Origin of the sequence: Paraburkholderia dipogonis (assembly GCF_046027395.1) — a bacterium.
Lineage (GTDB): Bacteria > Pseudomonadota > Gammaproteobacteria > Burkholderiales > Burkholderiaceae > Paraburkholderia > Paraburkholderia dipogonis_A.
Genome location: NZ_JAQQEG010000040.1, coordinates 1 through 92,952, shown reverse-complemented (window position 1 = coordinate 92,952; position 92,952 = coordinate 1). Strand labels below are relative to the sequence as shown.

At 61.4% G+C, this 92,952-nt stretch carries 84 protein-coding genes and 3 pseudogenes; 56 read left to right on the top strand and 31 right to left on the bottom strand.

Features of this window, described 5'->3' with window-relative positions:
• Positions 1–186 precede the first annotated feature (186 nt).
• On the bottom strand, positions 187–2,256 hold the full coding sequence (locus PQR32_RS32800) for an FAD-dependent oxidoreductase (RefSeq protein WP_408237061.1): 2,070 nt from the start codon (positions 2,254–2,256) through the stop codon (positions 187–189).
• Positions 2,257–2,353: 97 nt separating this feature from the next.
• Between PQR32_RS32800 and PQR32_RS32795 the strand changes: the two genes are divergently transcribed.
• Complete coding sequence (locus PQR32_RS32795; protein WP_408237058.1) at positions 2,354–3,301, top strand: LysR substrate-binding domain-containing protein; 948 nt, start codon at positions 2,354–2,356, stop codon at positions 3,299–3,301.
• A 120-nt stretch (positions 3,302–3,421) separates the two neighbouring features.
• Positions 3,422–3,904, top strand: coding sequence for a cupin domain-containing protein (locus PQR32_RS32790; RefSeq protein WP_408237056.1), 483 nt, complete (start codon positions 3,422–3,424; stop codon positions 3,902–3,904).
• Between the two features lie 31 nt (positions 3,905–3,935).
• Here PQR32_RS32790 and PQR32_RS32785 read toward each other — a convergent pair whose 3' ends face one another.
• From PQR32_RS32785 to PQR32_RS32760, 6 genes are all read right to left on the bottom strand, one after another.
• Positions 3,936–5,123 carry a porin gene (locus PQR32_RS32785; protein WP_408237053.1) on the bottom strand — a complete coding sequence of 396 codons (1,188 nt, stop codon included), beginning with the start codon at positions 5,121–5,123 and terminating at the stop codon, positions 3,936–3,938.
• A 161-nt stretch (positions 5,124–5,284) separates the two neighbouring features.
• Positions 5,285–6,505, bottom strand: coding sequence for a CaiB/BaiF CoA transferase family protein (locus tag PQR32_RS32780; RefSeq protein WP_408237064.1), 1,221 nt, complete (start codon positions 6,503–6,505; stop codon positions 5,285–5,287).
• Complete coding sequence (locus tag PQR32_RS32775; protein WP_408237050.1) at positions 6,505–7,872, bottom strand: MFS transporter; 1,368 nt, start codon at positions 7,870–7,872, stop codon at positions 6,505–6,507. Before PQR32_RS32775 ends, PQR32_RS32780 begins: the two co-directional genes overlap by 1 nt.
• A gap of 108 nt (positions 7,873–7,980) precedes the next feature.
• Positions 7,981–9,318 (bottom strand): fumarylacetoacetase, encoded by a 1,338-nt coding sequence (gene fahA, locus PQR32_RS32770; protein WP_408237047.1) that lies wholly within the window; start codon positions 9,316–9,318, stop codon positions 7,981–7,983.
• The gene (locus PQR32_RS32765; RefSeq protein WP_408237044.1) at positions 9,308–10,543 is read right to left on the bottom strand and encodes a CaiB/BaiF CoA transferase family protein; all 1,236 of its coding nucleotides are present in this window, start codon (positions 10,541–10,543) and stop codon (positions 9,308–9,310) included. Before PQR32_RS32765 ends, fahA begins: the two co-directional genes overlap by 11 nt.
• A gap of 2 nt (positions 10,544–10,545) precedes the next feature.
• Positions 10,546–11,310 (bottom strand): enoyl-CoA hydratase/isomerase family protein, encoded by a 765-nt coding sequence (locus PQR32_RS32760; protein ID WP_408237041.1) that lies wholly within the window; start codon positions 11,308–11,310, stop codon positions 10,546–10,548.
• Positions 11,311–11,725: 415 nt separating this feature from the next.
• Between PQR32_RS32760 and PQR32_RS32755 the strand changes: the two genes are divergently transcribed.
• The 6 genes and pseudogenes from PQR32_RS32755 to PQR32_RS32730 form a co-directional block, all read left to right on the top strand.
• On the top strand, positions 11,726–12,424 hold the full coding sequence (locus tag PQR32_RS32755; protein ID WP_408237038.1) for a TetR/AcrR family transcriptional regulator: 699 nt from the start codon (positions 11,726–11,728) through the stop codon (positions 12,422–12,424).
• Positions 12,425–12,706: 282 nt separating this feature from the next.
• Positions 12,707–13,687 (top strand): ABC transporter substrate-binding protein, encoded by a 981-nt coding sequence (locus tag PQR32_RS32750; protein WP_408237035.1) that lies wholly within the window; start codon positions 12,707–12,709, stop codon positions 13,685–13,687.
• Between the two features lie 84 nt (positions 13,688–13,771).
• Entirely contained in the window at positions 13,772–14,746 is a 975-nt protein-coding gene (locus PQR32_RS32745; protein WP_408237032.1) for an ABC transporter permease subunit, read from the top strand.
• A complete protein-coding gene (locus PQR32_RS32740; RefSeq protein ID WP_408237030.1) occupies positions 14,743–15,522 on the top strand; it encodes an ATP-binding cassette domain-containing protein in 780 nt (259 codons plus the stop codon). Before PQR32_RS32745 ends, PQR32_RS32740 begins: the two co-directional genes overlap by 4 nt.
• Before the next feature lie 429 nt (positions 15,523–15,951).
• On the top strand, positions 15,952–17,433 hold the full coding sequence (locus tag PQR32_RS32735) for a diguanylate cyclase domain-containing protein (RefSeq protein WP_408237027.1): 1,482 nt from the start codon (positions 15,952–15,954) through the stop codon (positions 17,431–17,433).
• 202 nt (positions 17,434–17,635) lie between these two features.
• Positions 17,636–17,881, top strand: a pseudogene (locus PQR32_RS32730) (helix-turn-helix domain-containing protein); the annotation flags it as partial.
• A gap of 170 nt (positions 17,882–18,051) precedes the next feature.
• Here PQR32_RS32730 and PQR32_RS32725 read toward each other — a convergent pair.
• Complete coding sequence (locus tag PQR32_RS32725; RefSeq protein ID WP_408237024.1) at positions 18,052–18,771, bottom strand: hypothetical protein; 720 nt, start codon at positions 18,769–18,771, stop codon at positions 18,052–18,054.
• A gap of 295 nt (positions 18,772–19,066) precedes the next feature.
• Between PQR32_RS32725 and PQR32_RS32720 the strand changes: the two genes are divergently transcribed.
• Positions 19,067–19,339 carry a hypothetical protein gene (locus PQR32_RS32720; protein WP_132374139.1) on the top strand — a complete coding sequence of 91 codons (273 nt, stop codon included), beginning with the start codon at positions 19,067–19,069 and terminating at the stop codon, positions 19,337–19,339.
• A 379-nt stretch (positions 19,340–19,718) separates the two neighbouring features.
• Here PQR32_RS32720 and PQR32_RS32715 read toward each other — a convergent pair whose 3' ends face one another.
• Positions 19,719–20,006 carry a hypothetical protein gene (locus tag PQR32_RS32715; RefSeq protein WP_408237021.1) on the bottom strand — a complete coding sequence of 96 codons (288 nt, stop codon included), beginning with the start codon at positions 20,004–20,006 and terminating at the stop codon, positions 19,719–19,721.
• Between the two features lie 1,241 nt (positions 20,007–21,247).
• Here PQR32_RS32715 and PQR32_RS32710 point away from each other — a divergent pair.
• From PQR32_RS32710 to PQR32_RS32680, 7 genes are all read left to right on the top strand, one after another.
• Positions 21,248–21,445, top strand: coding sequence for a hypothetical protein (locus PQR32_RS32710; protein WP_408237018.1), 198 nt, complete (start codon positions 21,248–21,250; stop codon positions 21,443–21,445).
• 234 nt (positions 21,446–21,679) lie between these two features.
• Positions 21,680–22,249, top strand: coding sequence for a TIGR01841 family phasin (gene phaP, locus PQR32_RS32705; RefSeq protein WP_408237015.1), 570 nt, complete (start codon positions 21,680–21,682; stop codon positions 22,247–22,249).
• A 157-nt stretch (positions 22,250–22,406) separates the two neighbouring features.
• The gene (phbB, locus tag PQR32_RS32700) at positions 22,407–23,150 is read left to right on the top strand and encodes an acetoacetyl-CoA reductase (protein ID WP_408237012.1); all 744 of its coding nucleotides are present in this window, start codon (positions 22,407–22,409) and stop codon (positions 23,148–23,150) included.
• A 27-nt stretch (positions 23,151–23,177) separates the two neighbouring features.
• Positions 23,178–23,336, top strand: a complete 159-nt coding sequence (locus tag PQR32_RS32695) for a hypothetical protein (RefSeq protein WP_408237009.1) — start codon at positions 23,178–23,180, stop codon at positions 23,334–23,336.
• 178 nt (positions 23,337–23,514) lie between these two features.
• Positions 23,515–23,829, top strand: a complete 315-nt coding sequence (locus PQR32_RS32690; protein WP_408237006.1) for a hypothetical protein — start codon at positions 23,515–23,517, stop codon at positions 23,827–23,829.
• 57 nt (positions 23,830–23,886) lie between these two features.
• On the top strand, positions 23,887–24,039 hold the full coding sequence (locus PQR32_RS32685; protein WP_408237004.1) for a hypothetical protein: 153 nt from the start codon (positions 23,887–23,889) through the stop codon (positions 24,037–24,039).
• 201 nt (positions 24,040–24,240) lie between these two features.
• Positions 24,241–24,906, top strand: a complete 666-nt coding sequence (locus PQR32_RS32680) for a protein-L-isoaspartate(D-aspartate) O-methyltransferase (RefSeq protein ID WP_408237001.1) — start codon at positions 24,241–24,243, stop codon at positions 24,904–24,906.
• A gap of 375 nt (positions 24,907–25,281) precedes the next feature.
• Here the strand turns inward: PQR32_RS32680 and PQR32_RS32675 are convergent, their stop codons facing one another.
• Positions 25,282–25,626, bottom strand: coding sequence for a hypothetical protein (locus PQR32_RS32675; RefSeq protein WP_408236998.1), 345 nt, complete (start codon positions 25,624–25,626; stop codon positions 25,282–25,284).
• Between the two features lie 451 nt (positions 25,627–26,077).
• On the opposite strand from PQR32_RS32675, the gene PQR32_RS32670 reads away from it, so the two are divergent.
• Positions 26,078–26,341: a DUF2934 domain-containing protein gene (locus tag PQR32_RS32670; RefSeq protein WP_408236995.1), complete on the top strand. Its 264-nt coding sequence runs from the start codon at positions 26,078–26,080 to the stop codon at positions 26,339–26,341.
• A 221-nt stretch (positions 26,342–26,562) separates the two neighbouring features.
• Here the strand turns inward: PQR32_RS32670 and PQR32_RS32665 are convergent, their stop codons facing one another.
• From PQR32_RS32665 to PQR32_RS32655, 3 genes are all read right to left on the bottom strand, one after another.
• Entirely contained in the window at positions 26,563–27,480 is a 918-nt protein-coding gene (locus PQR32_RS32665; RefSeq protein ID WP_408236992.1) for a YihY/virulence factor BrkB family protein, read from the bottom strand.
• A gap of 112 nt (positions 27,481–27,592) precedes the next feature.
• Positions 27,593–28,504 (bottom strand): endonuclease/exonuclease/phosphatase family protein, encoded by a 912-nt coding sequence (locus tag PQR32_RS32660; RefSeq protein WP_408236989.1) that lies wholly within the window; start codon positions 28,502–28,504, stop codon positions 27,593–27,595.
• A 52-nt stretch (positions 28,505–28,556) separates the two neighbouring features.
• On the bottom strand, positions 28,557–29,156 hold the full coding sequence (locus PQR32_RS32655; RefSeq protein ID WP_408236986.1) for a ParB-like protein: 600 nt from the start codon (positions 29,154–29,156) through the stop codon (positions 28,557–28,559).
• 120 nt (positions 29,157–29,276) lie between these two features.
• Between PQR32_RS32655 and PQR32_RS32650 the strand changes: the two genes are divergently transcribed.
• On the top strand, positions 29,277–29,516 hold the full coding sequence (locus PQR32_RS32650) for a hypothetical protein (protein ID WP_408236983.1): 240 nt from the start codon (positions 29,277–29,279) through the stop codon (positions 29,514–29,516).
• Positions 29,509–30,168, top strand: coding sequence for a UdgX family uracil-DNA binding protein (locus PQR32_RS32645; RefSeq protein ID WP_408236980.1), 660 nt, complete (start codon positions 29,509–29,511; stop codon positions 30,166–30,168). Before PQR32_RS32650 ends, PQR32_RS32645 begins: the two co-directional genes overlap by 8 nt.
• A gap of 33 nt (positions 30,169–30,201) precedes the next feature.
• On the opposite strand, the gene PQR32_RS32640 is transcribed toward PQR32_RS32645, so the two are convergent.
• Entirely contained in the window at positions 30,202–31,107 is a 906-nt protein-coding gene (locus PQR32_RS32640) for a DUF72 domain-containing protein (protein WP_408236978.1), read from the bottom strand.
• Positions 31,108–31,261: 154 nt separating this feature from the next.
• On the opposite strand from PQR32_RS32640, the gene PQR32_RS32635 reads away from it, so the two are divergent.
• Entirely contained in the window at positions 31,262–31,768 is a 507-nt protein-coding gene (locus tag PQR32_RS32635) for a hypothetical protein (protein ID WP_408236975.1), read from the top strand.
• Positions 31,769–32,067: 299 nt separating this feature from the next.
• On the opposite strand, the pseudogene PQR32_RS32630 reads toward PQR32_RS32635, so the two are convergent.
• Positions 32,068–32,718, bottom strand: a pseudogene (locus tag PQR32_RS32630) (SDR family NAD(P)-dependent oxidoreductase); the annotation flags it as partial.
• A gap of 135 nt (positions 32,719–32,853) precedes the next feature.
• Here PQR32_RS32630 and PQR32_RS32625 point away from each other — a divergent pair.
• From PQR32_RS32625 to PQR32_RS32595, 7 genes are all read left to right on the top strand, one after another.
• Positions 32,854–33,345: a hypothetical protein gene (locus tag PQR32_RS32625; protein ID WP_408236972.1), complete on the top strand. Its 492-nt coding sequence runs from the start codon at positions 32,854–32,856 to the stop codon at positions 33,343–33,345.
• A gap of 146 nt (positions 33,346–33,491) precedes the next feature.
• Entirely contained in the window at positions 33,492–34,373 is an 882-nt protein-coding gene (locus PQR32_RS32620) for an RNA polymerase sigma-70 factor (protein ID WP_408236970.1), read from the top strand.
• A 185-nt stretch (positions 34,374–34,558) separates the two neighbouring features.
• On the top strand, positions 34,559–35,038 hold the full coding sequence (locus PQR32_RS32615; protein ID WP_408236967.1) for a carboxymuconolactone decarboxylase family protein: 480 nt from the start codon (positions 34,559–34,561) through the stop codon (positions 35,036–35,038).
• 71 nt (positions 35,039–35,109) lie between these two features.
• Positions 35,110–35,517 carry a cupin domain-containing protein gene (locus tag PQR32_RS32610; protein WP_408236964.1) on the top strand — a complete coding sequence of 136 codons (408 nt, stop codon included), beginning with the start codon at positions 35,110–35,112 and terminating at the stop codon, positions 35,515–35,517.
• Positions 35,518–35,619: 102 nt separating this feature from the next.
• The gene (locus tag PQR32_RS32605) at positions 35,620–36,630 is read left to right on the top strand and encodes a LysR family transcriptional regulator (protein WP_408236961.1); all 1,011 of its coding nucleotides are present in this window, start codon (positions 35,620–35,622) and stop codon (positions 36,628–36,630) included.
• Positions 36,631–36,872: 242 nt separating this feature from the next.
• Positions 36,873–37,628 (top strand): SDR family oxidoreductase, encoded by a 756-nt coding sequence (locus PQR32_RS32600; RefSeq protein ID WP_408236958.1) that lies wholly within the window; start codon positions 36,873–36,875, stop codon positions 37,626–37,628.
• 23 nt (positions 37,629–37,651) lie between these two features.
• Positions 37,652–38,167 (top strand): Ohr family peroxiredoxin, encoded by a 516-nt coding sequence (locus PQR32_RS32595; RefSeq protein WP_408236955.1) that lies wholly within the window; start codon positions 37,652–37,654, stop codon positions 38,165–38,167.
• Positions 38,168–38,229: 62 nt separating this feature from the next.
• Here the strand turns inward: PQR32_RS32595 and PQR32_RS32590 are convergent, their stop codons facing one another.
• Together PQR32_RS32590 and PQR32_RS32585 are read right to left on the bottom strand one after the other, a co-directional pair.
• Positions 38,230–39,699, bottom strand: a complete 1,470-nt coding sequence (locus PQR32_RS32590; protein WP_408236952.1) for a UdgX family uracil-DNA binding protein — start codon at positions 39,697–39,699, stop codon at positions 38,230–38,232.
• 9 nt (positions 39,700–39,708) lie between these two features.
• Complete coding sequence (locus tag PQR32_RS32585; RefSeq protein ID WP_408236949.1) at positions 39,709–40,917, bottom strand: putative DNA modification/repair radical SAM protein; 1,209 nt, start codon at positions 40,915–40,917, stop codon at positions 39,709–39,711.
• A gap of 332 nt (positions 40,918–41,249) precedes the next feature.
• On the opposite strand from PQR32_RS32585, the gene PQR32_RS32580 reads away from it, so the two are divergent.
• Positions 41,250–41,855: a 2'-5' RNA ligase family protein gene (locus PQR32_RS32580; RefSeq protein ID WP_408236946.1), complete on the top strand. Its 606-nt coding sequence runs from the start codon at positions 41,250–41,252 to the stop codon at positions 41,853–41,855.
• Positions 41,856–41,899: 44 nt separating this feature from the next.
• Here the strand turns inward: PQR32_RS32580 and PQR32_RS32575 are convergent, their stop codons facing one another.
• Positions 41,900–42,133 carry a hypothetical protein gene (locus PQR32_RS32575; protein ID WP_408236943.1) on the bottom strand — a complete coding sequence of 78 codons (234 nt, stop codon included), beginning with the start codon at positions 42,131–42,133 and terminating at the stop codon, positions 41,900–41,902.
• A gap of 263 nt (positions 42,134–42,396) precedes the next feature.
• Between PQR32_RS32575 and PQR32_RS32570 the strand changes: the two genes are divergently transcribed.
• The 10 genes from PQR32_RS32570 (at position 42,397) to PQR32_RS32525 (ending at position 51,528) form a co-directional block, all read left to right on the top strand.
• The gene (locus PQR32_RS32570; RefSeq protein WP_408236940.1) at positions 42,397–42,798 is read left to right on the top strand and encodes a DnaJ family domain-containing protein; all 402 of its coding nucleotides are present in this window, start codon (positions 42,397–42,399) and stop codon (positions 42,796–42,798) included.
• A 143-nt stretch (positions 42,799–42,941) separates the two neighbouring features.
• The gene (tadA, locus tag PQR32_RS32565; RefSeq protein WP_408236937.1) at positions 42,942–43,520 is read left to right on the top strand and encodes a tRNA adenosine(34) deaminase TadA; all 579 of its coding nucleotides are present in this window, start codon (positions 42,942–42,944) and stop codon (positions 43,518–43,520) included.
• Positions 43,521–43,548: 28 nt separating this feature from the next.
• Positions 43,549–44,475, top strand: coding sequence for a muramoyltetrapeptide carboxypeptidase (gene ldcA / locus PQR32_RS32560; RefSeq protein ID WP_408236934.1), 927 nt, complete (start codon positions 43,549–43,551; stop codon positions 44,473–44,475).
• Positions 44,476–44,789: 314 nt separating this feature from the next.
• Entirely contained in the window at positions 44,790–45,530 is a 741-nt protein-coding gene (locus PQR32_RS32555) for a GntR family transcriptional regulator (protein WP_408236931.1), read from the top strand.
• Positions 45,531–45,863: 333 nt separating this feature from the next.
• Positions 45,864–47,345 (top strand): NCS1 family nucleobase:cation symporter-1, encoded by a 1,482-nt coding sequence (locus PQR32_RS32550; RefSeq protein WP_408204290.1) that lies wholly within the window; start codon positions 45,864–45,866, stop codon positions 47,343–47,345.
• A gap of 26 nt (positions 47,346–47,371) precedes the next feature.
• Positions 47,372–48,238, top strand: a complete 867-nt coding sequence (locus PQR32_RS32545; RefSeq protein WP_408236929.1) for an aspartate/glutamate racemase family protein — start codon at positions 47,372–47,374, stop codon at positions 48,236–48,238.
• A gap of 227 nt (positions 48,239–48,465) precedes the next feature.
• Positions 48,466–49,416, top strand: coding sequence for an allantoinase PuuE (gene puuE / locus PQR32_RS32540; RefSeq protein WP_408204292.1), 951 nt, complete (start codon positions 48,466–48,468; stop codon positions 49,414–49,416).
• Complete coding sequence (gene uraD, locus PQR32_RS32535; protein ID WP_408176129.1) at positions 49,413–49,934, top strand: 2-oxo-4-hydroxy-4-carboxy-5-ureidoimidazoline decarboxylase; 522 nt, start codon at positions 49,413–49,415, stop codon at positions 49,932–49,934. The genes puuE and uraD overlap by 4 nt, the downstream gene beginning before the upstream one ends.
• Positions 49,935–50,005: 71 nt before the next feature.
• The gene (gene alc / locus PQR32_RS32530) at positions 50,006–51,019 is read left to right on the top strand and encodes an allantoicase (RefSeq protein ID WP_408236926.1); all 1,014 of its coding nucleotides are present in this window, start codon (positions 50,006–50,008) and stop codon (positions 51,017–51,019) included.
• Complete coding sequence (locus PQR32_RS32525) at positions 51,016–51,528, top strand: ureidoglycolate lyase (RefSeq protein WP_408236923.1); 513 nt, start codon at positions 51,016–51,018, stop codon at positions 51,526–51,528. The genes alc and PQR32_RS32525 overlap by 4 nt, the downstream gene beginning before the upstream one ends.
• A gap of 115 nt (positions 51,529–51,643) precedes the next feature.
• Here the strand turns inward: PQR32_RS32525 and PQR32_RS32520 are convergent, their stop codons facing one another.
• From PQR32_RS32520 to uraH, 4 genes are all read right to left on the bottom strand, one after another.
• The gene (locus PQR32_RS32520) at positions 51,644–52,993 is read right to left on the bottom strand and encodes a type II toxin-antitoxin system HipA family toxin (RefSeq protein ID WP_408236920.1); all 1,350 of its coding nucleotides are present in this window, start codon (positions 52,991–52,993) and stop codon (positions 51,644–51,646) included.
• Positions 52,990–53,256, bottom strand: a complete 267-nt coding sequence (locus PQR32_RS32515; RefSeq protein WP_408236917.1) for a helix-turn-helix domain-containing protein — start codon at positions 53,254–53,256, stop codon at positions 52,990–52,992. Before PQR32_RS32515 ends, PQR32_RS32520 begins: the two co-directional genes overlap by 4 nt.
• 267 nt (positions 53,257–53,523) lie before the next feature.
• Positions 53,524–54,717: a urate hydroxylase PuuD gene (locus PQR32_RS32510; protein WP_408236914.1), complete on the bottom strand. Its 1,194-nt coding sequence runs from the start codon at positions 54,715–54,717 to the stop codon at positions 53,524–53,526.
• Positions 54,718–55,054: 337 nt separating this feature from the next.
• Positions 55,055–55,408, bottom strand: a complete 354-nt coding sequence (uraH, locus tag PQR32_RS32505) for a hydroxyisourate hydrolase (RefSeq protein ID WP_408236911.1) — start codon at positions 55,406–55,408, stop codon at positions 55,055–55,057.
• Between the two features lie 538 nt (positions 55,409–55,946).
• On the opposite strand from uraH, the gene PQR32_RS32500 reads away from it, so the two are divergent.
• Positions 55,947–57,344: an 8-oxoguanine deaminase gene (locus PQR32_RS32500; RefSeq protein ID WP_408236908.1), complete on the top strand. Its 1,398-nt coding sequence runs from the start codon at positions 55,947–55,949 to the stop codon at positions 57,342–57,344.
• A 60-nt stretch (positions 57,345–57,404) separates the two neighbouring features.
• On the opposite strand, the gene PQR32_RS32495 is transcribed toward PQR32_RS32500, so the two are convergent.
• Positions 57,405–58,337, bottom strand: a complete 933-nt coding sequence (locus PQR32_RS32495) for a LysR substrate-binding domain-containing protein (RefSeq protein ID WP_012433318.1) — start codon at positions 58,335–58,337, stop codon at positions 57,405–57,407.
• 251 nt (positions 58,338–58,588) lie between these two features.
• Between PQR32_RS32495 and PQR32_RS32490 the strand changes: the two genes are divergently transcribed.
• From PQR32_RS32490 to PQR32_RS32475, 4 genes are all read left to right on the top strand, one after another.
• Complete coding sequence (locus PQR32_RS32490) at positions 58,589–60,190, top strand: ABC transporter ATP-binding protein (RefSeq protein ID WP_408236904.1); 1,602 nt, start codon at positions 58,589–58,591, stop codon at positions 60,188–60,190.
• A 75-nt stretch (positions 60,191–60,265) separates the two neighbouring features.
• Entirely contained in the window at positions 60,266–61,372 is a 1,107-nt protein-coding gene (locus PQR32_RS32485) for an ABC transporter permease (RefSeq protein WP_408236901.1), read from the top strand.
• 44 nt (positions 61,373–61,416) lie between these two features.
• On the top strand, positions 61,417–62,346 hold the full coding sequence (locus tag PQR32_RS32480) for an ABC transporter permease (RefSeq protein WP_091793648.1): 930 nt from the start codon (positions 61,417–61,419) through the stop codon (positions 62,344–62,346).
• A 69-nt stretch (positions 62,347–62,415) separates the two neighbouring features.
• Positions 62,416–63,510: a BMP family ABC transporter substrate-binding protein gene (locus PQR32_RS32475; RefSeq protein WP_408236898.1), complete on the top strand. Its 1,095-nt coding sequence runs from the start codon at positions 62,416–62,418 to the stop codon at positions 63,508–63,510.
• Between the two features lie 120 nt (positions 63,511–63,630).
• Here the strand turns inward: PQR32_RS32475 and PQR32_RS32470 are convergent, their stop codons facing one another.
• Complete coding sequence (locus PQR32_RS32470; protein ID WP_012433313.1) at positions 63,631–63,837, bottom strand: dodecin; 207 nt, start codon at positions 63,835–63,837, stop codon at positions 63,631–63,633.
• A 155-nt stretch (positions 63,838–63,992) separates the two neighbouring features.
• Between PQR32_RS32470 and PQR32_RS32465 the strand changes: the two genes are divergently transcribed.
• From PQR32_RS32465 to PQR32_RS32445, 5 genes are all read left to right on the top strand, one after another.
• Positions 63,993–65,039 (top strand): NAD(P)-dependent oxidoreductase, encoded by a 1,047-nt coding sequence (locus PQR32_RS32465; protein WP_408236895.1) that lies wholly within the window; start codon positions 63,993–63,995, stop codon positions 65,037–65,039.
• 83 nt (positions 65,040–65,122) lie between these two features.
• Positions 65,123–66,715: an ABC-F family ATPase gene (locus tag PQR32_RS32460; protein ID WP_408236892.1), complete on the top strand. Its 1,593-nt coding sequence runs from the start codon at positions 65,123–65,125 to the stop codon at positions 66,713–66,715.
• Positions 66,716–66,868: 153 nt separating this feature from the next.
• Positions 66,869–68,293: an aldehyde dehydrogenase family protein gene (locus PQR32_RS32455; protein WP_408236889.1), complete on the top strand. Its 1,425-nt coding sequence runs from the start codon at positions 66,869–66,871 to the stop codon at positions 68,291–68,293.
• A gap of 129 nt (positions 68,294–68,422) precedes the next feature.
• Positions 68,423–69,613: an NAD(P)H-dependent flavin oxidoreductase gene (locus PQR32_RS32450; RefSeq protein ID WP_408236886.1), complete on the top strand. Its 1,191-nt coding sequence runs from the start codon at positions 68,423–68,425 to the stop codon at positions 69,611–69,613.
• A 71-nt stretch (positions 69,614–69,684) separates the two neighbouring features.
• Complete coding sequence (locus PQR32_RS32445) at positions 69,685–70,341, top strand: OmpW/AlkL family protein (protein ID WP_408236883.1); 657 nt, start codon at positions 69,685–69,687, stop codon at positions 70,339–70,341.
• A 154-nt stretch (positions 70,342–70,495) separates the two neighbouring features.
• Here the strand turns inward: PQR32_RS32445 and PQR32_RS32440 are convergent, their stop codons facing one another.
• The 3 genes from PQR32_RS32440 to PQR32_RS32430 form a co-directional block, all read right to left on the bottom strand.
• Positions 70,496–70,699: a DUF1289 domain-containing protein gene (locus tag PQR32_RS32440; protein WP_408236880.1), complete on the bottom strand. Its 204-nt coding sequence runs from the start codon at positions 70,697–70,699 to the stop codon at positions 70,496–70,498.
• 156 nt (positions 70,700–70,855) lie between these two features.
• Positions 70,856–72,184 (bottom strand): phospholipase A, encoded by a 1,329-nt coding sequence (locus PQR32_RS32435; RefSeq protein ID WP_408236877.1) that lies wholly within the window; start codon positions 72,182–72,184, stop codon positions 70,856–70,858.
• A 275-nt stretch (positions 72,185–72,459) separates the two neighbouring features.
• A complete protein-coding gene (locus PQR32_RS32430) occupies positions 72,460–73,764 on the bottom strand; it encodes an Nramp family divalent metal transporter (RefSeq protein WP_408236874.1) in 1,305 nt (434 codons plus the stop codon).
• Between the two features lie 520 nt (positions 73,765–74,284).
• Between PQR32_RS32430 and PQR32_RS32425 the strand changes: the two genes are divergently transcribed.
• From PQR32_RS32425 to PQR32_RS32410, 4 genes are all read left to right on the top strand, one after another.
• On the top strand, positions 74,285–75,385 hold the full coding sequence (locus tag PQR32_RS32425; protein ID WP_408236871.1) for a polyamine ABC transporter substrate-binding protein: 1,101 nt from the start codon (positions 74,285–74,287) through the stop codon (positions 75,383–75,385).
• A 90-nt stretch (positions 75,386–75,475) separates the two neighbouring features.
• Positions 75,476–76,642 carry an ABC transporter ATP-binding protein gene (locus tag PQR32_RS32420; protein ID WP_408236868.1) on the top strand — a complete coding sequence of 389 codons (1,167 nt, stop codon included), beginning with the start codon at positions 75,476–75,478 and terminating at the stop codon, positions 76,640–76,642.
• Positions 76,639–77,568 carry an ABC transporter permease subunit gene (locus PQR32_RS32415; RefSeq protein WP_408236865.1) on the top strand — a complete coding sequence of 310 codons (930 nt, stop codon included), beginning with the start codon at positions 76,639–76,641 and terminating at the stop codon, positions 77,566–77,568. Before PQR32_RS32420 ends, PQR32_RS32415 begins: the two co-directional genes overlap by 4 nt.
• A complete protein-coding gene (locus PQR32_RS32410) occupies positions 77,568–78,386 on the top strand; it encodes an ABC transporter permease subunit (protein WP_408236862.1) in 819 nt (272 codons plus the stop codon). The genes PQR32_RS32415 and PQR32_RS32410 overlap by 1 nt, the downstream gene beginning before the upstream one ends.
• Before the next feature lie 835 nt (positions 78,387–79,221).
• Here PQR32_RS32410 and PQR32_RS32405 read toward each other — a convergent pair.
• The 3 genes and pseudogenes from PQR32_RS32405 to PQR32_RS32395 form a co-directional block, all read right to left on the bottom strand.
• Positions 79,222–81,018: a tetratricopeptide repeat-containing glycosyltransferase family protein gene (locus PQR32_RS32405; RefSeq protein ID WP_408236859.1), complete on the bottom strand. Its 1,797-nt coding sequence runs from the start codon at positions 81,016–81,018 to the stop codon at positions 79,222–79,224.
• Positions 81,019–81,090: 72 nt separating this feature from the next.
• Entirely contained in the window at positions 81,091–83,253 is a 2,163-nt protein-coding gene (locus tag PQR32_RS32400; protein ID WP_408236856.1) for a S8 family serine peptidase, read from the bottom strand.
• 340 nt (positions 83,254–83,593) lie between these two features.
• Positions 83,594–84,518 (bottom strand): annotated as a pseudogene (locus PQR32_RS32395) (IS256 family transposase); the annotation flags it as partial.
• A 498-nt stretch (positions 84,519–85,016) separates the two neighbouring features.
• Between PQR32_RS32395 and PQR32_RS32390 the strand changes: the two are divergent.
• The 3 genes from PQR32_RS32390 to PQR32_RS32380 are packed head-to-tail and all read left to right on the top strand — an operon-like array spanning position 85,017 to position 89,440.
• Positions 85,017–86,321 carry a TolC family outer membrane protein gene (locus PQR32_RS32390; RefSeq protein ID WP_408236853.1) on the top strand — a complete coding sequence of 435 codons (1,305 nt, stop codon included), beginning with the start codon at positions 85,017–85,019 and terminating at the stop codon, positions 86,319–86,321.
• Between the two features lie 3 nt (positions 86,322–86,324).
• Positions 86,325–88,049 (top strand): type I secretion system permease/ATPase, encoded by a 1,725-nt coding sequence (locus PQR32_RS32385; protein ID WP_408236850.1) that lies wholly within the window; start codon positions 86,325–86,327, stop codon positions 88,047–88,049.
• A complete protein-coding gene (locus tag PQR32_RS32380) occupies positions 88,046–89,440 on the top strand; it encodes an HlyD family type I secretion periplasmic adaptor subunit (RefSeq protein ID WP_408236847.1) in 1,395 nt (464 codons plus the stop codon). Before PQR32_RS32385 ends, PQR32_RS32380 begins: the two co-directional genes overlap by 4 nt.
• Positions 89,441–89,511: 71 nt before the next feature.
• On the opposite strand, the gene PQR32_RS32375 is transcribed toward PQR32_RS32380, so the two are convergent.
• Entirely contained in the window at positions 89,512–89,856 is a 345-nt protein-coding gene (locus tag PQR32_RS32375; RefSeq protein ID WP_408236844.1) for a hypothetical protein, read from the bottom strand.
• A 119-nt stretch (positions 89,857–89,975) separates the two neighbouring features.
• Here PQR32_RS32375 and PQR32_RS32370 point away from each other — a divergent pair, with 119 nt between their 5' ends.
• Positions 89,976–92,615: a hypothetical protein gene (locus PQR32_RS32370; RefSeq protein WP_408236841.1), complete on the top strand. Its 2,640-nt coding sequence runs from the start codon at positions 89,976–89,978 to the stop codon at positions 92,613–92,615.
• Positions 92,616–92,952 lie beyond the last annotated feature (337 nt).

The following is a 92,952-nucleotide window of genomic DNA, read 5'->3' as shown; positions in this document are numbered from 1 at the left end:
GGGGGGGGGGGCCCGCCCCCCGCGGGCGCCCCCCACAGCCCATGCGGACCAGCCTGTGGTTGCGGCGGCGCCGGCCGCGAGAAGCGTTTTCACGGCGCGCCTGCGTTCGAGGTCGGGGTTATCGCTGTCGAGAGGCATGGCCATGGTCTGTCCTTTGAGTTCTGATCGAGCGGGAAGGGGCGTCGCCTACATCGCAACGCAGAGGCGATACGCGTCATAGATCGCTGTAGGGATGTCGCGCGACGCCACCGCGTCGCCGATCCGGTAAAGATGGAACTGCGCGTCGCCGTTCGCGGCCTGCAAGACCGGCTGCGCCCTTCCGCGCGCGAACGCGGCGAGGTCCATCTGGCCGTCATTGACCGAGTGCACGCGGGCGGCCTCGAAGAGATCGTCCACGGCGAGGGTCCCGCGTTCGACGACCACGTGCTCCGCTTCCAGCTCCACGAGCTCGTCGGTCAACTGATGCCTGAAGATCGCGCGCAGCATGCCCACGTGGTCGCGCCGCACATCGCGCCGAACTTCGACGAGTTCGAGATGGGCGCGCACAGGCACCTGCCACTTTTCGAGGTTGCGAAGCCACACGAGGTCGTCGCCCTTGCCGCCGGTTTCCTGCGCGGGCAACGCGTCGAGCACGGCGAGGCGCACGTCGAGTCCCGCCGACACGAAGCGCTCGGTGCATAGATAGGCGTTGTGACGGCCGGTGCCGTCGTAGACGAGCACGCGTCCCGCCCTCGGCGGTGTATCCGATAACGCATCGACCACCGAGCGGCACGATTCGCCGCCCGGCAGCGCGTCGAGATCGGGCGTGCCGCCGGTTGCCACGATCGCCACGTCCGGGCGCACTTCGAGCAGGTCGGCGAGTTCGGCGTACTGGTTGTAGCGGATGTCGACCCCCATCCGTTCCAGTTCGGCGAGACGCCAGTCGACGATACCAATCAGATCCTTGCGCCAGCTTCCCGACGCGGCTAGCAGCACCTGTCCGCCTGCGCGGTCGGCCGCTTCGAGCAGCGTGACCCGATGGCCCCGGCTCGCGCACACGCGCGCCGCTTCGAGTCCGGCCGGCCCCGCGCCGACGATCAGCACGTGGCGAGGCGTCGCGGCCGGCGCAATGTCGTGCGGCAGGAAGGTTTCGCGCGCGGTCGCCGGGTTGTGGATACAGGTCGCCTTCGTATTGCGGCAATGCGAGCCGCCGACGCAAGGGCGCGCGGCCTCCTCGCGCCCCGTCTCGATGAGCCGCACGAGATGCGGCTCCGCGATGTGCGCGCGTGTCATGCCGACCATATCGATGAGGCCCTCGCCGATTGCATAGCGCGCGGTGGCGAGGTCGGCGATCTTGGCGGCGTGAAAGACCGGCAGCCGCACCGCGCGCCGGAACGCGGCGGCCTTGGAGAGCCAGGGCGCCGACGGCATGAACATGCCGGGCATGCTGTTGACGACCAGCGACATCTTCGTGTCCATGCGCCCGTAGACCACGTTGAAGAAGTCGAAAAGCTCGCTCTGCTGCAGGATGCGGGCCATTTCCAGACTGTCTTCGAAGCTGCAGCCGTCTTCCAGCGCGAAGCGAAAACCGACCGGATAGGCGTCGCCGACTTCCTTGCGGATCGCCTCGTGAACCTCGATCGCAAAGCGGCACCGGTTCGCGGCCGAGCCGCCGTAGCGGTCAGTGCGCAGGTTGACGGCCGGGTTGAGGAACTGCCCGATCAGATGGCCGCCCGCGTGCGTCTCCAGGCCGTCGAGGCCGCCTTCCAGGCAGCGGCGCGCCGCGCGTCCGAAATCGGCCACGATGCGCGTGATGTCGTGCTCGTTCATCGCTTGCGGGATCGCGCGATGCAGCGTTTCGCGGCGCGGCGACGGCGCGAGCATCGGCAGCCACGGTTCGGCGTAGGGATCGCCGCGCCGGCCGAGATGGGTGATCTGACACATCAGCGCGGCGCCGTGGGCGTGCACGCGTTCGGAGAAGTGCCGCAGATGCGGGACGACTTCGTCGACGCCCATGTTGATCTGCTGGAACGTGTTGGGACTGTCGATGCTCACGTTCGACGAGCCGCCGAACATGGTGAGCCCGATGCCTCCCTTGGCCTTTTCCTCGTGATAGCGTTGATAGACTTCCTGCGGGAATTCGTTTTGAATGAGACGGCTCGCGTGGCTCGTGCTCATCACGCGGTTCTTCAGCACCAGATGTTTGAGCGTCAGCGGTTGCAGCAGGGGATCAGACGAAGCGGCCGGCCGCGCTTCGTCCGCATTGTGCTCTGTCATGTCGGGACTCTCTCGATGGGTCTGCCGACAAAGTAGAGTTGGCCTGAAAGCGCGTCAATTTACATGTTCGTCAACGGGGATAACATGGTGTTAACAGATGGGACTTAGACTGCCTTCGCTTCAGGCGCTGCTCGTTTTCGAAGCCGCGGCGCGTCACATGAGCCTCACACGTGCGGCGCTCGAACTGAACGTTACGCCGGTCGCGGTGAGCCGCATGGTGGCGCGTCTCGAAGACGCGCTCGGTTTCCAGCTGTTCGCGCGCACAAAAACCGGGCTTGCCCTCACCGACGAGGGCGCGAAACTGCACGTCGCGGTGGCCTTGGGCTTCGGCCAGGTGAGCGACACGATCACCGAACTGAAGAGCCGCAAGGAAGAGAGCGAGACGGTCACGCTTTCCATCTCCAGCGGGTTCGCGTCGCAGTGGCTGCTGCCGCGCCTCGAGCGCTTTCAGCAGGCGTTTCCTTCGGTGAACCTGCGCTTGCAGGTGATGGCGAGCCGCCTGTACGGTCCGCTCGACGGCGCCGATCTCGGTATTCGTTTGCATAAGCCCGGTTCCGGGCACGATGCGCTCTGTTTCTGTCCGGAGCTGATCATCGCCGTGTGCAGCCCGGGCTATCTCGCGGAGCACGGCCCTCTCGACGCGCCGCGTCAGGCGGGCGGTCACACGCTGATACACCTCGAGCCGACGACGCATACCTGGGCCGACTATTTCGAGCTGACGCGGGTGATGAACCATGCATCGGCGAAACACGCGAGCTATTCTGATCCGGGCCTCGCGCTGCAGGGCGCCATGCTCGGACACGGCGTGCTGCTCGGCTGGCTCCTCGCGGTCGCCGCGCCGCTCAATACCGGGGCGGTCGTCCCCGCGTCGGACCGATTGGTGGAGACGGGTTGCAATTACGTGCTGGAATGCCGTACGCGCGAGCCATCGGGATCGGTGCGCAAGGTGTCGCAATGGCTGATCGACGAGATGCGCGCAGAGCTGGCGAAGGTCGCGCCGGCACTGGTTTCGCTGGAGCGGATAAGGGGTGGGGCATCGAATTGATGATAGCGGCACGGGCCGAATGTGTGAATCGAACAGCGCCCGCGCGGCGAAAGACGGTGTTTCGTCGAACTCCCTCCGTTACCCGTTATCATCGTTTCTCGTCCCCAAGGAGAACAGGCGATGAGTCGTCCCGATTTCATCAAACACTGGACCGAACTGGAAGAACCCCATGCGCATTGCTATCGCGGCGATTCCGAGCCGATGGGCCTTGACGCGCCACTGTCCGCTGCGATGGGTATTACGCGGATCGGCATTCATCATGTGAGGCTTCTGCCGGGTCGGCGCACCTCATATCCGCACGCCGAAAGCACCGAACAGGAGTTCGTCTACGTGCTCCATGGCAAGCCCGATGTCTGGATCGACGGCGTTCTGCATCCTCTTGCTGAAGGCGACTCGGTTGCGTTTCCGGCCGGCACCGGTATCTGCCACACGTTCATCAACAATACCGACGACGAAGTCAGGCTGATGGTGATCGGTGAGCGGCCGCGCGAAGACAACCGTATCCGGTATCCGCTCAACGAAGCGCACGAACTGACGCGCGCGGACCGCTGGACGGATTGGCCGATCAGACCGATCGGTGAGCATGACGGGATGCCGGACTAACGCTTTTGGGGATCGGTCGCCGGAGCATGCATTAAAACCTGACGCGTAAGCCCGCCGTAACCGCTAACTGATATCGGGAATTGGAGCCAGTCGGACCTCCCACGTTATCGATCGCCGCGGTCAGCGCGTCACCCATGGCCTTCTGATAGACGGCGGCTACATAGGTCGTGGTGCGTTTGCTGAGCAGATACTGGACTCCCGCATTTACTTGTGTCCAACGAGGGTGCGTCCCATCCGTGACATTCTTGATGGATGGAATTCCGCTGACCTCTCCGTCGCTATAAATCAGTGCTACACCTGCGAGTAAGGCCGGGGAGATCTGGTATCTCGCGTTGATTTCATAGTTCGAGAGAGACAGGCTCGAATGGTCGACGTACCTTAACCTGGCGAAGGTGTACACGAATCCAATCGTCGCGGCGTCCCACTGATATGCCGCGCCTGCTCCCGTGACGTCCTGCGTCCGCACCGGACGCGTGTAGAAGATATCGGTGGGGCTCGTGTAGTCGCCGACGATGGCGCCTGTCGTGTTGCTGCCTCCCGTATTGCCGGCCGAAGGGTTTGAGAGATGAAAGTGACCGACTCCGAGCGTCAGCGCTTGCGAGGCGTAGCTCGCCCCGACGCTCCAGGCGCTATTGTTCGAGAAGCCGTTTCCCGATTCGCTCGCAGCCTGATTGCTGAAAGCGTACAGCCCGCCGAACGTCAGTCCGCGATACGTTGGGCTGGTGTACTTGATCGAGTTGTTGATGCGGAAGGTAGTGTAGAGATTGTCGACGTCCCCGATATGGGCGCCATATTGCGTAGCCCATTGTCTGGATGACACAAGCGGCCCGATGAAGTCGACGACTGAATCGTACTGTCTGCCGAATGTCACCGAACCGAGGGTCTGATTGGTCAACCCGACGAACGCCTGGCGGCCGAATAGACGCGAACCTTGCAATTGCGTCCCGCTGGTTACGCTGAAACCGTTCTCGAGCACAAAGATAGCGGAATTGCCGCTACCCAGATCCTCGATCCCTCTAAGCCCCCAACGCGAAGGTGCGCCGACACCGGTTGTCGCCTGTATCTTCCGGGCACCGACGGCTCCTGGCTGGCTGGCCACATTGTTCACGTAACTAACGCCCGCGTCGACCACACCGTAGAGCGTCACACTGCTTTGTGCATGGACACACGCGGTAGCCAGACCGCCGCACGCCAGAACAACTGCGCGACCAAAGTTCATGCTATCTCCTCTGTAAATTTCTATTAATACGCATTACTGAATAAATCGGGAACGTTTTCTTCTGGCGCTCATGACAGGAACCCGCTACTTCAGGAAACTTGGGGAGCTTGCAATGTGTGACGGCCGCCGCACACAAGTGGTGACGGCGGCCGTTCGCCCACTCATATCACCGAGCGCTCACGCAACGCCGCGATCCGCTCGTCGGCGTAGCCGAGTTCGCCGCGCAGAACGTCGTGCGTATGTTCGCCGAGCCTGGGCGGGTGGGCGCGCGCTTGCGGCGGCGTGCCGCTCATTCTGATCGGGTTGCGCACCAGCTTCACCCTGCCGCCGGACGGATGCGGCATATCGATTTGCATTTCACGCGCCACCACCTGCTCGTTTTCGAATACTTCAGCCAGATCGTTGATTGGCCCGCACGGTACGCCCGCGGCTTCGAGCGCCGCAATCCATTCCTGTTTGCCACGGCCGCGCACCATCTCCGAAAGGATCGGCACCAGCGTGTCGCGATTTTTCACGCGTGCGGGATTGGTCGAGAAGCGCTCGTCGTCAGCCAGTTCCGTGCGGTTGCCGGCTTCGACGAATTTGCGAAACTGCCCGTCGTTGCCGACTGCGACGATGATCCAGCCGTCGCGGGTCTGGAACGTCTGGTAGGGCACGATATTCGGATGCGCGTTGCCCCAACGCACCGGCGCCTCGCCGCTCGCGAGGAAATTTGCATTGACGTTTGCCAGCATGGCGACTTGCACGTCGAGCAGCGCCATGTCGATGTATTGTCCTTCGCCGGTGCGGTCGCGATGCGCGAGCGCCGTCAATACGGCAACGGTTGCGTACATGCCTGTCATCAGGTCCGTAATCGCGACGCCGGCTTTTTGCGGTCCACCGCCCGGCGATCCGTCGCGCTCGCCGGTGATGCTCATGAAGCCGCCGAGTCCCTGGATGATGAAGTCGTAGCCCGAGCGCTGCGCGTAGGGTCCGGTCTGCCCGAATCCCGTCACAGAGCAGTAGACGATGTCGGGCCGCACCGCCTTCAACGACGCGTAGTCGAGGCCATACTTTTTCAACTGGCCGACTTTGTAGTTTTCCAGCACGACGTCGCTTTGCGCGGCCAGTTCACGGATGATCTGCTGGCCTTCGGCCGTGGCGATGTCGACGGTGACAGAGCGCTTGTTGCGGTTGGCGGCCAGATAATACGCGGCCTCGCGTGTGTCCGCGCCGTCCGGTGTTTTCAGGTAGGGCGGTCCCCAGTGCCGCGTGTCGTCGCCGACTTTGGGTCGTTCGATCTTGATGACGTCGGCGCCAAAGTCAGCGAGCGTTTGCGCGCACCACGGGCCGGCAAGCACACGGGTGAGATCCAGCACACGGATATGATTGAGCGCGCCCATCATGAATTGCTGCCTTGACTGTGGGTCGGAGCAGCGACCCGGTTTCTTGAAGCGGCCCATGGCAACGCCACGACGAGCGTGACAGCCGACAATGCCTGCACGCAAGCCGCAGTGACAAAGCCGCTCGTATAGGTGCCGGTCGCCTCCCGTATGTACCCTGTGAGCCACGGTGTCAGAAAGCCCGCAAGGTTCGCGAAGGAACTGATGAAAGCGACGCCGACCGCTGCCGTATTCGATCTCAGGAATCGTACGGGAATCTGCCAGAACAGCGAGATCCCCGCACCTGTTCCGGCGAGAGCGAAGACGAGTGTCGTAAAGGTGACGGCGCGGTTGCTGTGCCAGACGAATATCAGCAGGATCAGGCTCGCGACGCTGACGATGGACGCGATCGCGCAGTGGTAGCGAACGTCGCTATGCCGGCTTGCGTACGAGCAGAATGCAATATTGCCGACAGCGCCGAGTACGCAGATCGCCGCGATTGCATTGCCGATGGCCGTGTACCCGCCGAAGCCCGCGTCGTGCAGGATGGTCGGAATGAAGAAGCTCAGGGCCGTGTTGGCGGTGAGGATGCAGAAATAGGCGGCGAAAAGAACCCAGACAACGGGATTGGCAAGCAGTGGCCCCTGGTGGTCCGCGCCTGCGGACGAACGTTGCCTGTCACGCGCCAGATCGGCCTGGATAAGTTCCCGTTGCTCCGGGGACAGCCAGGACGCGGTCGCCGGGCTATCCGACAGGACAAACGGAACGAGGCAGCCGAGAAGCAGGGTGGGGGCGGCCTGAACCAGGAACATCCAGCGCCATCCTTGCAGCGACAGGAGGCCGCTCATATGTTCCAGGATGAATCCTCCCGTCAAGCCGACGGCGACCGTCGAACAGATCGCGGCGGAGTGAAAAATGCTGAAGTTACGGGTTCTACGTTGTGCTGGAAACCAGAGATTCAGATAAAGGATGACACCGGGATAGAAACCAGCTTCGAAAGCACCTAGCAGGAACCGCAGGAAGTAGAAGACGGGCGGGCTGTCCACCAGTGTCATGGCGAGACTCGTCGCGCCCCAGCCGATTGCAATGGCGGCGATTGTCTTCCGTGCGCCCAGCTTTTGTTGAATCAATGTGCTCGGAATGCCGAACACGACGTACCCTAGAAAGAACAATCCCGCGCCGAAACCGTACACGATTTCGCTGAAGTGGAGATCCGACAGCATCTGCAGTTTCGCGAACGCGACATTGGCCCGATCGACCCACGCGAGCATCCACAGCAGGAAGAGGATCGGAACGATTCTCCATTCCGAGGTCGAATACGCGCGTCGTAGTGCAATCTCGGACGCGTCGCCCAAGGCGTTCGCATCGGCGTCGTAGAGCGAATTCATGAAGTGTCTCCTTGGTGACATGCCCGGATCTGATCGCCCGGTGTCATGACGGTGTTAAGGCAGAAGCGGGCGGCGTCATTCGCGCCCGTCACGGTGCAACAACAGGCGCTACGAAACGACTCGCGCGGGGACGACTTTCCCACGGTTCTCACCAAAACCAATTCGCGCAAAGCCGCTCCGCTCGCACCAGCCTTTCATGACGACCGTGTCGCCGTCCTCGAGAAAGCTGCGTGTTTCGCCATTGTCGAGCGCGACGGGTGTCCGGCCGCCGGCGGTGAGCTCGATCAATGCGCCGGCTTCGGCGGCTGTTGGGCCCGAGATCGTGCCGCTCCCCAACAGATCGCCGCTGCGAAGGTTGCAGCCGCCCACGGCGTGATGCGTGACCATTTGAGCCACGGTCCAGTATTGATGGCGGAAGCTGGTACGCGACAGGCGGGTGGCCGGACCTTCGCTCGTGCGCTGTCGTTCGGACTCCAGCCAGACTTCGAGCTGGATGTCGAGGCCGCCTTCGCGCTGATTGGCCGGTGCGTCGAGATAGGGCAATGGTTGAGGCTGGTCGGCAGGCCGCGCCCACTCATGCCGGAACGGTGCGAGGGCGTCCATCGTGACGATCCAGGGGGAAATGGTGGTGGCAAAATTCTTCGCGAGAAACGGGCCCAACGGCGTGGATTCCCACATCTGTATGTCGCGGGCAGACCAGTCGTTCAGCAGACAAAGACCGAACACATGTTCTTCGGCCCGGTCGATGGAAATTGGCTCGCCCCGCGAGTTGCCGACGCCGATAAAAATTCCCAGTTCAAGTTCGTAGTCGAGTCGCGCACACGCTGCAAGCTCCGGCGCGCCTTGACCCGCGACGAGGCGCTGCCCGAGCGGGCGCCGTACCTGTTCACCGGATAGTCCGATGCTCGAGACGCGGCCGTGATACGCGACGGGCATCCACTGAAAGTTCGGCGACAGTGACGCGTCAGGCCGCAACAACTTGACGATGTTGCGCGCGTGGTCGATCGACGTGTAGAAGTCTGTGTAGTCGCCGATGGACACCGGCAGGCTGTATTCGACGTCGGTCTGCGCGACGAGGCACCGTTCGAGCCGGTTCCGATCCGCGACACTGGGCGCGCCAGCCGCGGATGCCTCGAAGAGTGCGAAAACAGCGTGCCGCAGAGCGCGCCACGCCTGCGAACCCATGCTGAAAAACGCGTTGAGCGAAGCTTGGGTGCACGCAAGCGCGGCTTGCACGGCCAGGCCGTCGAGGCATCGTTCGTGAACGAGCGCGGCGAGGTCGATGACCTGGTCGCCGAGCGCTATGCCCGCACGAAACCGCTCGGCGCTTTCCCTGCGGCGAAAGATCGCGTAGGGGAGGTTTTGCAGCGGAAAGTCGCTGGCAGGGTGATTGGCGGACGCCAGCCAGCTCCTGGCGCTGACGTCGTGTGTGTGGTCAAGGCTCATCGAATTCACCCCGCAGGCTCCGGCGGCTCAGCAGCACACGGCGTTGGCGCAGTTCCTGGATCAAGGCCGGATCGAGGTTGCGCTCGGCGAGCAGTTCGACGTTGTGCTCGCCCTGGAAGGCGGGGATGCCCGGCGGCGGCAAGGTCGCGCCGCTGAAGCGCCAGGGCGAGCCCGGCATGCGCATCGTGCCTCCCGCGCGGTCGTCCACGTGGACGATTGCCCCCCAGTCCTGCGCCCATTCGGATTCCGCGAGATCGTTCGTGCTGCGGACCACACCAACGGCGAGACCCGCCTCGCTAACCTGAGCCTGAAGTTCGTCGAGGTCGGTGAAGGTGAGTACCCAGGCACGTACTTCGCTCAGCAGCGCGGCGATGTTCTGGCGGCGCAGCGGCGCGGTCGCAAAGCGTGGATCGAGCAGCAGATCGGTCCGGCGCATCATCGAGCAGAAGCGGACGAACATCGGCGTGTAAATGGGACTCGCGGCGATGGTCAGCTGGCGTCCGTCGGGCAGCTGGTAGATATGGGATTCGGGCGCGCTCAGTGCGGGTGGTTCACCTTGCGTGTCGATTCCCGAAAGCTGTGCGCCAGCGCGCTCGTTCACCGCGAGCATGGTCGCGGCCATCGAGACGTCGACGTGCTGCCCTTCACCCGTGCGATTGCGATGCTGGACCGCCGCGAGCACGGCAATCACGGCATGCAGACCCGTGTAGACGTCCGCATGACTGCACGCATCATTCCTGAGTTCGGTGAGCGATTCGCCGTAGTGGTTCTGCAGGATATCCGTCAGTCCCGTTTCGGCCTGAACTGTGGGCGCAAAAGCGGGGCGGTTGCGCCATGGTCCGGTTTGCCCATAGCCGCTGATGGACACGTACACGACTGTCGGATTGATCCTGTGCACTTGCTCGTAGCCGAGTCCGAAACGCGTAAGCGTGCCGGGGCGGAAATTTTCAACGATGATGTCGGCGTCGCGGCACATGTCGACCACGATTTCGCGCGCTTCAGCCCAGTTCAGGTCGAGACTGAGGTTGCGTTTGCCCGCATTCTGCTGCGCGTAGTAGACCGACATGCCGTCTATGTGGGGTACGCCTCCGCGGCCAGAGTCGCCGCCCGGCGGTTCGATCTTTGTCACATCGGCGCCAAGGTCGCGCAACGTTTTCGTACACAGCGGACCGGCCAGCACCCGTGTGAAGTCGATGACTTTCAGGCCCTCCAGTGGAGCGTTCATGGTCAATTCCCCTCAAATACCGCAGAACCCGGGCCGGTTTTCGCGAAGGCCTGCAGGCCACGCTTGTGGTCGGCGCTTGCCCACATCGTGTTGCTGGCTTCGGTCTGATGGGCGTCCGCGCCGGCGATCCCATGACGTGCGGACAGATTCGCCAGTTGTTTGATACCCGTCAGTGCGACCGTGGGGCCCGCCGCGAGCTGACGTGCCCATGACATCGACACGGCAGGCAACTCGGACTCGGCCGTGACGAGGTTGATAGCACCCCAACGTTCGAGCGCCGCGGGATCGTGACGCCGGCCGAACATCGCCATTTCCTTTGCCCTCGCCGGGCCGACGCGCTGCGTCATCCGTTGCACGCCGCCTAGCAGCGGCAATAGCCCGAGAGATGCTTCCGCCATGCCGAAGAACGCGGTGTCGGCGGCGATGATCATGTCGCAGGTCAGTGCCAGTTCGACGCCGCCGCCGAGCGCGCCGCCATGAACTGCCGCCACCGAAGGAAGGCCGATGTTTTCGAGCGCATCCAGCAGGGACTCGAAGCCGGCCTGGTCGCGTCGTCGTCCACCACCCGTGAAGCCGCCCACATCCGCTCCGGCGCAAAAATGACGCATACCGCTGCGCAAAAGGATCGATCGGCACCCGTTTTCTACGGCCTTGTTGTAGGCGCTAAGCAAATCCGCCAGAAACCTGTCGTCAATCAGGTTATGAGGAGGCTTCGCCATTGTGACGACGCCCACTGCGCCGTCTTTCTCGAACAGAACCGTGGTCATGTTTTATCCTGCGTTGAGCCCGGCGACGATCGCCAGGCATGTTCATCGACTAAACACATTAGTCATACTGAGTGATTTGAATGGCCGCTGCGATGAGGCTGTCAGGTATGGGCGGTATGCTCCATCTGTACATTGCTCAAACGGTTTCTGCGGTTCGCTCCCGTCGGTCGTATGCCCTCACTGGTTGCATGACAGAAGCTCCGTGCTTTCAATGTTCAGCCAGTTCGTGAGACAATGATAACAGCGTTAACTTCGTCGCCAATCAGGGTATTCCCGGCCTAAGATGCAAGCGCCGTTGATTGGCATGAGCGTTGGACTATGAGATTGGCGGACGCTGGCTAAGCGAGGTCCGTTGCATGCTTCGACACCGGATATCTATAATTTTCAACTTGTCTGAACTTTTTTTGGCGGCGTCGTGAATTCAAAATCGTCCTCTGAAGTGGCCGTGCCCTATCACCATGGAAACTTGCGCAATGCGCTGATCGTCGAGGGACGTCGTGCCTTGGAGGAGATCGGCGTCCACGACCTCAGTTTGAGATATCTCGCGCGGGCCGTGGGCGTGTCCGAGGCGGCGCCATCCCGCCATTTCGCCGGCAAGGAAGGGCTGTTGGCCGCTATCGCGGCGGATGGATTTCGCGACCTAGCGGCGTTGCGCCGCGCGATCAACGCGTCCGACGATGCGGCGATGTCCAAGGCATACCGGATGATGAGGGTCTATGTCGAATTTGCTCAGCGCCATAAAGGACTATTTGAATTGATGATTGGTCCGCGGATCGTTGCGCGCGATTCTTACCCGGAACTCAGCGAGGAAAGCGGAAAATCTTTTAGGCTTTTTGCTTCGGCGGTCGAGGCATTCGCGTTGGAAAAGCAGTGGGAACAGCAGTCACTGACGCTCGTCACGCATGCCGCGTGGAGCGTGGAGCATGGACTCGCCACGCTGATCCTCTCGGATCGTGTGCCGCGCTCGGATATTCCGGTTCCGATCGATCATATGGTCGAGTTCTCAATCAGCATGTTTCTCAGTGCGGTCGCTGCGGGCGCATCGCGCCTCGAAGTGATCGCCAGTCAACTTCAGCACTCGACTGGAGCGGACAAAGTAGTGCGACTGCCGTAGTGAGAATTGGCCTTGGCGAGGGAGAAATCGCTGCATGCGCGGCGTACTGTCGGTCAAGGCCGCCCCCCGGCTGTGGAGTCGTTCCACTGTCGGTAACGCCGCGTCAATTTGCGAAGAGGCCGTTGCAATTGAACTGATATGCGGAAACGATGCAGGAAAACACCAGGGCCGCTCCTGGCGCGCGTCAGTATACTGGCCAACTGCCGGACGCCGTCACTTCAGGAAGGTCAGAACGAGTCAGCTCAGGCGCCGTTCGTCGGACTCAACAGGAGGAAGACAAAAATGAAGCGCATCGTTTCCCACTATCTGGTTGCACTTGCAACGATCGTTGCATCTTCGCTCACGGGACCGGCGTATGCGGATGCCGCGCATCCCGTCGTCGCGTTGCTGCCGGGTGTCACCGATCCTTTCTACTTCACGATGCACCGCGGCGCCGAGCGAGCCGCGAACGAAGAACACGTCCAGTTGTTATTCCAGGTGCCGAAGGCATGGAACACCACCGAGCAGGTGCCGATCCTAAAGGCGTTCATCGCCAAACGTCCGGATGTCCTGCTGGTTTCACCGGTCGACAAGCAGCAACTGATCGGACCGCTGAAGGAAGCGGCAGACGCAGGGATCAAGGTCATCACGGTCGACACGTATATCGGCGACGGCCACTATCAGACCGGCAAGGGCGACGCGGATTTCCCGTTGTCCTACATTGCTTCGGACAACCTGGAAGGCGGGCGCGTGGCGGCGCGATCGCTCGCGAAGGCCATTGGCGACAAGGGCACGGTCTATTGCGAAAACAACAAGCCGGGCATCTCGAGTACCGATGCGCGTGCCGAGGGTTTCCTGGATGAGATGAAGAAGCACCCGAACATCAAGGTGCTGCAGACGCAATATAACGAGGACGATGCGAACCGCGCTGCGTCCCACGTCGCCGCGGTGCTCGCGCGCAACCCCGACCTTGCCGGCGTGTTCGGCGCCAACACGTTCTCCGGCAGCGGCGCCGCCCAAGGCGTCAAGGCGGCCGGCAAGCAGGGCGTCGTCAAGGTGGTGGTGTTCGACGCCGTGCCTGGCATCGACCAGCAGATCAAAAGCGGCCTCGTGGACATCGCGATCGCGCAGCGCCCGGATGAAATCGGCTATTACGGCGTGAAGTTCGCGGCAGACGTGATTCGCGGCAAGAAGATTCCGCCCTTCAAGAGCACCGGCTTCGTGGTGCTCGACAAGACGAACATCGACCAGCCAGACATGAAGAAGTACATCTATTCGAACTAGACAAGCGCTGTCGAACGAGGACCTAGCCCCCGCGTGCGCCGCTGCGCGCACGCGCACGCCATTCCCGATTTCCCGGACGACTCGATGGACAACTCACGGCTCGACAGGCTCGCACTGATCAGCAGGCTCTGGCCCTGGCTTTTCCTGTGTGCGCTACTGGTGTTTTTCGAAGTCTGGGCGCGGATATCGGATCATCGCTCGTTCGTCTTCAACGCCTACAACCTGCAGTCGATCGGACTGGCGGCCAGCGCGCCGCTACTGCTTGCGATCGGCCAGACGTTCGTGATCATCACGGCGGGCATCGACCTGTCGGTGGGATTTGTGATGGGACTGGCCGCCGTGTGTGTCGCGCAATTCACGATATTGGGCAGCGGCTCGCCGTGGATCCTGCTGTTCTCCATTCCGCTGACCGTCGCGGTATGCGCGATTCCGGGGCTCGTCAACGGCGTACTGATTGCGCGGCTCGGTGTGCCCGCCTTTATCGGCACGCTCGGCATGTACGGTGTCGCACGAGGTGTGGGTTTTCTGGCGGCGGGCAGCGGCATGACCGTGGCGGTCGACAATGCCGGCCTCGCCTGGCTCGGCCGCGGCTGGACCCCGGTCGCGCTGACCGCCGTTTTGCTGGTGATCATGCATGTCGTGCTGTCGAAGACGCGTTTCGGCCAGTACACCTATGCAATCGGCGGCAATCCACAGTCGGCGATCCGCGCCGGCATCAATGTCAGGCGTCATCTGCTGGTGATCTATCTGATCGCCGCTGCGTTTGCCGCTATCGGCGGCATTGTCTATACGGCGCGCTTTGCCGCGGGCGCTGCCAACGCCGGGGAGCCGATGCTGCTCGACTCGATTGCAGCGGTCGTGATCGGCGGGGCGAGTCTGTTCGGCGGGACCGGCAATGTCATCGGCACGCTGATTGGCGCACTGATCATCGCGGTGATCGAGTTCGGACTGGTATTCATCGACGTCAACGCGTTCTGGCAGTTTATCGTGGTCGGCATTGTCATCATCATGTCGGTGCTGATCGATCAGTACAAGGAACGTCTCGGAGGTGCCCAATGAGCACCCCGATCCTCGAGGCGCGCGATATCTCGATCCGCTTCGGCGGCGTGGAGGCCTTGCGGCGCGTCTCGCTGCGACTGATGGCGGGCGAGGTGCTGGCGCTCGCCGGCGACAACGGTGCAGGCAAGTCGACGCTCATCAAGATCCTCTCCGGTGTCTACCACGCCGACGCGGGCCACTTGCTGTTCAATGGCTCGACCTTGCAACTGCGCGACCCGCAGGATGCTCGCGCTCAGGGGATCGAGACGATCTATCAGGATCTCGCGCTCGCCGACAACCTCGATGTCGGCAGCAACATCTTCCTCGGACGCGAGCCGACGCGCCGGCAATTCGGACTTCAGGTCATCGACCGGCCGCGCATGGCGCGGGTCGCACGCGAAGTACTCGAGCGTCTCGATATCGTGATTCCCGAGCGCAAGCTCAGCGGTCCCGTGAAGATGCTCTCCGGCGGCCAGCGACAGGCGATTGCGATCGGCCGCGCCATTTACTGGAATGCGCGTGTTCTGATCATGGACGAGCCGACTGCCGCGCTCGGCGTACCCGAACAACGCAAGGTCATGGAATTGATCGCCGCGCTGAAAGCCCAGGGCGTGTCCGTCATTCTGATCTCGCATAATCTTCACGATATCTTTGCCATTGCCGATCGCATCGTTGTGCTGCGGCGTGGTGAGGTTGCCGGCGAACGGCTCGTGGCCGGGACTAACGGCGACGAGATCGTGCATCTGATCGTCGGCGATACGTATGCGAACACGAGTGCGCGAGGATCGGGCCATTGAGCGATGCATCTGCCCATCTGCTGCGACTATTTGATAACAGAAAAAGTCATTCAATTGCAGAATTAATTTATATCGCGAGTTGAATCGTCGGAATATCAATGGAATATAAAATTTTTATCGTTTCGCCCGCGTAGAGCCGCGATTATTCTCACTGAATGTCTTGCCGCGCCTTGTGTGGCTTGCTTCATTATCAGTTCCATGCTTGCTGGATGCATGGCACTCCATATATCCTCAGACGATACGACCGTCCTTTTTTTATTTCATCAAAAACAATAAACTTTTTGAGAGGTTTGTCGTTAAAGCATTGCGCGACCTAACAATGGCCGGCTCGTCTTCATTTGGAAAAGCCAGGAATCGTGCTGGCGTCGTCAAGCGATCATTCGGTGCACTGAGAGACTCGCGTTCGCCTGTGCAGTGTGAAAATGAACCATGGATCGAACAATTTACGCCACGAGCAGCACCAGATCCTCCCGCCACGCGCTAATTCTGGTGCCCGCGCTGACCGTTCTCGTCCTCGGCATATTGTGGGTAACCATACTGCTGCGCTTGCAGGTCGAGAAGGCCTCCGTGATGCGCGACACGCGCGTGGCTGCGCGCACGCTGGCCGATGCTTTAGAAACCCATACGCTGAAGACCGTCCATGATGTCGACGAGATCGCGTTGCTGGTCAAATACGGATACGAACGTACGCCGCAAACCTTCGATCTTGCAGCGTATCGTGCATACGGGCTGATTACCGCGGACACGGCACTACAGGTCACCATTGCGGGTGCCGACGGCCGCGTGATTGCATCGACCTTGCCATTTTCAGGCACGGTTGATCTCAAGGACCGGGAACATTTCCGGGTGCATCTTGCCCCGGCAAACATCGGGCTCTTCATCAGCCAGCCTGTGATTGGACGTATTTCCAGGCAATGGTCCGTTCAGGCAACCCGCCGTATCGACCGCCCCGTTGGAGGTTTCGGTGGGGTCGTGATCGTCTCGGAAGATCCGGCTTATCTGACAGATGGCTTCTACAACAATGCTGCGCTGGGCGAGCATGGCATGATCGCCGTTTTGTCCGGTCGTGGGTTCATGTTGTCGCGTCGCGCGGGTAATTCACCGAGCCGGTCTGGCGAGGCGCTGCCGAGTAGCTATGCCTCTCTCGGCAAGACGGTGCTGGCCGACTTCTCCGATCCGATCGATCATGTCGAACGTGTGGTAGCAAGTCGCCATCTCGAGAAATATGGTTTGACCGTCGTCGCCGGTCTTTCCGTCGATGAGGCACTGGACGATTACTACAGGATGCGTCGCGTGTATGTGACGATGGCCTCGACCATCACGGTGATGCTCGCTGCACTGTCGACCTGGATTACTGCTCTGATCGTCAAACTCCTCAACGGCAAAGAAGAATTGCGCCGTCTTTCTCAAACGGACCGACTGACGGATTTACCGAACCGCGGCAAAATTGTGGACCTGCTCGATGAGGCGATCGCGGCACCGGGCGCGGTCGGAAAAGTCGCTGTCATCTTTGTCGATCTGGACAACTTCAAAGAGCTCAACGATACGTACGGCCACCAGTGCGGCGACGAAATTCTGGCGATGGTGGCGGCGCGGCTGCAGGCTACCGTACAGAAGCGCGGCGTAGTAGGGCGCCTCGGCGGAGACGAGTTCCTTCTTGTGCTCAAGACTGACGCTATAACCGGCGTAGTCGAACAGATGGTCAGCGAATTGACGGCTGCTCTGCAGGTTCCCCTGAATTCACGTTGGGGTATTGAGACGGTCGGTGCGAGCTTCGGTATTGCTATTCTGAAAGCCGGCGTAGACTCGAGTGAACTCATCAGGAAGGCGGACTTCGCGATGTACCAAGCCAAGAATCGCGATCCCGCTTATCGAATAGACTCAAGCACAGACCGTATTTTTGCGCGATGAGTCTTCCATTGCGCGGGGCGCGTCGATGGAAGATTCAATCAGGTCGCGCATGCTGGATATCCTTCAGGATCGGCTCATCGAAGAGGGCGATCCACCGTCAGCGCAACGTCATTGGACTGCTCGTTAGGATCACGAAGCTGAGATGGATCGCCCTTCACGGCAGGCCGAAGGCGCGCGTATCGCCGGGTCCTGCATCGGGACGTGGGCGCGAGATCATCTCAAGGCTGGCTTCTCGCTGCGGGAAGCTGCTAACGCGCTGGCGACGAGCGCGCGTTCATTGCAACGCCGATGTCAGGAGGTGCTCGGCAAATCGCCGCTGGCTTACTTCCAGGATCTGCGTGTCGAACGTGCGCAGTCTCTCCTGTACGGCAGCGGTCTTGGCCTCGACGCCATCGCAGCTGAGGTCGGTTACGTTGGCGGAGCGACGTTACGAACACTTTTACGTTAGCGCCCGGGACGCGGAGTGCGCGATCTTCGCACCGACCTGCGCTGACGGCGCTCGCCTCGTTTATACGAACTGGAAATCGCCGTGATTGAGGCGGCCGCGCCCGTCGTGGGTCAGAGTCCGCTTTCGGTGCAGTAACGTTTCGCACGCCGCCGCTGTCGCGCGCTTCTGCGTTACGCCAACGAGCTCGCCAGAGCGCGCAGGGTCTGGCTCGGATCATCTTCGATGGGCGAGCCGTGCGACACGAGAATGCGTTTTAGCGACGGAAGTTCCGCCCATTCCAGAAGCTGAGCGCGCAGCACCTCTTTATCCGCGACGAGGATCAACTTCACCGGCTTCGGAATATGCGGTTCGTCTCCCGCGAATCCCATCATGCGCAGGAACCAGCCACCGAACCCGGATTCATGGCGAATGTTGCTGACCAGATCGTTCAACACCAGCGTCGTGCCGTTCAACGTGCGAATGACGAGCGCCGCCTCATGTCCCCGCGTTCCGGGGACGGTCACGAACTGCACGTTCGGATCGCCGAAGCCGGGGTCTGTCGTGTCGACGTGCACCGCTTCTTCCACCTTCGTTCGCGAGCCTTCGGGCGCAACGACCTGCATTAACGGGTAACGCTCTTTCCAGATCTTTGCGTCCAGCCGATGATGGTCGTTAGGCACCACCAGAAAGGCGGGGCGCCCGTAGTCTTCGAGCGCTTGCATCTCGAGATCATCGAGCGCAATTGCGCTGAATATGACCAGCCGCGAATCGTTCAAACGCGCCACGGTCATACGTCGCGACAGGTCGGTGAGCGGCATATGGAGTTCGCCGGTCACCGTGAGAACGTTTTCGTCGACTTCTGTGAGCTTGCCGTGCGGCAAGACTTTCCACTGCTGAAAAGGCTTGGTCATCATTGGGCTCCTTTTCTGGAGGCGGTCACCGTAGATATGCAGTGTGCGCGCAAATAGAGGACCGTCAAGCGAATGATGTGAAAGACGCGTGTGTTCCCCGCGTCCATCGCACACGGGCTTTGAACCCATGTGAAGCGGTTCCCCAACCGGTCAGGACGGCAACAGTTTTCGCACCTGATATTGCGGCCGGAACTATTCGGAAATTCCCTTCGTCGCCACGCTGCAACTGCGATGTACACTTTCCAGCAGGGGCATTCCACGGTTTCAGGACCGGGTAGAACAAGCAGGATCGCCAATGAAAAGAATCTACGGGTACAAAGGCTTTGAGGTCACCGTGGAGTTAGAGCCGGTATGGGAGACCGCAGGCAGCGTGACGCTGCTGCCTCCGCGTGGCTTCGTCGCGGTCGTGCAAGTCAGAACGATGGGTGCGGTGGGCGCTACGCGCCCCGTGGTTGCGCCGATTCGCCTCGGGGCGACCATCCAGCAACCGTTCCCGACCCAGGCCGAAGCGCTCATGGCGGGGTATAGCGCCGGGCAGCGCGTAGTCGACGACACGTTCGCGCGCTGACGACAGTTCGTTACTGAACAGTTCTGATTGGTGGATTGTCCTTACGCCGGCCTTTTGTACCATCAGTACCGTCTGTACCGTCGAAGTCAATGCCGCCGAACGGCTCGCACAAGATACTGGCTGCTGGCGAGATTTCAGAAACGAAAAAAAGCCGCAGACATCGCTGCGGCCCGAAGACACACGCCGCGCATAGGGCGCTGACGTTGGAATCGATCCTACACAACCGAGTTTCTGAAGCAACCAGGTGTCTCGTCTGAATATTCACGAGCGGCCGCGTTGCCGTGTCTTCCGTGGAGCGGGCCTGGGTCATCGCTGACGCAGGCGTTGCGCAATGGCCACAGGGCCAGCGTCCCGCACCAGGGCCACGGCATCCGGACTTTCATCTGGCCTGGGCCTTCGCCGACATATCGTTCTGCCGGCTCAATGGAGCAGCCTCAGTGAAAGTGAGGTTATCGTCGCGCGCGTCGATCCAATCAATGGCCCATTGCCGCGCGACCTCGATTGCCTCGTCTTCGGTTTCGAACCAGGCAAGATTGCGCTCGATGTGCATTTCAGTGTCCACATCGTCGTCAGGCGACGCTCGGATGATCCGCGCATGCGCGAAGAACTGACCAAGCGAAAATTCCGGGGTTGCGTCAATGACCCAGCCGCCGTACTCGTACTTCATGATTGCCTCCGATACCTGGCTAATCGCGATTCGAACAGACACAGCATGGATTCAGGCTGTGTTCGCCAAACCTCCGCGGGTGAATGGCCGACTTCGGGTTCGGCTGGCAGGGCAGCACGCAGCCCGGCGACTCCGCGACGCCATATCGTTATAGATCATTCGTGGCCGAACTGGCCGCGCGGAGCAGGAGCCAGCGATATGCACAAGGGTATCCGTCAGACTTGTCAGCGGTGCTTCCGGTTCTGGAAAAGACGCCACGTTTGCAAAAAAATTTAGTCTGATCGATCTCGAACATGGCCGTTGGCCGCGCTGACTGCGACGCACGTCCACGTGCGGATCCTGACGTGCCCGCCGCGTTGTAAAAGCCGGCGAGCTTCTCATGCTTGTCCGGGTCGGCTGCACGGAACACGGCCGGCGGCGTCACGCCAAACACGCAGAGAGCTCAATTGTCATCCGACCTGCTCGGCAGATGCTCGTGCGCCACCGGCTCCGCTTCTGCGGCATCAGGATGATCGACCTTGGTGCGTGGCGCGGGTTCAGGAGCCGGCGACCGGGTGCCCGGCGTAACGCCGCGGACGGGATGGTCCGGAATTCCAGGCCGGTGAATAGGACGTGTGGTCGGGGTTGAGGGCATGATTTCCTCCTACGCTGATGTGACCAGCAACAACCATCATACCTCTGTCGGAGACGCAAAACGTACCGCCCCAAGCCAGTATTTGACTGCTCCCAGCGAAACCGCAGACGGCCGACATCGCCCGCCGAGCGCTCCCCAGCGGTAGCCCTTGTTGCACCCGGCGCAACGAGTCTATTAGCTGCGCTGTAATAAATATTTCGCAATTTTGGGGTAATGATGACAATAGGCTGGCGGCCTATAAATACGAGATTCACATATAAACCGGACAATGCGTTTGCGATGAATTGACGTCATTAAGTAAGTGAACTATTAAAACAGTATTATGCAATCCTGATAGATGTAAGCCAGGCCGGTCGGGCGTTTCCGTGGTGACATGGAAGGATCGGAGAGGCAATGCCTTCCCCTCCGATATAAAAAGAAAACCGATGGCCGTAAAAAAGCCATTTCACATATTGCGTTCAAAAATTGAGCGGTTATGATGGCGTCTCCGTGATTCGATTTCTCGCATGATTGCGTCACGGAGGGGGCGGCAGGAATATTTGCCGGCATTCACGCAGGAGAGGTAATTAATGCTCTCCGCGCAGAGAGACTAAATCGAGGAGACGCTATGTTGAGTCCCCATGAATTCGCCACCTTGATGCTCATCAAGGACGCACCGGACCAGCTCGAACTGGGCCGCGCTGAACTCGATACGCTGCTGGAGCGGCAACTCATATCGCTGGAAAACTTTGCGTCAGGACGCCCTCGTGCTCACGTCACAAGCGATGGCGATTCCATTCTCAAGGCCGTCGCCCGGATGCGCTAAATCGCTGCGGCTGCGCCTCCCGGTGAGCACGCCGAAGAAACAGTCATGAACGGAACGTCTCAGTTGCGGGTTGGTTTGTAGTGCCTGTTGATGTAACGACCGTCAAAGTTCTCGCGACGCATTCTGCCTGACGGGCGTCCTTGCGCTTTGATTTATCCACCATCGCGATCCGTCGCAACACACCCGTCCTATCGGGGGTTTCGTGCACCGGATCGAATTTTGAGGAATTCAACCATGGCTCTATCGAGTCCCGAGCAAGCCGCTGCCGCCAAGGCCAGCTTCGACGCATTCTTCGGGTTGACCGGGAAGGTCTTTGAAGGCGCCGAAAAATTGGCCGCGCTGAACCTGCAGGTCGTCAGGTCCACGCTGGCCGAGGCGCAGGAGAATCTGACGAAGGCGCCCGGCACGACAGACCCGCTGCAATGGTTCGCGCTGCAATCAGGTTTCACCGGGCCGTTTACCGAAAAATCGCTGTCATACGGCCGGCAAGTATTCGATATCGCAGCGACTACACAGGCTGAAGTCACGCAATTCGCACAGGCGCAGTACGAGCGGTACAACGCACGTGTGCAGGCATTCATCGAGGAAGCGGCGAAGAATGCTCCGGCAGGTTCCGAAGCAGCGATCGCTGCGTGGAAGTCCGCGATCACCGCCACCACGACCCTGTACGAAACGCTGCAGAAGACCGGGCAGCAGGCCGTGCAGGTCGCCGGGAATAATTTCGATGCAGTCACAGCCACAGCGTCAAAGGCCGCGCGACGCAACGCCGAGCAGGTTCCCGTAGCCGCTGGCGCGAAGGGATAAGGCCGACGCGGGCAGCGATGCCCGTGTTGCCACACTCGATTTATATGAAGGAATACTTACGGAGTGTCTAGATCCGGTTTCCAATTCATCAAGTTCTTGACTGAATGCAGTGCGGCTCCAGATATCTACGAGGCCGATTTTTTGCGAGGACGATTCGATGGCAAAGCAGATCGCGGTGGTGACGGGTGGAATGGGCGGCATTGGTGAAGCAATCAGCGTCAAGCTGCATGACGCCGGGTATGCGGTCGTGGTCACCTGTTCGCCGGCCAACACCGGTGCGAACGAGTGGCTCGCTCGGATGGAAGCGCAGGGACGACAGTTCCGCGCGTACGCGGTCGATGTCGCCGACTACGACTCGTGCGACAGGTGCGCGGCGCAAATCGGAGCCGAAGTTGGACCGGTCGATATCCTGATCAACAACGCCGGCATCACGCGCGACGCGAGCTTCAAGAAGCTGGACAAGGTCAATTGGGACGCGGTAATCCGGACCAACCTCGACTCGGTGTTCAACATGACGAAGCCGGTGTGCGACAGCATGGTCGAGCGTGGCTGGGGCCGCATCATCAATGTGTCGTCGATCATCGGCTCCAAGGGCGGCTTCGGTCAGACCAACTATGCCGCGGCGAAGGCCGGCATGCATGGCTTCACGAAATCGCTGGCGCTCGAGGTGGCAAAGAAAGGCGTCACCGTCAACACTATCTCACCAGGTTACATCGCGACGAAGATGGTGATGGCGGTCCCCGAGGAAATCCGCGAGACGAAGATCATTCCGCAGATTCCGGTCGGCCGGCTCGGACAGCCCGACGAAGTTGCCGCACTCGTGCTGTACCTGTGCTCGCGCGAAGCCGGGTTCGTGACCGGAGCCAACATTGCAATCAACGGCGGCCAACACCTGCAATGAAGCGGACAGTCAGCAACGGAGGTTCCGATGAATGAAGCAGTGGCAATCGTCGTAGGTTCGTTCGTGATGGCGACAGCAGCCGTGTTCGTCGCCGCTCACTATCACCAGGAGCAGATGCGTCGAAAACGACTCAGACAGATGGGGCATCATCACCACTGGCGGCATTGGAGCAGCGCCCGCCATTGAGGTGCGTTATCGCGCTTGCAGGCGCGGTCAGCGGCCGCGGATTCTGCCGGTCCGTGTCCGCTACCAAGCCAGTGAGGCGTCTACGCCTGATCCTCCCAATCGTGCCATCCGACCGGATGTGACTCCAGATAGCGGTTCACCGCCTGCCTGACAGCAGGGAAGAAGTGGCATCGTTGGAATGTGGGCATGGTACGCGTTCCGCTCGCATCTGACGGGCACGTCCAGTGTGACGCGGCGCACAGCGTGGCTGATTTTTTCGCTTGCCTCAGGTTTCGCGCTCGCGACGGCGGCGCTCGGCGTGTGGCTCGCGAAAGCACATGAACTCGCGCTGGTGTTCGCCGCGTGCAGCGCAGTCGCGTTTCTATTATTTGTGTGCTCGCGCAACTGCCCCGCGCCGGGCGACGATGCTCGCGGCACGTACATCCGCCGCTGTGCCGACGCGCTCGGCCGCGAAAGCTACGGTATCTACCTGTGGCACTTCATCTGCATCTAGGCGACGTTGCACTTTTTCGAGGGCGTGTTCCGGCAGACCGACCGGGGGACGTCACTTGTGCTCTTCGTCGCGACCGTGCCGGCGGTGCTCGCCGCGTCGTATGCGTTCTCGCGCGCCTCCGACCGCATGATTCAGGGACGCGCGGCGCGTCTGTCGCGCAGCATCCTCTCCCATGTCGACCGGCGCTTTCATCGGAGTATGCGGGCGTGATGACCTGAACGTGCACGCGACCCTAAGGCACGTCAGTTGCTGAAAAAAGATAGGCGGGTCATGAATCAAAATCGGAATTCTGCCGCGAAGCACCTGTCTTCTTTCTGAGGTCATGTCTTCTGGCATTTTCCGCGCTATCGTGAGGTAGGGTTAGGCAGCCCCCGGGACAGCGAGCCGCTGCACAACGAGGGGAGAAGCACTGTGCATGAAGATCTGGCGGCGTCGCGCGAAACGATGGTCGAGCGGCAACTGATCGCGCGCGGCATTGCGGAGCCGCGCATTCTCGACGCGATGCGGCGCGTGCCGCGCGAGGCGTTTCTGAGCCCCGATCTGCGCGCATGGGCATATGCGGACGCAGCTCTTCCGATCGAAGCCGGCCAGACCATCACGCAACCGTTTATGGTCGCGCGGATGCTGCAGGCGGCGCGGCTCGAGCCGGACGACCGTGTTCTGGAAATCGGCACGGGCTCCGGCTACGCGGCGGCCGTGCTCGCGGAAATCGTTGCACACGTCGATACGGTCGAGCGTCATTCGCAACTGGCTGAGAGCGCCATGGACCGGCTCCGCACACTCGGCTACGACAACGTGAACGTCTACACCGCGGACGGTACACTCGGGCTGCCGGCGCGTGCGCCGTTCGATGCAATCGTCGCCACCGCATCCGGCCCGGGCGTCCCACCCGCGTGGAGCGCGCAACTGCAGATAGGGGGCCGGCTCGTGATGCCGGTGGGTCCGGGTCCGGAGCATCAGCGGCTGATCCGGCTGACTCGCGACAGCAGCACGACTTACCACGAGGAAATGCTCGACCTTGTGCGTTTTGTACCGTTGATTGGTGCTCAGGGCTGGGGCGACATCGAAGGGAAGTAAGTCGGCGCGGGCGTAGACATCATCCGAAGCGCCTGCGAAGGCTCCGCCCGAAGCATCTGTCCGTGAGCAGTCTGCGACGCCCGCACATGGTCACGGGCCGTACGCACGATATCCCGTGCGCTATGCGAGTGGAGATCACAATGGTCAGCACATTGACGAGAATTCTTCTCATCGTTGTCATTGCCGCGTCATGTGGCGGATGCTCGCGCAAGGATGACAGCGGAATCGCTATTCCGGGTGGGCATAATGGCATTGGCAACAGTGCGTCATCGCCGAGGGCGGACACGGATTCGTGAGTTCCTCAGGCGATCCGGTGAGCGCGGCGCGCGTGCGCGCGAGGTACTCGTCAGCCGGCGGAATCCCGCAGAAAAATTCTTACCCCTGAGGCAATGCACAGGGACAAAAGTACGCATCGAGCGCCCACGGTAGCGCGCTCAGGCGGCCCACCATCGCCGCGAGCGTATCGGGTGACACCGCCACGAACGTAATGGTCATTTCTTCGTAGCCGTGACGACGGTCGACACGGATCCGGACGTGGTCCGCCTGGGGCGCCTCGCAACCGAGAACCTGCCACGCGGCAACTACCCTCAAGTTGCCTGCCTTTGCACGCACGGTAAGCCGGTAACGATCGTGCTGGAGTGGCGTGCCGTCCCGAGCCGTCAGCGCCTTCGCGGCGGGACCGTCCGGTGCCGCTTCGATCTGCTCGTCGGTGGATTGCATTCTGAACTCCGGATGGCCGGTCATGCGGGACAGGAGCCAGAGCCGATCGGCTGCTCGCAGGACGTCCGCTGTATGAGTATCGTTATAGTCCGCGAGTTCATCGAACGTTAGGATGGCGCGCCCAAATCGGCGATATTCTGCGCGCGGGGGCGTGGCGTGTTATTGCCATGCTGCGACTGCTTAGTCGAGGAGAAGGGCAACCAGCGATATGGTTTGGCTAGGGCCCTTAGGGGTTTATAGAAGAAACACGTATCCAGCGAATTTTTACGGTGCATTGCAATTTGTGCAAAGCATCGTAGGCAGTGTGAAAACCGCTGCTTCGCGATGCATCGATGGGCATGTTAATTGCGCCGTTGAGAAGGGCCGGCGTGTTATCAGGCAGCGACCGCACAGCTCGAGGTTCGCACATGTCGGACGACGCTGCCGCGCGCATTTTATGGAGAAACGCACTATGGACAACGATCTCGAAGCCCGCATTCGTACCCGGGCATATCAGCTCTGGGAAAACGATCCGTCACCGGACAGCAACGCGGAAAAGCACTGGGAGGAAGCGCGCCGGCAGATCGAAGCCGAGGGTGATGATGCGCAGGACAGTCCTGAACCCAGCGCCGATCAATCGGCGGAACGGGAGCGGGGCGGCCGGATCGCGCCGGAAGAGCAACTGCAGGACGTGCCCGGCGGAGATGCGGATGCAGTGGGTCGAAAAAAACGGTAGCAGTCGACACTGCCGGAGCAAGCAGTCGACACTGCCGGAGCGTTTAGGGCGCGTGGCTCGCAGATGCCGCTCGGCGCTGCCCGATCCGATCATCCGAACTACTTTCCGCCGTCGGCAGATCGCGCTGCTCCTGATCCGGCTCGCGCGCCATATAGAGAGTTGACACCGCACACTCGCGGCCTTTGACTATCCTAGGTTCGCCGGTCGGTCTTTTTGTTCTTTCAATGCGCTGCGTTCAAGCGAGCCTTGACGTCCGCGGCGTTACCGTCTTTCGGTGTTTGACACAGCGAAGCAGTGACCTCCGCGCCGAAAAGAAAAACGATGGCGCAAAAATATAGCCACATCATCAGCACAGCGAGCGAGCCTGCTGCGCCGAACGCGCCTGCCGTGCCGGCGTGCGCGAGGTATAAACCGAACAGGTGCCTGCCCACGGTAAACAGCAACGCCGCGACGGCGCCGCCGATCAACGCGGAACGGAAGTTGACCCGCTTGTCGGGGAGCCACTTGATCAGCGCGCCGAGGCCGAAAGTCAGTATCACGAGGCCGAAAATCGACTGCGCGACGTCGGCAACAACGCTCAGCGTCGAGCTACCGAAAACAGCACTGCCGGCTGTCTGTATCGCGGCGTCGAGGACCAGCGAGACCACCAGCAGAAAGCTGAGTCCCATGAGCAGGCCGAGCGAGACGAGTCGCGCGCGTATCACCCATGCCAGGCCGGCAAGGCCTTTAGGCGATTTCGCCGCAAAGACGACATCGAGTGCTGTATTCAGGCAGGAAAACGTCGCCGACGCCCCGACGAGAAGCAGCACGACAGAGAACGCCGCAGCCATGCCACTACCGCTCGAACGATGTGCGTGTTCGACGACAGCCTGCATCGCACTGGCAGCTTCATTCCCTAGCAACTGCCTGATCTGACCGAAGAACTGCCCCTGCGCGATGTCGCGGCCGACGAACCAGCCCGTGATCGCGAGGACGATCAGTAAAGTCGGAGCCAGCGAAAACGCAGAGTAGAAACCGATGCTCGCGCCCATCATCGCGCACCGGTCCGACGAAAATCGTTCGACGGCGTCCCTCATGACGGCCACTGCGCCGCCTGCTCGGCTGAATCGGGAGCCTGCGTTGCGTCGCTGATATTCCATGTTGTTCTCCCGTCGGCTCGTTGCCTTCAGTGTCCTGGGGGCGAGCAATTTCCGAGCCGCCGGGATCTCAGACACTCCTTCTTCGTCGAGGCGCTGCGCGAATTGTCGACGATCAAGCCGATCTGGACACACTGCGTTCGCTATGGACGGCCTGGTGCAATTCGAGCCACATCGGCTGATGATCCGAGGCCTCGCTGTGCGGATCGACCTCGCAAGCTGCAATGCGCGATGTCAGATCCTCGGTTACAAAAATGAAATCAAAGGCGAATGGACCGTCCGGCCACTGCTCGTGATCATATAAACCCGCTGTCGGGGCGCGCGGCGCCCGAGGGTGCGTGCTGGCCCACGCATCGATAAAACGCGGGGCATCGGCAATCGGTGCAAGCATCCGGCGATACGCGCTGCTTTCGAATGCACTGTTAAAGTCACCACAGGCAACCGCGCTCATAGGCCGCACGGTGTCGGAAAACGGGCTGTCGATTTTTTCTGCTTTGGCGGGCGCTCGTGCGTGGTCGCACGCTTCCCTGTGCAGCTCCCGCAATCTGGCGAGTTGTGCGAGCCGCTGCTTCTCCGAATAGAACTCGAGATGTGTGGAGATCACCCGTATCGCGCCGATATCGGTTTCGATCACGGCTTCGAGCGCCGCTCTCATCATCGAGGGCTTGGCGGGATCCGCGGGCCAGGGCAGGGAATGGCGCAACACCCGCCTGACGGGCAACCGCGTCACGAGCGCATTGCCGAACTGACGCCGATGGTGGCTCGCGCCGAGCGCCGGAAGATCGGCGCCCACTGCGTCGAGCACCGTGAACTGCGGAAGCAATGCCGCCAGTTCGGCGAATTGATCGGCGGATGGCCCGCCGGCCAAACCGCCCGACGCCGGGCCCTCATGAAACCCGCGCGTGACTTCCTGCATGCAGAGGATGTCGAAATCGCACAGCGCGCGCGCTTCGCGCACGATTCGGGCGAGGTCGACCCGGCCGTCCACGCCACGTCCCCATTGAACATTCCAATCGACGAGTTTCATGGCGGTTTCTTCTCCATTCGGCTCACGCCGGCCGGTTTTTTTGGTGCAGAAGCTAGCCGTCCGTGTCCGGACCGAGGTAGCCGGGCAGTCCCAGCGCGGCGTTGCTCTTTGCCAACCTGATTGCTTCGTCCACTAGCGCGGCGAATTTTTCGTCGCTGTCGGGCCACGGCAGAGTCGAGCGAAAGAAGTCGGCCCAGCGGAATTCTTCCAGAGGGACATTGGTTTTTTCATAGCCGCCGGCATCGCGGACTGCCGCCGCGAGGCTGCGGTACTCGTCGTCGGGCAGCGCCCAGATGTGTTCCGGCAAATCGGAAAACGGCCGACGTCTGCCTTGTGCGTCGTACGGGAACGTCCACCGTTCGTTTTCCATGCTGAGCCAGAAAGACGCCTGCGAATAAGAGGAAAGATCCCGGACCAAAACGACCGGCACAGACTTGATGCCCACGTGCCAGAGGGCGGCGGCCACGTGATGATGATCGATCGCAAACGCCGCGTCGCCGGGCCCGTAGACGACAGGTATTGGTTTCTCAGCGATGGCCATCTCCAGATCGTGCCCGCTCAGCGCTTTGTATTGCTTGATTTTTTCGCGGACCTCCCGCGCGCCGTGTGTCAGCTGGGTGGGACGTAGGCGTTCGATTTTCAGTTCGGTCATGCCTGTCTCCTGTCGACCAGAGTTGGCGCTTTAGCGCCTACTCTGGTCCCATGCAACGCGGTCGACCAGAGTTGGCGCTTTAGCGCCTACTCTGGTCCCATGCAACGCGGTCGACCAGAGTTGGCGCTGTTTGAAGCCTGCCGCAAGATGCATGCCGTCGGAGTCAAAGAGCAAGGTGCATGCGCGAAATTCGCCATCACGGAGCCTCACGCATTGTCGCGCCGTGCGGCGAACGTCAATCAGCGGGCCTGTGTTTTGCTGCCAGATCAAACCATAGCGGCATGCAATCATAAACAGCAGGCGTTGCATCCTTCGACGCCGCGCAACGTTTTGCGGCTCTCCAAAACCGACCATGTCTGACGACAAACCGAAGAGCCGTTCCCGCGGCAGCACGCAGTCCGATCCCGATGTCGAGCGCGACCAGCAACCGGTGACATTAGACGAATGCCGTCGTTGCGCGCTATGGCGCAATGCGACACAAGCGGTGCCCGGCGAAGGGCCGAAACACGCGGCAATCATGTTGATTGGCGAGCAGCCGGGGGACGCCGAAGATTTGCAAGGCAGACCGTTCGTCGGACCGGCGGGAGCACTGCTCGATAAAGCGCTCGAAGAGGCCGGGCTGGAGCGTGAAGAGGTCTACGTGACGAACGCCGTCAAACATTTCAAGTGGACGCCACGCGGCAAGCGCCGCATGCACAAAACGCCGGGTCAGCGTGAGATCGAAGCGTGCGGATACTGGCTTGAGCAGGAACTCCGGAGTACAGGGGCGCACGTGATCGTCGCGTTAGGCGCCACTGCGCTGAAGGCGGTGCTGGACGATTCGCACGCCCGGCTACAGGACGCGCTCGGCAAAACGATCGAGCAGGGCGAGCGGACGGTTGTTGCGACGTATCATCCGTCGTTCGCGTTGCGCGCGCCTGATCCCGCAACGCGGCAACGCGTGTACGACGCGATTGTCTCGGCCCTTCAACACGCGGACAAGCTGAGCGGTAAGCGCAAACGGGCCAACTGATGCTATTGCCCACGCTGAAGGCGCGCCTTCAGCTTACGCCGCCGAATGCACTGCCTCCAGGCCAAGCCGTTCCATCAACCGCTGCGCGTCGAAGGGCGCATGTGTTTTGGCATCGTTGTCGAAATAGCAGTAGACGTCCCGCCGTGCCCGAGTGGGCGGATGAAGATGCGGCGCGATCAGCCGCGCGTCGGCTGGCTGCGAACCGCGGCGCCATGCGTCGATCCAGGCGGCCCAGTCGTCTAGCGCTTCGTCCGCGTAGGCGCCGGAATACCGCGATTCGGTGCCATGCAGTCGGATGTAAACAAAGTCAGCCGTAACGTCTTCCGCCAGCGGCCACGGTTCGGTCGAGTCGGAGACAACCAGCGCGGTTTCGTACTGCCTGAGCAACTCGACGAAGGCAGGGTCCATAAAACTGGCGTGGCGTACCTCGACGGCATGGCGCAGTCTCCGCTTGCGGTCCGTCGAGACATACGGCGTCTTGACCCGCTCATCGTGTTGCTCCGCCAAAGAGAGCGCGGCCGCGGTGTCGCGGGGCAGAAAACGTAAAAAGCGTTCCATGGCCGCTGGTTCGAAGCGGAACGAAGGCGGGAACTGCCATAGAAAGGGCCCCAGTTTTTCGTTCAGGGCGAGCAGGCCCTGCGCGAAAAAGTTGGCGCTGGCGACTCGCGCGCTGTCGTCGCGGAAACGCAATAGATGCGTCAGATACCGCGCCCCTTTCACACTAAAGACGAAGTCGGCAGGAGTCTCGGCATACCAATGCCGCCAACTGTCGAGCGACTGAAGGCTGTAATGCGTACCATTGATTTCAATGCTCTGAAAAAGCGACGACGCGAACTGCAATTCGGCGGCCTGTTTCAGCCCACGGGGATAGAAGCTATCTCTCCATCCCTTGTAGCGCCAACCGGAAATGCCGATACGTACGTCGCCAGTTTGTTTCATGGATATATCGCGCGATTGCATGCGTGGACTGAATTCAGACGAAGTGAGCAACGGCTGTTCCCGTGATGGCGGTGCGTGCCGGGGTTCAGTTCACGAGGCATGAACCGCCTGACTGCGAGGCGCTAAACAACGGGCCACCAGGGAGTAAGAAATCGTGCCGAAAACTTCTCCATCAACTCCGTTTGGAATTTTCGAGCGGGTGGTCATTAGCCTCTACGACGGCGGCGTCCTGTCGCCCGCGGTGCTCGAGCGTGTCATTGGCGCGTTCGCGCAAGCGGGTGCCAACTGGCATGGCACTTCCGCTGGCCGTTCGGTCGATGGCCGCTCGCTGCATGAAATCGTCGTACAGACGATGCTTCCGGGCGATGATCTGCAGTCGGCTTCAACGTCGTTCATGACGGTGGTCGAACACATCGCGCAAGCCGCGCTCTCGGCTAGCGCTGCGAGTGAAACTGCCAAAGAGGCTGAACCGCCGCGCGCCAGAAGCAGAAAAACGGCCGACTCAGACCAGGACGCGAGTGCGGATGAACTACTGGCGCAACTGTCCGGCAGCACACAACCAGGCAAGCGACGTCGCTCGAACAAAGCCGATACGCCGGCCGGTTCGAGCACTTTCAATCCGTTTCTGAATGCGGCGCTGCCGCGTACGAAGAAGTCGTGACAGCCGCTCGAGGCAAAAGGTTGACGCAACGCCGCATAGAGGTCTGTCGGCGCGCCAAGGTCGAGGTGGACGGGCAGTTGGCGATTTTCCCGGACCTGGGCGCCACCACTTTGACAAGCAGAAACGGCCCATGCGTCGGACGCGTGTCAATTCGTGGTCCGCTCTCGTTCGCATCATGGATCGTGCGCTTTTAACTGCTGGCGCAGCTATAGCCGGCTGCAGCATGAATTGTCGGAAATCCCTCAGATAGCAACGTCAACCCTGGCGCGACGACATACATCGGCGTTTGCGTTCCCGCTTCACCGTGAATTGGCCCACGCGATAGCGTCAGCACCGGCGGCGATGCGAAGCGGGCTCGATGGGTCGTTCGCTGCGCGCCACACGGCTTGCGCTACATCGAGCGAGCGTGTGACCGCCGACTCCTGCTGCCAATGGGCGAAGACGCGCTGCGCCAAATCCGCGTACGCTTCGGGAACGCCGCTCTGCATGCGAGACTGCGCGTTCTCGCCGAAGCGGGTCTGCGGCGCGCGTCCCGGCAGGACCAGGCGCATGCGCACATTGAATGGCTCGAGTTCCAGCGCGACGGATTCGCTGAACGCGTTGATCGCCGCCTTGCTGGCGGTGTAAACCGAGAGCAGATGGAGCGGCCTCAAGGTCACACTCGAGCTGACGTTGACGACGACGCCTCCTCTGCGTTGCCGAAACTGAGGCAGAACCGCCCGGTCATCGCTATCGTGCCGAGGGTGTTCGTTTCAAAGACTTCGCGAGCGATGTCCATCGACGTGCCTTCGAGGGCGTTCAGCACGCCAATCCCCGCGTTATTGACGAGCACGTCGAGCGGCCAGGCCGCATCCACGGCGTGACGGATGCTTTCCGGATCCGTCACATAGAGGGCGAGCGTGCAGATGTTCGGAACGCGGCAGAACATCCTCCCGTGACGCCCGTAACGTACGCTGGATGCAGTCGAGTTGCCTGCCCATTTTCATGTAGTATTTGTTCGCGGTGAATTGCAACGTCGATTAGAACAAGTCATGCATTCGGCGCGAGACGCTCTTGTCAATCACGCCTGTACCAATCAGCTTCGAGTGTCTCTGGCATTGCGGCAGAGCGAAGCCGCTCCAGGAGGATCTGCCATGAATACGAAGCAGGGTAAAAAAGTCCATCTCGATGCTGCTGCATCGCATCACGAGCAGGCAGCGCGATTTCATCGGGAGGCATCGCAGTACTACGAGGCGGCCAAGAATTACGATCACGCCGCTCATCAGGCCGTGTTGGCGCAGGGCCATGCACTGTATGCCATCGAGGAGTCCAATCTTGCCGCCAAGCATTCAGGCGCTCCATTGCCGGCCGGGTCCGTCGATAGCGGCCTGAGCGCTGCGCAACATCATGCAGCGGCGTCGGAACTTCATGGGCAGGCGGCGCAACATCTGCGGCGCGCGGCAAAAGTCTTCGATGAAGACCGCAGCGCGGTCGCCCATGAAACTCAGGTGGGGTTTTCTCTTGCGTCGCGGGCGCTCGCGCATGGCAACGAAGCAGCCAAACAATATGTCGCGTCGCTGCGGGAAAAGGGAATTTAGATTTTTACCTGCAACGAAGCCGCGCTCAGCAAGTGAGTGCGGCCGGCTCAATTTCTGTAGATCGTTGTCCCAGCCGTGGCAATACTTCGCTGCCAGCGATCTGTTCGGGCGGCGTTTGTGCTTTCAACGTAACAGGAAGTCTGTGCATGGACGACGACGCACGTGCCTTTAACGGGCTGCGCCCGCGGCTGCAGAAGATTGCATATCGAATGCTGGGATCGGTTGCCGAGGCCGAAGATATCGTGCAGGACGTTTGGCTGCGATGGCATGCGACAGCCCGTGAAGCCATCGATAACGCGGAAGCGTGGCTGGTCGCAGTCACGACGCGGATGTCCATCGACCGTCTGCGCGCGGCGAAGATTCAACGTGAACACTACGCGGGCATCTGGCTGCCCGAACCACAGATGACGGACTTCCCGGCTACGCCAGAAGAAGCCACGGAGCGCGCCGACGACGTCTCGGTGGCTTTTCTGGCGTTGCTCGAGCGGCTGACGCCGGAAGCACGGGCGGCGTTCCTGCTGCGTGAGGTATTCGACGCCGACTATGACGAAGTCGCACAAGCCATCGGCAAGACGGAGGCGGCGTGCCGTCAGCTGGTGAGCCGTGCAAAAACGCAACTACGCGACGAACGTCCGCGCCATGTGGTACCGCGCGAGACGCATCTCCGTTTGCTGCGAACGTTCGCGCAGGCGCTGCAGCGCGGCGACTTCCCCGCGATCAACGCATTGCTGGCCGAAGACGCGATGCTGATCGGCGACGGCGGCGGCAAAGTCCCGAGCTTCCCGAAACCGATGGCGGGTGGCCGGCGCATCGCACAGCTTTTCTACGCGTCGTCGCGGCGTTATGGCGACGAACTCAGCGTCAAGCTCGTGGTGCTCAACGGTCAATGGGCACTGCTGCGTTTTATCGAAGGCAAACTCGAATCGGCACAGTCGTTCGAAACAGACGGCGAGCGCATCGTTCGCATCCACGTGCAGCGCAACCCTGAAAAGCTCGCACGCATCGCCGCAGCACACGCCTACGGCTGAACGCCGATCTCTCTTTGACGCGGGTGCGCCCCGACATGTCGATTGGTGCCTCGCGGGCAACACCGTGAGCGCGTCCGCTGGCCTACCGTGACACGCCGCCCTGGCCTACGATGAATTCGTGCGGCTCACTGCCGCTAACGGCACCCGCAAGACAGGGTGGCCACTCATCGTCGCCAGGAGAAATCATGACGCAGCGTATCAACTATGTGCAGCAATCGCCGGAACTGTTCAAGAAGTTTTTCGAACTCAGCAATCTCCTGAAAGACAGCACAATCGAAGAATCGATCCGTGACCTGGTATCGATCCGGGCGTCGCAACTCAATGGCTGTGGATTCTGCCTGGACATGCACGTGAAGGAAGCGCGCATGCACGGCGAGCGCGAGTTGCGCGTCCATCACCTCGCGACGTGGCGCGAGTCCACGCTCTTCGCACCGCGCGAACGCGCCGCGCTGGCGTGGACGGAAGTGCTGACCAGGCTTCCCGAACACGGCGTGCCCGACGATATCTACGAGCGCGTGCGTACCCAGTTCTCCGAAAAGGAACTCTCGGACCTGACCTTCGAAGTGATGGCGATCAACGGATGGAACCGCGCGAACGTCGCCTTCAGGACGGTGCCGGGTTCGTCCGACAAGGCATTCGGTCTGGATAAGGCGAACCTCGTCTGAGCGGATGCGTTTCGCTGGTTCTTCAGTTTAGGCCCGCGCCGGCGGGCCGCGTTACTCAAGGACAAACTATCATGCTTCGTTTGAGAAATACTGCTCTGGCCGCGCTCGTCGTCGTGAGCGCGTCGTTGGGCGTGGCCCGCGCCGAGGCGCCCGCCGCAATCGTCACGCCATTGATGACGCAGCCGCTCGACGACTATCCGGGCAAGGAAGCCTTGATGATCACCGTCGAGTACCCGCCGGGTGCGGCGGACCCCGTCCATCGGCATCATGCGCACGGGTTTATCTATGTACTGGAAGGATCGATCGTGATGCAGGTCAAGGGCGGCAAGGCAGTCACGCTGACACCCGGACAGACCTTCTATGAAGGTCCAAACGATATTCACACAGTCGGACGCAACGCAAGCCAGACGAAGCCGGCCAGGTTCCTCGTGCTATTGCTGAAGGATAAGGGCGCGCCCGTTCTCGTTCCGGAGAAATAGCCGCCTCTGCGCGCCGCGTCCGGTATCAAAAAATGGCGGACCGTGTCACAAATGGCAGCGCTGATACGTCTAGTCGCTATGGACTTTACGAACCGCGCTTCCATGTCAGACAACCCACCAGGCCGTCCCATCGCCGGCGCCGCCGACCCGTTTGCAAGCAGTTTTGCGACCAGCTACGCCGGCGTCATTTCTTTTCTCGCCGTTGCCAACGAGGGCAGCTTTGCCCGCGCGGGCGATCGCCTCGGCATCGGGCGTTCTTCCGTTAGCCGCAACGTGCAGAAACTCGAGGCTCAGCTCGACGCGCGCCTCTTCCTGCGCACCACGCGCAGCACGTCGTTGACCCGCGAGGGCGAGCTCTTCTACGAGAACTGTCAGCCTGGCATAGAGCGCATCGCGCAGGCGCTGGAAGACATGCGGGAGCTGCGCAACGGGCCGCCTCGCGGCCATCTGCGCATCGTCTCGACGCCGGGCTTCGGCCGCAAGATCGTCGCGCCGCTGTTGCGGGGCTTTCATACGCGCTATCCCGAGATCGCCCTCGAACTGCTGCTGAACGATCGACCCGCCGACTTCACGGCCGATCGCGTCGACGTTTCGTTTCACGAGGGGCGCATGGAAGACAGCGGGATCGTGGCGCGCCAGCTGATTCCGATGCAGATGCTCGTCTGCGCGTCGCCCGCTTATGCACGAAGGCACGGGTTGCCGCGGCATGTCGATGAACTGGCCGATCATCGCTGCATCAACTTCCTGACCGCGTCGGGCCGCATCAGTGAGTGGGAGTTCAAGGCCGACGGCCTCCCGCAGCGGCGCCAGCCCGTCGCACAGCACACATTCAACGATCCGGATCTGATCGTGCAGGCAGTCCTGGACGGGCTGGGCATCGCGCAGTTGCCTGCGTATCAGGTCTGCGACCTGCTGGGCGACGGGCAGTTGGTCAGTTGTCTCGCGCAGCACGCGCCGGAAGATGGTGGCCACTACATCTGTTATCTCAGCCGCAAGCAACTTCCTGCGCGGGTTCGCGTGTTCGTCGACTACATGACCGAGCACACGAGAGCGCTCGACCTGCAGTGTCTGACGACAATGACGACGCGATCGTCGTTCTCGATGGTCGAGTGACGGCAACTGAACGACCTTTGCGTTGATTGATGCTCTTCATGCAACACGGTGAGTCCCTCTGCGGCCCTACCGCATGACGCGGTGCATGCCTACGATGCGTTCTGTACGGACGGCGCGCGAATCGCGGCGCGTCCGGCAAAGCACCGGCAAACCCATCCGCACCATCCGCAATGCGATGCAAAGCCGGAGTCGAATAGTTGGCGGCGGCGCGAGAGCCGCGCACAAACTCATGGAGAGATATCGTGAAGATCGTCGTGATCGGTGGCACGGGACTCATCGGCAGTAAAGTCGTCAAGAATCTTCGCGCGCGCGGTCATGCGGTCGTCGCCGCGTCGCCCGCATCGGGCGTGAACACAATCACTGGCGAAGGTCTGAACGAGGCGTTGACGGGCGCGAATGTCGTGGTCGATCTGGCCAATTCACCGTCGTTCGAAGATGCCGCCGTGCTCGAGTTCTTCGAGACGGCCGGACGCAATCTGTTTGCGGCGGAGATTGCCGCGGGCGTACAGCATCACGTCGCGCTCTCTGTCGTCGGCACCGACAGGCTCGCGGAAAGCGGCTATTTCCGCGGCAAGATCGCTCAGGAAAAGCTGATCCGCGAATCGGGCGTACCGTACACGATCGTCCATTCGACCCAGTTCTTCGAGTTTCTTGGCGGCATCGCGCAATCGGGTAGCGACGGCCCGACCATAAGACTGTCCCCGGCATTTTTCCAGCCGATCGCATCGGATGATGTAGCGGCAGCCGTCGCGGACTTTGCCGCCGGCGAACCGCGCAACGGCATCGTGGAGATCGCGGGCCCGGAACGCGTGCGGCTCGCCGACATGGTGCAGCGTTTCCTGCTGGCAACGCACGATTCACGCAAGGTCGCCGAAGACCCACAAGCCCGCTACTTCGGCGCAAAGTTGCAGGACGACACGCTCGTGCCGGGCGCAAATCCGCGTCTCGGTACGATGAACTTCGACGCGTGGTTCGCCCAGGCGCAAGCCGCGAAATAAGCCACGAGGCGATGAGGCGCGCCATGACCACGTTGCGTCCACCGCCGCTGACGCTGCTCGACAAGTATCACGGGCGCGCCCCCCAAACGCTGTATTCGACCACCGTCACCGTAACCGGCGGCGACGCGGGTCATGGGCGCGCGTCGGGCATCGCCTGTTCTGACGACGGCAATCTCGCAGTCCACTTGCGATTGCCGAAGGCGCTGGGCGGGCCTGGCGGCGGCACCAATCCGGAGCAGCTGTTCGCGGCGGGTTACGCGGCCTGCTTTCATGGCGCGCTGAGTCTGCTTGCGGCACAGGCGAGCATTCCGATTCCCGGTGCCTCGGTGCAGGTCACCGTCGATTTTGGCCGCGACCCGGTGGACGGCCTGTTCATCCTGAGCGCGCAGACCCGTATTCGATTGCCCGGTGTCGAGGGTGTCGTCGCCGAGGAACTGGTCCGCAACACCGAACGATTTTGCCCTTACACCAAGATGGCGCGGCAGGGAATCGGGAATGTCATCGCGCTGGTGCCGCAGGATGACGCCGGGGAATCGTGACGTTGCGTGAAGATTCTCTCAGAGGTGAGATGTTCTATGGACATCGCAAAAGGGGGCTCTTTTTACTGCTGTGGTTTCGTGGCAGTTGGCGTGGCGGATTCGGCCAACTCACGCGCCCGCATGAGCGCGTTGCTGATCTCGGCCAATACTTTGTCGCGATCCGCGTCGTTCTGCTGTCGTAACGCGAACGACGGATGATAGGTGGCGATGCCCCAGCCGCCTTCCACTCTGAACGGCGCATCGAGATGGTCTCTCAGGCTGACTTTCCCGCGCAGCAAGGCGGTGAGCGCCGTCGCGCCAAGTGCGACGATCACCGCCGGGCGCACCGTGCGCAACTCCCGCTCGAGCCAGAAAGAACACGCTTCGATCTCACGCTGTCCCGGCGTTTTGTGCAGCCTGCGCTTGCCGCGCGGTTCCCATTTGAAATGCTTCACCGCGTTGGTCAGATAAACCTGGTCGCGCGACAGCCCGGCGCGCGTGATCGCTATCGTCAGCAATTGTCCGGCCGGCCCGACGAACGGCTGACCACTCAGATCTTCCTGATCGCCTGGCTGCTCGCCGATCAGCATGATGCGCGCGTCGCTCGGCCCTGAACTCCCGACCGCTTGCGTCGCATTGCGCCACAAGTCGCAACGTCGGCATGTATCGAGCGACGAGGGTTGGTCGCGGACCGGTTGCGCCATGTCCGCTTCGATCGGAATGATTTTGCCGCCCAGCGCGCCGACACCGCTCGCCTGCGCCACGCGGCGCGCGCCGCTTTTCGCTTCACTGATCATGGCGGGGATTAGATGACCTTCCGGCAGACCTTTCCAGAAGCGTACCGGCATGTGCTGTTCGAGCGCCGCTTCGTTCAGCCGCGCCGGATTGAACGTGCTGCGGTAGTAGGCGAGCCATAGCGCTTCGGCTTCGTCCGCGGTATCGCAACGATGGTCGCCGGGCAGGCCGCGGCGTTGCTCCAGATGCAGTTGCTGACCGTCCCAGAAGGCCGCGCCGCGCGGCGTCGTGATCATCCACGTCGAGCGTCCCATGCGTTGCGCGAAGTGTTCCGCGGCCCACGCCAGCACATCATGCTCGGGCTCGTACCAGGCGATGTATTCGGGTGTCTGCACCGCTGACCCTGATGCCTGCTTGCGAAACCGCACGTACGCGAGCATGTCGTGCCTGGCACGCCGCACGCTTTTAGCCATGCGATGGAGCCGTGCGCCATCTGCGTCTGCCGGCGAGGCGACCGCACGGTCGCCGTGTTGCCAACGCCATAGGACCTTGTACAAGAACGCCCAGCGCTGTGATTCGCGGAACAGTGCGGCGTCTTGCAATAGCGCAGCCAGCTCCTTGGAAACATGCACGGCAGTGGGTCGGGGCTCTGTTTTCTCGGATGTCGCGCCGTAGTCGAACAGCGCCTGCTCTTGCGACGACTCAGGTTCCTGCCTGACGCGCCATTCGATCGCCTCCGGCGCGAGGCCTTCGCCCAAAGCGCCAAGCGACGCGGCGCGCCACGCGACGAAATGATCTTCTATAACGATGGAACGCATCGCGACGCTTCACAACAACGCCAGTTGCACCGGCGGCGCCAACACCGTGCGCAATCGAGCCGACGACGCATCATGCAGCGCCGCGCGATAGTCCTGCGTCACGACAAACGGCTTGATCTTCTCCAGCGGACAACGCAGCCGCACGAGGTCCTCGTAGCGCAGACGGCGCGAACGCCGTAACTCGACCAGGCGTTTCGCGTTGCGCATGCCGATGCCCGGCACACGCGCGATCATGCGCAGCGGCGCGCGGTTCAGGTCGACCGGAAACTGGTCGCGATGCGCCAACGCCCACGCGAGCTTCGGATCGATATCGAGCGACAGGTTGCCGGGTTGTTCGAACAGCTCATCCGCACTGAAGCCGTAGCCGCGCATCAGGAAATCGGCCTGATACAGCCGATGTTCGCGTAACAACGGCGGCGCCTGAGCCGGCAATGCGGAAGGACTGTCGGGAATCGGGCTGAAGGCGGAGTAGTACACGCGCTTGAGCTTGTACGCTCCGTAGAGCGTCGCGGCGGTCTGCAAGATCGTGCTGTCGTCCGTCTGATCCGCGCCGACGATCATCTGCGTGCTCTGGCCCGCGGGCGTGAACTTCGGCGCTCTGGCGTCGCTATGCGCTTCTTCCTGCGCAAGGCGGATCGAGCCCATGGCGAGCTTGATGGTGCGGACGTTCTTTTCCGGCGCGAGCCGCGCGAGGCTGCGGTCAGTAGGCAGTTCGATGTTCACGCTCAAACGGTCGGCATAGCGCCCGGCTTGCGCAATCAACTGCGGATCGGCATCGGGAATCGTCTTCAGATGAAGATAGCCGCGAAACTGGTGATCCTCACGCAACGACTGGGCGACGTGCACGAGCTGTTCCATCGTGTAGTTCGATGACCGAATGATTCCGGAACTCAGAAACAGTCCGTCGATGTAATTGCGCCGATAGAAATCCAGCGTCAGTTCGACGACCTCCTCGGGCGTGAAGCGCGCGCGTGGCACATTGCTCGAGCGCCGGTTGACGCAGTACTGACAGTCGTACAAACAGAAATTGGTGAGCAGAATTTTCAGCAGTGAGACGCAGCGCCCGTCTGGCGTGAAACTGTGGCAAATGCCCGCGCCGGTGCTGGCGCCCAGACCGGCAATGCCGCGAGAGCCGCGCTTGGGTGCGCCGCTGCTTGCGCATGACGCGTCGTACTTCGCCGCGTCGGCCAATACTTCCAGCTTTTTGAGCAGTTCCACGTTGCCGCCAATACTGTATGGATGTACAGTATTGTACGTGGGCGGGTCGCGACTGCAAGCGGTTTTTAATGGGAAACGGGCGTTGATCCACGGGGCGTGCCCCGGTGAACATGCGGGGCGGGCAGAAGCGATACAAAGGCAATCGTGCGTAGGCCGGATGGCGTTGTGTTTGCTCGCAGCAAACTACATTCCGCAGAGTTGCAATGAGATTAATAACAAGGTGATCGTGGAACCTCGCACAGTCGAGCGGTCTGAATAGATCAGGTACGCGGGTGAGCCCGCACAATGAACGGAGATTCATCTAATGCCGGCTTTATCCGGTCAGGAACGCCATGCCTGAACAACTCTGGTTGCCTGGGCTCGAGGCGCCGCCAACGCCGACAGACGGCCTGTTCTTCGCCGTCTTTCCCGATGCCGCTACAGCGGCCAGCATCTCGAAGCTCGCGCAACAGCTTTGCGGGGAGACGCGCGCCCGGAGTAAACCGCTTGCGGCGGGACGTCTGCATGTCACCTTGCATCACTTGGGAAATTTTGCGGGCGGTTTGCCACAGAAGCGAGTCGATGCGGCGATGCAAGCGGCCGCGTCGATCAGAATGGAGCCGTTTAGCGTCGAATTCGACACGGCGGTCAGCTTTGCGTCGAAGCCGCGACCGGGGCCGCTGGTGCTGGGCGGAGGCGAGGGCGTCGCTGGCCTGCACAGGCTGCACGACGCCTTGGGCCATGCATTGCAGGACGCTGGGTTGGGGGACCACGCGGTCTCGTCCGCGGCGCACTACACACCGCATGTCACACTGGCGTACGGCATGCCGTGGGCCGCGGCACGTCCCGTCGAACCGGTCTGCTGGAACGTGCGTGAGTTTGCGTTGATGCACAGTTTGCTCGGGCGTACGCGGCATGTCGCGCTGGCTCGATGGACTTTGGCGGGCACCGCGTCATAGCGCGCGTCGCCCAAGGGGACTGCGGCGTGTCGAAGGGCGCCGGGCTAGAACCGCATTCCCGTCGCGCAACCGCCGGCGAAGCCACCACCGCTGCCGCCTGCGCCGCCGCAGAACACGCCACAACCGGATAGCGAGAGCGATATGGCCACGGCGGCTAGCGTCGCGCGCAACCTCGGTTTGAGAATGCGTTCGCCGAGGTGTGTGGGGTCTGCGGTGGGATGCGGGCTGATGCCGGCGTCGAAAGTGATGGTGGCGTGGTTGAGGCTCGAGTCGATCATTCGGAATTTCATAACGTCAGTGGCTTTGGGGAGCGGCGAGTAAAGGTGCGAACGGTGTCGTTCGTCGAAAGTTTTTTGTCAGGTTTCGGTGGGGAAAATGGGGGCGGCACGCGGCGCGGCCGCGAACCGCTGAGGCTAGCGCACGACCCTATGTCCCTCAAATACGCCGAATCTGAAAACGTAGGAGGTTTCGTCGGTTCGAGAAGCGGAACGATCGTGCGCTCCCTGATAGAATGCTTGGGCCGCAACGTAGTGGATTGCAGATGAAATTGCTTGATGCGTTAGTCGAACAGCGTATTGCCGCCGCCGCCGCGCGAGGTGAGTTCGACGAGTTACCGGGCGCGGGCGCGCCGCTGTCGCTGGACGACGATGCTCTGGTCCCCGAAGAAGTGCGCGTCGCCAACCGGATTTTGAAGAATGCGGGCTTTGTGCCGCCCGCTGTCGAGCAGTTGCGCGCGTTGCGCGACCTGCAAGCGGAGTTGAATGCCGTGAGCGACCAGGCTACCCGTTGCTGTCTCCAGGCGCGCATGCTGGCGCTCGATATGGCACTTGAATCTTTGCGCGGCGGCCCGCTGGTTCTGCCGCGCGAATACTGCCGGCGCATTGCCGAGCGGCTGTCCGAGCGCGCCGGCAACCTCAATACGGCAGACGCGGGTTCGCAGTGAGCGAGCCGCTTGCCCACGCCGCCGTGCCGGATTCTGTCGAATCTCACGACGCGCTGAATGTGCTGGGTTCTCAGGCTTCAGCCAGCGGGGTCGCTGAATGGGCTACAACCGCTACAACCGATTCGGGCTCTGCTGCCGCCACGGTGAATTCAGATCCCCCCCTTGACGAGCCGCCCGCATCTCCCGCTGTCCCCGAGGTCTCGGAGCGCGATCGCCACTTCATGGCGCTGGCGCAAGCCGCCGCCGAAGAAGCGCGCGCTGTCGGCGAAGTGCCCGTCGGCGCAGTTCTCGTACGCGGCGACGAAGTCATTGCCACAGGGTTCAATCACCCGATCGGCGGACACGACCCGTCGGCACATGCGGAAATGGCCGCGTTGCGCGCCGCTGCGCGGGCCGTCGAGAATTACCGTCTGCCGGGCTGCGAACTCTACGTGACCCTCGAGCCGTGCCTGATGTGCGCCGGCGCGATCATGCACGCGCGCATCGCCCGTGTCGTGTTCGGGGCGCGCGATCCGAAAACCGGCGCGTGCGGCAGTGTCGTCGATGCCTTCGCGAATCCGCAGTTGAATCATCACACCACAGTGATCGGCGGCGTGCTCGAAAATGAATGTGGCGCCGCGCTCAAGTCGTTCTTTGCCGAGCGGCGGCGCGCGAGCCGTGCAGCACGCGCGGCGGCACGTGCCGCCGCAGGCAGCGAGCCGGGCCCGGCTGAGTCGCTCTAAAACAACAACGTCCAACAAGGTCTTGCCAATGACCGTCCATCGCACCATCGAACTGATCGCGCCGTCCGGGTATCCGCATGACCCCGAGGTGCTGCATCGCGCATTGCAGCGCTTCCATACGCAGGGGCATCACGTCGAGGGCGTGGAGGCGGCGCGGCGTCGCTACCAGCGCTTCGCCGGCACCGATGGCGAGCGCGCCGCCGATCTGAACCGGCTCGCCGACCCGTCGCGTAAGTTGCCGGATATCGTGCTGGCCGTGCGCGGCGGCTACGGCGCGGTGCGCATCCTGCACGGGCTCGATTACGACGGGCTGCAGCGCCGGCTGGCCGATCAGCCGATCGCGCTGGTAGGGCACAGCGATTTCACCGCAATCCAGCTTGCGCTGCTGGCGCGCGCCGGCGTGAAGACCTTCGGCGGCCCGATGGTGATGAGCGACTTCGGCGCGGAGGAACTGAGCGAATTCACCATGCAGCATTTCTGGTCGGCGTTGACGAAGCCGACCATGACGGTCTCGAGCAACACGCCGCAAGCGCAGCCGGTCGACGTCTCAGGCATGTTGTGGGGCGGCAATCTGGCGGTGCTGGCATCGCTGATCGGCACGCCGTATATGCCGCCGGTGCAGGGCGGCATCCTGTTTGTCGAGGACGTCAACGAGCAACCGTTCCGGGTCGAGCGGATGATCTATCAGTTGCACCTGTCCGGCATCCTCGCGCAGCAGCAGGCGCTCGTGCTGGGCGATTTCTCCGGCGCCAAACCCTACGACTATGACAATGGCTACGACCTGCACGCCATGATCGAACAGGTGAGGTCGGTGATCGGCATTCCGGTCGTCACCGGCCTGCAATTCGGGCATGTCCGTAACATGCTGACGCTGCCGGTGGGCGCGGACGCGCATCTCGTCGCCGATGCACATGGGTTCAAACTGAGTTTGTCGGGCTATCCGTACCTCGCCTGAACCGGTGGAGGAGGGAAGCGGGCGTTTGCCTGCTTTCTTTTTAAGACCAATAACGCAACTAACGGTCTGTTTTTATCGCCCACTACCAACAGAACCACTCATAAAGGTCCTCCGATTTTGTTGACAAAACCCGTCACCAATAGACGACCCCCGCCTCACCTTATTAAACTCGTACTGAGGCAGCACTAGGCGTACAAGCTGAGCCGGCAGCCCGCCAGTTCAGCCTCACGGCGCAGATTGTCGAAATTCAGGACAAAAATTGTTGACAATTTTTATGTCCATCCTATGATGGCCTACATACCGAGACGAACATCATGTCCGACACAGAGTCCGCAGCCGCGAATAGTTCGAAACCCGAAGCGATCGCCGAGCGCATCCGCGCCGCGATCCTCGAGCATCGGCTCGCGCCCGGCTCAAAGCTGACAGAAGCGCAGTTGTGCGAAGTATTCGGTGTGAAGCGCGGCCCGATCCGGCAGGCGCTGACGCAGTTGGCGACCGACCACCTCGTCGATCTCGAACCGAATCGCGGGGCGTTCGTCGCGAGCCCGTCGCTACAGGAAGTGCACGAAGTGTTCGAGATGCGACGCATCATCGAGCTGGCGGTGGTGGAAAAGATTTGCACCGGTCACGGCATGCGGCGTTTGAAGAGCATCGGCAGCATGATCGGCCGGGAACGCAAAGCGTTCGAAACACGTGATTTTCCGGCATGGATTCGTCTGTCGGGCGAGTTTCACACTGAATTGGCGGGACTCACTGGGAACGCCGTGTTGTGCGACTGTCTGAACGGTCTGGTGGCGCGCTCCACGCTGATTTCCGCGCTGTACGAGTCGCTCGGACGCAGCCCATGCTCGTTCGAGGACCACGAAGCCATTCTCGCCGCGCTCGACGCCGGCGATGCAAAAGAGGCGGCGGCCTTGATGTCGCGCCATTTGCAAAGCGTCGAGTTGAAGATGCTGGACCGCCCCGCACGTGGCGCGGCCGATCTGCATGAAGTGTTCGGCGCACTCAACGGTGCAGCCAGAGATTCATCGAAGACAAAGTCCGCGCCAGGCTGAGGCAGGCGGCCGGCGTGCGCCCGTTGCCGGTGCGCGCCGCACTGAATTGAACTGAACCAATCAAGCGTTGCAAGGCGGCTCGGCGTGAGCGCTGCCGGCTTGTGCACGCGTGTCCGCCGCCGGGCGACGGACCTCGGGTAGTAACGCATCGCCGGACTTCGCGGCTGCTGGCGGTGCGATAACCACAAGTACTTCAAGTACGGAGACATCCGCGGCACGGCCGGACAGACGCGCCAGGACCCTCGATTCATACGGACGAGGAGGGCACGACTGGCATGGCCGATGCAACGTCCTTCGATTCGCTATCGACGGTCCCTATTCCCAGGAGGAATCATGGCTCAGTTCAGTGCAGCGCCCGGCAATCCCGCAATTCCCACTTATGCAGACGACGGCGCGCCCAGCGAACCGTCGATGCCCGCAGGCTACAGCGACCGCCTCTACAACGAGGATCTCGCGCCGTTACGGCATCAAACCTGGGGCGCCTACAACATCTTTGCGTTCTGGATGTCGGACGTGCACAGCGTTGGTGGCTACGTGTTCGCGGGCAGTCTGTTCGCGCTCGGCCTGACGAGCTGGCAAGTGCTGATCGCGCTACTCGTCGGCATCACGATCGTCAACCTGTTGTGCAACCTGATCGCCAAGCCGAGCCAGGCGAACGGCGTGCCGTATCCGGTGGCGTGCCGCGCGACCTTCGGCGTGCTCGGCGCGAATATTCCCGCGGTGATTCGTGGCCTGATCGCGGTCGCGTGGTATGGCATTCAGACCTATCTGGCGTCGAGCGCGCTCGTGATCGTCGTGTTGAAGTTCGTTCCACAATTACTGCCTTACGCCGATGTTCATCATCATGGCTTCATGGGACTCTCGACGCTCGGCTGGACTGGTTTCATGCTGCTGTGGGTGTTGCAGGCACTGGTGTTCTGGCACGGCATGGAGACCATCAAGAAGTTCATCGACTTCGCCGGTCCCGCGGTCTACGTGGTGATGTTCATTCTCGCGGGCTACATGGTGTATCGCGCGGGATGGCGCAACATCGGCATCAACCTGGGCGGCGTCAAATATCACGGCATGCAGGTCGTGCCGGTGATGATCACGGCGATCTCGCTGGTGGTGTCGTATTTCTCCGGACCGATGTTGAATTTCGGCGACTTCTCGCGCTACGGCAAGAGTTTCCGCAGCGTGCAGCGCGGCAACTTCTGGGGGCTGCCGGTCAACTTTCTGGCCTTCTCGCTGGTGACGGTGATCACGACCGCGGCCACGCTGCCGGTGTTCGGCGAACTGATCACGGATCCGGTCGAAACCGTGGGCCGTATCGACTATCCGACTGCGGTGATTCTCGGCGCGCTGACTTTCACGATCGCGACTATCGGCATCAACATCGTCGCCAATTTCGTCTCGCCGGCTTTCGACTTTTCGAACGTGGCGCCGCGCCTCATTAGCTGGCGCATGGGCGGCATGCTCGCAGCGGTGGCATCGATCTTCATCACGCCCTGGAATCTGTTCAACAACCCGGCCGTGATCCACTACACGCTCGACGTCCTCGGCAGTTTCATCGGACCTTTGTACGGTGTCCTGATCGTTGATTACTTCCTCGTGAAGCGTCAGAAGATCGTTCTGGACGATCTGTACACGGTCTCGCCCACCGGTTCATACTGGTATCGCAACGGCGTCAACTACCGGGCTGTTGCCGCGCTGCTGCCGGCCGCAGTAATCGCGGTGATCTGCGTGATGGTCCCGGCACTCGACGGTATGGCGAATTTTTCGTGGTTCATCGGCGCTGGTCTCGCTGCGCTGTTCTATCGCGTTCTCGCACGCTGAATTTTGCAGACGCAACAGGAGTCGATATGCGCATCAAACTGATCAACCCGAATACGACCCAGCGCATGACGGAAGCGATGGGCCGCTGCGCGCGGGAAGTCGCTGCGCCGGGCACCGAAGTCATCGCGGTCAATCCGACCATGGGGCCGCCGTCGATCGAAGGCTATTACGACGAAGCGCTCGCCACGCCGGGCTTGCTTGCCGAAGTCGCCGCCGGTGAGCGCGAAGGCTGCGACGGCTACGTGATCGCCTGTTTCGGCGACCCAGGCCTGTACGCCGCGCGCGAGCTGGCGCGTGGCCCGGTAATCGGCATTGCCGAGGCGGCGATGCACGCGGCCAGCGTGCTGGCGCCGGGCTTCTCCGTGGTGACCACGCTGGCGCGCACGTGCGGCATGGCGTGGCACCTCGCCGAGCGCTACGGCATGAAGCGGTTTTGCCGCAACGTGCGCGCCACCGACGTCGCCGTGCTCGATCTCGACAAGCCGGGCTCGGCGGCGCGTCGCATCATTCTCGATGAATGCCGGCGCGCGCTCGCGGAAGACGGTTCGGACGCGATCGTGCTCGGTTGCGCGGGCATGGCCGAATTGTGCGCGGAGATCGAAGACGCGCTCGGCGCGCCGGTGATCGAGGGCGTGACAGCCGCTGTGAAGTGGACCGAGGCGCTGGTCGCGCTGCGTCTCTCGACGGCCAAACGCGGTGATTACGCGCGGCCGCTGGCCAAGCGCTACGACGGCGCGCTGGCATCCTTCAGTCCGACTGACGTCGATCCGAATCCGCTTGCGCCGCGCGGTTCTGCTGTCATTTCCGCCGCCAATGCGCCGGAAAAAGCAGGGACGGGCGATTTATTGCGGGTAAACACTACAGAACCGGGACCGCACATACATTCAGTCTGACACGCACTATCTGGCCGGGTGTATGGGCGCACCCGGGTGTTTTCGCTACACTGGTCCAACTCGGCGCGGGCTGCCTGAAAGGCTTTTTTCTGCGGCTTTCGGTACTGCTTCTGGTGTTTTTCCACCCGCGCCCGCGTGAGTCGTTTGCACTCAGCACACAAGCTCACGCCAACGCCACGTGAGTTCCGCGCGAATTTTACGTACCGTCACCACGCTTTCGTCAAACCATGCCACTCGACCCGAACTACCCACGCGATCTGATCGGCTACGGCCGCCACCCGGTGCAGGCAAACTGGCCGGGTCGAGCGCGTGTCGCGGTGCAATTCGTCCTCAACTACGAAGAGGGCGGTGAAAATTGCGTGTTGCACGGCGATCCTGGCTCGGAGCAGTTTCTGTCGGAAATCGTCGGCGCCGCATCTTTTCCGGCGCGCCACATGAGCATGGAGTCGATCTACGAATACGGATCGCGCGCGGGTGTCTGGCGCATCCTGCGTGAATTCGAAAAGCGCGGCCTGCCGCTCACCGTGTTCGGCGTCGGTATGGCGGTCGAACGGCATCCGGAGCTGGCGCGCGCGTTCGTCGAACTGGGTCATGAGATTGCCTGCCATGGGTATCGATGGATTCACTATCAGGACATGGCGCCGGAGAAAGAAGCGGAACACATGCGCCTAGGTATGGAAGCGATCGAGCGCGTGACGGGCGAGCGTCCGCTCGGCTGGTACACCGGCCGCGACAGTCCCAACACGCGTCGCCTGGTCGCTGAATACGGCGGTTTCCTGTACGACTCGGATTACTACGGCGACGATCTGCCGTTCTGGATGGACGTGGACGTGACCGGCGGCGCGAAAGTGCCGCAACTTATCGTGCCGTACACGCTCGACACCAACGACATGCGCTTCGCGAGCCCGCAAGGCTTCAACACAGCGGACCACTTCTTCACGTACCTGCGCGACGCATTCGACGTGCTCTACGAAGAAGGCGACGAAGCGCCGAAAATGCTTTCGATCGGCATGCACTGCCGTTTGCTCGGACGCCCTGGGCGTTTTCGCGCGCTGCAACGTTTTCTCGACCATATCGAACAGCACGATCGCGTGTGGGTGACGCGGCGCGTCGATATTGCGCGCCACTGGCGCGAACATCATCCTTATCAACAAAACAACCGCGGGGCTGCGGCATGAAGGCGATGCAATACACTCTGGACCAACTCAACAGCACCTCGACCGACGCGTTCGTGGCAGCGCTGTCGGGCATTTTCGAGCACTCGCCGTGGGTCGCGGAAATCGCCGCGCAACAACGGCCTTTCGCCAGCATCGACGAGTTGCATCGCAAGATGTCGAACATCGTCGAGACGGCCGGCGAAGAGAAGCAACTGGCGTTGATCAACGCTCACCCGGAGCTGGCCGGCAAGGCCGCGGTGCGCGGTGAACTGACGGCCGAATCCACGCGTGAGCAGAGCGGCGCCGGCCTCGCGCAATGTACGCAGGAAGAATTCGACAAACTGCTCGCGCTGAACGCCGCGTATCGCGAGAAGTTCGGCTTTCCGTTCATCCTCGCTGTGCGCGGCTATGACCGTCACGGCATCATCGCGAACTTCGAGGCGCGCGTGAACAACAGCCGCGCCGACGAACTGCGCGCGAGCCTCGATCAGATCTACCGTATCGCACGTTTCCGGCTCGACGACCTGATCGACGCGTAAGGTTTTACCGCGCGTCGCGGACCTCGAACCGAAACGTTTTTTCAGCACTGACTAATCTAAGGAAGACAAAGATGGCACTCCCGATTCTCGATCCCAACGCACCGGAATTCACGCGCCGCTATGTGAATCTGGCGGACCCGCGCCTGGGCGCGCAGGCGCTCGAGTCCAGCGACGATTTCTTCGCACCGAAGGAACGTATGCTGAATCCGGAGCCGGCCGTCTTCATTCCGGGCAAGTACGACGACAACGGCAAGTGGATGGACGGCTGGGAAACGCGCCGCAAGCGCGCCAACGGCTATGACTGGTGCGTCGTGAAGCTGGCGCGTCCGGGCGTGATCAAGGGTCTCGATCTCGACACCAGCCACTTCACGGGCAACTTCCCGCCGGCGGCGTCGGTAGAAGCCGCGCGCGTGGTGGACGGCGTGCCGAACCAGTCGACGCAATGGACCGAAATTGTGCCGTCGACCACGTTGCAAGGCAATAGCCACCACTATCATGAAGTCAGCGACGCAAACGCCTATACGCATCTGCGCGTGAACATCTATCCGGACGGTGGTATCGCGCGTCTGCGTGTGTATGGTCAACCGCAAGTCGACTGGGCCGGCGCGAGCCGCACGGAGCAGTTCGATCTGGCCGCGATGGAAAACGGCGCGTATCTGGTCGCGGCGAACAACCAGCACTTCGGCGCTGCGTCGACGATCCTGATGCCGGGCCGTGGCGTGAACATGGGCGACGGCTGGGAAACGCGCCGCCGTCGCGAACCGGGCAACGATTGGGCGATCGTCGCACTGGCGCAGCCGGGCGTGATCAGGAAGATCGAAGTCGATACGGCGCACTTCAAGGGCAACTATCCGGACCGCTGCTCGATTCAGGCCGCGTACGTGACGGGCGGCACGGACAGCTCGCTGATCACGCAAGCCATGTTCTGGCCGGTGCTGCTCGGCGAACAGAAGCTGAAGATGGACAACCAGCACTATTTCGAAAGCGAAATCGCGGCGCTGGGTCCGGTGACGCACGTGCGCTTTAACATCATTCCGGACGGCGGCGTGTCGCGTCTGCGTCTGTGGGGCACGCTCGCATCATGAAAACGCTCGCGATCGAACCGTTGACGAAGGAAGCGTTCGCCGCATTCGGCGACGTGATCGAACTCGAAGGCGCGAAGCAGATTCCGATCAACCTCGGCACGACGATCCGCTATCACGATCTCGCGAAAGTGGACGTCGACGACGAGAATGGCCGCACGCTCGTGAACCTGTTTCGCGGACAGCCGCGCACGCTGCCGTTCGAAGTGAAGATGCTCGAACGGCATCCGCTAGGCAGCCAGGCGTTCGTGCCGCTGAACGACAAGCCGTATCTGGTGGTCGTGGCGCCGGCGGGCGAGCTGGACGCGTCGAAGATTCGCGCGTTCGTGACGAGCGGCTGGCAGGGCGTGAACTACGCGAAGGGCGTCTGGCACCATCCGCTGATCGCGTTGGGCGACGTGAGCGATTTTATCGTCGTCGATCGTGGCGGGGATGGACTCAATCTCAATGAGCAGGATCTTGCGGAGTCGTTGTGGCTCACGGAAGATGCGTTGAGCGCGGTGGCTGTTTGAGGTTTCCGCTTTAACGTAGCGTTCAGGTCGACGTAAAGAAGCTCACAGCATGATAAATGCTGTGGGCTTTTGTTTTGGCGGATCACAAGGGCAGCGTACTTTGGTCGTTGAGCGTCTAGCCACGCTTGCCAAGAAGCGGCGAACGCCCAATCACCTCACGCGCGCGTTCCGCCGGTTCCGGCGCGGAAAAACCCGCGGCTTCGATTACCGGCTTGAGTCCTTTGAACGGGAGGCTCTTCTTCGGCGAGCGCAAGGACGCCATGCCGTCGTCCCAGGCGTGAAGCATGTGCTTCGCGACGGCGTGCCATTGCGGTTCGTTGCGCGCCGCTTCGATCAACTCATGACCGACGGCGACGGCCGAATCGCACAACGCCTCGACCATCTGCGCGTATTGCCGTGGCGCGATACCCGTGCGCGTGTTGAAAAAACGCTCCAGCGTTTTGCCGGCCGCCCAGGTTTTGCGGCCGTCGATCGGCAAGCCCGGCGGATTGGCTGCGAAGCGCGGGTACGCCTGCGTTGTGACGATGTCGTAGACGGGCGTGAACGCGACATCATCGACCGACGTATAGAACAACGCCACATTCTTCGTATGACAATCCGCGTTGCGTACGACGTAGTTCGTTAGTAAATGCCAGCCGAGGTGTTCGAGTTGCAGCCGCATGGTGTCGCGATCGAGCAGATAGGCTCGCGCGGCGTTAAGCATTTTCTCGCTGGTCGAGTTGTATTTTTCGTGTGGCGGCAAACCCAATAGACCGCACATGTCTTCGACGCCGTAGGCCGGCAATCCCTGTGCGTCGACGTCGAAGCGTTCGACGATCAGCGCCCGGCCATCGTCCGACATCTGCGTGCGCGCGACCGGCGCGACGCCGAGCCGTTCCAGCACGCGCATGGAATAGAACTCGTTGAAGCCGAGAAACGGCGTGTTGTCGTCCGAGCCTTTGACGATGTGGCGGCTCGTCCGGATGGTCGGTTTGCCGAGCGGCATCGGCGTGGGCGCATGTGAGACATCGCCCTGAGGCGCGATGAACTTCGGCACGGCGCCCGAGATGGCGGCCCGCGCATACTCGCGCACGAGCCGCGCGAAATGCTTAGCGGTATTGTCGCCGTGCAGAATGTCCTGCACATCGAGCGCTTGCAGTTCCGTGCCCGGCGCGACGCCTTCGGGTGTCACGGTGACGCGGCCGATCCCCATGGCGCCGACCACGGCGAGCAGTGACAGGTCGGTGCCGTCGAGCAACGGTCCGAATTGCTCGCGGATCAGATTCAGCAGATAACCCTCCGGCAGGTTCTGCCGGAAAAACGGATGCAGATCGCGCGGCCAGCGCCAGGCCTCTTCACGCACCGGCATGGTCAGACTGACGAAGTCCGCCGCGCTCGCGTCGCGGTTGTATTTAAGGACGTAGTCGTCGCGCTCGCGAAATAGCGTGGCGACGTTCTTGCCCAGTACCTGAACGTCGAGCCTCATGAGTTCGCGTCCGGATTACGTTGTTCGGCGAGGATGTCTTCGAGCGTGCGCCCGTGTCCATGCGCGACGAACTTGAGGTCGTAGCCTGCCGCTTCGAGCAGGCGCACGAGCACGGACACGCTCATATCGTTTTTGGCGAGTGTTTCCATACGCGCGACGGTGGTGCGCGCGACGCCTGCCCGGTGCGCCAGTTCCTCTTGCGACAGATTGCTTTCGCGGCGCACGGCCTTCAGCATGCCCGATACATCGGCGAGGTTGGTCATTTGTAGCCCCACGGCATCAATTTCGACGAATTCATTGATTATTGTAGCCTATAAGACACAAAATTGTTGGTGGGATTTGTGCCTTACGGGCTACATTTCAATCGAGTTCGGCTATTTTGCAGCCCGCAGGCTACAAAATAGCCGAACTCGCCTTTGAGGAGCCGACCCGGACGCGGCCAAAGAAAAGCGGGCTTCCCGCTCGCGCGAAAAGCCCGCTTCATGTTGCTTCATCCATCGCCGCGCCGGGCAGCACGCCCGGCCCGGTCATTACTTCACCGCGCCACCTTCGAACCAGGCGGCGATCTTCATCCGCTCCTCGTCGGTCATGTGCGTCACGTTGCCGAGCGGCATGGCCTTCAGCGTCACCGCTTGCTGATAGATCCGCTGCGCGTTCTGCGAGATTTCATCCGGCGTATCCAGCAGCACGCCGGCCGGGGCGCTGCCCATCATCGTCGGATGCGCGGAGTGGCAAGCCACGCAGCGCTGCTGCAGCACCGGTGCGATGTCGGCCACCTTGACCGTCGGCGCGTTCGCCGCTTGCGCTTGCGGCACGATCGGCTTCGGCATGGTCCAGAAGAGGGCGCCGAACATCAGCGCGATGCCAACCAGCGGCAGATACCACAGCACCTGGCCACGGTGACGCATCACGAAGAACTGACGGATCAGCGCGCCGGCCAGCATGATGACCAGAAGCACGGCCCAGTTGTACGGATGCGTGTAGGTCATCGCGTAGTGGTTCGACAGCATCGCGAACACCACAGGCAACGTGAAATACGTGTTGTGCACCGAGCGTTGCTTGCCGCGTTTGCCGTAGATCGGATTCGGCGTGTCGCCCTTGAGCATGGCTTCGACCATCTTGCGCTGGCCCGGAATGATCACGAAGAACACATTGGCCGACATGATCGTTGCCAGCATCGCGCCCATGATCAGGTAAGCCGCGCGGCCCGCGAAAATATGGCACGCGAGCCACGCCGCGATCAGCACGTACACGCCGACGCAGATGCCGAGCACCTTGTCCTTGTTGCCGAGAATGCGACACAGCGAGTCGTACACGATCCAGCCGGCGGCAAGGAAGCCGAGCGCCGAGGCGACGGCGACCACCGGACCCATATCCAGCACGTTCTTGTCGATCAGGTAAGTGCTCGGCGAGAACAGATACAGCACGGTAAAGAGACCGAAGCCCGACAGCCACGTGGTGTACGACGGCCACTTCGACCAGTGCAGATCGTCCGGCATTTCCGGCGGCGCGACGGTGTACTTCTGCATGTTGTAGAAACCGCCGCCGTGTACGTGCCACAGTTCGCCGAACACGCCGCGCTTGCGCTGGTTCGGGTCTGTCGGCGGTTTCAGGCTGTTGTCGAGCGCGACGAAATAAAACGATTCGCCGATCCAGGCAATCGCGGCGATGACGTGAAACCAGCGAATCGCCAGATTCAACCAGTCTGTGATAAAGCCTTCCATGAAACTCCTCCACTTCTGATTCGTTGTACACGCAATGACGTTGTATGCCTTCTAAAATCCGGCTGACGGGCCGTTGGCAGGGCAGAACGTCACTGCGCAGACTGCGGGGTGAAGACGCGATGCGCTCAGTTCGCACAGCGCCGTTTTTTATTGGCTCGTCGGTTGGGTCGCGTACGGGTCAAATCGGGTCGAGCCGCATGCGTTCGATTGCGTTTCGCGGGTGCTCGCATGCGTCTCCAGGAGCATCTGCGCAATGCAATCGAGCGCGACCGGTATGCTGCGCGAGCTCGACGCCGCTTTGTCAACACCTTTCCCACACCTCCCGGCAGATGTCTCCTTAGCTGCCGCGATACGTGCTGTACGACCACGGCGACACCAGCAGCGGCACGTGATAGTGCGCGCTGGAATCGGCCACGCCGAAGCGCAACACGACGCGATCGACGAAGCGCGGCTCCGGCACCTTGGTGCCGATCGACGCGAAGTAGTCGCCGGCGCCGAACACGAGTTCGTATTCGCCCGCGACTAGCGCCTCGCCTTCGAGCAGCGGCTGGTCGCAACGACCGTCGTCATTGGTGGTGATGGTTTTGAGCGCGCGGCGCGTATCGCCTGAGAGCGCGAAGAGTTCGACCTTGATGCCCGCGCCGGGACGGCCGTTCGCGGTGTCGAGCACATGGGTAGTGAGCTTTCCCATTCGCAATTTTCCTTATGTGAATGCGAGGTTTCGGCGGCAGCCCGATCCAGATACGTTTGCGGCGGATCGAGGCTCCACGTCAGTGGCTACATACCCGTCGGCGAATTGAAGCGAGCGCCGTGACAGCCATTGTAAAAAGGTTGTTCCGTTCAGCGCGCGCGAGATAGGAAAGATAATAGCTGGCGCATGACGGACAGCCTGCCGAAAGCCGCAAAGAGCCGATTCCTTCGACTATTACAGCGCATTTGCCTTACCGGCGGATCGTACCGGCGCCAAAAAACGCCCACTATATCGACAGCGTGAAGTCGGGTATCGCACTGGCGTGAGTTGTCAGCATTATTTTGGCCGTCGAAGGTTACGTCTGTGCGTTGCAGCAAACACGGATCGACGACGATTCAGCCGCGGCGCACACCCGAAGACGGCGGATACACGCTGGGTAACCGGGCCAACGGCGTTCGACGGGACGCGGCGGCACGGTGGCGTGCCGTTACATCGCGTTCGAACGGCTTTGCACGGAAGCAATGAAGCGGAGAAACGAATGACGATGGAACAAGCGGCTAATCAAACGAATAAGCCCAAAAAAACGATGCTGGTGAAGCACGCGGACGTGCTGGTCACGATGGACGGCGCCCGGCGCGAACTGCGCGACGGCGGCCTGTATATCGAGGACAACCGTATCGTCGCGGTGGGACCGACGGCGGATCTGCCGCAAACCGCCGACGAAGTGCTGGACATGCGCGGACACCTGGTGATTCCGGGCCTCGTGAACACGCACCACCACATGTATCAGAGCCTGACGCGCGCGATTCCCGCCGCGCAGAACGCCGAATTGTTCGGCTGGCTGACCAACCTCTACAAGGTGTGGGCGAACCTCACACCGGAGATGATCGAAGTCTCGACGCTGACGGCAATGGCCGAGCTGTTGCTGTCCGGTTGCACGACTTCGAGCGACCACTTGTATATCTACCCGAACGGCAGCCGGCTCGACGACAGCATCGCGGCGGCGCGCCGGATCGGCATGCGTTTTCACGCGGCGCGCGGCAGCATGAGCGTGGGGCAGAAAGACGGCGGCTTGCCGCCGGATTTGGTGGTCGAACGGGAAGCGGACATTCTGAAGGACACACGGCGCCTGATCGAGACATACCACGACGAAGGGCGTTACGCGATGCTGCGTGTGGTGGTCGCGCCATGCTCGCCGTTCTCGGTGAGCCGCGACCTGATGCGTGAATCGGCGGTGATGGCGCGGCAATACGGCGTGTCGATGCATACGCACCTGGCGGAGAACGTCAACGACATCGCGTATAGCCGCGAGAAGTTCGGCATGACGCCGGCGGAGTATGCGGAAGACCTCGGCTGGGTCGGTCACGACGTGTGGCATGCGCACTGCGTGCAACTCGATGACGCGGGCATCGAACTGTTCGCGCGCACCGGCACTGGCGTCGCGCATTGTCCGTGTTCGAACATGCGGCTCGCGTCGGGTATCGCGCCGGTGAAGCGTATGCGTCTGGCGGGCGTGCCGGTGGGCTTGGGCGTCGACGGATCGGCGTCGAATGACGGCGCGCAGATGGTCGCCGAGGTGCGTCAGGCGCTGCTGTTGCAGCGAGTCGGCTTCGGTCCCGATGCGATGACCGCGCGCGAAGCATTGGAAATTGCGACGCTCGGCGGCGCGAAGGTGCTCAATCGCGATGACATCGGCGCATTGGCGCCCGGCATGGCGGCGGACTTCGTGTCGTTTGATTTGCGTCAGCCCCTCTTCGCGGGCGCCCTGCATGACCCCGTCGCGGCACTCGTCTTCTGTGCGCCGTCGCAAGTGAGCTACAGCGTGATCGGCGGCAAGGTGGTCGTGAAGGAAGGGCAGTTGACGACGCTGGAACTCGGACCGGTCATCGAGCAGCATAACCGGTTGGCGAAGACGCTTTACGAAGCAGCGGCCTAACGTAACGTGAAGGAAGGGACGGGTTACCGGCAACTGCCGATAACCCCGTAGAACAAAGACTTAAGGCTTGTCGATCAACGTCTTGGTCGCCTCGGCGACCAGACTGCGCAACCAGCGCACCTCATCGGAGTAATGCACGCGCTCGTGCCACAGCTGGTAGTACTGCATCGGCGGGAAATCGAGCGGTGCGGGCACGACCGTGAGCGGCAGGAACTTGGCGTAGTAATCGGCAAAGAGGCGCGTCGTCGTGAAGATCAGATCGGACTTGATCAGCACATACGGCGCCAGATTGAAGTACGGCAACGTCACGACCACATGGCGCTTTAACCGCTCGCGCGCGAGATGCACGTCGATCGCGCCGCGCTGGCCCACCGAATAAGGAGTAGGCGCGAGATGCGGCGCATTCAGGTACTGGTCGAGCGTGAGGCCGCCGCGTTTGGCGAACGGATGCGCGTTGCTCATCAGGCAGACGATCTGATCGACGAACAGGTTCGACAGGTGCAACTGCTCCGGCGGCTCCGGCCAGTTGCCGACCACGATGTCGAGCTTGCCGTCCTCGAGCGCGAGTTCGTAGTCGAAGGCCGGTCCCAGCGAGTGAAACTCGAGCGTCGCGTTCGGCGCGGCCTGGCGAAAGCGTTCGACCACCGTCGGCACGAACAGCACGTTCAGGTAGTCCGGGCAGCCGATCCGGTAGCAACGGATGGAGGTGGCCGGATCGAAGTTGTGTTGCTGAAACTTGATGCGTTCGATCTCGCGCAGCGCGTTCTGCACCGGTTCGAGCAGGCGCAGGCCGTACTCCGTCGGCACCATGCCGGATTTGCCGCGCACCAGCAGCGGGTCGCCGGTGATGTCGCGCAAACGGCGCAGCGCCGCGCTGATGGCAGGTTGCGATTGATTAAGTTTGACGGCCGCGCGCGTGACGCTGCGTTCCATCAACAGGGTGTGCAAGACGCGTAATAGATACGTATCGATCGCCTCGCGTTGCTGACTCATGACTTCTCCGAAATATATGTTCTGGCTGATCGAACGGGCGTGGGGGTATATGACTTTTAATATGAACGAAAGGCCGCGTCAAGGGTGGGATACCCGCAGAGCGCGCTACGGCGCGGGTTTGCGGGGAATTTTGGCGGCTCGACTGACTGGGTCGAATTAGGTATTGTCATCCGGTTGTGGTGACGGATCGGCCGCCGGCAAGGTGGACGGACGCGCTGTAACCGGCAGTCACTGACGTACTACGGAATCACATGAGCGACTCTTCTTATAGCGACGGCGCCGCCGCGCAGCCGGCAGACAGGCCGGAACAGGCGGCGCCCCGGTTGATGCTTCAGGGCATCACCAAACAATACCCGGCCGTGCGAGCCAACGACGACGTCACGTTGATCGTCGCCCCGGGCGAAATCCATGCCGTGCTCGGCGAGAATGGCGCCGGCAAAAGCACGCTGATGAAAATCATCTACGGCGCGGTGCGGCCCGACGCCGGCGAGATCCGCTGGGAAGGTCAGGCGGTCGAGATCGCCAACCCCGCGGCGGCGCGCAAGTTGGGCATCGGCATGGTGTTCCAGCACTTTTCGCTGTTCGAGACGCTCACGGTCGGCGAAAACATCGCGCTCGCACTCGACGAACCCTTCGATCTGAAGACGCTGTCCAAACGCATCCGCGAAGTCTCGGCCGACTACGGCCTCGATATCGACCCGCAGCGTCACGTGCACAGCCTGACGGTGGGCGAGCGGCAGCGGGTCGAGATCGTGCGTTGCCTGCTGCAGAACCCGCGTCTGCTGATCATGGACGAGCCGACTTCGGTGCTGACACCGCAAGCGGTCCGCAAGCTGTTCGAGACGCTACGGCGACTGGCCGCCGAAGGCTGCAGCATTCTCTACATCAGCCATAAGCTCGACGAAATCCAGGAACTGTGCGACACCGCGACGGTGATGCGCGGCGGCCGCGTGACCGGTCACGTAAAGCCGAAGGGCGAAACGCATGCGTCGCTCGCGCAGTTGATGGTCGGCCATTCGCTGCCGGATTACACGCGGCGCGAACACAACCCGGGCGTGGTGCTGCTCGACGTGAAACAACTCTCGGTGGAAAGCGACGACCCGTTCGGCACCTCGCTGCGAGACGTGTCCTTCGGCGTGCATGCGGGCGAGATCTTCGGCATCGCGGGCGTCTCGGGTAACGGGCAGGCGGAACTGCTGTCGGCGCTGTCCGGCGAGAAGCGCGGCGTGCGCGCCGACGCGGTCACGATTTGCGGCAAGGCGGCGGGGCGCCTCGGCGCGGGCGGGCGGCGCGCGCTCGGCTTCGGCTTCGTGCCGGAAGAGCGCCTCGGCCGCGGCGCGGTGCCGGCCATGACGCTGTCGGAAAACGCGCTGCTCACCGCGCATCGTCAGCAGATGGTGAGCTCAGGCTGGATCAAGGCCGGGGCGATGCGCGCGTTTGCGAAGCGCTGCATCGACGCTTTCGACGTGCGCTGCGGCGGCTCAGAAGCGCTCGCGCAAAGTCTGTCGGGCGGCAATCTGCAGAAATACATCATGGGCCGCGAGATTCTGCAGGCGCCCAAAGTGCTGGTGGTCGCGCAGCCCACATGGGGCGTCGACGTCGGCGCGGCGGCGTTCATTCGCCAGCAATTGCTCGATCTGTCCGCGCGCGGCGTGGCGATTCTGGTGATCTCGGAGGAGTTAGAAGAGTTGTTCGACATCTGCGATCGCATCGCGGTGCTCGCAGGCGGCAGACTCTCGCCGGTGCGCGCCACGGGGGCGACCAACGCCGAGGAAATCGGCCGCTGGATGGCGGGCCTGTTCGGCGACCGCGAGGGCTCGGCGCCTTCGGCGGAACAACCGGCGCATGCCTGAGCGGGCGTCTGTCTCGCGAATACGCGTGACGTCGCCCGGCATCAGAACGAGAACCATATAAATCACACGCTACCCATGATTCTTCCGTATCGACTCGAAGCACGCACGACGCCCTCGCGCACCATGCAGCTCGCCGTGCCGCTGATCGCCGCGTTGCTCACTCTCGCGATCGGCTTTCTGATCTTCAGCCTCGTCGGCCGCGATCCGTTGCAGGCGATGCACGCGTTTTTCATCGAGCCGCTGTCCAGCGTGAACGGCTGGTCCGAACTGCTGCTGAAGGCGTCGCCGTTGTGCCTGATCGGCCTCGGTCTTGCCATCGGCTATCGCGCCAATGTCTGGAACATCGGCGCCGAAGGGCAGATGCTGCTCGGCGGCATCGCCGCAAGCGGCGTCGCGATCTATTTCGATCAGGCCACCGGCTGGTGGATTTTGCCGACCATGATGATCGCCGGCGTGCTCGGCGGCATGGCGTGGGCGGCGATTCCGGCGCTGCTCAAAAGCCGCTTCAACACCAACGAGATTCTCGTCAGCCTGATGCTCACCTATGTGGCCACGCAACTGCTGATCTACCTCGTGAGCGGCCCGTGGCGCGACCCGCAGGGCATGAACTTCCCGCTCTCGGAGATGTTCAGCGGCGACGCGCTCTATCCGACCTTCTCCGGCGACTGGCACTGGAAATGGCTGCGCGGCACGCGTCTGAACGCATCGGTGTTCGTCACGCTGATCGCGATTCCGCTCGTGTGGGTTTTCATGCGCAAGAGCTTCGCGGGCTACCGCATGAACGTCGGCGGTCTCGCGCCGCTCGCCGCGCGCTACGCCGGCTTCTCCGACAAGAAAACCATCTGGACGTCGCTTTTGATCAGCGGCGGACTCGCGGGCCTCGCTGGCATGGGCGAGATCTCCGGTCCGATCGGCCAGCTGCAGGCTACGTGGTCGCCGGGTTATGGCTTCACGGCAATCATCGTCGTGTTCGTGGGGCGGCTGCATCCGCTCGGCATCGTGCTCGCAAGCCTGCTGATGGCGCTGCTGTATCTCGGCGGCGAAGCGGTGCAGACCTCGATGCAGTTGCCGCAGGCGCTTTCCGGCGTCTTCCAGGGGCTGTTGCTGTTCTGCCTGCTGGGCGCCGACCTGTTCGTGAACTACCGCGTGCGCCGACGTACGCTGGCCGCCCAGGCTCACTGACTCGCCCACAGCTCATCGTTCACTGATTTTTGCGCCGGATCCAAATGGACATTCAACAAGCCAGCTCGCTCACGTCGAGCGCCGTCACCGCCGCGATTCCGCTGATGTTCGCGGGCGCGGGCGAACTCGTCACCGAAAAATCGGGCGTCCTCAACCTCGGCGTCGAAGGCATGATGCTGATGGGCGCGGTGACCGGCTATGCGGTCACCGCGATCACCGGCAACCCGTGGCTCGGCGTGCTCGCCGCGATCGGCGCCGGTCTCGCGATGTCGCTGCTGTTCGCGTTCCTCACGCTCACCATGCTCGCCAATCAGGTCGCCACGGGCCTCTCGCTGACGATCTTCGGCATCGGCCTCTCGGCGTATGTCGGCAAGCCGTACACGTCGGCCGCGGTGCGCGCGACCATCGACACGTGGACCATTCCCGGCCTCTCGAAGATTCCGGTGCTCGGTCCCGCGTTCTTCAGCCTCACGCCGCTCGATTACCTCGCGTTCCTGATGTTCGCGGTGATCGGCTGGTTCCTGTACCGCACGCGCGCGGGTCTGGTGCTGCGCTCGGTTGGCGAATCGCCGCAGGTGGCGCACTCGGTCGGCTTTCCGGTGGTCGGCGTGCGTTACGGCGCGGTGGCGTTCGGGGGTGGGATGGCCGGGCTTGCTGGCGGCTACTACTCGATCGTGAATCTGCACTTGTGGCAGGAGCAGCTCACCTCGGGCCGCGGCTGGATCGCGCTCGCGCTGGTCGTGTTCGCGACGTGGCGCCCTGGGCGCCTGCTGATCGGCGCGCTGCTGTTCGGCGCCGTAACCGGCTTGCAGTTCTACGCCCAGGCGATCGGCGTACCGGTGCCGACGCAATTCCTCGCGATGCTGCCGTACGTCGCGACAGTCGTCGTGCTGGTGCTGATCTCGCGCAATCCGAACACGATCCGTCTGAATGCGCCGGCCTCGCTGGGCAAGCCGTTTTTCTCGGCAGGCTAGTTGACCAACCCGTTGACCGACCATCGATCCCGCTTTTCACATCATTCGATAAACACGACAGGAGAAAACATGAAGAGAAGAAATCTGCTGACCGCTTTCGCTTGGGGCGCGGCCTCGCTGGCGCTCGCCGCGCCGCTCGCGCAAAGCGCGCAGGCCGCCGACGCGCCGGGCGTCGCATTCGTCTACCTCGGCAATCCGGGCGACGCCGGCTGGACTTTCGCGCACGACCAGGGCTCGAAGGAAGCGGAAGCGAAGTTCGGCAACAAGATCAAGATCACGCGCATCGAAAACGTGCCGGAATCGGCCGACTCCGAGCGTGTTTTCCGCGATCTGGCGAATAAGGGCAACAAGATTATCATCGGTTCGAGCTTCGGCTATCAGGACTTCGAACTGAAGGTCGCGAAGGATTTCCCGGACACCGTTTTCCTGCACGCAACCGGCTACAAGAAGGCGCCGAACTTCGGCACCTATGACGTGCGCATGTACCAGGGCGCATACCTGGCCGGCGTCGCCGCGGGCTACGTGACGAAGACCAACACGCTCGGCTTCGTGGCGTCGGTACCGATTCCCGAAGTGATCCGCAACATCAACGCGTACACGCTCGGCGCGCGCTCGGTGAATCCGAAGGTGCACACCAAGGTCATCTGGATCAACAGCTGGTTCGATCCGGGCAAGGAGAAGCAGGCGGCTGAGACGCTGATCGGCCAGGGCGCCGATGTGCTGCTGCAAAACACCGATTCGAGCGCCACGCTCGCCACGGCCTCGGCCAAGCACGTGCACGCGTTCGGCTGGGATTCGGACATGAAGAAGTTCGGTCCGGACGCGCACCTCGGCTCGGTGGTCGCGCACTGGGGCGTGTATTACAACGCGGCGATCCAGCAGGTGCTGGACGGCAAGTGGAAGAACGATCCGGTGTGGTGGGGCATTCCGCAGAAAGCCGTCAACCTCGAAGATCTGAACACGTCCGCGATTTCGGCTGACGCCCAGAAGCAGGTCGCGGCCAGGCGCGACGAGCTGGCGGGCGGCAAGTGGGACGTGTTCACGGGTCCGCTGAAGGATCAGTCCGGCGCGGTGAAGGTGCCGGCCGGCAAGACGCTGACCGATCCGGAACTGCAACGCCTGAACTGGTATGTGGAAGGCGTGGACGGCACGTTGCCCAAGTAACGCCGTCAAAGGTCGACCATGCGGCGGTCTCAACCGCTGCTTCAAGGAGCTGCGTCCAGTACGGACGCAGCTTTTTTTCGCCTTGGGTTTTCGCGCGCCGACGGCCCGGCTGCTGACGCGTCAGTCGATGCGCAAGCCGACCTTGATAGTGACCTGCCAGTAAGCCACCTTGTCGTTTTCGATCTGGCCCCGCGTTTCCGTCACTTCGAACCAGTGCAGATTGCGCAGTGTTTTCGACGCTTTCGCGATTGCCGTGCTGACGGCGTCATCGCTCGATTTGGTCGACGAGCCGGTCAGTTCGATCTGTTTGTAGACGTGTTCGGACATGGACTTCCTCCTTTGATCTTCGTTGGTGTTCAAAAAGTATAGGCAACGTAAGCGCCTCGAACGGCCCTCGCGTGAGCGAGTCATGCCGCACATGCCGTGCCCGGTATGCGGTGGCGGGACGCCGCCGTTATCATGTCCGCGCAACTCAATCTGACATGCGACGAGGTTCGAAAGTGGAAATTGGTTTTTGCGGTCCTGGTTTGATGGGCGCGCCGATGATCCGGCATCTGCTGCGCGCGGGGCATACGGTGCATGTCTGGAATCGCACGCGGGCCAAGGCGGAAGTGCTACTGGCCGACGGCGCTCAACTGGTCGACACGCCGCGCGAACTCGCCGCACGGTGTGAAGCCGTGCTGCTGTGCGTGGCGGACGCGGCGGCGGTGGAGGACACCGTGTTCGGCGCCGCCGGTCTCCTGAGCTCCGATGCGCCCGTATCGGGTCGGTTGCGCTGGATCGTCGATCACTCCAGCATCCCGCCGGCCGCGACGCGCGCCTTCGCGCAGCGCGCGGCGGCGCTGACGGCGGTTCGCGCGGACGGCGCGGACGCGGGCGCGGACGCGGGCGAGGGCGAGGGCGAGGGAGAGGGCGAGGGCGCGGGCGCGGACGCGGGCGAGGGCGAGGGCGAGGGCGCCGGCGTGGGCAAGGCTGCCGGCAGCGTCGGCTGGATCGACGCGCCGGTGTCGGGCGGTGTGGCCGGCGCGACGGCCGGCACGCTGGCGGTCATGGCGGGCGGCGCTGCAGCGGACATCGAGGCCGTCAAACCGCTGCTGAGCGCCTACGCGTCGCGTGTCACGCACATGGGCGACGTCGGCGCGGGCCAGACCGCCAAGCTGTGCAATCAGACCATCGTCACGGCGACGCTGGCCGCGATTGCCGAGGCGGTGAGCCTCGCGCAGCGCAGCGGCCTCGACGCTTCCCGGCTGACCGAAGGTCTTGCCGGCGGCTGGGCCGATTCAGTGCTGCTGCAGACTTTCGTCCCGCGCATGACGCAAAGCGGCCTCGCGCCGATCGGTGCGTTCCGGACCTTTCAGAAGGACATCGACACGGTGGCGGCCACCGCGTACGAGACCGGCACGCCGATGCCGGTGTCGTCGACGGTCCAGCAATTGCTGCGGCTCGGCGCGGCGATGGGGCTCGGCGAGGCCGACCTGTCGGCCTTCATCGACGTTTTGCAAACGCCGCGCGGCAGCCCAGGCCAGTAGCGCGACGGGCGCGCGGGTTGAATTCGCGATAACCTGCTAAAATATTGGGTTTTTCGCCGATATCACATTCAAAGGGACGCGCCGTGCTGTCTACCGCCAATATCACCATGCAATTCGGGCCAAAGCCCCTCTTCGAGAATATCTCGGTCAAATTCGGGGGAGGGAACCGCTATGGCCTGATTGGTGCGAACGGCTGCGGCAAGTCCACCTTCATGAAGATACTCGGCAGCGATCTGGAGCCGAGCTCGGGCAACGTCATGCTCGAGCCGAACATCCGCCTCGGCAAGCTGCGCCAGGATCAGTTCGCGTACGAAGACGTGCGCGTGCTCGACGTCGTGATGATGGGGCACGCCGAAATGTGGGCCGCCATGACCGAGCGCGACGCGATCTACGCGAACCCCGACGCGACGGACGACGACTACATGCACGCCGCCGAACTCGAAGCGAAGTTCGCCGAGTACGACGGCTACACCGCCGAAGCGCGCGCGGGCGAACTGCTGCTCGGCATCGGCATCGCGATTGAAGACCACAACGGCCCGATGAGCAACGTGGCGCCGGGCTGGAAGCTGCGCGTGCTGCTCGCGCAGGCGCTGTTTTCGAAGCCGGACGTGCTGCTGCTGGACGAGCCGACCAACAACCTGGACATCAATTCGATCCGTTGGCTGGAAGACGTGCTCAACCAGTACAACTCGACGATGATCATCATCTCGCACGATCGACACTTCCTGAACCAGGTCTGCACGCACATGGCCGACATGGACTACGGCACGCTGAAGGTCTATCCGGGCAACTACGACGACTACATGCTGGCGAGCACACAGGCGCGCGAGCGTCAGCAGAACGCCAACGCGAAGGCGAAGGAACGTGTTGCCGATCTGCAGGACTTCGTGCGCCGCTTCTCGGCGAACAAGTCGAAGGCGCGTCAGGCCACCAGCCGTCTGAAGATGATCGACAAGATCAAGATCGAGGAATTCAAGCCGTCGTCGCGGCAGAATCCGTTCATCCGCTTCGAGTACGAGAAGAAGCTGCACAACATCGCGGTGGTGGCCGACAAGATCTCGAAGAAGTATGAGCGCCAGATTTTCAACGACTTCAGCATTAGCGTGCAGCCGGGCGAGCGTATCGCGATCATCGGCGAGAACGGCGCGGGCAAGACCACGCTGCTGCGCTCGCTGCTCGGCAAGCTGACGCTCGATCACGGCACGGTGAAGTGGGCCGAAAACGCGAACGTCGGTTACATGCCGCAGGATACGTACGAAGAGTTTCCGGACGACCTCACGCTGATGGACTGGATCGACGGCTACCGCCAGGAAGGCGACGACGAGCAGATGGTGCGCGGCACGCTCGGCCGGCTGCTGTTCAATGCCGACGACATCCGCAAGTCGGTCAAGGTGCTCTCCGGCGGCGAGAAAGGCCGCATGATCTGGGGCAAGCTGATGCTGGGCCGCCACAACGTGCTGCTGATGGACGAGCCGACCAACCACATGGACATGGAATCGATCGAGTCGCTGCAGATCGCGCTCGACAAGTTCGAAGGCACGCTGATTTTCGTGTCGCACGACCGTGAGTTCGTGAGCGGCCTGGCGAATCGCGTCATCGAAGTGAAGACCAATGGCACGTTGAATGACTTCGGCGGCAATTACGAAGACTTCCTGTTGAGCCAGGGCGTGCAGTAAGCACGGCTGACCTGCTCACCGCATCACGTCGCACCGCAAAGCCCGCTTCTTCGAAGCGGGCTTTTTTCATGGCGCGCTTCGCGCATCGGCCTTCTCCGGCGCGCTGGTTAGAATAGAAGACCATTCCGGAGACACAGACAGGGACCGACCATCATGAAGACCTACGAGCAACTCTATATCGACGGTAAGTGGATCGCGCCGTGCGGCACCGGCACGATCGACGTGATCGACTCGGGCACGGAAGAGATCATGGGCCGCATCCCTGAAGGCGTCGAGGCCGATGCGGAAAGCGCGATCGCCGCCGCCCGCGTGGCGTTCGACGGCTGGGCCGCGACGCCCGCCGCCGAGCGCGGCGAATATCTGCGCAAGATCGCGGCGAACCTGAAAGCGCGCACCGACGAACTGGCCGGTTTGATCGCCGGCGAGGTCGGCATGCCGCTGAAGCTCGCGCGCGCCATTCAGGTGGGCGGCCCCGTCTACAACTGGGGCGCGTACGCGAAGCTCGCGAGCGAGTTCCAGTATGAGGAACGCATCGGCAATTCGCTGGTGGTGCGCGAACCGGTCGGCGTGGTGGCGGCGATCACGCCGTGGAACTATCCGCTCAATCAGGTCACGCTGAAGGTCGCGGCGGCGCTCGCCGCCGGTTGCACGGTGGTGCTCAAGCCGTCGGAGATCGCGCCGCTGAATGCGTTCGTGCTTGCCGAGGCGATCCACGAAGCCGGGCTGCCGGCCGGCGTGTTCAATCTCGTGAGCGGTTATGGACCGGTGGTCGGCGAGATACTGGCGAGCCATCCGTCGGTCGATATGGTCTCGTTTACTGGCTCGACTCGCGCCGGCAAACGCGTGTCCGAACTGGCTTCGGCGACCGTCAAGCGCGTGGCGCTCGAACTCGGCGGCAAGTCGGCGTCGGTCATTCTCGACGATGCCGATTTCGCCGCGGCGGTTAAAGGCACGGTCAGCGCGTGCTTTCTGAATTCCGGGCAAACGTGTTCGGCGCATACGCGCATGCTGGTGCCCGAGGCGCGCTACGACGAAGCGCGCGCGCTGGCGAAGCAGGCCGCCGAGGCCTACGTCGCCGGCGATCCACGCAATGAGACGACGCGTCTTGGCCCGTTGGCGTCGGCAGCGCAGCAGGCGCGCGTGCAGCAGTACATCGCGAAGGGAATCGAGGAGGGCGCCGAGCTGGTGACAGGTGGCGCGGGCTTGCCCGATGGCTTGTCGAAGGGCTTCTTCGTCAAGCCGACCGTGTTCGGCCGCGTGCATCCCAAAGCAACGATCGCGCAAGAAGAAATCTTCGGCCCGGTGCTGTCGATTCTGACCTACAAGGACGAAGAAGAAGCCGTTCGGATCGCCAACGATTCGCCATACGGCCTCGGCGGCGCGGTATGGGCCGGCAGCGACGAGCGTGCCGCCGGCGTCGCGCGGCGGATTCGAACTGGTCAGGTCGATATCAACGGCGGCACATGGAACATGGCCGCGCCGTTCGGCGGTTTCAAGCAGTCGGGTTTCGGCCGCGAAAACGGGGTCTACGGGCTCGAAGAGTATCTCGAACTCAAGTCCATGCAATTCAAGGTGTGACTCTTCTGACCGGCATCAACCGAAGAGCGCACATGACCTGGACATTCGCCGACTCATTGACCTGAAGCAACGCAGACTGCGCCCGAGCGACGATTATCAGCGTTTCGATAATCCGCCATCGGGCCAGTCATGCTCACCTCTCATCCGTTCCCACCGCTCGTCATTCGCGGCCGCTCGTTATTGCCGATCGTGCAAGGCGGCATGGGCGTCGGCATCTCGGCGCACCGGCTGGCCGGCAGTGTCGCCCGCGAAGGCGCGCTGGGCACCATCGCCAGTATCGACCTGCGGCATCATCATCACGACCTGATCGAACGCTGCCGCGAATCGCCCGACCGCGCCACGCTGGAAGAGGCCAATTTCGCCGCGCTGGCCCGCGAAATCCACTCGGCCAAAGCACTCAGCGAAGGCCGCGGCATGATCGCCGTCAACGTGATGAAAGCGGTCAGCGCGCAGGCCGACTACGTGCGCGTCGCGTGCGAGAGCGGCGCTGACGCGATCGTCATGGGCGCGGGCCTGCCGCTCGATTTGCCGGACATGACGCAGAGCCACGACATCGCGCTGATTCCGATTTTGTCGGACAGCCGCGGCGTCACGCTCGTGCTGAAGAGGTGGATGAAAAAAGGCCGTTTGCCCGATGCGGTCGTGATCGAACATCCGGCGCATGCGGGCGGCCATCTTGGCGTCAGCAGCCTCGCCGATCAGCACGATCAACGTTTCGATTTCTTCCGCATCCTCGAAGAACTCGACACGGTCTTCGCCTCGCTCGGCTTGAACCGTCAGGACGTGCCCTTGATCGTCGCGGGCGGCATCAATAGTCACGAGGCCGTCCGTAAGTTGCTCGACGCGGGCGCTAGCGGCGTGCAACTCGGCACGCCGTTCGCCGTCACCGAAGAAGGCGACGCGCATCCGAACTTCAAGCGCGTGCTGGCCGAAGCCACGCCGGAGGACATCGTTGAATTTGTGAGCGTGACGGGACTGCCTGCGCGCGCGGTGAAAACGCCGTGGCTGATGCGCTATCTGCGCCATGAAACGAAGATCCGCGAGAAAGTCGGCGCGCGCAAACACATCTGTCCGACCGCGCTCGAATGCCTCAGCGCGTGTGGCTGGCGTGACGGTATAGAGAAGTTTGGCCACTTCTGCATCGACACACGGCTCGCGGCGGCCTTGCGCGGCGACGTGGCGAACGGTCTGTTCTTCCGCGGCCGCGAAGCGCTGCCGTTCGGCACGGCGATTCGCAGCGTGCACGACCTGCTCGAACTGCTGCTGACGGGCGCGGCGCGACCGGCTGTCGCAGGGCGATGGGCATTCTCGCTGGGTTGATACGCGTCAACCTGCCGCGCGACGAGAACTTCGACAATCCCCGCATGCAAACAAACAAAGCGGGGAAGCACATGAAGCACTCGTCCAGAAACAGAATCAGAACCGCCGTCATCGCATCGAGCCTGCTGTTCGCGGGCGCGCTCGCGCCGCAGGCGCATGCCGCCGGCGACGACACGCTGAGCGGCATTCACGCCGGCGATCTACTGGTGCGTCTGCGCGCCATCAGCATCATGCCGAACGTGAGCACGACCCAATCGCTGACCGCGCTCAACGTCGGCGTGAACAACGCGACAGTGCCGGAGTTGGATCTGACCTACATGATCCGCGACTACCTCGGCGTCGAGCTGATTCTCGGCACGTCGCGGCATCAGGTTTCTTCCAGCCTCGGCGGCCTTGGCGGCGTGAATGTATTGCCGCCCACGCTGCTGCTGCAATACCACTTCAACCACGCGGGGCGTATTCGTCCGTATGTCGGTGCGGGTCTCAACTACACGCTGTTCTATAACAACGGCCTGAGCGCGGGCGGCCAGCCGATCTCGATCACCAATCACAGTTGGGGGCCGGCGTTGCAGGCCGGCGTCGACGTGCAAGTCACCAAGTCGTTGTTCGTCAACGCGGACATCAAGAAGATCTGGATGCACACGGATGCCTCGCTCGGCGGTCAGGCACTTGGACGCTTGAGCATCGATCCCGTAGTGGTCGGTTTGGGTGTCGGGATGCGGTTCTGATTGTCACGCGTTGCTTGCGCGCTTAATCAGCCGTAGTCGCCATGAAAAAACGCCGGGGTGCAGTTCAGTTCACGTTCCGGCGTTTTCTTTTGGGTTTCAGCTTTGAGCGCGACCTGGCCGCAAGCATGCGACCGGGGAAGCTGGCAGAGCAATCCTACAGCTTGTCGTTCGCAAACCGCATAGCCGAGCCTTCCTGCTCGATGCGAACCCACACGGCGCGCTTTTCCTCGTCGCTCAGGAAAACCCAGTTGGACACTTCGCCGGCAGTGCGGCCGCAGCCTTTGCAGACGTCGTCGAACAGCGTGGAACAGACGCCGATGCACGGGCTGTCGGGAAGATCGTGGAGATTCGAAGCCATCGGAAACCTTGGAGCGAAGAAGCGGAGTTCCGCTATGTTAACCGATGCGCGCCACGCGCCTTGCCGTAGCGAACGACATGGCCGCGGTTCGCGCACGGTTGGCAGCATCCGCCGCATGTTTTGCCGCAAGTTTCGACGCAATAGCGCTCGCCCGCATCAACGCGCGATGCTGTAGCCGATCCGCGCCATCCAGTGCTGGCGGTTGTTGTAGTCGAGCAGGTCCTCGCCGTAGCCGTTGAAGTAGCCCACCCAGACATAGCCGCCCCACGCGCTGCCCAGCAGCTTGGCGAGCGGATAAGTGAATTGGGTATCCACGCTGCCGTACCAGTGCTTGGTGCCTTTGCGCAGCGTGGTCGCCAGTTGCCAGCCGTCCGGGCTGCCGTATTTGACCAGCAGGTCGACGTAGCCGCGATAGTCGGCGATATCGGGGTTGCTGCTCGTGCCGACGTAGTAATAGATTTTCGGCGACACGGTCAGGTGGTTGGCCGTCAGATCGCCGAATTCCCAGGTCGGCCGGATAAAGGGCATGTTGATGCTGCGCGAGTCCGCGCCGGCCTTGCCATTCGATTCGTGCGCAACGCCCGCCGCAAAACCCATGCGCGTGAAGAACGGGCTCTGCCAGCCGGTGTCCGGCACGTAGTAGAACAATTGCGGCGAGTAGGTCGTGTCGCGGAACGGGCGCGAATCGGCGGACAGATCCCAGATCGAGGTTTGCGTGTACGCGAAGTACAGGTTGTCGAGGAAGGCCTTCGAGCGCAGATCGTCCGGTATCAGGATGCGGTATTTAAAGCTCAATTGCAGCCGTGCGTTCGTGTCGCCGTTGTGGCCGAAGGCGATGTACATCGGATCGTAATAGGAGAGGTGCGAGAGTACGCCGCGTCCTGTGGTCGCGAGCGAGTCGCCGGGCGGCGCGATGGCATCGCCGGTCGGGCCGCCGACCACTGCCGCCGTCGCCGCGGCTTGAGCGGGCGTGGTCGCCTGGGTTTCCGCGCGTTCCGCCTGGGCAATCACGTCCTGCTGCGGCCCGCGATTGATCGCGACGAGCGCCGGCGACGCATCGAAACCCACCGGGTCGATGCGCACCTCGCCACGCGCCGACTGCGGCCAAGGCGCCGAGAAACGCACCTTGCGGAACTGGCCCGGCCGCAGATGCAGGGTGTCGGGCACGCCGGGCTCGCGCTTCAAATCGAGCGGCTGCGGCGACTGTTCGCCTGTGCTCAACGTTACGCGAATGGTCGGCGGGACGGTGATTGTCAGAGGTTTGGCGTCGTCGGCGGAGTAGAGCAGCGTGATCTGCAGCGGCTCGTTGGCCGCGGCCACGCGAGCGGGTTGCAGCATCGCGACCGTCGCGCGCGCCTCGCCGGACAGCACAGCGCACACGACGAGCGTGGCGAGCAGCGCGACGCGGGAGAAGCGCGCCATGAGTTGACGGAACTGAGGGAAGGCGTGGTGAGCAAGGCGGTCGATCGAGGCGTCAAAGCGCATGGGGCTGTCGTCCTGGAGCAAGGGCAGCGAGCGATGCGGACGCGGCAGGCATCGAAAGGCGACACGTGCAAGGCGCACCGGATCGATCGCGCAAAAGCGCTGAAGGGCGCAAAAATGGGCACAAAAACGGCTGCCGCAACAAAAACCGGCAGCCGGCATGAAACGGGCGGCACGGCCGGCGTGCCGCAGTAGCGGGCAGCGTCGCCGGTCATGGCGAGATACTCAGAGAATACTTACAAAGTCACTTCATTGACAGTCCGGTCGAAAAACGGTCTTCAGCTACCGAGCGCCAGTTGCCACAACAACGCGCCGTTGAGCATGATGATGAACGCGGCGGACAGCCACGCGAGCACGAGCGGCACGCCGCGCACGCGCCAGCCGCGCATCAGCGCGGCGTCCGACGTGAAGCGGATCAACGGCACGACCGCGAGCGGCAATTGCAGGCTCAATACCACCTGGCTTGCCACCAGCAACTGATTGGAACCGTGCTGGCCGAACAGCGCGACCGCGAAGAGCGCCGGCCCGATCGCCAGCGCACGGGTCAGCAGGGCGCGCTGCCAGCGCGGCAACCGGATGCGCAGAAAGCCTTCCATGACCGCCTGGCCCGCCAGCGTGCCGGTGACGGTCGCGCTCAGCCCACAGGCGAGCAGCGCCGCCGCGAACAGGATGCCGGCCCAGTGCGTGCCGACGAGCGGCGCGATCAGGCGGTGGGCGTCCGCGAGATCGGTCACGTCACGATGGCCGCTCACATAGAACACGGCGGCGGCCACGATCAGCAGCGCGGCGTTGATCACGAAAGCAAACGAAAGCGAGCCGAAGGTATCCAGATTGACGACGTGCAGCGCGACCTTGATCTGCGCGTCGCTGCCGTCCGGCGCGTGGTGCTTGACGAGCGCCGAGTGCAGATAGAGATTGTGCGGCATCACCGTCGCGCCGACGATGCCCGCCGCGAGCCACACCATGCCCGCGTTGCGCAGCAACTCGACGCTCGGCACCGTGCCGGCAAGCGCCGCGTGCCAGTCCGGTCGCGCCAGTGCAAGCTGGACCACGAAGCACAGGCCGACGAAGCCGATCAGCGCCGCGATCACCGCTTCCAGTTTGCGGCCGCCTTTCTGCTGGAGCGCGAGCAGCGCGAAGGTGCAGACCGCCGACATCAGCACCCCGACCGTGAGTGACACGCCAAGTAGCATTTGCAATGCGACGGCGCTGCCGACCACCTCGGCGACATCGCACGCGATGATCGCGACCTCGCTGGTCAGCCACAGGAAGAGGGTGCCGCGGCGGCCCGTGCGTTCGCGGCAGACCTGCGCCAAGTCGCGCCCGGTTACGACGCCCAGGCGCGACGACAGCCATTGGAGCAGCATCGCCATCAGGCTCGACAGCAGCACCATGCCGAGCAGGCGGTAGCCGTAGCCCGCGCCGGCGCCGAGCGCGGTCGCCCAATTGCCCGGATCGATATAGCCGACCGCAATCAACGCCCCCGCGCCGACGAACGAGAACCAATGCGGCGGACGTGCCGGCCCATTGCCCGGCAGACGCCGGCGGCGGTTGGGACGCAATGCGAACGGATTCGTGTTCATCGATGCCTGCGGTTCAAGACTGCATCATCTTGCAAGCCACGTGCCCGCTGCGCGTGCGGCGGGCGGCGCGTCGAGGCCAAGGCGCGACAACGCGATTCGCGGCGCGCTGTCGTTCGGCCTTCGAGAGCCTTCGAGAGCTATTGTGCACCGTCGAACGCTTCGTGGCTTGAGTGCACTTCGACCTTAGCCGTCCGGCATAAAAGTCACGCAGTGCGGCCGTGGGCCACCACCGTTCGCGCGAGCGCAGCGCGCCCTACACAGCGGCAACTTGACAACCAGATAACAGCGCGGCCGGTACCGGTGTTTTTTTCGGGTAGACACGCGCGCATAACCCGCTAAAATTGCGGCCAATTTTCCAGCGGTGCGGCTTGCGCTGTACCGTTTGCGCGACAGCCTGGCATTTTTTTTGGAGCGCGCAATAATTGATGGTACTTTTCGGGTTTTTCAGGGGAGCCGTGGGCGCATTGCCGCGGCGCAGGTGAGGACGGCCGGCTCGGGCCGGTCAGGAACGGAGAACGGAATGAAAAGACGGGTAGTGGGGCAAGTGGCGGCGCTGGTTCTTTGCGCGACGCCGTGGTTGACGGCCGCTGCGAAAGACACGCAGCTGAACGTGTATAACTGGTCCGATTACATCGCCAAGGACACCATTCCGAACTTCACCAAGCAGACCGGCGTCCAGGTCAAGTACGACAACTACGACAGCGACGACACGCTGCAAGCCAAGCTCCTCACCGGCAATTCCGGCTACGACATCGTCGTGCCGACCAGCAACTACGCCGGCAAGCAGATCGCCGCCGGCATCTTCGCGCCGCTCGACAAATCGAAGCTGCCGAACCTGAAGTACCTCGATCCTTCACTGATGGCGCTTGTCGCCGGTGCCGATCCGGGCAACAAGTTCACGGTGCCTTGGGCTTACGGCACGACCGGTCTCGGCTACAACGTCACCAAGGCGCAGCAGATTCTCGGCAAGAACGTGCCGCTCGACAGCTGGGACGTTCTCTTCAAGCCGGAAAACATTTCGAAGCTGAAGGCTTGCGGCGTGTCCGTGCTCGACGCGCCGGACCAGATGTTCGCCGCCGCGCTGCATTACATCGGCAAGGATCCGATGAGCACGAACCCGGCCGACTACCGCGCCGCGCTCGAGATGATGAAGAAGATCCGCCCGTACATCACGCAGTTCAACTCGTCGGGCTATATCAACGACCTGGTCGGCGGCGATGTGTGCTTCGCGTACGGCTGGTCGGGCGACGTCGTGATCGCCAAGCATCGCGCGGTCGAAGCGAAGAAGGCCTACAAGGTCGAGTACTACATTCCGAAGGGCGGCGCGCCGGTGTGGTTCGACGTGATGGCGATTCCGAAGGACGCGAAGAACAAGGACGCCGCGCTCGAGTGGATCAACTACATCGAAACGCCGCAGGTTCACGCCGCGATCACCAACGCCGTCTACTATCCGAGCGCCAACCTCGAAGCGCGCAAGTACGTGGACAAGGACGTGGCGAACGATCCGGCCGTGTATCCGCCGCCTGAAGTCATCAAGACCCTGTTCCTGCTGAAGCCGCTGCCGCCGGAAATCCAGCGGCTGCAAACGCGGCTGTGGACTGAATTCAAGTCCGGCCGCTGACCCGCGGCGAGTGAACGGGTAAGCATCATCATGAAGCCCTCGGTGTCCACCGGGGGCTTTGTTCGTCAAACGCCGGAGTAAAGCATTGTGATGAGTAGTGACCAGTCGGGCGCGCTGGCAGGGGCCGTTGCGCCGTCCCCGAACCAGAACGCAGTAACGGACGACGCCACAGAGAACTTCGTCCAGGTCGTCGATGTCGTGAAGAAGTTCGGCGAGACCGTGGCGGTCAAAGGGGTCAACCTGTCGGTGAAGAAGGGCGAGCTGTTCGCGCTGCTCGGCAGTTCCGGTTGCGGCAAGTCCACCTTGTTACGCATGATGGCCGGGCTCGAAAGCGTGACCTCGGGCAAGATCCTGATCGACGGTGAGGATCTCGCGCAATTGCCGCCGTACCGCCGGCCGGTCAATATGATGTTCCAGTCGTACGCGCTGTTTCCGCACATGACGGTGGAAGGGAACGTCGCCTTCGGTCTGAAGCAGGAAGGCGTGCCGAAGGCCGAACTGAAGGACCGCGTGCAGACCGCGCTCGAACTCGTGCAGATGGGGCGCTTCGCGAAGCGCAAGCCGAATCAGCTGTCCGGTGGGCAGCAGCAGCGCGTGGCGCTCGCGCGTTCGCTGGTGAAGCGGCCCAAGCTGCTGCTGCTCGACGAGCCGATGTCCGCGCTTGACAAGCAGATCCGTCAACGCACCCAGATCGAACTGGTCAACATTCTCGACAAGGTCGGCGTGACCTGCATGATGGTGACGCACGATCAGGAAGAAGCGATGACCATGGCCGGCCGCCTTGCCGTGATGAGCGAAGGCGAGATCATTCAACTCGGCACGCCGCACGAAGTGTACGAGTATCCGAACAGCCGTTTCTCGGCCGAGTTCATCGGCTCGACGAATCTGTTCGAAGGCCATACCGTCGAAGATGAGCCCGATCATGTGTTCATCGAAACACCGGACCTGCCGTGCCGCCTGTACGTCAGCCACGGCATCACCGGTCCGCTCGGCATGCCGGTGACGATTTCGGTGCGCCCCGAACGTATCGCGTTGACGCGCAAACCGCCCGAGGGCGCGTACAACTGGGGCAAGGGCGTCGTCACGAATATCGCCTACATGGGCGGCTATTCGCTCTATCACGTGAAACTCGACGCCGGCAAAACGGTGATCGCGAACGTGACGAGCCTCGCGCTGACCGAGATCGATCCGCCCACGTGGGGCGACGAAGTGTACGTCCGTTGGAGCGCATCGGCCGGCGTGGTGCTGACGTCATGAAGCGCTCGTTCAATTCCTTCGCCACCTGGCCGGTGCGGCGTTTCAATCTGACCGGTCGCACCGCGGTGGTGGCCGGTCCGTTCATCTGGCTGCTGCTGTTTTTCCTCGTGCCGTTCCTGCTGGTCGTCAAGATCAGCTTTGCCGATTTGCAGCTCGGCATTCCGCCCTACACCGAGCTCACCAACTTCGCGGACGGCGCGATTCACATCACGCTCGACCTGTCGCATTACGCGTTTCTGCTGACCGACAGCCTCTATTTCGCGACCTACGTGAATTCCGTGGTGGTCGCCGCAATCTCGACGCTGTTGTGTTTGGTGATCGGCTATCCGATGGCGTATTACATCGCACGGTCGAATCCGGCCAGCCGCAATCTGCTGATGATGGCCGTGATGCTGCCGTTCTGGACGTCGTTTCTGATTCGCGTGTATGCGTGGATTGGGATTCTGAAGAACAACGGCTTGCTGAATAACTTTTTGATGTCGATCGGGCTGATTCATTCGCCGATCGAGCTGTATCACACGAATACCGCTGTTTATATCGGCATGGTCTATTCGTATCTGCCGTTCCTCGTCATGCCGTTGTACGCGCATCTGGTGAAGATGGACATGACGCTGCTGGAAGCCGCCTACGACCTCGGCGCGAAGCCATGGAAGGCGTTCTGGCAGATCACGTTGCCGCTCTCGAAGAACGGCATCATCGCCGGTTGTTTGCTGGTGTTCATTCCGGCGGTGGGCGAGTACGTGATTCCCGAATTGCTCGGCGGCGCGAATACGCTGATGATCGGCCGCGTGATGTGGAATGAGTTCTTCGACAATGCCGATTGGCCGATGGCGTCCGCCGTGACGTGCGCAATGGTGTTGTTGTTATTGGTGCCGATGGCGTTTTTCCAGTACGCGCAGGCGAAGGCGATGGAGGAAAGGCGCTGATGAAGCCGAACCGGTTTTTGCAGTTGATTGCCTTGGGGATTGGGTTTCTGTTTCTCTACATACCGATCGTGAGTTTGATTGTGTATTCGTTCAACGAATCGCAACTGGTCACGGTGTGGACGCGCTTTTCGACGCGCTGGTATGCGGCGTTGTTGCAGGATGACGAGCTGATCGCGGCGGCGTGGCTTTCGTTGCGGGTGGCGTTGTTGACGGCGTTTGCCTCAGTTGTCATTGGCACGTGGGCCGGATTTGTCCTCGCGCGGATGGGGCGGTTTCGTGGCTTCACGTTGTACACGGGGATGATCAATGCGCCATTGGTGATCCCCGAGGTGATTCAGGGGATCTCGCTGCTGCTGCTGTTCATCGAAATGGCCAAGTGGTTGGGGTGGCCCGCCGGACGTGGCATTTTCACGATCTGGATCGGGCACGTGATGTTGTGTATTTCTTATGTGGCGATCATCGTGCAGTCGCGGGTGAAGGAGTTGCATCCTTCGCTTGAAGAGGCGGCGCTGGATCTTGGGGCTACGCCGTTGCGGGTGTTTTTCTTTATTACGTTGCCGTTGATTTCGCAGGCGCTTGTTTCTGGGTGGTTGTTGTCGTTCACTTTGTCGATTGATGATCTGGTGCTGTCGGCGTTTTTGTCCGGGCCTGGGTCGACGACTTTGCCGTTGGTTGTTTTTTCGCGCGTTCGGTTGGGGTTGAATCCGGAGATGAATGCTTTGGCCACGCTGTTTATTGCTGTGGTGACTGTTGGGGTTGTGGTTGCTAATTATTTTATGCAGCGGGCGGAGAGGAAGAGGGCTGTGATGGCGGTTTGATTTTTTTGTTGGGGTTTTGGCTGGGTTTGTTCTTATGGTGTTGGCCTTTGCTTGAATTCATGGTGGTCTATTGGCGTTGCCCCTGTGCGGGGCAACCCTCGGTGAACCCCACCTCGCGCAAAGCCTTATACGGTAATGGTTTGAGCGTTCCACCCCCGCAGAGAAAAATTGCCCCTATTTGTTAGGGGAGCCATAGGGGAATTTTTGCGCCCCGGTGTCCAGTCGGCATCGATCCCCGACGACCGGAAACCCGTTGGCGGGACCGGCCGGTATGGACGATCTCCCGCCGTCTCACCTACGCCATTCACGCGGCACGAATGACGGGCGCCGGCCGCGTTGGACGACAAAGCGAGGGCATTGCGGCCATCAGCAACAGGTGAACAAGACTGCGCGAATCGCCTGGGCGATGATCACTCGGGAAATGGACTACCAGCCGGAGCTGGCTGGGCAATAAAGCTGTATCCGACTAGCAATATCTTCATCCACGATTGCAAAACAAGCCGCACGATGGCCAACAGGTCGAACCGGCGCTGATCAAACCCGCTAATGTCCGAGGCCTTGAGCCCGTAGAGGCGATTGGGAGTCAGCGCGCGAATAGCCCATCAGGGTCCGCCGCCTCATTGAGGCGCAGTTGTATGAGACCGGATATACGTGAGCGATCGACACTGAGGTTTGACACGCGGAGTGTTTGCAAACGAGGAGAAGTCCATATACGGGCTAATGGGCTTGCGCGTGCAAGCGGAAGACATCGTCATCCCCGGCGGGCTTCGCTTCACACGTCCCTCTTTAGCCGCCGCCCCGGCGGGCTTTTTTTCGTCCCGTCTGCCAGACCCGATTAGGTCAACGCGTGCGGCTCTGTCGCCTCAACACCGATCCAATCCGTCAGAGCTTCCCGTACTTCGGCAAAAACCGGCGCCCACTCTCTGAGTTCGCGCTGGCGGAATAGTCTCATTGATGGATACCAGGGGCTGTCTGTCCGCTCTGTCATCCACCGCCAGTCCGTGTACGCCGGGATGAGTGTCCATACAGGCAAGCCTGCCGCACCGGCAAGATGGGCAACTGATGAATCGACAGTGATTAGCAGGTCAAGCGACTGAAGTATTGCGAGGGTATCGCCGAAGCCCTGAATGAGTGGCCCTAGCGTATGCACGTTGAATTGTTGCTCGAGCGCTTCGCTTTCACGTTCCCGCGCCCCTTTCTGCACCGAGTACCAGGTGATCCCAGAAAGCGAAAACAGGGCTTCGAAAGCGTTGATCTGGATGGAGCGGAAACAATCCATCGCATGATCTGGATTGCCCGCCCACACGATGCCGACGCGTCTGTTCCCTTCGGTCATCTGCCGGGATGACATGTCATCAAGCCAATTCCGCCATTGACACACCTTCTCCGGCTCGGCGGCGATATACGGCATTGCGACGGGAAGCATTCGTAAGTCGAGATTCATATACTCCGGCATCCGGAACATATGGGACCAGTAGTCGTAAGGGCCCGTTGGCATGGTTGAGTACGCGGCTCTGACGGATGGCATCCTGGTTGCCAATTCTGCGACAGATCGCTCTACGAAAACGTCTACGATTGCCCCCCGCTGGTGAAGCCAGTCTGCGAATCTCAGACACTGAATTTGATCGCCCAGCCCCTGTTCCCAAACGAGCAGGAACTGTCGTCCCAAAACCGGCTCACCATTCCACAATTGAAAGTTGGGCCACGACAAGCCCGCCTTGAATTCTGGAATCGAGTAACCCGACTTATACGCCTTCCAACCATATTCGAATTCGCCGAGGCAGAGAAGCACCTCCGCGAAGTAAAGTTGTATTTTCGGCTCGAAAGGCAGACCCAACGCCGCCTGCTCACTGTATGACCGACTCTCAGCTGCTCTTCCAAGTTGTTTTAGCGCCCATGCCACGTTGTGGCACAGAACTGCGTTATTGGGATCGAGATGGAGTGCCCGTCGCGCAACTGCGAGCGCGCTTTCAAAACGTTTGCTGGTATTAAGGACATACGCAACCGCCTTCAATGCCGCCGGATCGTCGGCATGGTGCGTTGTAATCTGCTCAACGGTATGATCGAGTGAGCCTACGCAGCCAGTATTTAAGATGGCTGCTATCTGATCAAGGTCGTCCTTCAGAGCCGCGGGGCGAAGCCTCCATGCGCGCAGCCAGAATTCGAGGGCCGCGTCAGTGTTCCCCAACTCTGTATTGATCATTGCAAGCGCGCGATTGGCGTGCTGCAATTCCGGGTCGATTTGAAGGGACCTTTCATAATGAACTATCGCCTCACGAAGACGACCCAACTGCCGCAGGCAATCGCCAAGGTTTCTGTGAAGAGTCGCAGTATCGCCCGCCAACGCGATCGCGTGATGGTAAAACGATTCAGCCGCTTTGTACTGACGTCTCAGCGCAGCAAGAAGCCCAGCGCACTCCCACAGGTCAGCGCGTGCAGGGGCGGCGTGCAACGCCATTTCCGCGAATTCGAATGCCCTGTCCAGATCGTTCCGATGAAAGTGAGCGAGTGCCATGCGATGCAAGCCGTCCGCGTCATGCCGGTTTGCAGTCGTTAGATCCTGCTCACTGTTCGTCCCGTTTTTTGCAATGCGAGTTTCTGACATAACAACGTAGTTTGTGTGTTGATGCATACACGAGAACGCCCCAATGATCCCTAGTCGAGATCAAGGGGCGCTCCTCGTAGTCAATTCTGCAAGGTTGGCTTACTGTGTATAGGTCGCCGTGAGCGTGCTGGACAGTTTCGATTGAGCGCCTATGATGAAATAATAAGAACCCGCTGCGGGATTCGCGATAATGCAGGTCCCGGGGGTACCTTTTTGAAAGGGCGATTGGCAGTCGGGATGCATTGCCGAAGGTGTTCCCAATCGGGTGTACAACCATCCGGTCTCACTGGTTTGCGACGGCCTTAGTGTGACCGTCATTCCCTTTACGCCAGCTGGTACGTCCAGTTCGTAGTACAGCATATCGCCATTCTTCGCCGGGACCACGACGGGAACGTTCACCGAGAGATTGTTGATGCTAGGCGGCAGCACCGAAAGCGGACGGGTAAAAGTACTGGAAGCGCCGTTGGTATCTGTGACTTTCAATCGAACCTGATAGACTCCGGCGTAGTCGTAATTCCAATGGGGATTGAGGGATTCGGTAAACGCCAGGCCTGGAATGCCGTCGTCAAAATCCCACGCCCAAGATTTGATGGGCGCCCCGCCCCTGGACGTAGACAAGTCCGTGCAGGTCACCTGCATGAGATTTGGCGCTTCCGAGCACGTGAAATCCGCCGCTACTGGAATCTTTCCAGACTTGGCAGCGGCGACCGTCGCAGTCGCATCTAGAATGCCGGCCCCTATTGGTTGGTCAGGTTTTCCGGCAAACGGCCGTGCGTTTTGCATAAGCAAGGTACGCACTTCTGCCAACGTTAGAGGCGTTGGCGCGACGGCCTGAGCCAAGGCGATCACACCAGACACAAAAGGCGCCGACATGGAAGTACCGGTCAAGAAGCCATAAGATTCCTCGCCAGGGGCAGCGGTTCCGAGGTTATAGGTGGACCAAATGTTTTCACCAGGCGCGGCAATGTCGACGCTCTGTCCAAAATTAGATGAATCTGAGCGCTGACCGGAAAACTCGCTGTTAGAAACAACGATGGCGTTGCGGCAGCTTGCAGGTTGAAATGACGCTACGTCCGCGCTAGCGTTGCCTGCTGCCACCACAACCGCCGCGCCGCGCCTAGTCGCGTAGTCGATAGCATTCTGGTATGTAGTGCTGCAGTACCCTTTGCCATAAATGCTCACATTTATAACTTTCGCAGGAAAGTTGTTAGGCGGAACGCCTGGCACACTGCCTCCGGCAGCCCAGGTGATTCCATCGGCAACGTCCGACATCATGCCATTGCCGCAACCATTTAACACACGAACTGGAACGATTTTGGCGCCCGGTGCGGTGCCTGCAACGCCTTGCTTATTGTTGCTCACTGCGGCAAGAATGCCGGCAACGTGGGTGCCATGCCACGTAACCCCGCAGGTGTAGCCTTCAAGGCCGGGATTCCTTCCGTCGCCAGTTCCGCGATTGCCAATCGCGAGGTCTGTTCCAGCTAAAATGTTTGCATCGAGGTCGCTGTGGGAACTCACACCGTTATCCACCATTGCGATCGTCACTCCGGAGCCGTTACTTATGTCCCATGCTCCCTCGGCTTTTATGCCATAAAGGGCGAGGTTAGATGTCCTCGTGCTGGGACTGTATGCCCACTGATTGATATATTCCGGATCACTGGGAACCATAGCGCCTTGCATTGCGACATCGGGCTCAATATATTCAACGTTTGGGTCAGTCGCGATGGCCCGCATGAATGCCTTTGCTTCCATAACGCCCAGTTTGCGCGCGGTGTTCACCACGTCAGCGCCGATGCCCAAGCGGCGCAAATGATGCGCCTTTGCCGGAAAGGTGCTTGCCAGTTTGTCAAGTTTCGACTGAACCGCCGACGTTGATCCACGCTCAGCAGTGCCAGTCTTGTATTTGATGATGAAACGGTCAGTCTGCGAGTCGGCCGTAATGCTGCTCGTGTTCATCTTCAAAGACAACGCGAGCGGAACCGGGGTGGAATTGGCGGCATTCGCCGCCGCGGCCACTTCCACCTTATCGTTAGCTGTCGGCGTTGCTTGGGAAGCGGTGTCGCTCCCGCTGCTTCCGTCACACGCGGATAAGGCCATCAACAGAGGTACGCTTGCAGCGCTGGCGACGATTCGACGTATGGACAGCCTCGACTGTATCGCATCTGTCCAGGTGACCGCAGATTGAAAACCGACTTCTCCGGTTTTCGGTCTCTCTTCTTTCATTTTTTTCTCCCTGATTCCGTTGTGATACTTAGTTTCCACGGACGGCAGCCTTCCTGAACGTGCGTAACCGTTCGTAATACGAGGGTAATCGTTTTGAAAAATGAGAGGCAGCAGAAGCCGCTGGTTTATGTGAGAGGCGATTTACCAGCGGCGTCAGGAATGACGACGTGTCGATTGCGACATGCGGCAAGCAGTGGGAGAAACGTCCGGGCGACCTTTCCTGTCAAGCCACACGACAGGGGTGTCGGAATGCGCATTAATATGCACTCTGCATGTCTACTTCAATTTTCAGATCAGTCTCATACGGATTGGGACGTGTCTGAATTTTTGTGTGCAAGGCGGATAAAGGCCTGCCTGCTGGCAGGCCGATCAGTTCATTCTACAAGTGACTTCTGGTGAAGCGATCCTCGTAGAGGATCGCGAACTGGTTCATTGCCGCTTTCTAGTCGTGCGCGGCGCGGCTCCAGTCTGCGGTGATATTGTTCAACGCCAGCCAGAGTAGCTTGGTCGCGGCGTCATCGCTTGGGAAGTGGCCCCGCGTCTTGACGATCTTGCGCAGTTGCGCGTCCACGCTTTCGATGGCATTGGTCGTGTAGATCACCTTGCGTATTGCTGGCGCAAACGCGAAGAACGGAATCACCCGATCCCAGGCCCTGCGCCAGGCGTCGACCACGGTCGGTAATTTTCGCCCCCATTCGCCCTGTTCGAAGGCATCCAGTTCGGCCCCGGCTGCCTCGGCGCTGGCTGCAGTGTAGATTGGCCTGATGGCCGCAGCCAGCGCCCGGCGATCCTTCCAGCTCGCAAATTCCAGTGAATTGCGCATCAGATGCACGATGCAGGTCTGCAGAGTGGTCTGCGGGAACACTGCGCCCAACGCCTCGGGCATGCCCTTCAGACCATCGGTGACTGCAATCAGGATTTCCTGCACACCCCGCACTTTCAGGTCATTGAAGACCTTCATCCAGAACTTCGCGCCCTCCGTGTTCTCGATCCACAGCCCCAGAATGTCACGCGTGCCGTCCGGCAGGATGCCTAGGGCCAGATAGACCGCCTTATTGCGAACCGGCCCTTCCTCGCGGATCTTGACACGCAACGCGTCGAAGAACACGACGGGATACATCGGTTCAAGCGGACGGCCCTCCCAGGCAGCGACTTCCTCCATCATGGCGTCAGTCACCGAGCTGATGAACTCTGGCGAGACGTCGGTGCTGTACTGCTCGGCCAGGAAGCCCTGAATCTCGCGCATCGTCATGCCGCGCGCGTACATCGCGATGATCTTGTCGATCAGTTCCTCGGAATCGACGGCAACGCCGTCGGGGCCTCTGCGGCCGGCTTAAGTTTGTGGCATACATGCTCCTTGAGCTACATGCTATGCCTTGAACACGAAATTTATGACCGACCCTTCATTGCCGCATCCGCGCCGCAACCAAATTTGACAGATGCGTCCTGCATCATCGAATGCCCCTCTGACGCACCCCCGCTGAAATATCCCCCGGCATCTCCTCCAGGTCTCCTACGCACACCGCGGCGGCATCCGACTGCGCTGTCGATGCGTCCGATTGCCCGGTGTTGTTGCAGACGCCAGAATTTCGCCTTGCAGGTAGTACACAAAACTTTCCACAGTCCGCAAGGCGAATAAACACGGCGCTGAGAATTGAGAACGGTCGAATCCGCGACCGCACTGTCAAACCAGATGCGAAAAAGATAGCGATGAGATGGAGCCACGACTGGTCATACACCTATCCCCGGGCGCGCGGCGCCAGACAGACCGGTTGCTTTTCGCTGGAGTGCTTGCGCTCTCCATGCTTCATGCGACCGCGCATGCGGCCAGTCTGTCCCAGCTTGCTGACGATGCCCTGGCACACGATGCCACGTTTGCCAGCGCCGAAGCGTCATATCGGGCAGGCCTCGAGAAAGAGCCCGAGGCGCGCGCCGCGCTGCTTCCACACCTTGGCATTACCCAATCCGATTTCAGGAATGCTATCCATGTACCGGGTCAGGTCGCCGCTCCCTATTCCACGGTCGGGACATCCCTGTCGTTCAACCAGTCGCTATTCAGGTGGGACGACTGGCAGGCCTATCAGGAAAGCCGGCTCTCGGTCATCGGCGCGGGCTTCACGTTCGCCAGCGCGAAGCAGGACCTTCTGCTTCGCGTGGCGCAGGCGTATTTTGACGCGCTTGCAGCAAAAGAAGCCCTTCTGCTGGCGCAGGAGCATCTGCGCTCAGTTGACGAACAGTCGGGACTGACCCGCCGAAGCTTTACGCTCGGCGCAGCGACGGTCGTCGACATGGACGAGGCGCGGGCGGCATCCGACTCCGCGCATGCTGATCTCGTCAAGGCGCAGGGCGAAGTTGCGAGGCGCTACGCCGCGCTGCAAAAGATAGTCGGTCATCCCATCGATGCGGTTGAGCCGGTCGATGCGGACGCCACGCTGGCGGCATTGACTGACAGTTCATCCGATACGTGGGAATCGGATGCGCAGACGTCGGGGCTCGACGTCAGGCAGCACCAGATCGCGCTGGAGGTCGCAAAGCGGGAGGTCAGCAAGGTGAATGCAGGCTATATGCCGAGCGTGTCGATAGTGGGAAACGCGAGTAACGGCAATGCCGCTTTCATCAACGGACAGACCAACTTCTATACCGGCGCGCATCGGGCTTCATCTGGCGAGATCGGTATCCAGATCAGCATTCCGCTGTTCGATGGCCTTTCAACGTTGAGCAAAAAACGCGAAGCGCTGGCGCTTCGGGATAAGGCCGAGGACGATCTGGAGGATGCGCGCCGCTCGGGCGCGCTTGATGCCCAGCAGGCGTTTATCGGCGTGCGTGAAGGAGTTGCACAGATCGCTGCGCTACGCACCGCGCAGCAGTCCGCTGAAACTGCCCTGAAGTCCGAGCGCAAAGGATTTCGCGTAGGCGTGCGGATCAATGCGGACGTGCTCGACGCCGAGGACAAACTATTCCGCACGCGGCGCGATCTGGCCAGGGCGCGCTACGACGCGCTGATGCAGTTTCTCCACCTGAAGGCGAGCGTCGCGCAGCTCGACCAATCGACACTCGCACAACTTGACGCGCCGGACGCTTCCAAAGCCGCGCCCTCCCAGAAATAAAACATGACGATGTTTCAGGCAATCAGGCGGCACCTGCTGTTCGCCGCACTTTTCGGCATCGCCAGCAATCTGCTGGTGCTGGCCCCCACGCTGTATCTGCTTCAGGTCTACGACCGCGTTCTGCCAAGTCGCAGCCTGGAAACGCTAGCCATGCTGATGATCTTCATGGCAATTGCCCTGTTCATGATGTTTGCCGTTGACGTCGTGCGAAGCCTCCTGCTCGCCGACCTCGGTCGGCAACTGGCCGACCGTCTCGACCGGCTGGCACTGGGGGCGCGGGTCGAGGCGCTCGCAAGACGATCACCCCGGCCTGATCTTGCTACATCACAGGACGTCGCCGCTCTGCGTTCATTCCTTTCCGGCACGGGTGTAATAGCACTTCTGGACTTGCCGTGGCTCCTTGTTTATCTCGCGCTGATGTTCCTTTTCCACTGGTCGCTTGGACTGATCGCTATCGCCAGTGCAATCCTGCTCGTCTGTCTGACCGTCGTGAATGACAGACTGACCAGAGCAGACGTTCGCACTTACACGACGCGCCAGCGCGAGACTGAGCAGATCGCCGCGCAGATCGGTCGTAACGCGGAGATCGTGACGGTACTTGGCATGAACGCCGCCGTCATCGACGCATGGGCCGCACGGCGTCGCCTGGACCTTGACGCACAGGAGCAGGTTGGCAACACGTCGACTTTGAACAGGAATATCAGCAAGGCACTGCGCCAGGCAATTCAGATCGTGATGATGGGCGCGGGAGCATGGCTCGTTATCAACCAGTATGCAACCGGCGGCGTCATGCTCGCCACAACCATTCTTCTGGGCAAGGCGCTGGCCCCGGTTGAGCAAATGCTTGGAAGCTGGAAGCAGTTTGTCGAGGTGCGTCAGGGATGGGATCGGCTGGACGCACTATATCGCTGGGTTGGGGGGCGCAACGCGATCCAGTTACCGCGGCCGGAAGGTCGACTGAACGTCGAAGCACTGACTTTCAGCAGTCGCCGTGTCAACGATCAGCAGGGTCGCCTTCTGCTCCGGGGCATTCAATTCTCGCTGGCTCCTGGCCAGTTGCTGGTGATTGTTGGTTCCAGCGCCTCTGGTAAATCAACCCTTCTGCGGCTTCTAGCCGGCCTCTGGGAGCCGCAGTCGGGCGCCGTGCGCCTTGACGGCGCTGACATTGCGCAGTGGCCGCGCGAAAGACTCGGGCGCTATCTGGGCTACGTGCCGCAGGATGTCGAACTCTTCTCCGGCAGCGTCGCAGGCAATATTGCGCGCGATCCAGACCCGGCGAATCACCAAGCCGAGGCGATTGTACTTGCTGCCCAGCGTGCGGGCGTGCACGACATGATTCTCAGACTACCGGCCGGCTATGAAACGGAAATCGGTGAGTCCGGAGAAGCGCTATCAGGTGGCCAACGCCAGGCGATTGCGCTGGCCCGCGCACTCTACGGCGACCCGCGCCTCGTGCTGCTCGATGAACCCAACGCCAATCTCGACGCCGACGGCGAACGCCGGTTGAACGCAGCGCTGCTCCAGCTGAAGCGGGACGGCGTAACCGTCGTCGTCGTCACTCACAGGCAGGCCGTGCTCTCAATCGCCGACCGCGTGATGATGATGCGCGACGGACAGACCGAGTGCTTCGGCACACGCGAACAGGTCGAAGCCTGGCTTCGCTCGAAGGCCGGAGCGGCAGAACCTGCATCGGGCAATGAAAATCGTCGGGAGATCGCCGCATCATGAAATTACGTCCTCCCATAAAGAACCTGCTCAACCGCTTCCGTGGCGCGCTGGTTGGACCCACCCGGCTATCACAACTTCAAGGAACGATCACCCCTTTGCACCTGCCGCGAACGGCTATTGCGTGGGGGTGCGTTGCACTTGCGCTTGGGTGCTGCGCGCTCAGTGTCTGGGCCGCTCTCGCGCCGCTGTCGGGCGCAGTCGTCGCAGAGGGTGTCGTACGTGACGACGGCGAACGCAAGACGCTAATGCATCAGGAAGGCGGAATCGTCAAGGCCATCCTTGTGAAAGACGGCGACCACGTCAAGGCCGGGCAGGTACTGCTCACGCTCGACAGCGTGCGGCCCAATGCCGAAGTCGCGGTGCTGCAAGCGCAGCTTGCCGACGCGCAGGCCAAGGCCGCACGACTCGAAGCAGAGCGCGACATGAAACGCTCGGTCACGTTCTCCGCAGAGTTGACTGCCCGCTCGTCGGACCCGGCCATCGCTGCGCTATTGCACCGCGAACAGACACTGTTCGACTCCGAGCGGCAGACGCTGGACGACCAGTTGCGACTCTTGCAGGAACAGGCGGCGCAGACGCGTGAGGAGATTGCGATGGTGACGTCGCTCGTGCGCACCAGTGACGAAAGTATCGGCATTTCGAAGCAGGAGCTTCAGGTTAACGAACAGTTGCGCAACGAAGGCTACGTGACCGAAACGAAGATGATGGAACTGCGGCGGGCTGCGGCGGATTACAAGTCGCGCCAGCAATCGGATACGACAGAACTGATTCGCGCCCGGCAGAAGCAGACCGATCTCGATCTGAAGATGACCGCGTTGCGCAATGACTACGTAAAGGCGGCCGACACGCAGTTAAAGGACACGGCTGCGAAAATCCAGCAGGTCACTGACCAGTTACGCCCGGCCCAGGATATCGAAGCGCGCACCAGGATCATTGCGCCTGTGGACGGCGAAGTCGTAGGCCTCATGGTGCATACCATTGGCGCGGCCGTCGGTCCGCGCGAGCCGCTTCTTGATCTGGTGCCGTCGGGCACCCCGTTAATTGTTGAGGCGAAGGTCAAGCCCGATAACGTGCGCGAAATTCTGCCTGGCAGCAAGGCTGACGTGCGGCTGACCGCCTATAACCCCAGGACGTCTCCCGTGCTGGAAGGCACGGTCGCGTACCTCTCTGCCGACTCACTCAACGACAAAGAGACCCGGCAGCCGTTCTATCTGGCACACGTCGAAATTCCGGCGGACGCTATTGCACGCGCGAACACCATGGCGCGTGAGCCAATTGTGCTTGGCCCGGGGTTGCGCGCGGAAGTGTTCATCAGGACCCGCTCGCGCAGTGCGTTTGATTACCTTTTTGAACCGCTTTGGGACGGGATTCAGAAGTCTATGCGGGACTAGTGTGCAGGACAACAATCAAAATTTTTCCTATTTTTAAGCGGGGCTTTTTTTAGAAATTCACATGACAACGACTATGAACGCATTCGGGCTTGACTTTGCAAATCACGACACGCATTTCTAGGATAAAAAAATATGCGCGACAAATTATTGCTGTTAATTTCCTTGCTTGTTATGGGGACACTATTTTTGGGGATTAACGTCTTCGCGTGCTCAACCAGCTTTCCTATCTTTGGATCGGAGTGGGGAGGTGAATCAGTTTTAATCATATTGATATATTGCATTGCCACTGCTGCCGCAGTAGTTCTGGCGATCTGGCGGTACTTCATCGTATTTGGAACCGTTCGCTCAAATGTAGCGCAATCGACTGTGTCCGCGACTGCCGGCTGGATTTTCCTCAGCGCATTCACCGCTTTCATTCTTCTGTTCCTATACGTTAATAGTAAAACCTGTCACTAATTGGGAGGATCTCTAACGCTCATCAAGAAAGGCTGGTAAATGTAATCTGTTTATTTTTTTATATCGAAAAGGAATGTAAATGACTACTCTTACTGTCGCTGGATACGCGATTGGCGGGCTCGATAGTTTCTCCTCCGTTGCAGATGCTGCGGCGAAACTGAACGCGAATCCGAATAATAAAGGACTGATCGCGGCCTATGACGCCGCGTTAGCTAATGCGGCTGCCACCGCCACCGCCAATATGCAGGGTGAAGGAGCAGCTTTTGCCGCAAACGCAATTATTGCCAATGTCGAAAACTTAATCGTCAATGGCGGGTCAATGAGCGCCAATGATAAGGGCAGTTCCATGGCTGCAGTTATCGGCGAATTGATTGTTCTGGCGGGCCAAGGGGTGTCGTTCTACGGACTTGAGGAGTCCAAGGTAAATGCTCTCATCGGTGGCAAAACATATACGCTGGGTCAGATCATAAACGCAGCCGGTTTTATAGTGACAGCGGCCGGCGCAGGGATCGATGCCCAAACAATCGCTGACGTGGTGAAGCAGCAATTTCAAGCCGCAGGACTATCGACCAGCCCGAACGTCGTATTTACGCCGTCAAGCTTCAGTAGTTCTAACTTCATCTGTGACTCCAGCAATGCTGCCACGATGTTCAACATTGTCAGGGGAGATAATACCAGCGCGATTAACCTTCCGACGATTACTGTCAATCCCGGCAGCATAGCGACCGTCGTGGTAGAAAACGCTCAGGGTCAAGCCATTATCGTTTCGCCAGGTGTCAGTGGTTCTGGTTTGAATGTTGAGATTAACGGTAGCAACAACGATATTGCTCTCAAGCAGGGCGCATCGGTCACGCTGACTTCGTCCCAGACCAATACGATCCACAACGACGTGACCGGGCAGGATTTCACCGTGTCTGGCGGTCAGGTTCATGGAAGCGGTGGCAGCAACCCGTTACCGGCCGGTGCAATGAATCAGTTTGCAGTCCATGCTGACGGCTCATTGGGCGTCACCATGGCAAACGCGAGCGGTATCGTAACTGGCCAGGCAACGTTCGACTCACACGGCTTGTTGAAGCAGGATATTTTCTTCGACACAACAACCGGTCGCGAGACACAGGAGAACGACTTCAACGCGGACGGTAGTCAGGTCGATCATATCTTCAATGCCAGCGGCACGCAGAACACGGCAGTTTTTAATGCCGCTGGCCATGAGACCGAATACGCATCGTTCGGCAGCAATGGCAAGATCACGCAGGACCAACTCTTCGACGCGACGTCGGGCCGGCTGACGCAGGAGAACGACTTCAGCGCCGATGGTAGTCAGGTCGATCACGTCTTCAATGCCAACGGCACACAAACCGCTTACGCGTTCAACGCAGCGGGCCACGAAACGGAACAGGCCACGTTCGGCACCAACGGCGCGAAAACGCAGGACTCGTTCTTCGACGCCACGACCGGGCGTGAAACACGGGAGAATGACTTCAACGCGGACGGTAGTCAGGTCGATCACATCTTCAACGCCAACGGCACGCAGAACACGGCAGTTTTTAATGCCGCTGGTAGACAAACCGAGTACGCGACGTTCGGCACCAATGGCAAGATGACGCAGGATCAGTTCTACGACGCGACGTCGGGCCGTCTGACGCAGGAAAACGACATTAACGCCGACGGCAGCCAGGTCGATCACATCTTCAACGCCAACGGCACGCAGACCTCCTACGCGTTCAACGCAGCGGGTCACGAAACCGAGCAGGCCACGTTCGGCACCAACGGCATCAAAACGCAGGACCTGTTCTATGACGCGACGTCCGGCCGTCTGACACAGGAGAACGACTTCAGCGCCGACGGCAGTCAGGTCGATCACATCTTCAACGCCAATGGCACCCAGACCGCCTACGCGTTCAACGCTGCGGGACATGAGACGGAACAGGCAACGTTCGGGACTAACGGCAAGATCATCCAGGACCTGGTCTTTGACGGATCGACTGGCCGGGAGTTACAGGAGACCGATTACAACGCGAACGGTAGTGGCGTTGCTCACATCTTTAACCCCGACGGTACGCAGACCGCGGCGGTTTTCGATCCATCTGGTCACGTCTCCGAATACGCGACGTATGGCACAAACGGCAAAATTTCGACCGACGCCTTCTTCGATGCCAATGGTCGTGAGACGCAACTGAACCAGTACTCCGGGAATCAGACGACCGTCCATATTATCAATGCGGACAACACGCAAACGGCGACGGTCTATAACAGCGCAAATCAGGAAACCGAGTTCGCCCGGTTTGACGCCCACGGACACAAGACCGACGACTACTTCTTCAACGGACCGACTGGCCGGGAAACTGAGTACGATCACTATGGGAGTGATGGAAGCATGGTCGCTAACATCTTCCATAGCGATAACAGCCAGGACCAGATCATTTACAACGCGTCGGGCCAGGAGACGCAATATCAGGCGTACAACAGCCAGGGGCAACTGACTGGCTTCACGAACTTCACTTATAACGTGGGCGGTGGCTATAACGCCGTTGCGTATGGGCCTTCCGGGTATGAAACGGGCTGGGCGGATTACGCTTCGAACGGCACGCAGATTTCGACGAGCGGCGGCATGTATAACTTCACGCTGGACGACGGCTACGAGTGCGGGGCCGACTGGGGTTTCACGACGGACCTGGGCGGTACCGGATATACCTCCGATTATGGCTTCTATATCTGATGGCCGGCCAGCGTAACGGCTAGCGGTTGCTGCGTCTGATTGTTAGCTGACGTAGCATCTAGATTGCTCTGACGCGTTTCGACCGTTCTGACCGCCTCACCCCAGGCGGTCGATCCGGTAAACGCGGATACCGGATTCTGCGTTGAGTAGCGCGTAGCAGAGACTCGGATTCCCCGACGCCTGGTGCCGCTCTCAACGACTCCGCCATGGCGCGTAGCAGCCATGCCATATCGCACCACTTATACTCGGCCTTGTCAGCGAACAGCCGCTGCACAACTTTCCCGCAGCGTTTCGTTGGCTGTAGCACCTTTAAGGTGTTGTGCGTGGTTGGCAACAA

What these genes read in the sequence shown, in the direction of transcription:
- PQR32_RS32800 (WP_408237061.1), bottom strand. Translation starts at nt 2,256, where the DNA reads ATGACAGAGCACAATGCGGACGAAGCGCGGCCGGCCGCTTCGTCTGAT.
- PQR32_RS32795 (WP_408237058.1), top strand. Translation starts at nt 2,354, where the DNA reads ATGGGACTTAGACTGCCTTCGCTTCAGGCGCTGCTCGTTTTCGAAGCC.
- PQR32_RS32790 (WP_408237056.1), top strand. Translation starts at nt 3,422, where the DNA reads ATGAGTCGTCCCGATTTCATCAAACACTGGACCGAACTGGAAGAACCC.
- PQR32_RS32785 (WP_408237053.1), bottom strand. Translation starts at nt 5,123, where the DNA reads ATGAACTTTGGTCGCGCAGTTGTTCTGGCGTGCGGCGGTCTGGCTACC.
- PQR32_RS32780 (WP_408237064.1), bottom strand. Translation starts at nt 6,505, where the DNA reads ATGGGCGCGCTCAATCATATCCGTGTGCTGGATCTCACCCGTGTGCTT.
- PQR32_RS32775 (WP_408237050.1), bottom strand. Translation starts at nt 7,872, where the DNA reads ATGAATTCGCTCTACGACGCCGATGCGAACGCCTTGGGCGACGCGTCC.
- fahA (WP_408237047.1), bottom strand. Translation starts at nt 9,318, where the DNA reads ATGAGCCTTGACCACACACACGACGTCAGCGCCAGGAGCTGGCTGGCG.
- PQR32_RS32765 (WP_408237044.1), bottom strand. Translation starts at nt 10,543, where the DNA reads ATGAACGCTCCACTGGAGGGCCTGAAAGTCATCGACTTCACACGGGTG.
- PQR32_RS32760 (WP_408237041.1), bottom strand. Translation starts at nt 11,310, where the DNA reads ATGACCACGGTTCTGTTCGAGAAAGACGGCGCAGTGGGCGTCGTCACA.
- PQR32_RS32750 (WP_408237035.1), top strand. Translation starts at nt 12,707, where the DNA reads ATGAAGCGCATCGTTTCCCACTATCTGGTTGCACTTGCAACGATCGTT.
- PQR32_RS32745 (WP_408237032.1), top strand. Translation starts at nt 13,772, where the DNA reads ATGGACAACTCACGGCTCGACAGGCTCGCACTGATCAGCAGGCTCTGG.
- PQR32_RS32740 (WP_408237030.1), top strand. Translation starts at nt 14,743, where the DNA reads ATGAGCACCCCGATCCTCGAGGCGCGCGATATCTCGATCCGCTTCGGC.
- PQR32_RS32735 (WP_408237027.1), top strand. Translation starts at nt 15,952, where the DNA reads ATGGATCGAACAATTTACGCCACGAGCAGCACCAGATCCTCCCGCCAC.
- PQR32_RS32725 (WP_408237024.1), bottom strand. Translation starts at nt 18,771, where the DNA reads ATGACCAAGCCTTTTCAGCAGTGGAAAGTCTTGCCGCACGGCAAGCTC.
- PQR32_RS32720 (WP_132374139.1), top strand. Translation starts at nt 19,067, where the DNA reads ATGAAAAGAATCTACGGGTACAAAGGCTTTGAGGTCACCGTGGAGTTA.
- PQR32_RS32715 (WP_408237021.1), bottom strand. Translation starts at nt 20,006, where the DNA reads ATGAAGTACGAGTACGGCGGCTGGGTCATTGACGCAACCCCGGAATTT.
- PQR32_RS32710 (WP_408237018.1), top strand. Translation starts at nt 21,248, where the DNA reads ATGTTGAGTCCCCATGAATTCGCCACCTTGATGCTCATCAAGGACGCA.
- phaP (WP_408237015.1), top strand. Translation starts at nt 21,680, where the DNA reads ATGGCTCTATCGAGTCCCGAGCAAGCCGCTGCCGCCAAGGCCAGCTTC.
- phbB (WP_408237012.1), top strand. Translation starts at nt 22,407, where the DNA reads ATGGCAAAGCAGATCGCGGTGGTGACGGGTGGAATGGGCGGCATTGGT.
- PQR32_RS32695 (WP_408237009.1), top strand. Translation starts at nt 23,178, where the DNA reads ATGAATGAAGCAGTGGCAATCGTCGTAGGTTCGTTCGTGATGGCGACA.
- PQR32_RS32690 (WP_408237006.1), top strand. Translation starts at nt 23,515, where the DNA reads ATGTGGGCATGGTACGCGTTCCGCTCGCATCTGACGGGCACGTCCAGT.
- PQR32_RS32675 (WP_408236998.1), bottom strand. Translation starts at nt 25,626, where the DNA reads ATGCAATCCACCGACGAGCAGATCGAAGCGGCACCGGACGGTCCCGCC.
- PQR32_RS32670 (WP_408236995.1), top strand. Translation starts at nt 26,078, where the DNA reads ATGGACAACGATCTCGAAGCCCGCATTCGTACCCGGGCATATCAGCTC.
- PQR32_RS32665 (WP_408236992.1), bottom strand. Translation starts at nt 27,480, where the DNA reads ATGGAATATCAGCGACGCAACGCAGGCTCCCGATTCAGCCGAGCAGGC.
- PQR32_RS32660 (WP_408236989.1), bottom strand. Translation starts at nt 28,504, where the DNA reads ATGAAACTCGTCGATTGGAATGTTCAATGGGGACGTGGCGTGGACGGC.
- PQR32_RS32655 (WP_408236986.1), bottom strand. Translation starts at nt 29,156, where the DNA reads ATGACCGAACTGAAAATCGAACGCCTACGTCCCACCCAGCTGACACAC.
- PQR32_RS32645 (WP_408236980.1), top strand. Translation starts at nt 29,509, where the DNA reads ATGTCTGACGACAAACCGAAGAGCCGTTCCCGCGGCAGCACGCAGTCC.
- PQR32_RS32640 (WP_408236978.1), bottom strand. Translation starts at nt 31,107, where the DNA reads ATGAAACAAACTGGCGACGTACGTATCGGCATTTCCGGTTGGCGCTAC.
- PQR32_RS32620 (WP_408236970.1), top strand. Translation starts at nt 33,492, where the DNA reads ATGGACGACGACGCACGTGCCTTTAACGGGCTGCGCCCGCGGCTGCAG.
- PQR32_RS32615 (WP_408236967.1), top strand. Translation starts at nt 34,559, where the DNA reads ATGACGCAGCGTATCAACTATGTGCAGCAATCGCCGGAACTGTTCAAG.
- PQR32_RS32610 (WP_408236964.1), top strand. Translation starts at nt 35,110, where the DNA reads ATGCTTCGTTTGAGAAATACTGCTCTGGCCGCGCTCGTCGTCGTGAGC.
- PQR32_RS32605 (WP_408236961.1), top strand. Translation starts at nt 35,620, where the DNA reads ATGTCAGACAACCCACCAGGCCGTCCCATCGCCGGCGCCGCCGACCCG.
- PQR32_RS32595 (WP_408236955.1), top strand. Translation starts at nt 37,652, where the DNA reads ATGACCACGTTGCGTCCACCGCCGCTGACGCTGCTCGACAAGTATCAC.
- PQR32_RS32590 (WP_408236952.1), bottom strand. Translation starts at nt 39,699, where the DNA reads ATGCGTTCCATCGTTATAGAAGATCATTTCGTCGCGTGGCGCGCCGCG.
- PQR32_RS32580 (WP_408236946.1), top strand. Translation starts at nt 41,250, where the DNA reads ATGCCTGAACAACTCTGGTTGCCTGGGCTCGAGGCGCCGCCAACGCCG.
- PQR32_RS32575 (WP_408236943.1), bottom strand. Translation starts at nt 42,133, where the DNA reads ATGATCGACTCGAGCCTCAACCACGCCACCATCACTTTCGACGCCGGC.
- PQR32_RS32570 (WP_408236940.1), top strand. Translation starts at nt 42,397, where the DNA reads ATGAAATTGCTTGATGCGTTAGTCGAACAGCGTATTGCCGCCGCCGCC.
- ldcA (WP_408236934.1), top strand. Translation starts at nt 43,549, where the DNA reads ATGACCGTCCATCGCACCATCGAACTGATCGCGCCGTCCGGGTATCCG.
- PQR32_RS32555 (WP_408236931.1), top strand. Translation starts at nt 44,790, where the DNA reads ATGTCCGACACAGAGTCCGCAGCCGCGAATAGTTCGAAACCCGAAGCG.
- PQR32_RS32550 (WP_408204290.1), top strand. Translation starts at nt 45,864, where the DNA reads ATGGCTCAGTTCAGTGCAGCGCCCGGCAATCCCGCAATTCCCACTTAT.
- PQR32_RS32545 (WP_408236929.1), top strand. Translation starts at nt 47,372, where the DNA reads ATGCGCATCAAACTGATCAACCCGAATACGACCCAGCGCATGACGGAA.
- puuE (WP_408204292.1), top strand. Translation starts at nt 48,466, where the DNA reads ATGCCACTCGACCCGAACTACCCACGCGATCTGATCGGCTACGGCCGC.
- uraD (WP_408176129.1), top strand. Translation starts at nt 49,413, where the DNA reads ATGAAGGCGATGCAATACACTCTGGACCAACTCAACAGCACCTCGACC.
- alc (WP_408236926.1), top strand. Translation starts at nt 50,006, where the DNA reads ATGGCACTCCCGATTCTCGATCCCAACGCACCGGAATTCACGCGCCGC.
- PQR32_RS32525 (WP_408236923.1), top strand. Translation starts at nt 51,016, where the DNA reads ATGAAAACGCTCGCGATCGAACCGTTGACGAAGGAAGCGTTCGCCGCA.
- PQR32_RS32520 (WP_408236920.1), bottom strand. Translation starts at nt 52,993, where the DNA reads ATGAGGCTCGACGTTCAGGTACTGGGCAAGAACGTCGCCACGCTATTT.
- PQR32_RS32515 (WP_408236917.1), bottom strand. Translation starts at nt 53,256, where the DNA reads ATGACCAACCTCGCCGATGTATCGGGCATGCTGAAGGCCGTGCGCCGC.
- PQR32_RS32510 (WP_408236914.1), bottom strand. Translation starts at nt 54,717, where the DNA reads ATGGAAGGCTTTATCACAGACTGGTTGAATCTGGCGATTCGCTGGTTT.
- uraH (WP_408236911.1), bottom strand. Translation starts at nt 55,408, where the DNA reads ATGGGAAAGCTCACTACCCATGTGCTCGACACCGCGAACGGCCGTCCC.
- PQR32_RS32500 (WP_408236908.1), top strand. Translation starts at nt 55,947, where the DNA reads ATGACGATGGAACAAGCGGCTAATCAAACGAATAAGCCCAAAAAAACG.
- PQR32_RS32495 (WP_012433318.1), bottom strand. Translation starts at nt 58,337, where the DNA reads ATGAGTCAGCAACGCGAGGCGATCGATACGTATCTATTACGCGTCTTG.
- PQR32_RS32490 (WP_408236904.1), top strand. Translation starts at nt 58,589, where the DNA reads ATGAGCGACTCTTCTTATAGCGACGGCGCCGCCGCGCAGCCGGCAGAC.
- PQR32_RS32485 (WP_408236901.1), top strand. Translation starts at nt 60,266, where the DNA reads ATGATTCTTCCGTATCGACTCGAAGCACGCACGACGCCCTCGCGCACC.
- PQR32_RS32480 (WP_091793648.1), top strand. Translation starts at nt 61,417, where the DNA reads ATGGACATTCAACAAGCCAGCTCGCTCACGTCGAGCGCCGTCACCGCC.
- PQR32_RS32475 (WP_408236898.1), top strand. Translation starts at nt 62,416, where the DNA reads ATGAAGAGAAGAAATCTGCTGACCGCTTTCGCTTGGGGCGCGGCCTCG.
- PQR32_RS32470 (WP_012433313.1), bottom strand. Translation starts at nt 63,837, where the DNA reads ATGTCCGAACACGTCTACAAACAGATCGAACTGACCGGCTCGTCGACC.
- PQR32_RS32465 (WP_408236895.1), top strand. Translation starts at nt 63,993, where the DNA reads ATGCGACGAGGTTCGAAAGTGGAAATTGGTTTTTGCGGTCCTGGTTTG.
- PQR32_RS32455 (WP_408236889.1), top strand. Translation starts at nt 66,869, where the DNA reads ATGAAGACCTACGAGCAACTCTATATCGACGGTAAGTGGATCGCGCCG.
- PQR32_RS32450 (WP_408236886.1), top strand. Translation starts at nt 68,423, where the DNA reads ATGCTCACCTCTCATCCGTTCCCACCGCTCGTCATTCGCGGCCGCTCG.
- PQR32_RS32445 (WP_408236883.1), top strand. Translation starts at nt 69,685, where the DNA reads ATGAAGCACTCGTCCAGAAACAGAATCAGAACCGCCGTCATCGCATCG.
- PQR32_RS32440 (WP_408236880.1), bottom strand. Translation starts at nt 70,699, where the DNA reads ATGGCTTCGAATCTCCACGATCTTCCCGACAGCCCGTGCATCGGCGTC.
- PQR32_RS32435 (WP_408236877.1), bottom strand. Translation starts at nt 72,184, where the DNA reads ATGCGCTTTGACGCCTCGATCGACCGCCTTGCTCACCACGCCTTCCCT.
- PQR32_RS32430 (WP_408236874.1), bottom strand. Translation starts at nt 73,764, where the DNA reads ATGAACACGAATCCGTTCGCATTGCGTCCCAACCGCCGCCGGCGTCTG.
- PQR32_RS32425 (WP_408236871.1), top strand. Translation starts at nt 74,285, where the DNA reads ATGAAAAGACGGGTAGTGGGGCAAGTGGCGGCGCTGGTTCTTTGCGCG.
- PQR32_RS32420 (WP_408236868.1), top strand. Translation starts at nt 75,476, where the DNA reads ATGAGTAGTGACCAGTCGGGCGCGCTGGCAGGGGCCGTTGCGCCGTCC.
- PQR32_RS32415 (WP_408236865.1), top strand. Translation starts at nt 76,639, where the DNA reads ATGAAGCGCTCGTTCAATTCCTTCGCCACCTGGCCGGTGCGGCGTTTC.
- PQR32_RS32410 (WP_408236862.1), top strand. Translation starts at nt 77,568, where the DNA reads ATGAAGCCGAACCGGTTTTTGCAGTTGATTGCCTTGGGGATTGGGTTT.
- PQR32_RS32405 (WP_408236859.1), bottom strand. Translation starts at nt 81,018, where the DNA reads ATGCATCAACACACAAACTACGTTGTTATGTCAGAAACTCGCATTGCA.
- PQR32_RS32390 (WP_408236853.1), top strand. Translation starts at nt 85,017, where the DNA reads ATGCTTCATGCGACCGCGCATGCGGCCAGTCTGTCCCAGCTTGCTGAC.
- PQR32_RS32385 (WP_408236850.1), top strand. Translation starts at nt 86,325, where the DNA reads ATGACGATGTTTCAGGCAATCAGGCGGCACCTGCTGTTCGCCGCACTT.
- PQR32_RS32380 (WP_408236847.1), top strand. Translation starts at nt 88,046, where the DNA reads ATGAAATTACGTCCTCCCATAAAGAACCTGCTCAACCGCTTCCGTGGC.
- PQR32_RS32375 (WP_408236844.1), bottom strand. Translation starts at nt 89,856, where the DNA reads ATGAAAGCGGTGAATGCGCTGAGGAAAATCCAGCCGGCAGTCGCGGAC.
- PQR32_RS32370 (WP_408236841.1), top strand. Translation starts at nt 89,976, where the DNA reads ATGACTACTCTTACTGTCGCTGGATACGCGATTGGCGGGCTCGATAGT.